Origin of the sequence: Amycolatopsis mongoliensis (assembly GCF_030285665.1) — a bacterium.
In the GTDB taxonomy this organism is placed as follows: Bacteria; Actinomycetota; Actinomycetes; order Mycobacteriales; family Pseudonocardiaceae; genus Amycolatopsis; species Amycolatopsis mongoliensis.
Genome location: NZ_CP127295.1, coordinates 10,309,887 through 10,425,229 on the forward strand (window position 1 = coordinate 10,309,887; position 115,343 = coordinate 10,425,229).

The following is a 115,343-nucleotide window of genomic DNA, read 5'->3' on the forward strand; positions in this document are numbered from 1 at the left end:
GCGAGCGCGGCGGCGCATTCGTCGAGCCGCTGCGCGAAGACGGGCTCGTCGAGCAGGCCGAGCGCCATGCCCACCCACTGCGCCCCTTGGCCCGGGAAGACGAACACCGTCTCCCCCGCGGCCCCGGCGGTGCCGGTGATCACGGACGATCCGGGCGCGTCGGCGGCCAGTGCGCGCAGGCCGTCCCGGTGGTCGTCGAGGACGACCGCACGGTGCTCGAACTGGGACCGGGTGCTGACCAGGGACCAGCCGATCTCGGCGACGTCCCCGGTCACCTCGGCCAGCGCGGCCGCCCGATCGCGCACCGCGGCCGCGGACCTCGCCGAGAGCACCCAAGGCACCAAGCGCCCCAATGTGGCGTTCGGTGCGTCTGACGCACCGAACGCCACATTGGGTGCGTCTGACGCAACCAACGCCACATTGGGGCGCTCGGGGGCCTGCTCGACGATGATGTGTGCGTTCGTGCCGCTGACGCCGAACGACGAGATCCCGGCGCGGCGCGGTCCTTCCCGCTCGGGCCACGGGCGCGGCTCGGTCAGCAGGGACACCGCGCCGCTGCCCCAGTCGACGTGCCGGGACGGCTCGCCGACGTGCAGGGTCGCGGGCAGCAGGCCGTGACGCAGGGCCAGCACCATCTTGATGACGCCGGCGACGCCGGCGGCGGCCTGCGTGTGGCCGACGTTGGACTTGATCGAGCCGAGCCACAGCGGCTCGGCCGCGTCGCGGTCCCGGCCGTAGGTCGCCAGCAGGGCTTGCGCTTCGATCGGGTCGCCCAGCGTCGTGCCGGTGCCGTGCGCCTCGACGGCGTCCACATCGGACGGTGTCAGGCCCGCGTTGGCCAGCGCCGCGCGGATCACGCGTTGCTGAGAAGGACCGTTCGGGGCGGTCAGGCCGTTCGACGCGCCGTCCTGGTTGACCGCGCTGCCGCGGACGATCGCGAGCACCGGGTGGCCGTTGCGACGGGCGTCCGAGAGCCGTTCGACGAGCACGACACCGACACCTTCACCCCAGCCGGTGCCGTCCGCCTCGTCGGCGAAGGCCTTGCACCGGCCGTCCGAAGCGAGGCCGCGCTGCCGGCTGAACTCGACGAACAGGCCGGGGGTGGACATGATCGTCACGCCGCCGGCCAGCGCCATCGAGCATTCGCCCGCGCGCAGCGACTGGGCGGCCAGGTGCAGGGCGACCAGCGACGACGAACACGCCGTGTCGATGGTCATCGCCGGGCCTTCCAGCCCCAGCTCGTAGGCGATCCGGCCGGACAGGACACTGCCCGCGCTGCCGGTGGCGAGGTAGCCGTCGACGCTCTCCTCGCCGAAGTGCAGTGCCGCGGTGTAGTCCTGCCCGTTGGTCCCGGCGAACACCCCGACCGGCGCGCCACGCACCGAAAGCGGGTCGACGCCCGCCTGCTCCAGGGCCTCCCAGGAGGCTTCCAGCAGCAGGCGCTGCTGCGGGTCCATGGCCAGCGCCTCGCGCGGCGAGATCCCGAAGAACTCGGCGTCGAACCGGTCGGCACCGGCCAGGAAACCGCCTTCGCGCACGTAGGTCGTGCCCGCGTGGTCGGGGTCGGGGTCGTAGAGCGCATCGGTGTCCCAGCCGCGGTCGGCGGGGAACTCCGTGACGGCGTCGCGGCCCTCGGCGAGCAGGGCCCAGAGCTCGTCCGGGTTCCGCACGCCGCCGGGGAACCGGCAGCTCATGCCGACGATGGCGATGGGCTCGTCGGTGTTCTGCGCGACGGCCGTGGGTCCGGCCTCGGCCTCGCCGAGCAGTTCCGTGCGCAGGTACGCCGCCAGGGCCGTCGCGGTCGGGTAGTCGAACGCGAGCGTGGCCGGGAGCCGCAGCCCGGTGGTGGTGTCCAAGCGGTTGCGCAGCTCGACGGCGGTCAGCGAGTCGAAGCCGAGCTCCTTGAAGGTGCGCCCGGCCGCGACGTCGTCGGCCGAACGGTGGCCGAGCGCGAAGGCGACCTGCTCGCGGACCAGCTTGAGCAGCTGCCGGTCGGCGTCCACCGTGGACAGTCCGGTGAGCTTGAGCGAGCCCGCGGCGGCCGGCTCGAGCTGCCGCACCTCGGGCAGGCCGGCGATGAACGGGCTCGGGCGGTGCGCGGCGAGCGCGGCCGCGAACCTGGCCCAGTCGACGTCGGCGACGGTGACCACCGGGCCGCCGCCGGTCGCGGCCTGCAGCGCGGCGATGGCCCGGTCGGGCCGCAGCGGGGCGAGCCCGGTGCGGCCGAGGTGCTCTTCGGCGGCGGCCGCGGCGGCCATCCCGCCGTCGGCCCAGGGGCCCCAGGCGATCGACGTCGCCGCCAGCCCCTGGGCACGGCGCTGTTCGGCGAGGGCGTCGAGGAAGGCGTTGGCGGCGGCGTAGTTGCCCTGCCCGGCCGCGCCGAAGGTGCCCGCGCAGGAGGAGAAGAGGACGAACGCCTCGAGTCCGGTCGTGAGTTCGTGCAAGTGCCGTGCGGAGACGGCCTTCGCGTCGACGACCTCGGCCAGTCGCTCCGGGGTGAGAGCTTCGAGGACGCCGTCGGCCAGGACGCCGGCCGTGTGCACGACGGCGGTGAGTTCGCCGACGGAGGCGAGGGTCGCTTCGAGCGCGGCGCGGTCGGTGACGTCGCAGGCCAGGACGTCGACGCGGACGCCGAGTCCGGTCAGCTCGGCTTCGAGGTCACGGGCGCCGGGCGCGTCGAGACCGCGTCGGCTGGTCAGGACGAGGCGTTCGGCCCCGGCCCCGGCCAGCCACCGCGCGACGTGCCGCCCGAGGGCGCCGGTGCCGCCGGTGATCAGGACGGTGCCGTGGGGCTGCCACGGTCGTGAGTGAGAAACTGGGTTAGAACGCTGTTTTTCACTCACGACCCCTGCGTGGGTGAGGCGGCGGGCCAGGACCTGCGCCCCGCGGAGAGAGACCTGGTCCTCGTCGGTCGCGCCGCCGAGGATCGCGCGGAGCCGGCCGAGCGTCTCGTCGTCGGCGTCGGTGGGCAGGTCGACGAGGCCGCCCCAGCGGTGCGGGTGCTCCAGCGCGACGGTGCGCCCGAGCCCCCAGACCATCGCCTGCGCCGGGTCCGGCACGTCCCCTTCGGCCGCGGCGACCGCACCTCGGGTGACACACCACAGCGGCGCGTCGATCTCGGCGTCACCGAGGGCCTGGACCAGCGCGAGCTGGCCCTCGACGTCCAAAGTGGACAAGACGCCGTCGAACTGTCGGTCACGCAGGCGCGCGGCGAGGGAGGCCCGATCGTCCGCGGGGGTGACTTCGAGGACGTCGCCGAAGAGCTGCGTGCCCGAACCGGCGGGGACCACCGCGAGCCATCGGCCGTCGAGCCGGGCCTCTCCGGTGTCGACGGGCGTCCAGGTGACTTCGTACTGTCCGGCCGGCGGCCGGCCGCGCTCGCGCCAGGCCGTCAAGGCCTCGAGGTCGCCGCTTTCGACGGCCGCCCAGAACCGCTCGTCCGGTGCCGGGCGGCTGTCCAGCCAGAAGCGCGTGCGCTGGAACGGGTACGTCGGCAGGGTGACGGGGCGTCCTGGGTAGCCGGGGTGTGCCGCGTGCAGGACGGTCTGCCAGTCGACGGCGTGACCCCGCGTGTGCGCGTCGGCCAGCGCGGTGAGCAGGGTCTGGTACTCATCACGAGCCTTGCGTAGCAACGGGAGCGCGGGGAACGCGGCCAGCGCCGAGAGCACGCCGTCGGGTCCGAGTTCGAGACCCCGCGTGACACCGAGCCCGGCGAGCGCGACGGAAGCGTCCGCGAACCGCACCGGCTCGCGGACCTGCCGCACCCAGTACTCCGGCGTCAGGATCTCGTTCCCGGCGAGGCGTCCGGACACAGTGGACACCAGCGGAATATTCGGTGCGGCGAAGGACAAAGAACCGGCGACGCGGGCGAACTCGTCCAGCATCGGGTCCATCAGCGCGGAGTGGAACGCGTGCGACACGGACAGCCGGCGGACCTTCCGGCCCAGCCCGGCGAAGTGCCGCTCCACTGCCTCGACCGCGTCGGCATCGCCGGACACCACGACCGCCGAAGGCCCGTTCACCGCGGCCAAACCGACGCCGTCGGCCAGGACTGCCATGACCTCGTCCTCCGTGGCCTCCACAGCCAGCATCGCACCACCGCTGGGCAGCGCTTGCATCAAACCTGCGCGCGCCGCCACCAGCCGGCAAGCGTCCTCGAGGGACAGGACTCCGGCGACGTGCGCCGCGGCGATCTCACCGATCGAGTGCCCGGCGACGTGGTCCGGGACCACGCCCCACGACTCCAGCAGCCGGAACAACGCGACCTCGACGGCGAACAGCGCAGGCTGGGTATAGCCGGTCTCGTCCAGCAGCGCAGCGTCCCCGAAGACGACTTCCCGCAACGGCCGGTCCAGCTCCGCGTCGACCAGCGCGCACACCGCGTCGAACGCGTCCGCGAACACCGGGAACCGCGCGTACAGCTCCGCGCCCATCCCGACGCGCTGTGAACCCTGGCCGGAGAACAGGAACGCCGTCTTGCCCGGCTCCGCCAGTCCGGGGGTCGCCGCGGCGAGCCCGGTGAGCAGGTCGTCGCGACTGTCCCCCACCACCACGGTCCGGTACTCGAAGGCCGACCGCGCGGCCAGCGCCAGCGCGACGTCGACCGGGTCGCCGTCCGGCAGCCCGCGCACGGCGTCCCGCACCGCCTGCTCGGTCCGGCCGGAAAGCACCCAAGCCACGGGGCCGGCCGAGGGTTCACTGTGGACAGCCGGGCCCGCGGGCGGCTCCTCGAGGATGACGTGCGCGTTCGTCCCGCTGACCCCGAACGACGACACCCCCGCGCGGCGCGGATGGTCGCCCCGCGGCCACTCCTGGGCCTCCGTCAGCAGCCGCACGTCCCCGGCGGTCCAGTCCACCCGCTCCGACGGCCGGTCCACGTGCAGCGTCTTCGGCAGCGTCTCGCCGTGCAGGGCGAGGACCATCTTGAGCACGCCGACCGCACCCGACGCGGCCTGCGTGTGGCCCACGTTGGACTTCACCGAACCCAGCCACAGCGGCCGGTCCCGGCCCTGGCCGTAGGTCTCCAGCAGCGCCTGCGCCTCGATCGGGTCACCCAGTGCCGTTCCGGTGCCGTGCGCCTCGACGGCGTCCACATCGGACGGCGCCAGGCCCGCGTTGGCCAGCGCCGCGCGGATGACGCGTTGCTGCGCCGGGCCGTTCGGGGCGCTCAGGCCGTTCGACGCGCCGTCCTGGTTCATCGCCGAACCGCGCAGCAGCGCGAGCACGGGGTGGCCGAGCCGCCGCGCGTCCGACAGCCGCTCGACCAGCACCAGCGCGACGCCTTCGCCCCAGCCGGTGCCGTCCGCCGCGTCGGCGAAGGCCTTGCACCGCCCGTCGCCGGCCAGGCCGCCCTGCTTGGCGAACTCCTGGAACGCGCCCGGCGTCGCCATCACCGTGACGCCGCCGGCCACCGCCATCGACGACTCGCCGGAGCGGACCGACTGGGCGGCCAGGTGCAGTGCCACCAGCGACGACGAGCACGCCGTGTCGACGGTCACCGCGGGGCCTTCGAGACCGAGCACGTAGGACACTCGCCCGGACACGACCGCGCCGGCGTTCCCGGTGAGCAGGTGCCCTTCGACCTCGTCCGCCGCCCCGGTGTGGCCGGTCGCGTAACCCTGGGTGCCGCAGCCGACGAACACGCCGGCCGCGCTGCCCCGCAGCGAACGCGGGTCGATCCCGGCGCGCTCGAAGACCTCCCACGCACTCTCCAGCAGCAGCCGCTGCTGCGGGTCCATGGCCAGGGCTTCCCGGGGCGAGATCCCGAAGAAGGCGGCGTCGAACTCGTCGGCGTCGTGGACGAAGCCGCCCACCCCGGCGACCGCGTCGAGGTCCCAGCCGCGGTTCACCGGGAAGGCCGACAGGCCCTCGGCGCCCGCGGAAACCAGGTCCCACAGGTCCTCCGGTGAACGCACGTCGCCGGGCAGGCGGCACGCCATCGACACGATGGCGATCGGCTCGTCCGGGTCCACCCGGGACACCAGCCGATCGGCCGCCACGGGGCCGGCGTCGAGCAGCTGGTGTCCCAGGAGCGCGGCGAGCCGCCGCGGGTCCGGGTGGTCGAAGAGCACGACGGCGGGCAGCTTGAGCCCGGTCGCCGCGACGAGCCGGTTGCGCACTTCCAGCGCGATCAGGGAGTCGACGCCCAGGTCGCGGAAGGCCCGGTCCGGCTCGACCGAGCCCGGCCCGGGATAGCCCAGGACGGCGGCGGTCTCGGCCCGCACGAGGTCGAGCAGCGCTTCCGCCCGGGCGGCCTCGGTCAGACCGGAAAGCTGTTGCGCCAACGAGGAATCTGCTTCCACGGGTGCCGTCTCGAGGGCGTCGCGGACCTCGGGCAGCTCGTCGAGCAGGGGCCGCGGGCGGGCCGCGGTGAAGGCGGGGGCGAACCGGGCCCAGTCCATGTCCGCGACGGACAGGAAGGTCTCGTCCGCGTCGAGTGCCTGGCCCAGCACGGTGAGCGCGAGCGCGGGGTCCATCGCGCGGATGCCCCGGCGGCGCAGCTGCTCCCCGGAGTCCTCGCCGGTCATGCCCGCGCCGGCCCACGCTCCCCAGGCCACGGAGGTCGCGGTGAGGCCACGGTCCCGGCGGTGCTGGGCCAGTGCGTCGAGGGCGGCGTTGGCCGCGGCATACGCGGCCTGGCCGCCGCCACCCCAGACCCCGGCGTTGGAGGAGAACAGCACGAACGCGTCGAGGTCCCCGGTGAGCAGGGCGTCGAGGTTGACGGCACCCTGCACCTTCGCGCGCAGTGTCTCGGCGACTTCGGCGCGGTCGGTGTCGGCCAAGGCGGCCGAGCGACCCAGCCCGGCCGCGTGCACCACGGTGCGGGGCTGGACGTCGGCGAGCAGGGCGGCCAGGGCGTCGCGGTCGGCGACGTCGCAGGCGGCGATGGTCACCTCGACGCCGAGCGCCGTCAGCTCCTCGCGCAGTTCGGTGGCCCCCTCCGCGTCTTGCCCCCGGCGGCTGGTGAGGACCAAGTGCTCGGCACCCGCGCCGGCCAGCCAGCGAGCCACGTGCGCGCCGAGTGCCCCGGTGCCGCCGGTGATCAGCGCGGTTCCGCTGGTCCGCCACTCGCGGGCCGGGCGGGTGGCACCGAGCGGCGCCGGGACCAGGCGGCGGACCAGCACGCCGGCCGTCCGGATCGCGACCTGGTCCTCGCTCGCCTCGGCGAGCACCCGGGCCAGGCGGCCGAGCGCGCGTTCGTCGAGGGTTTCGGGCAGGTCGACCAGGCCACCCCAGCGGTCCGGGTGTTCCAGGCCCACGACGCGGCCCATGCCCCAGATCTGCGCTTGCTCCGGGCTCGTGAGCCGGTCGGAGCGGCCGGTGGAGACGGCGCCGCGGGTCAGCAGCCACAGCGGCGCGGTCACCGCTCGGACCAGCTCGATGGTGGCGTAGAGGCCGTCTTCGGCGAAGGCGAGCAGCGACAAGACGCCGGTGACGCCCTCGGTGGGCAGCTCCGGGAGCTGACCGCCGGGCTCGACGGTCACCAGGACCGGCTCGGCGCCGTGCGCGGCCAGGCCGTCGATGAGATCGCCTGCCGGGTATCCGCTGGGGGCGACGACCAGCCAGCGGCCGCCGAGGTCCACTTCGGACGGAGCCGAGGGCCGCCAGGCGATCCGGTACCGCCAGCTGTCCACCACGGACTGCTCGGCGCGGCGTTTGTGCCACTGGGCGAGCGCGGGCAGGACGTCGGCGAGCGCGGTCGCATCGACGTCGAGCGAAGCGGCGAGCCCTTCGGCGTCGCCGCTGTCCACGGCGGACCAGAACTGGTCGTCGGCCGCGCCCGCGGTTTTTTCGACGGCGGTCAGCCAGTAGCGTTCGCGCTGGAAGGGGTAGGTGGGCAGGTCCACGAGCCGCGCGCCGGGGAAGAGCCCGGCCCACTCGACCGCGGCGCCACGGCTCCACAGTTCGGCCAGCGACCTCAGGAACCGCGGCAGGCCACCTTCCCCGCGGCGCAGCGATCCGACGACGACGGGCGCTTCCAGCGTCTCCTCGACGGCGGCGGCGAGCACGGGGTGGGCGCTCACCTCGACGAACGTCGTGAACCCCGCCTCGGCGAGGCCGCGCACGGCTGTGTCGAACAGGACCGTGCGGCGCAGGTTCCGGTACCAGTAGCCGGCGTCCAGCGTGGTGGTGTCGACTCGCTCGCCGAGCACCGAGGAGTGCAGCGGGATCCCGGCTTCGCGCGGGGTGATCGGGGCGAGGGCGGTGAGCAGGGCGTCCTCGATCGCCTCCACGTGCGCGGAGTGCGAGGCGTAGTCCACCGGGATGCGGCGGGCGCGGATGCCGTCGGCCACGCAGGTTTCGATCAGCTCGTCGAGTGCTTCCGGCTCACCGGAGAGCACGACCGAGCCGGGGCCGTTGACCGCCGCGACGCTGATCCGGTCGTCCAGCCGGGCGGTGATCTCGTCGAGGGACAGCGCGACCGAGGCCATCCCGCCCTTGCCCGCGAGCACCTCGCCGATGAGCTTGCTGCGCAGCGCGACCACGCGGGCACCGTCCTCAAGGGACAGTGCGCCCGCGACGCACGCGGCGGCGATCTCGCCTTGGGAGTGCCCGACGACGGCGCCGGGCTTCACGCCCGCCGACTGCCAGAGGGCGGCGAGCGAGACCATGACGGCCCAGGAGGCCGGCTGCACGACGTCGACCCGGGCGAGGGCGTCGGCGTCGCCCAGGACGTCGGTCAGGGTCCAGTCCACGTGCGGGGCCAGCGCGGCGGCGCACTCCGCCAGCCGGGCCGCGAACACGGGCTCGTCGAGCAGGTCCACGGCCATCCCGGCCCACTGCGCGCCTTGGCCGGGGAAGACGAAGGCCGTCTTGCCCGGCGGTGCGGCGACGCCCCGGACGACCTCGGCCGACGGCGTCGCGTCCGCGAGCGCGTCGAGGCCGCGGACCAGGTCCTCGACGGTTTCGCCGACCACGGCGGCGCGGTGTTCCCAGGCGGTGCGGGTGGCCAGCGACCGGCCGACGTCGCTGGGCCGCTGGTCGGTGACGTGCTTGCGGAGCAGGTCGGCTTGCTCGCGCAACGCCTCGGCGCTGCGGGCGGACAGCACCCAGGTTGCCGGCCCCTGCGGCGCATCGGTTTCCTCGGGGACGGACGCGGGAGCGGCTTCGAGGACGACGTGGGCGTTGGTGCCGCCGACGCCGAACGAGGAGACCGCGGCCCGGCGGGGCGCGCCGGTCTCGGGCCAGGCGGTGTGCTCGGTCAGCAGCTCGACGGCGCCGCGCGTCCAGTCGACCTGCGTGGACGGCTCGGTGACGTGCAGGGTGCGGGGCAGCTCGCCGTGGCGCAGGGCCAGGACCATCTTCATCACGCCGGCCACCCCGGCGGCGGCCTGGGTGTGCCCGATGTTGGACTTGATCGAGCCCAGCCGGAGGGGGTGCTCGCGGTTCCGTCCGTAGGTCGCGAGCAGGGCCTGCGCCTCGATCGGGTCGCCCAGCGTGGTGCCGGTCCCGTGCGCCTCGACGGCGTCCACTTCGGACGGTTTGAGGCCGGCGTTGGCGAGTGCGGCGCGGATGACGCGTTGCTGCGAAAGGCCGTTGGGGGCGGTGAGGCCGTTGGAGGCGCCGTCGGAGTTGACCGCGGAGCCGCGCAGGACGGCGAGGACCGGGTGGCCGTTCTTGCGCGCGTCGGAGAGCCGTTCGACGAGCAGCACGCCGGCGCCCTCGCCCCAGCCGGTGCCGTCGGCGCTGTCGGCGAACGATTGGCACCGCCCGGACGCGGAAACGCCGCCTTGGCTGGTGAACTCGACGAACACGGCGGGCGTGGCCATCACGGTGACGCCGCCGGCGAGCGCCATCGAGCACTCCCCCGCGCGCAGCGCCTGCACGGCGAGGTGCAGCGCGACGAGCGAGGACGAGCAAGCGGTGTCGACGGTGACGGTGGGGCCTTCGAGGCCGAAGGTGTAGGCGATCCGGCCGGACGCGACGGACACGGCGCTGCCGGTGAGCAGGTGGCCGCGGACCTCGTCGGGCAGGCCGTCGAGGTCGGTGGAGCCGTAGGCCTGGTTGCTGCACCCGATGAAGACGCCGGTGTCGCTGGCCTGCAGGGCTTTCCGGTCGAGTCCCGCGCGTTCGAAGGTCTCCCAGGAGACTTCGAGGAGCAGACGCTGCTGCGGGTCCATGGCGAGGGCTTCGCGCGGCGAGATGCCGAAGAAGCCGGGGTCGAAGTCACCGGCGTTGTCGAGGAAACCGCCCTCGGCGGTGTTGCTGCCGGCGAGCTCGTCGGCGGTCCAGTTCCGGTCGGCGGGGAAGCTCGAGATGGCGTCGGTGCCGTCGCGCAGGAGGTCCCACAGGTGGTCGGGAGAGGTGACGCCACCGGGGAAGCGGCAGCTCATCGCCACGAGCGCGATGGGTTCCCTGGAGGCGGCCGCGAGCCGGTCGTGCTGCTCGCGGAGCCGCTTGTTGTCCCGCAAGGACGCCCGGAGCGCTTCGACGACCTTGTCCTTGTCCGAAGACAGTGCCACCAGGTACCTCCAGGTTCACGGCGTGGTCGCCTCGAGTGAACCGCACGGGGCACCCGCAAATCCCTAGACTTCGCGCCCCCCGGACGTAGTGAATGACTCATTCCTGTCGTCCGACGACAGGAATGAGTCATTCACTACGGTGCGGACCGGGTCAGTCGAGGTCGAGCTCGTCGATCAGCGCGAACATCTCGTCGTCCGTTGCCGACTCCAGCTTCTCCTCCACCGCCGTGACCGTGCCCGAAGCTCCGTTCACCCGGGCCAGCAGCTCCTGCAGCCGTGTGCCCAACGTCGCCCGCGCCTGGGAATCCGCCAGCAGCTCCGGCAGCGCGAACTCCACCCGGTCCAGCTCCGCCAGCGCCGGCAGGATCGCCGCCGGGACGTCCGGGACCAGCTCGGACCGCAAGTACGCCACCAGCACCGTCGTCGACGGGTAGTCGAACAGCAACGTCGCCGGCAAGCGCAACCCCGTTGCCGCGCCCAGGAGATTGCGCAGCTCCACCGCGCTCAGCGAATCGAAGCCCAGCTCCAAGAACCCGCGGTCCGGCTCGATCGCGTCCGGGCCCGCGTAGCCCAGCACCGTCGCCGCGTGGGTGCGGACCAGGTCGAGCAACGCTCCGTCGCGTTCCGCCTCCGACATCCCGGCCAGCCGGTGGGTCAGGCTGTCCACCGGGTCGGCCGGGGCCGTCGTCGCCCGGACCGCCCGGCGCACCGGGGTGCGGATCAGGCTGCGCAGGATCACCGGGATCGCGTCCTCGCCGACGCGGTCGCGCATCGCCTCCACGACCAGCCGGACCGGCAGCAGCACCGCCTCGTCGAGGGTGCAGGCCACGTCGAACAGGTCCAGCCCCTCCTCCGACGGCATCGGCTCGACGCCGCCGCGGGCCAGCCGCGACAGGTCCGCCTCGCCGAGCTTGCCGGTCATGCCGCTGCGCTCGGCCCACAGGCCCCACGCCAGCGACAGCCCGGGCAGCCCCTGCGCCCGGCGCACGTGCGCCAGCGCGTCGAGGAACGCGTTGGCCGCCGCGTAGTTCGCCTGGCCCGTGCCGCCGAACGTCCCGGCCAGCGACGAGAACACCACGAACCCGGCCAGGTTCATCCCGGCGGTCAGCTCGTGCAGGTGCCAGGCCGCGTCGACCTTGGGCCGCAGGGCCGTGTCCAGCTGGCGGGTGGTCAGCGCGGACACGACGCCGTCGTCGAGGACGCCGGCCGTGTGCACCACCGCGGTCAGCGGGTGCTCGGCGGGGATCGCCGCGAGCAGCGCCGCCAGCGAGTCCCGGTCGGCGACGTCGCAGGCGGCCATGGTCACGTCGGCGCCCCACGCCGTCAGCTCTTCGACGAGCTCCTGAGCGCCTTCCGCGGCCGGCCCGCGCCGGCTGGTCAGCACCAGCCGCCGGGCGCCGCGGGCGGTCACCAGGTGCCGGGCGACGAGCGTGCCGAGCGTCCCGGTGGCCCCGGTGATCAGCACCGTGCCCTCGGGGTCCCACGCGCCGACCGGCGCCGGGCTGGTGGCCGGGACGCGCGCCAGGCGCGGCACCTGGATCGCGCCGATCCGGACCGCGACGTGCGGCTCGCCGCAGGCCACCGCGGACGGAAGTGCCGCGTAGGAGACTTCGCGGTCGTCGAGGTCGACCAGCACGAACCGGCCGGGGTTCTCCGACTGCGCCGAGCGGACCAGGCCGACGACCGCCGCGGTCGCGAGGTCGGTGATGCCTTCGCCGACCCGCGTCGCGATCGCGCCCTTGGTGACGAACACCAGCCGCGAGCCGGCGAACCGCTCGCTCGCCAGCCACTCCTGCACCTGCTCCAGCGCGCCGTGGGTGGCGGTCCGGACGGCACGTGCCACGTCCTCGTCGTGCTGCGGGCCGCTGGTCATCACGACCACCTCGGGCACCGGGGCACCCGCCGCCACGGCCGCGCCGAGCGCGTCGAAGTCCGGGTAGGACTCCACCGGGACGCCCGCCGTGCCGAGGGCCTTGGTGACGCGGACGCCGACGTCGTGCCCGACGACCGCCCAGCGTTCGGCCGCCGAGTGGCTGACCGGGGTGATCGGGGCCATCACCCAGCCCACCCGGAACAGCGACTCGTGGTACGCCGACCGCGCGACTTCGAGCTGCTCGGCCGAAACCGGCCGCAGGGTCAGCGCACCGATGGTGGCCACCGGCAGCCCGTCCTGGTCGGCGACCACCAGGGCCACCGTGTCGTCGCCCTGCCCGGTGACGCGCACCCGCAGCGCCGACGCGCCGCCCGCGTGCAGGGTCACCCCCGACCAGGCGAACGGCAGCACCGCCCGGCTTTCGTCGCGCAGGGCGACGGTGTGCAGCGCGGCGTCCAGCAGCGCCGGGTGCAGGCCGAAGCGTTCGGCTTCCGCCCGCTCCTCCGCCGGCAGGCCGACCTCGGCGAAGATCTCGTCGCCGACGCGCCACGCGCGGTGCAGCCCCTGGAACGCGGGCCCGTAGTCGAACCCGTTGGCCGCGATGCGGTCGTAGAGCCCGTCGAGGTCGATCGGCTCGGCGCCGGCCGGCGGCCAGGCCCCGGTGAGGTCACCGGCCGCGGGGGCGGCCGTCGCGGCGAGCGAGCCGCTGGCGTGCGTGGTCCACGGCTCGTCCTCCAGCGCGCCGTCCGCGCGGGAGTAGATGTCGATCGAGCGGGTGCCGAACCGGTCGGGCCCGCCGACGGCGACCTGCAGCCGGACCCCGCCGGTCTCCGGCAGCACCAGCGGCGCGGCGAGGGTCAGCTCCTCGACGCGTTCGCAGCCGACCTTCTCCGCGGCGTGCACGGCCAGCTCCATGAACGCCGTCCCGGGCAGCAGCACGCTGCCGAGCACGACGTGCTGCGCGAGCAGCGGATGGCTGGTCGCCGAAAGCAGGCTCGTGAACAGCGCGCCGTCCGAACCGGCCAGCGAGACCGACGCGCCCAGCAGCGGGTGCTCGGTTTCGCTGAGCCCGGCCCCGGCGACGTTGCCGGCCACGGCCGGGACGTCCAGCCAGTACCGCTCGCGCTGGAACGCGTACGTCGGCAGTTCGACGTGCCCGCCGCCGGTGAGCACCGCCGCCCAGTCGACGTCGGCGCCGGCGGTGTGCAGCCCGGCGAGCGCCATGAGCAGGGACCGCTCTTCGTCGTGTCCCTTGCGCAGCAGGGAACCCACGCTCAGCTCGGCCGGCCCGGCGCAGTCCGGGACGAGCGCGGCGAGCACCGCGTCCGGCCCCAGCTCGACGAACCGGTTCACGCCTTCCGCGGCCAGCCCGCGGAGGGCGTCGGCGAACCGGACGGTCTCCCGCACGTGCCGCACCCAGTACTCCGGCGTCGCGACGTCACCGGCCGCCACGACCGGGATCCGCGGCGGTTGGTAGGTCAGCCCCTCCGCGACCGCGGCGAACTCTTCGAGCATCGGGTCCATGAGCGGCGAGTGGAACGCGTGCGAGACGTCCAATTGCTTGGTCTTGCGGCCCAGTGCCGCGAAGTGCTCCTTGAGCGCCAGCACGGCTTCGGTCTCACCCGAAACGACCACGGCTTCGGGTCCGTTCACTGCGGCCAGCGAGACGCGGTCGTCCAGCAGCGGGACGACTTCGTCCTCGGGAGCGGCGATCGCGACCATGGCTCCGCCCTCCGGCAATGCCTCCATGAGCCGGCCGCGCGCGGCGACGAGCTTGGCCGCGTCGGCGAGCGAAAGCACCCCGGCGACGTGCGCCGCGGCAAGCTCGCCGATGGAGTGACCCGCGAGGAAGTCCGGGCGGACGTCCCAGGACTCCAGGAGCCGGAACAACGCCACCTCGACCGCGAACAGCGCGGGCTGGGTGAAGCCGGTCCGGTCGAGCCGGGCCGCGTCGTCACCGAAGACGACGTCGCGCAGCGGCAGGTCGAAGTGCGCGCAGACCGCGTCGAAGGCGTCGGCGAAGACCGGGAACCGCGCGTACAGCTCCTGGCCCATGCCGAGTCGCTGCGCGCCCTGTCCGGTGAACAGGAACGCCGCCCGGCCGGCTCGGGCGACGTGCTGCCGCAGCCCGGCGGCGGGCCGGTCCGCGGCCAGTGCGGCCAGCCCGTCGCGCAGTTCGCCGAGGCTCTCGCCGACGACCACCGCGCGGTGCCCGAACTTCGCCCGGGCGGCGAGCGATCGGGCGACGTCGGCCGCGTCCACTTCGGACTCGGTCGCCGCCAGCAGGCGCCGGGCCTGGCCGCGCAGCGCGGCTTCGGACCGGGCCGACACCGGCCACGCGGTGAACCGCTGCTGCGTGACGACTTCCGCCGGCTCAGGCAGCGGAGGTGCTTCTTCGAGGATCGTGTGCACGTTGGTGCCGCTGACCCCGAACGAGGACACCGCCGCGCGGCGCGGGTGACCGTTCGCGGCCCACTCGACCGGCTCGGACAGCAGCTGGACCTGCCCGGCGGACCAGTCGATGTGCGGCGACGGCGTTTCGGCGTGCAGTGTGCGCGGCAGGACGCCGTTGCGCAGCGCCTGCACCATCTTGATCACGCCCGCGATGCCCGACGCGGCCTGGGTGTGCCCGATGTTGGACTTCACCGACCCGAGCCACAGCGGCCGTTCGCGGTCCTGGCCGTAGGTGGCGATGAGCGCCTGCGCCTCGATCGGGTCGCCCAGCGTGGTGCCCGTCCCGTGGGCTTCCACAGCGTCCACATCGGACGGTGCGAGCGCCGCGTCGGCCAGCGCCGCGCGGATCACCCGCTGCTGCGCGGGCCCACTCGGGGCGGTCATGCCGTTGGACGCGCCGTCCTGGTTGACCGCGCTGCCTCGCACGACCGCGAGCACCGGGTGCCCGCGCCGCTGAGCGTCGGAAAGCCGTTCCACCAGCACCATGCCGACGCCCTCGGCCCAGCCCGCGCCATCGGCGTCCGCTGAGAACGCGCGGCACCGGCCGTCCGGGGACAGCGCGCGCTGCCGGCTGAACTCGACGAACGTGTCGACCGAGGAGATCACCGTGACCCCGCCGGCCAGCGCGAGGTCGCATTCGCCGGAGCGCAGGGCCTTGACCGCCCAGTGCAGCGCGACCAGCGACGACGAGCACGCCGTGTCGACCGTGACCGCCGGGCCCTCGAAGCCGAAGGTGTAGGCGATCCGGCCGGACGCGACGCTGCCCGCGCTGCCGGTCGCCAGGTGCCCCTCGAACTCGCCGGGCGCGTGCCGCACCCGGGCGCCGTAGTCGTGGTAGTTGGAGCCGACGAACACGCCGGTCCGGCTGCCGCGCAGCAGCGCCGGGTCGATGCCGGCGCGCTCGACGGCCTCCCACGACGTTTCCAGCAGCAGCCGCTGCTGCGGGTCGATCGCGGGCGCCTCGCGCGGCGCGATCCCGAAGAACGCCGGGTCGAACTCCGCCGCGTCGTGCAGGAAGCCACCGCCGCGCGTGTAGAAGGTGCCGGGCTTGTCCGGGTCGGCGTCGAAGAGGCCTTCGACGTCCCAGCCGCGGTCGGCCGGGAACTCCCCGACCGCGTCGACGCCGTCGGCGACGAGCCGCCACAGGTCGTCCGGGCCGGCGACGCCGCCGGGGTAGCGGCAGGACATCGCGACGATGGCGATCGGCTCGTCGGTGCCCGCCACCACCGGGGCGGCGGTCTCGGTCACCGCGTCGCCCACCAGCTCACGCCGGACGTGGCCGGCCAGCGCGACGGCGGTCGGGTGGTCGAAGACGAGCGTGACCGGCAGCCGCAGGCCGGTGACTTCACCCAGCCGGTTGCGCAGGTCGACGGCGGTGAGCGAGTCGAAGCCGAGGTCGCGGAAGGCGCGGTCGGGCTCGATCGACTCGGGTCCGGGGTAGCCGAGCGCCACCGCGGCCTGGCTCCGGATGAGGTCCAGGACCAGCCGGTGCTGCTCGTCTTCGCCGAGGCCCGCGAGCCGCTGCACCCAGCCCGTTTCGACGGCTTCGGCTTCCGGCGCCGCGGCTTCGGGGATGCCCAGCAGTGCGGCACTCGGCCGGCCCTGGGCGAGGGTCTTGCGGTAGCGGTCCCAGCGGATGTCGGCGACCGCCAGCACGGTCTCGTCCTCGTCGAGGGCCTGTTGCAGCGCAAGGAGAGCCAGTTCGGGGTCCATCGCGGGCAGGCCCTGCTCGGCGAGGCCTTCACCGCGGCCGCCGGCCCACGCACCCCAGGCGACGGCGGTCGCGGGCAGGCCTGCGGCCCGGCGCTCGCGGGCGAGCGTGTCGAGGTAGGTGTTGGCCGCGGCGTAGCTCGCCTGGCCCGGCCCGCCGAGCGTGCCCGCCAGGGACGAGAACAGGACGAACGCCGAGAGGTCGCGGTTCGCGGTCAGCTCGTGCAGGTGGCGTGCGGCGTCGGCCTTGGGCCGCAGCACGGTCGCGATCCGCTCGGGGGTGAGGCCGTCGAGGACGCCGTCGTCGAGCACCGCGGCGGCGTGCACCACCGCGGTCAGGTCCGGCAGGCCGGAGAGGAGCTCGGCGAGCTGGTCGCGGTCGGCGACGTCACAGGTCGCGACGGTCAGTTCGGTGCCGAGGTCGGCGAGTTCGGCGTTCAGCTCGGGGAGGTCCAGCCCGCGGCGGCTGGTGAGGACCAGCCGCTCGGCGCCGGCCCGGGCGAGCCAGCGGGCCAGGTGCGGGCCGACTCCGCCGGTACCGCCGGTGAGCAGCACGGTGCCGGCGGCCTGCCACGGCGTCGTCGTGCCGCGGGCCGGGGTCGCGCGGACGAGCCGGCGGCCGAAGACGCCGGACGCGCGCACGGCGACCTGGTCCTCGTCGGGCGAGCCGAGCACGGCGGCGAGCCGGGCGAAGACGCGGGCGTCCAGGTCGGCCGGGAGGTCGACGAGACCACCGAAGCGCTGCGGGTACTCCACGGCCGCGATCCGGCCGAAGCCCCAGGTCAGCGCCTGCTCGGCCGCACGGATCGGGTCCAGGTCACCGGTGCTGACCGCTCCGCTGGTGGCCCACCAGAGCGGCGCGTCGATACCGGCGTCGCCGAGGGCGTGCAGCAGCGTCAGGTTCGCTTCGAAGCCGTCGAGCGCCAAGAGGGAAAGCACGCCTTCGCACGGGCCCGCTTCGCGCAGCAGCTCGGCGTACCGCTCGCGGTCCACTTCGGACGGAAGTTCCAGCAGGCGCGCGCCGAGCCCGTCTGCGACGGCCTGCCCGTCGTGCCCGGCCGGGGCGATGACCAGCCAGTTCGGGACGATGGTTCCGGACGCGACGGCGAGCGGGGTCCACTCGACCCGGTACCGCCAGCCGTCCACAGTGGACCCGGCTTGCCGCCGGTCGCGCCAGGCGGCCAGCGCTTCGAGGTCGGACTGCTCGACGGCGGCCCAGAACTCGTCGTCCAGCGCCTCGGCACCGCGGGCGGGGGTGTCCAGCCAGTAGCGCTGGTGCTGGAAGGCATACGTCGGCAGCGGGATCGTCGCGGCGCCCGGGAAGACCGGCGCCCAGTCGACGTCGACGCCGCGGACGTGCAGTTCGGCCAAGGACGTGCGGAACCGGGCCAGGCCGCCCTCGCCGCGGCGCAGCGTGCCGGTCGCGACGGCGTCCGGGACCGCCTCGGCGATCGCGGACGTGACGACCGGGTGCGGGCTGACCTCCACGAACACCGAGTGCTCGCGCGCCGCGAGCACCTCGACGGTCTGGGTGAACAGCACCGGCTGCCGCAGGTTGCGGTACCAATACCCGGCGTCCAGGGTGGCGGTGTCGATCGGCTCGGCCGACACCGTCGAGTAGAACGGGACCTCGCCGGTGCGCGGCTCGATAGCGGCGAGCACTTCGAGCAACTCGCTCTCGATCGCCTCCACGTGCGCCGAGTGCGAAGCGTAGTCCACCGGGATCAGCCGGGACCGGACGCCGGCCGCCTGGCACTGGGCGAGCAGTTCGTCCAGCGCCTCGGGCTCACCGCAGACGACGGTCGACGACGGGCTGTTGAACGCGGCGATGGTGATCCGGCCGGCCCACTCCGCCAGCAGGCTCTCGACCTGCTCGGCCCCGAGGGCGATCGACGCCATTCCGCCCCGGCCCGCGAGGCCGGCGGCGATCGCCTTGCTGCGCAACGCGACCACGCGCGCACCGTCCACCAGGGACAGTCCACCCGCGACGACGGCTGCGGCGATCTCGCCCTGCGAGTGCCCCACGACGGCGTCCGGCGAGACGCCGTGGGACTGCCACAGTGCGGCCAGCGAAACCATGACCGCCCACGACACCGGCTGCACCACGTCGACCCGGTCCAGCGCACCTTCGCGCAGCTCGGAGAACGGCGACCAGTCGACGAACGACGCCAGCGCCGCCGCGCACGCCCCGAACCGCTCCGCGAACACCGGCGACGAATCCAGCAGCTCCACGGCCATCCCGGCCCACTGCGCGCCCTGGCCCGGGAACACGAACACCGTCCGGCCGCTCGCACCCGCCACGCCGGTGACCACCGACGCGCTCGGCGTCCCGGTGGCCAGGCCGTGCAGGCCGTGCAGCAGTTCTTCGCGGTCGTCGCCGAGCACCACGGTCCGGTGCTCGAACGCGGTGCGCGTCGCAGCGAGGGACCAGCCGACGTCGGCGATGTCCGCGGCGCCGAAGGCCGCCAGCTTCTCCGCCTGCGCGGACAGCCCGGCCGCCGAGCGGGCCGACAGCACCCATGGCACCGGACCCGCGACCGGCTCGCGCTCGATCGGTTCGGGCTCGGGCGTGGGGTCGTGTTCGAGCAGGACGTGGGCGTTGGTGCCGCCGACGCCGAACGAGGAGACGCCGACGCGGCGGGGTCCCGGCTTGTCCGGCCACGGCGTCGCCTCGGTGAGCAGTTCGAGGGCACCGGAAGACCAGTCGACGTGCGGTGACGGGTGTTCCGAGTGCAGCGAGCGCGGCAAGACGCCGTGTCGCATGGCCAGGACCATCTTGATGACACCCGCGGCACCCGCCGCGGCCTGGCTGTGCCCGATGTTCGACTTGACCGAACCGAGCCACAGCGGGGCGGACCGGTCGCGGCCGTAGGTGGCCAGCAGGGCCTGGGCCTCGATCGGGTCGCCCAGGGTGGTGCCCGTGCCGTGCGCCTCGACGGCGTCCACTTCGGACGGTTCGAGGCCGGCCGCGGCCAGCGCGGAGAGGATCACGCGCTGCTGCGAAGGCCCGTTCGGAGCGGTCAGGCCGTTGGACGCGCCGTCCTGGTTGGTCGCGGTGCCGCGGACCACGGCCAGCACGCGGTGGCCGCGGCGGCGAGCGTCCGAAAGCCGTTCGACGAGCAGCATGCCGACGCCCTCGGCCAGGCCCATGCCGTCGGCCTCCGCGGAGAACGGCTTGCTGCGGCCGTCGGCGGCCAGCGCGCGCTGGCGGCTGAACGCGACGAACGGTGCCGGGGTCGACATCACCGCGACGCCGCCGGCGAGCGCGAGGTCGCACTCCCCCGACCGCAGCGCCTGGCCGGCCAGGTGCAGGGCGACCAGCGAAGACGAGCAGCCGGTGTCGATCGTGACCGCCGGGCCTTCGAGCCCGAAGGTGTAGGCGACGCGCCCGGACGTGACGCTGCCGGTGCCGCCGGTGACCAGGTGGCCTTCGACGCCTTCGGGGACGTCCCGCAGCCGCTGGCCGTAGTCGTGGCCGCTGGCCCCGACGAACACGCCGGTGCGGCTGCCGCGGACGGTGGCCTGGTCGAACCCGGCGTCCTCGAAGGCTTCCCACGCGGCTTCCATGACGACGCGCTGCTGCGGGTCCATCGCGAGGGCTTCGCGCGGGCTGATGCCGAAGAAGGCCGGGTCGAACTCGGCGGCGTCGTAGAGGAACCCGCCGGCGCGGGTGTAGCTGTGGCCGGCGCTGTCGGGGTCGGGGTCGTAGAGGTCGCCCGGGTGCCAGCCGCGGTCGCCGGGGAACTCGCCGATGGCGTCGGCCTCGGCCATCATCAGGTCCCACAGCTGCTGCGGGCTGCCGATGCCGCCGGCGAACCGGCAGCTCATGCCGACGATGGCCAGGGGCTCGTCGGTCGCCGTGACCGGTGCGGCCACGGCGGGTGCGGGGGCGCCGAGGACCTCGGTGCGGACGTGCCGCGCCAGGGTCGTCGCGTTCGGGTAGTCGAACACGAGGGTGGCGGACAGCTTGAGGCCGGTGGCGGCGGTGAGCCGGTTGCGCAGCTCGATCGCGGTCAGCGAGTCGAAGCCCAGCTCCCGGAACGCGCGTGCCGCGTCGACGTCCTCCGGCCCGGCGTAGCCGAGCACGGCGGCCGCGTGCTTGCGGACCAGGCCGAGCAGCTCGCGTTCCTGGTCCGCTTCGGACAGTGCGGACAGCTTGGCGCGCAACGCACCCGCCGCGCCGGTCTCCTCTTCGGTGACCTCCGACTCGGCGGCCAGCACGGCCGCGACCTCGGGCACTTCGGACAGCAGCGGACGCGGGCGGGCGGCGGTGAAGACCGGGACGAACCGCTCCCAGTCGATGTCGGCGACGGCCAGGAACGGCTCGTCGTGGTCGAGCACCTGGCCGAGCCCGAGCAGGGCCGGTGCCGGGGCCATGAACGGGATCCCGCGCCACTTGAGCTGGTCGGCGACGACGTCGGAGACCATGCCGTCGCCGGCCCAGATGCCCCAGGCGACCGAGGTCCCGGCCAGGCCACGGGCGCGGCGGCTTTCGGCGAGTGCGTCGACGTAGGCGTTCGCGGCGGCGTACGCGCCGTGGTCACCACTGCCCCACACGCCGGCGACGGAGGAGTACAGCACGAAGGCGTCGAGGTCGGCTTCGCCGAACAGCGCGTCGAGGTGGCGGGCGCCGGCGAGCTTCGCGCGGGCGCCCTCTTCGAACTCCGGCAGGTCGGTGTCGGATAGGGGGGCCAGGAGGCCGACGCCGGCGGTGTGCACGACCGTGCGGATGTCTCGCAGGCCGCTGACCAGCGAAGTCAGTGCGTCGCGGTCGGCGACGTCGCACGCGGCGATCGTCACCTCGACGCCCATCGCCTCGAGTTCTGCCCGCAGCAGGGCGGCGCCGGGCGCGTCCGGTCCGCGGCGGCTGGTGAGCACCAGGTGCTCGGCCCCGCGGCCGACGAGCCAGCGGGCGACGTGCGCGCCGAGCCCGCCGGTGCCGCCGGTGATCAGCGCGGTACCGCTCGTCCGCCACTCGGGGGCGGTGCCTTGCACGGGAGCGCGGCGCAGGCGGCGCTGGTAGAGGCCGGACTCGCGGACGGCCAGCTGGTCTTCGTCGCCGATCCCGGCGAGCGCGGCGCACAGCCGGGTCGCGGCCGGCTCGTCCAGGGTCTCGGGGAGGTCGACCAGCCCGCCCCAGCGGTCGGGGTGTTCGAGAGCGAGCACGCGCCCGAGACCCCAGGTCGTGGCCTGGCCCGGGTGCGGCAGCTCGTCGCCGGGCAGGACGGCGGCCGTCCCCTGCGTCGCGAGCCAGAGCGGCGCGGTGATGCCCGCGTCGCCGAGGGCTTGGGAGAGCAGGAGGTTCGCGGCGAGTCCCCTGGACAGCACCGGGTGCGTGGCGTGCGCACGCTCGTCGAGCGCGAGCAGCGAGAGCACGCCGGTGATGTCGGACTCGCCGCGCAGCCGTTCGGCCAGCGACGCGCGGTCGTCGGCCTCGTCGACCCGCAGGGTGCGGACCACCGCGCCGGCCTTCTCCAGGGCGTCGAGGCAGCCATCGGGCGCGTGCACGACCAGCCAGGTGCCGGACAACGCCGGTGCCGGGTCGACGACCGGGTGCCAGGTGATCCGGTACCGCCATTGGTCCACTGTGGACAGCTCGGTGCGGCGGTGGCGCCAGTCCGCGAGTGCGGGCAGCACCTCCTGCCAGGGCGTTTCGGCCGTGACACCCAGCTCTTCGGTGAGGGCGCCGTCCTCGACCGCGTCCCAGAACTCCCCGTCCGCCTCAGCGGCGGTCTCGACCGGCGTCTCCAGCCAGTAGCGCTGCCGCTGGAAGGGATATGTCGGCAAAGCGACCGGACGAGCTTCGGGGTAGACGGCCGACCAGTCGACGTCGTGCCCCTGCGTCCACAGGTGCGCCACCGAGGTCAGGAACCGGGTCAGGCCGCCTTCGCCGCGCCGGAGCGTACCGACGACGGCCGCCGAACCGGGGTCGACGAGGTCGTCGAGGGTCTCCTGGATGCCGCCGCCGAGGACCGGGTGCGGGCTCGATTCGACGAAGAACCGGTGCCCGTCGGCGATGAGGGTCCGGGTGGCGTCCTGGAAGCGCACGCGCTGCCGCAGGTTGCGGTACCAGTAAGCGGCGTCGAGGGTCCCGGCGGCCTCGCCGGTGACGCTGGAGACGAACGCGATCCGCGGGGCGCGGGGTTCGAGGTCCGCCAGGGCTTCGAACAGTTCGGCTTCGAGGACTTCGACCACGGCGGAGTGCGACGCGTAGTCCACCGGGATCCGGCGCACGCGCAGACCTTCGGACTCGGCGCGCGCCAGGACCTCCTCGACCGCGCCGATCTCGCCGGAGATCACCACCGACGCCGGTCCGTTGACCGCGGCGATGGACACGCGCCCGTCCGCGAGCAGGGGCTCGACCTGCGCTTCCGGCGCCGCGACGGACGCCATCGCGCCCAGGCCGGCCAGCCGGCCGGCGATCAGCTTGCTGCGCAGCGCGACGACCTTCGCGCCGTCGGACAACGACAGCGCACCCGCGACGACGGCGGCCGCGATCTCCCCCTGCGAATGCCCGACGACGGCGTCCGGCGTGACGCCGTGGGCCGCCCACAGCGCGGCGAGCGAGACCATGACCGCCCACGAGACCGGCTGTACGACGTCGACCCGCTCCAGAGCTGCCGCGTCGTCGAGGACGTCGGTCAGCTTCCAGTCGACGAAAGCCGACAACGCCGACTCGCACTCGGCCATCCGGACCGCGAACACCGGGGAGGCGGTCAGCAGGTCCACAGCCATCCCGGCCCACTGCGCACCCTGGCCGGGGAACACCAGCACGGTGCCGCCCACGGCCTGGGCCTCACCCGCCACCACGTTGCCGCCCGCGGCCGCGCCGGATTCAGCGATCTCGCGGACGCCCGCGGTCAGTGCGGGCAGGTCCCGGCCGATCACGGCCGCCCGGTGCTCGAACGCCGAGCGCGTGGCGGCCAGCGACCAGCCGACGTCGGCGATGTTCCCGTCCCGCAGTTCGGCCAGTTCGGCCGCGCGGGCCTTCAGGGCGGCGTCGGAGCGACCCGACAGCACCCACACCGCGGTGTCCACAGTGGACTCGGAGGTCTCTTCGGGTTCGTCGGTGACGCCTTCCAGCACGACGTGCGCGTTGGTACCGCTGCCGCCGAAGGACGACACCCCGGCCCGGCGCGGCGCGCCCGTCTCGGGCCACGGGGTCTGCTCGGTCAGCAGCGAGACCGCGCCATCGCTCCAGTCCACGTGCGGGGTCGGCTCGCCGACGAACAGCGTCTTCGGCAGGACGCCCGCGCGCAGGGCCAGGACCATCTTGATCACGCCGGCGACGCCGGAGGCCGCCTGCGTGTGGCCGATGTTCGACTTCACCGTGCCGAGCAGCAGCGGCCGTTCGCGGTCGCGGCCGTAGGTCGCCTGCAGGGCCTGCGCCTCGATCGGGTCGCCCAGCTTGGTGCCGGTGCCGTGCGCCTCGACGACGTCCACCTGCTCGGGCGCCAGCCGCGCGTTGGCCAGGGCCGCCTCGATCACGCGCTGCTGCGAAAGCCCGTTGGGGGCGGTCAGGCCGTTCGACGCACCGTCCTGGTTGATCGCGGTGCCGCGGATGACGGCGAGCACCGGGTGGCCGTTGCGGCGCGCGTCGGACAGCCGCTCCAGCAGCACGACGCCGACACCCTCGCCCCAGCCCGTGCCGTCGGCGTCGGCGGAGAAGGCGCGGCAGCGGCCGTCCGAGGACAGGCCGCGCTGGCGGCTGAACTCGACGAAGTTGCGGGGGTTGGCCATCACGGTCGCGCCGCAGGCCAGTGCCATCGAGCACTCGTCGTTGCGCAGCGCGGAGACCGCCAGGTGCAGCGCGACCAGCGACGACGAGCACATGGTGTCGACGGTGACGGCCGGGCCCTCGAGCCCGAAAGTGTAGGCGAGCCGGCCGGACAGCACGGCGGCCGAACCGCCGGTGAGCAGCAGCCCTTCCAGGCCTTCGGGCGCGGTGACCACGCCACCGGCGTAACCCTGGTTGCTGGCGCCGACGAACACGCCGGTCTTGCTGCCGCGCAGGCCCGCCGCGTCGAGCTTCGCCCGCTCGAACGCCTCCCAGGTGGTCTCCAGCAGGAGCCGCTGCTGCGGGTCCATCGCCACGGCCTCGCGCGGGGAGATGCCGAAGAACGCCGGGTCGAACTGCGCGGCGTCGGTCAGGAAGCAGCCGTCGCGCACGTAGCTGCGGCCGACCCGCTCGGGGTCGGGGTCGTAGAGGTCCGGGTCCCAGCCGCGGTCGGCGGGCCACGGCGAAACGGCGTCGCGACCCTCGGCGAGCAGGTCCCAGAGCTGCTCGGGGTCGGTAACCCCGCCCGGGAACCGGCAGCTCATGGACACCAAGGCGATCGGTTCGGCGCGGCGCTCGGTGACGTCGTGCAGGCGGCGGTTGGCCAGCTTCAGATCGGCCGTGACCCGCTTGAGGTAGTCACGGAGCTTGTCCTCGTTGCGCATCTGCGTCCGCTCCTGGGAAGGTTTTCCGGTCACGTCAAGAGATTCCGAGTTCTCGGTCGATCGCCGCGAACATCTCGTCGTCGGTCGCCGTGTCGAGCTCCAGGCCGTCGTCGTCGGCGTCGTCGCCCGTGTCGTCCCACTTCCACAGCAGCTTCCGCAGCCGGGCGGCGACCAGCTCGCCGGCCGGGTCGCCGGCGGGCAGGGCCGCCAGCGCGGCCTCGATCCGGTCCAGCTCATCGGCCAGGTCGCCGGCTTCGGTCTCGTCGACGACCAGCCCGGCGAGCAGGTGCTTCGCGACGGCCGTGGGCGTCGGGTAGTCGAAGACCAGCGTGGCGGGCAGCTTCAGGCCGGTCGCCGCGCCGAGCCGGTTGCGCAGGTCGAGCGCGGTCAGCGAGTCGAACCCGAGTTCCTTCAGCGTCTGCGCGGGCCGGACGGCGTCGCGGCCCGGGAAGCCGAGGACGGTGGCGACCTCGCCGCGCACCAGGTCGAGCACGACCCGCTCGCGTTCGCTCTCCGAAGCCGCCTGCAGCCGCCGAGCCAGCTCGCCACCACTGTCCACAGGGGACTCTTCGACGGCGGTCTGCTGCGCCTCGGGCAGTTCCCGCAGCAGCGGGCGCGGCCGTGACGCGGTGTAGAGCGGGGTGAACTTCGCCCAGTCGATGTCGGCGACGACACTCGTCGGGCTGCCGGTGTCGACCGACGGCTGGATCGCGGTGACGGCCAGCTCGGGCCGCATCATCGGGACCCCGCGCCGCTCGAGCTGCGCGCCGACGTTCTCGTCCACCATGCCGCCGCCCGCCCAGGCACCCCAAGCGATCGACGTCGCCGGCGCCCCGCGGTCGCGGCGCTGGTGGGCCAGCGCGTCCAGGAACGCGTTCGCGGCGGCGTAGCCCGCTTGGCCCGCGTTGCCCCAGACGCCGGCCCCGGAGGAGAACAGGACGAACGCGTCCAGGTCCCCGCACAGCTCGTCGAGGTTCCGCGCGCCGCGCACCTTGGCCTCGGCCAGCTCCGCGAAGTCGGCCAGCGTGACCGCGGTGATCGGGCGTTCGACGTCCACCGCACCCGCCGTGTGCACCACGGCGTCGATCGGCGGCAGCTCGGCGAGCAGCTCGCCCAGTGAGTCCCGGTCCGAGACGTCGCAGGCGGCGACGGTCACCTTCGCGCCGAGTGCGGACAGCTCGGCGGTCAGGTCCGCGGCGCCCGGGGCGTCGTCGCCCTGGCGGCTGAGCAGCACCAAGTGCTCGACACCGTGGGCGGCCAGCCAGCGGGCGACCTGCCCGCCGAGCGCGCCCGTGCCGCCGGTGACCAGCGCGGTGCCGCGCGGGCGCCAGCGGGTCCCGGCCGGCGGGGACGCCGCCGCGCGGACCAGCCGGCGGGCGAACACCCCCGACGGCCGCACCGCCACCTGGTCCTCGCCGTCATGGCCGGTGAGCACGGCCGCGAGCCGACCGGCGGTCGTGGCGTCGGCGACGGGCGGCAGGTCGACCAGGCCACCCCAGCGGTCGGGCTGGTCGAGGCCGAGGATCCCGCCGAGACCCCAGGCCATCGCCTGGGTGGGGCTGTTCAGAAGCTCGCCCGGGCCGGTCGAGACGGCGCCGCGGGTCGCGAACCACAGCGGGGCGGCGATCCCGGCGTCGGCCAGCGCCTGGGTGAGCACTACGTTGCCGGCGAGCCCCGCGGTGAGCACGGAGTGCTCGGCGTGCGGCTCGTCGTCGAGCGCCAGCAGGGAGACCACACCGGTCGGCGTGTCTTCCGCGGCCAGCAGGGCGGCCAGCTCGGACCGGTCCTGAGCAGCCACTTCGAGCACTCGGACATCGTCGCCGAGCAGGTTCCGGAAGTCGGTCCCGGCGGGGACCACGGCGAGCCAGCCCGCGTCGAGCGTGGCCGCGCGCGGGGTGACCAGCGGGTTCCACCGGACTTCGTAGCGCAGTTCGTCCACTGTGGACCGGACGACCGGGGCCGCCGAACGCGGTTCGAGCCAGAACCGCTGCCGCTGGAACGGGTAGGTCGGCAACGGGACCGTGCGCTTGACTGGGTAGAGAACCGTCCAGCCGACGTCGTGGCCGTGCGCCCAAAGCTGCCCCAGCGAGGTGAAGAACCGCCGGAGGTCGCCCGCGTTGCGCCGCAGGGTGCCGACGACGGCGGCACTCTCCTCCGCCTCGTCGAGAGTCTCTTCGATCCCGCCGCCGAGCACCGGGTGCGGGCTCACCTCGACGAAGAACCGGTGCCCGGCCTCGATGAGCGTCTTCGTGGCGTCGTGGAACCGCACCGGCTGACGCAGGTTGCGGTACCAGTACCCGGCGTCGAGCGTGGCGGTGTCGACCGGCTCGCCGGTGACGCCGGAGATGTAGGTGATCGCCGACGTCCGGGGCCGGACCGGCGCGAGGACCTCGAGCAGTTCGGCTTCGATCGTCTCGACCGCGGCCGAGTGCGAGGCGTAGTCGACCGGGATCCGGCGGACCCGCAGCTCACCGGCATCGGCGAGCAGCGCTTCGAGGGCCTCGGCTTCGCCGGAGACGACGACCGAGCCCGGCCCGTTCACCGCGGCGACGCAGATCCGGCCGGCGTACGGCTCCAGCAGCAGGGCGACCTCGGCTTCCGGGGCGGCGATCCACGCCATCCCGCCGCGGCCCGCGAGCCCGGCGGCGATCGCCTTGCTGCGCAACGCCACCACCCGCGCACCGTCCTCGAGGGACAGTCCACCCGCGACCACCGCGGCCGCGATCTCGCCCTGCGAGTGCCCGACGACGGCGTCGGGTTCGACCCCGTGCGCCCGCCACAGCGCCGCCAGGGACACCATCACCGCCCACGACGCCGGCTGCACGACGTCGACCCGTTCCAGGGCTTCCGCGTCACCCAAGACGTCGGTCAGCGACCAGTCCACGAACGGGGCCAGCGCGGCCGCGCACTCCGCGATCCGCTCGGCGAAGACCGGCGATTCGCCGAGCAGGTCGACCGCCATGCCCACCCACTGCGCGCCCTGACCGGGGAAGACGAAGACGGTCTCCCCCGTGGTCCCGGTGGTCACGGGGCCGCCCGCGGCCAGGGCGCGCAGCCCGGCCAGGAGCTCGTCCCGGTCGCCGGCGACCGCGGCCCGGTACTCGAACGCCGGCCGGGTGCTGACGAGCGACCAGCCGATCTCCGCCACGCCGTGCCCGGCCCACTCGGCCAGTGCCGCCGCCTGCTCGCGCACGGCCGCCTCGGACCGGGCCGACAGCACCCAGGTGCCCACGGTGTCCGGCAGTGCGTCGACCGGAGCTTCTTCCGGTGCCTGTTCGAGGATCACGTGCGCGTTGGTGCCGCTGATGCCGAACGCCGACACGCCCGCGCGCCGCGGGGCCCCGGTCTCCGGCCACGCGCGGTTCTCGGCCGTCAGCTCGACCACGCCGGACGACCAGTCCACCTCCGCGGTCGGCTCGTCGAGGTGCAGGGTCTTCGGCAGCTGCCCGTGCCGCATCGCCTCGACCATCTTGATCACCCCGGCGACACCGGACGCGGTCTGGGTATGCCCGAGGTTCGACTTCAGCGACCCCACGAGCAGCGGCCGTTCGCGGTCCGGCCCGTACGCGGCGATCAGCGCCTGCGCTTCGATCGGGTCGCCCAGCGGGGTCCCGGTCCCGTGCGCCTCGACGACGTCCACTTCGGACGGCCGCAGGCCCGCACCGGCCAGCGCGGCGCGGATGACGCGCTGCTGGGACCCGCCGTTGGGCGCGGTCAGGCCGTTGGACGCGCCGTCGGAGTTGATCGCCGACCCGCGCAGCACCGCGAGCACCGGGTGCCCGTGGCGGCGCGCGTCGGACAGCCGCTCGACCAGCAGGACGCCGACGCCCTCGGCGAGGGCGAACCCGTCGGCGGCGGCGGCGAACGGCTTGCAGCGGCCGTCGGGCGCGAGCCCGCGCTGGCGGCTGAAGCCGAGGAACTGGCTCGGCGTCGACATCACCATCGACGCGCCGGCGAGCGCCATCGAGCACTCGCCCGAGCGCAGCGACTGCGCCGCGAGGTGCAGGGCGACCAGCGACGACGAGCACGCGGTGTCGACCGTGACGGCCGGGCCCTCGAGGCCGAGGACGTAGGCGATCCGGCCGGAGGCGACGCTGGCCACCGCGCCGGTGACCAGGTAGTCCTCGCCCTCGGAGCCACTGCCCGAGCCGTAGGCCTGGTCGGTCATGCCGACGAACACCCCGGCCGGGGTGCCGTGCAGCGCGGTGGGGTCGATCCCGGCGCGCTCGAACACCTCCCAGCAGACCTCCAGCAGCAGCCGCTGCTGCGGGTCCATCGCGACGGCTTCGCGCGGCGAGATCCCGAAGAACGCCGGGTCGAACCGGGTGGCGTCGGCGAGGAACCCGCCGTGGCGGGCGTAGGTCGTGCCGGGCCGGGTCGCGTCGGTGTCGTAGAGCGAGCCGAGGTCCCAGCCGCGGTCGGCGGGCAGGCCGGAGATGGCGTCGACGCCGTCGGTCAGCAGCGTCCAGAGCTGCTCGGGTGAGGTGACTCCGCCGGGGAAGCGGCAGCCCATCGCGACGATGGCGATCGGGTCGTCGTCGGCCACCGCGACCGGCGCCGGTGCTGCGTCCACAGTGGACTCCGGAGCCACCTCGGCCAGCAGGTGCTCGGCCAGCAGTGCGGCCGTCGGGTGGTCGAACACCAGCGTGCTCGGCAGCTTCAGCCCGGTCGCCGCGCTCAGCCGGTTGCGCAGTTCGACGGCGGTGAGCGAGTCGAAGCCGAGGTCCTTGAACGCGCGCCGGACGTCGACGGTCTCCGGGCTCGCGTGCCCGAGCGCGGCGGCGACCTGCTGCCGGACCAAAGCGGACACGAGCTTTTCGCGCTCCGGCCCGGCCAGGGCGGCCAGCTGCTCGGCCCAGCCGGACGCGTCCGGCGTCTCCTCGCGGAGCCGCTTGACCTCGGGTTGCTCGGCGAGCAGCGGGCTCGGCCGGACGGCGGAGAAGACCTCGGCGAACACCGGCCAGTCGATCTCGGCCAGCGCGACGAACGTCTCGTCGTGGTCCAGGGCCTGCCCCAGGCCGGTCAGCGCCGCGTCCGGCTCGATGACCGGGACACCGCGGCGGGCCAGGACGTCGTGCAGGGTCTCGGCGATCATGCCGCCCCCGGCCCAGGGGCCCCAGGCCACCGACAGCGCGGTCCGGCCGAGCGCCCGGCGGCGCAGCGCGAGGGCATCGAGGTAGGCGTTCGACGCGGCGTAGGCCGCGTGGTCGGCGACGCCCCACACGCCGGAGATCGAGGAGAAGAGCACGAAGGCGTCCAGCTCGCGGTCGCCGAGCAGGTCGGCGAGGTGCTGCGCGCCGAGGACCTTGCCGCGCAGGACCTCGGCGATCGCCTCGGGATCGGTGTCGTCGAGCGCGGCGAGCGTGCCGACACCGGCGGCGTGGACGACGGTCCGGAGGTCTTGGATGCTCTCGACGACTCCGCGGACGGCGTCGGCATCGGTGACGTCGCAGGCCACGACGCTGATGCGGGTGCCCAGCTCGGCCCGCAGGTCGGCCACGCCGGGGGCGTCGGCGCCGCGGCGGCCGGTCAGGACGACGTGCTCGGCACCGCGGGCGACGAGCCAGCGGGCGAGCTGCCGGCCCAGTGCTCCCGTGCCGCCGGTGACCAGGGCCGTGCCCCGGGTCTCCCAGGCCGGGGCCGGGGCCGTGCCCCGCAGGGACGCGGGGACCAGCCGGCGGGCGAACACGCCGGACGGCCGGATCGCCACCTGGTCCTCGTCGCCGGCCAGCACGGCGGCCAGCCGGGCGGCGGACTCGGCGTCCCAGGTCTCCGGCAGGTCGATCAGCCCGCCCCAGCGGCCGGGGTGTTCCAGCGCGGCCACCCGGCCGAGACCCCAGACCGCGGCCTGCGCCGGCTGCGGCGGCGAGTCGGTGTCGAGCGGGGCGACCGCGCCGCGGGTCAGGTACCACAGCGGTGCGTCGATCCCGGTGTCCCCGAGCGCTTGGACGAGCACGGCCGCGCTGGTGACCGCGTGGACCGGGTCGTCGGAGGTCCCCAGCGCGAGGACTCCGTCGGGCGTCCGGCCGGTCAGCCGCTCGGCGAGGGTGGCGCGGTCGTCGTCGGCGGTGACGAGCACCTCGACGAGGTCGGCGTCGAGCCCGGCGAGGGCACCCGCGCTGGGCGTGACCACCAGCCAGGTTCCGGTGAGCTGCGCTGCGGGCGGCTCGGGCAGGGCGCGCCAGGCGATGCGGTGGCGCCAGGTGTCCAGATCGGCCTGCCGCCGCCAGCGGGTCAGCGCGGCCCGGGCGTCGCGCCACGGCGTGTCGTCGGCGAGGCCGAGCGTGTCGTCGTCGAGCGCGGTCCAGAACCCGCTGTCGTCGGCAGGCTTGGCCGCCGGTTCGAGCCAGAAACGCTGCCGCTGGAAGGGGTAGGTCGGCAGGCTGACGGTGCGCGGGTCCGGGTAGAGGGCCGACCAGTCGACGTCGTGGCCGCGCGCCCACAGCTGCGCCGCCGAGAGCAGGAACCGGCGGAGGCCGCCTTCGCCGCGGCGCAGCGTGCCCACCACGGCCGCTTCTTCGAGGGTCTCCTGGAGGCCGCCGCCGAGCACGGGGTGCGGGCTGACCTCGACGAAGAACCGGTGCCCGCGCTCGGCGAGGACCTCGGCGGTGTCACGGAACCGCACCGCCTGACGCAGGTTGCGGTACCAGTAGCCGGCGTCGAGGGTCGCGGTGTCGACCGGTTCGGCGGTCACGGTGGAGTAGAACGGGACGTCACCGGTGCGGGGCCGGATCGGAGCCAGGACCTCGCGCAGCTCGGCTTCGATCGCCTCGACGTGCGCCGAGTGCGATGCGTAGTCCACCGGGATCACCCGCGCGCGGACGCCGTCGCTTTCGCAGCGGGCGACCAGTTCCTGCAAGGCAGCGGGGTCACCGGCCACGACGGTCGACGACGGGCTGTTGTACGCGGCGATCGAGATCCGGTCGTCGAGCAGGGCCGTCACCCGCTCGGCGTCCAGCGCGATCGACGCCATCCCACCCTGGCCCGCGAGACCTGCGGCGATGGCCTTGCTGCGCAACGCGACCACACGTGCACCGTCCTCAAGAGACAGTCCACTCGCGACGACGGCCGCGGCGATCTCGCCCTGCGAGTGACCGACTACGGCATCCGGTGTGACTCCGTACGACTGCCAGAGCGCCGCCAGCGAGACCATCACCGCCCACGACAGGGGCTGCACGACGTCGACGCGGTCCAACGTGCCTTCGCGGAGGATCTCGAAAGGCGACCAGTCGACAAAGGACTCCAGAGCCGCCGCGCACTCGGCGAACCGGTCCGCGAAGACCGGCGACTCGTCGAGCAGCCCGGCCGCCATCCCGGCCCACTGCGCGCCCTGGCCCGGGAACACGAAGACCGTGCGTCCCACCGGGCCGGTGACGCCGGTGACCACGGACGCGCCCGGAGTCCGCGCGGCGATCTCACCCAGGCCCGCCAGGAGCTCGGCGCGTTCGCCGACCACGGCGGCCCGGTGTTCGAAGGCGGTCCGCGTCGCGGCGAGGGACCAGCCGACGTCGGCGACGCCGTGTTTAGTCTCAGCCAGCTCCAACGCCCGGTCGGCGACCGCGGCTTCGGTGCGGCCGGACAGGACCCACACACCCAAGGTGTCCTCTTCGGACACAACCGGGGTGGCTTCCGGGGCCTGCTCGACGATGACGTGCGCGTTGGTGCCGCTGATGCCGAACGAGGACACACCGGCGCGGCGGGGTGCACCGGTCTCCGGCCACGGTTGCTCCGCCGATGCCAGGGTCACGGCACCGGCGGACCAGTCCACCTTCGGGCTGGGTTCGTCGGCGTGCAGAGTCCGCGGTACCACGCCGTGGCGCAGGGCCTGGACCATCTTGATCACACCGCCGATACCGGCCGCGGCCTGGGTGTGGCCGAGGTTCGACTTCAGCGAGCCGAGCAGCAGCGGCCGTTCGCGGTCCTGGCCGTAGGTGGCGATCAGCGCCTGGGCTTCGATCGGGTCGCCCAGCGGGGTTCCGGTGCCGTGGGCCTCGACGACGTCCACTTCGGACGGTGCGAGCCCGGCGTCGGCCAGCGCGGAGCGGATCACGCGTTGCTGCGAGGGACCGTTCGGCGCGGTCAAGCCGTTCGACGCGCCATCGGAGTTGACCGCCGTGCCCCGCACGACGGCGAGCACGGGGTGGCCGAGACGGCGCGCGTCGGACAAGCGCTCGACGAGCACGACACCGGCGCCTTCGGCCCAGCCCGTGCCGTCCGCGTCGGCCGAGAACGCCCGGCAGCGGCCGTCGCGGGAGAGGCCGCGCTGGCGGCTGAACTCGACGAGCATGCCGGGACTGGCCATCACGGCCGCGCCGCCGGCCACCGCCAGCGAGCACTCCCCCGCGAGCAGCGCACGCACGGCGAGGTGCAGCGCGACCAGCGAAGACGAGCACGCGGTGTCGACCGTCAGCGCCGGGCCCTCCAGTCCGAGGACGTAGGCCAGCCGGCCGGAAGCGACGCTGCCGGTGGTGCCGGTGAGCAGGTGCCCGTCGAAGCCTTCGCCGCCTTCGAACAGGCGCGGGCCGTACTCGGAGGAGGTGGCGCCGACGTAGACACCGGTGCGGCTGCCCTTCAGCGACGCCGGGTCGATGCCCGCGTGCTCGAAGGCCTCCCACGTGGTTTCCAGCAGCAGCCGCTGCTGCGGATCCATGGCGAGGGCTTCGCGCGGCGAGATCCCGAAGAAGTCCGCGTCGAACTCGGCGACGTCGGTGAGGAAGCCGCCGTGGCGCGCGTAGGTCTTGCCGGCCTTGCCCGGGTTGGCGTCGTACAGGGTGTCGAGGTCCCAGCCGCGGTCGGCGGGCAGGCCACCGATGACGTCGCGGCCGTCGGCGACGAGCTGCCACAGCTCGTCCGCCGACCGCACGCCGCCCGGGTACCGGCAGCTCATCGCGACGATCGCGATGGGCTCGTCGGCGCGGGCCGCGACAGCCGGGGAGGCCGCGGCCGGCTCGTCACGCAGCATCGCGGCGAGCCGGGCCGGGGTCGGGTGGTCGAAGACCGAGGTGGCGGGCACCTTGCGGCCGGTCGCGGCGGACAGGCGCTCGCACAGCTCGACGCCGATGATCGAGTCGAACCCGAGGTCCTTGAAGGAGGTCGTGGGGTCGATGGCGTCCGGGCCGGGGTGGCCGAGCACCAGTGCGGTGTGCGCGCGGACGGTTTCGAGAAGGTCCTGGGCCGGCTGTGTGGGAGTGTCCGGGTGTGCCTCCGGCCCCCGGTTTCCAGCGTATCGGTGAGTACCGACGGTTTCGGCGGGTTCGGCGTCGAGCCAGAAGCGCTCGCGCTGGAAGGCGTACGTCGGCAGGTCGACCGGGCGCGCGCCGGGGAAGGCGGCCGTCCAGTCGACGCCGCCGCCGCGGGTCCACAGCTCGGCGACCGACGTGGTGAAGCGCGCGGGGCCGCCGTCGCCGCGGCGGAGCGTGCCGACCGCGGCGGCGGGCCGGTCGGCGTCGGCCGCAGTCGCCAGCACGCCACCGACGAGCACCGGGTGCGGGCTGACCTCGACGAACACGCCGATGCCCGCGTCCAGCGCGGCCCGGATGGCCGGGTCGAACAGCACCGGCTGTCGCAGGTTGGCGAACCAGTGATCGGTGTCGAGCCGTTCGGTGTCGAGCAGGCCGCCCGCGGTCGAGGAGTAGAAGGGCACGTCCGAAGGCATCGGCCGGATCCCGGCGATCAACCCGAGCAGCTCGTCCTTCAGCGGCTCGGCTTGCGCCGAGTGCGAGGCGTAGGCGATGGCGATCCGGCGCGAGCGCACCTCGCGCGCGGTCAGCTCGGCCTGCAGCTCGTCGAGGGCGTCGAGGTCGCCGGAGACCGCGGTGGTCGCCGGGCCGTTCACCGCACCGACCGACAGGCGGCCGGAGTAGGCCTCCAGCAGCTCGGTCACGGCCGCGACCGGCAGGTCGACCGACAGCATCCCGCCGTGGCCCGCCATCCGTTCGGCGAGCAGCTTGGCGCGGAGCGCGACGATCCGCGCCGCGTCGTCCAGCGACAACGCACCCGCGACGACGGCGGCGGCGAGCTCGCCCTGGCTGTGCCCGAGCACGGCGGCGGGTTCGACCCCGCGCGCCCGCCACTCGGCGGCCAGCGACACCGCGACCGACCAGAACACCGGCTGCAGCACGTCGGTGCGGTCGAGCGAAGGCGCCCCGGGCATCTCCTGCAGGACGTCGACGACGTTCCAGTCGAGGTGCGGCGCGAGCGCGGCGGCGCACTCGGCCAGCCTTGTGGCGAACACCGGTGAAGCGTCGAGCAGTTCGGCGGCCATCCCGGCCCATTGGCCGCCTTGGCCGGGGAAGACGAAGACGACACGGTCGTCGCTCGTGGCCGTGACGCCCTGGGTGACGCCCATGCCGTTCGCGATCGCGCGCAGCGCGTCCGGACCGTCGGCGACTGCGCGGTGCTCGAAGGCCGTGCGCCGGGTCGCCAGCGACCACCCGATGTCCACGGCGGACAGTTCCGAGTGTTCGTCCACATGCGACAGCAGGCGAGCCGCCTGTGCCCGCAGCGCCGCAGCCGTGCGGGCCGAGAGCAGCCAGGGCGCCGCCGCGTCCGTCGTCGCGCGGGGTGCGACGGGCTCGGCCGCTTCGAGCACGACGTGGGCGTTGGTCCCGCCCATGCCGAACGAGCTGACCCCGGCGATCCGGCGCTCGGCGGCCCAGCCGGCGTTCTCGGTCACGACCCGGAGGTTCAGCTCGGCCAAGGGGATCGCCGGGTTCGGCGTCGCGAAGTTGAGGTTCGCGGGCAGCGTGGCGTGGCGCAGGGAAAGGACGGCCTTGAGCAGCCCGGCGATGCCCGCCGCGCCTTCCAGGTGCCCGACATTGGTCTTGACCGAACCGACCGGCAGCGGCTCGTCCCGCCCGGCGGCGAAGACCTCGCCCAGCGCGGCCGCCTCGATCGGGTCGCCGACCTTCGTCCCGGTCCCGTGCAGCTCCACGTACCCGACGGCGGCCGGCTCGATCCCGGCGTCGGCGTGGGCGCCGCGCACGACCGCGGCCTGGGCCCGGGCGTCCGGGACGGTCAGGCCGTCGCCGGCGCCGTCGTTGTTGACCGCGGTGCCGCGGATGACGCCGAGGATCTCGTCGCCGTCGGCCTGGGCCTGCGAAAGCCGCTTGAGGACGACGAGCCCGCCGCCCTCGCCGCGCACGAAACCGTTGGCGCGGGCGTCGAAGGTGAAGCACTGGCCGTCCGGGGACAGCCCGCCGAACTTCGCCGTGGTGACGGCGTTGCCCGGCGAGAAGATCAGGTTGACCCCGCCCGCCAGCGCGACCGGGCACTCGCCGCGGCGCAGGCTCTGCACCGCCAGGTGGACCGCGACGAGCGAGGACGACTGGCCGGAGTCGACGGTGAAGCTCGGGCCGTGCACGCCGAGCAGGTGGGAGACGCGATTGCCCAGCAGGCTGCGGTGGACGCCGGTGATGGTGTGGTGGGTGATCGCTTCGGGGTCGCTCGCGTGCACGAGCGCGGCGTAGTCGTCCCACATCGCGCCGACGAACACGCCCGCGGCGCTCCCGCCGAGGCTCGCGGGCACGATCCCGGCGTGCTCCAGGGCTTCCCACGCGAGTTCCAGCACCAGCCGCTGCTGCGGGTCCATCGCGGTGGCCTCGCGCGGCGAGATGCCGAAGAACGCGGCGTCGAAGCGGTCGACGTCGTCGAGGAACCCGCCGCGGCGGACGCCGGTTTCCGCGGCGTCCCACCGCCCGGCGGGGACGTCGGTGATCGCGCTGCGGCCCTCGGTCAGCAGCCGCCAGAAGGCGGCGGGCCCGTCCGCGCCCGGGAAGCGGCAGGAAAGCCCGACCACGGCGACCGGCTCGCCCGGAGTGCTCGCAAAACCCGTCATCTCACGCTCCATCGGCGGGGGAGATTCCTTCCTGTGGCGACTGCTCGGCCTCCACGGCAACACAGGCGTCACAACGCTGTCCACGGCGGACAGGTCAGGTCTAGTGCGGTGCCTAGGGCTCGTGAGTGGGAAACAGGGTTCTAACCCTGTTTCCCACTCACGACCACGTGACGGGCAGCGCGTGCACCCCGTAGTGCAACATGTCGTCGCGCAGCGGGACCTGCTCCTGCGGCACCGCCAGCCGAAGCGCCGGGAAGCGCGTGAAGAGCGCCTCGAACCCCACCTGCATCGTGAACCGGGCCAGGTGCTGGCCGATGCACTGGTGCACGCCGTGGCCGAACGCGACGTGGCCCTGGGTCACCCGGCCGATGTCGAGCCGGTCGGGGTCCGGGAAGCGCTCGGGGTCGCGGTTGGCCGCCGGGAGCGCGACCACCACGGTCTCGCCCGCGCGGATCGCCTGGTCCCCGACCTCGACGTCCTCGAGCGCCGCCCGGCTCGCGCCGAGGTGCGAGACCGTCAGGTAGCGCAGCAGTTCTTCCACGGCGTTGGGCCACAACGCCGGTCCTTGCTGCAACCGCTCGAGCTGGTCGCGGTGCTCCAACAGCGCGAAAGTGCCCAGCGCCAGCATGTTCGTCGTCGTGTCGAACCCGCCGCCGACGAGCGCCCAGGCCAGGTTCACCAGCTCCGGGCGGTCCAGTTCGCCGGTGCGGGCCAGCTCGCCGAGCATGTCGTCGCCCGGGTCGTCGAACGCCGCGTCGACGAGCCGCTCCAGCGTGCCGCCGACGACCGTGATCGCGGCGACCAGCTCTTCCAGCGAGTACCGCATCCGGGCCACGACGTTCAGGTGGTGCAGCAGTTCTTCGCGGTCCACCTCCGGGACACCGACCAGCTCGCACATCAGCCGGGTGGCCAGCGGCTCGGCGTAGGCGGTGACCAGCTCGGCTTCCGTTCCCCGCGAAGCCATCGCGTCGAGCAGCTCGCCGGCGATCCGCTCCGCGGCCGGGACCAGCTCCCGGGTGCGCCGCACGGTGAAGTACTTCGCGATCAGCTTCCGGTACCGCGCGTGGTCCGCGCCGTCCATCTTCGGGAACGCGCCGGGCGCGGCCGGTTCGGGCTCGTAGGTGTCCATCGGGAACGGCGGCGGCACGGCGAGCGCGACGAGGTCGTTGCGGTGGCTGAACCGGGCGTCGGCGAGCACCGCGCGGACGTCGGAGAGCTTCGTCACCAGCCAGCCGGTGGCGGGGCCGGGACTGGCGTCGAACGCCAGAGGACTGATCCCCCGCAGCGCCCGGTATTCGTCGGGCGGGTCGAACGGGCAGCTCCGCTTGACGGGCAACGACGACGGCTCGGTCACTTCCGGCTCCCTCCGGTCAGGTTCGCGGCGGCGACCCTGGCCTCGATCTCGTCGGCGGCGCGGACCGCCCCGCCCGCGGCGTGCACCTCGCGCCGCATGAGCTGGACGCGGCGGCGCACGGCCTCGTCCTGGTCCACGGCGAGCACCGCGTCCCGGATCCGTTCGGCGGTCACGGTTTCCTTGTCCAGCGAGGCACCCAGGCCGAGGCGCCGGATCTGCCGGGCGTTGATGTGCTGTTCCGGGTGGTGCGGCACGGCGATCACGGGGACGCCGAACGACAGCGCCTCCATCAGGCTGCCCATCCCGCCCTGGCAGAGGAACACCGAGCAGTGCGGCAGGACGTCGCCGTGCGCCACCCAGCGATGGGCCTCCACATGGGACGGCAGCGGCCCCAGCGTCGCCGGGTCCACGCGCTTGCCCAGGGTCAGAACCACCTGCCACGGCACGTCCGCGAACGCTTCGGCGCAGGTGCGGAAGAACTCCGGCCGGTCGTTGACGGTCGTGCCCAGGGTGATCAGCACGACCGGGCGCCCGTCGGCGGGTGGCCGCCACGACGACGCCGGCGAGCCGGCCGGCGGTCCCACGAAGGCGAACCGCTCGTCGAAGGTCCCCCCGGCCGGCTGGAACGCGCGCGGCAGGAACACCAGCGTGAACTCGTCGCCGCCGGTGAAGAACTCCTCCAGCGTCAGGTCCCCGAGGCCGTGGGCGGCGAGGTGCTCGCCCAGGCGCGTGACGAACCGGGCGATCGCCGGGTGCGCCGGGTCGACCGCCTCGCCGAAGGTCTGGTTCTCCTGGGTGAGCGAGAAGTGCTCGTTGGACGCCACGGTGGCCGAGAGCTGCACCGTCGGCAGCTCGTGCTTGCGGGCCAGCAGCCGCCCCGGCGCCCACAGCGTCGTGTCGTAGACGAGCAGGTCCGGCGCGCGCCGGTCGAAGACGCGCTCCACGGCGGGCAGCACGGCCATGCTCTGTTCCAGCAGGTGCAGCGGCGCCTTGGCAGCTTCGTCGGCGTCGGTGATGTCCGGTTGCGCGGTGGAGAGGTCGCAGCCGAAGGCCGCGGCCCGGGCGCCGAGCGCGACGACCCGGTCCGCGAACTCGTCGGACGTGAAGCAGGTGACCCGGTGGCCGCGGCGGACGAGCTCGGCGACCACCGGCAGCGCCGGGGTCATGTGCCCGTAGGCCGGGTAGGGCAGGAAGGCGATGTCCCGTGCGTCGGTCATGACCGGCTCCTACGCGGCGGGAAGGGGTTCCGCGCCCCGGCGCTTGTAGCGCTCGATCAGCGAGAGCGCGGGCGAGGTGGCCACGGTGGTCACCAGCGTCATGACGACCAGCATCGCGAACATCGTCGGGCTGATCACCTTGAGGTCGAGCCCGATGTTCAGCACCGCCAGCTCGGTGAGCCCGCGGCAGTTCATCAACGCGCCCAGTGACCACGCGTCGCGTTTGCCGATGCCGGACAGCCGGGCGGCGATGAGGCTGCCGCCCCACTTGCCGAGCATCGCCACCGCGACGATCAGCAGGCACCAGAGCCACAGCGTCGGGTCGGACCCGATGAGGTCGAACTTCGTGCGGAGCCCGGTGTAGACGAAGAACAGCGGCAGCAGCAGGGTGACCGTCAGCGCGTGCATCTGGTCGGTGGCCTGGCGGATCGGCAGCGATCCGCGCGGCGTCACGGCGCCGAAGAGGAACGCGCCGAAGATCGGGTGGATGCCGATGGCGTTGGTGGCCAGCGCGGACAGCAGCAGCCCGGCCAGCAGCACGGACACCACCGCCGTCGTCGGCAGCGCCTTCTGGCCCTGCTCGGTGGGCGCGAACAGCCGGCGCAGCAGCGGGCGCACGACGAACAGCATGAACGCGAAGAACGCGATCGTGAGGCCCACGGTCAGCAGCGTGGCGGCCATCGAGGTCGCGCTTGCGATGGCGACCACGAGGGCCAGCAGGCACCACGCGGTGATGTCGTCGACGGCGGCGCAGCTCAGCGCCAGCGCGGCGATCGGCAGCTTCGTCATCTTGCGGTCGGTGATGATCCGGGCCAGCACGGGGAACGCCGTGATGCTCATCGAAATCGCGAGGAACAGGGCGAACGGCAGCCGGGCGACCCCGGCGCCGAGGGTCGGGTGGAGGACGAACGCGAGCAGCACCCCGGACAGGAACGGGATCGCGACGCTGACGTGGCTCACCAGCACCGCGGCCTTGCTGCGGCGGCGGACCAGCTCGACGTCGAGCTCGTAGCCGACCAGGAACATGAAGATCACGAGCCCGATCTGGGCGAACGTGTTGATCGTCGAGGCCAGGAAGTCGGGGAAGATCCAGTGGTAGGCCGCGGGCCACACCCAGCCGAGGAACGACGGCCCGAGCAGGATCCCGGCGAAGATCTCGCCGATCACCGTCGGCTGCGCCAGCCGCCGCGCGACCGCCGAGAGCAGCCGGCAGGCCAGGAAGATCACCGGCAGGGCGAACAGCAGCTTGGCCACCGGGTCGGCCGCGCCGCCGGTGTGCCCGGTCGGGGCGTGGCCGTCACCGCCCCCGGTGCGCAGCAGGAAGAAGGCGGCCACGACCGGGAGGACCACCATGGCCAGGTAGGAGATCCACGCGCGACCCTTCGGGGTGGCCGCGGGCGCGGCGGACTCGGCGGTGCGCTCGTCGAGCGATGACATGACTGACCTCTCCGATCACGCTGCCGGAAAAGGGGTCGTGAGTGTTCAGGGCGGTTAGAACCGCCCTGAACACTCACGACCGGGGGTGGGCTAGAACAGCGCCAGCGCCGAAGAAGACGCCTTGAGGCTGCCGAGGTGGCCGTGCCACAGGTGCGTGGGGTCGGCCTCGACGGCGGCGACGTACTCCTTCATCGCGGTCAGGGCCGCCGGCTCCTCGGCGTCGTAGACGTCGCCCTGGAGCATCTGGATGACGTCCTTGCGGTAGCGGTCGTCGTCGATGAACGCGGTGAACAGCACGTTCAGCCGGTAGTACATCGAGATGAAGTCGTACCAGATGTTGACGCCCTTGCGGAGGGTGTTGACGTAGTTGTCGAACCGCTCCCGGCGGAAGTCGCCCGCCTGGTGCGCGGCGATGACGTCCTTGGCCGCCAGGCGCGCGCTGTTCATCGCGACGCTGACACCGCTGGAGAAGATCGGGTCGACGAAGCGGGCGGCGTCGCCGATGAGCACCAGCGAGTCGCCGGCGATCTGCTTCATGCCGTAGCTGTAGTCGCCCTCGGTCTTGAACTTCCGCACGCGCTCGGCGTTCTTGAGCGCGTCCAGCATCTCCGGCCGGGTGCCGACGGAGTTCCAGAAGAAGCCCTCGAGGTCGTCCTTGTGCTCCTTGAACTTCTCCTTCTGGGTGACGACACCGATCGAGGTGATGGTCTCGGTGATCGGGATCTGCCAGACCCAGGTGTTCTCCTGCGGCAGGAAGTGCACGTGGATGTAGTCCGCGTCCTCGGGACGGCGCGCCAGCGACGCGCGGTCGAGGCCCTCGAACCAGGTGTGCACCGCGTACTGGTTGAACACCTTGTCCGGCACCTTGACCTTGAGCTGCTGGCCCAGCAGGGTCTGGCGGCCGGACGCGTCGAGCACGACGCGGACGGCGACCTCGATCGGCTGCTCGCCGATCTTCGCCTGCAGCACCGGCCGGTCGCGGTCGGAGAAGTCGACGCGGTTGACGCGGACGCCCTGGTAGACCTTGGCGCCGAGTTCCTCGGAGTGCTTGAGCAGCAGCGAGTCGAACTGGCCGCGGTCGACGTGCCAGGCGTAGACGCGGTCGACGCCGTCCTGATCACGCTCTTCGTAGGCGATCTCCGCGACGCCGAGGCCGTGCGAGCCGGCGTCGAAGTCCAGCGTGCTGGTCGGGCGGGTGTCCGAAGAGGTCCACGCGGCGCCGTACTTGCGGGGGAAGCCGGCCGCCTCGACCTTCCCGATGACCCCGATGTCGTGCATCACCGGGATGACCGCGGGGACGAGGGACTCGCCGACGTGCTCGCGAGGGAACGTTTCGCCCTCGAAGACCACCACCGACAGGCCGGCCTTGGCCAGGTAGGAGGCCGCCGTGGAACCGGCCGGCCCGCCGCCGATGATGCCGACATCGTAGTCGTAAGACACAGGTTCTCCGTTCAAGATCCGAAACAGGGGTCAGGCGACCGGGGCGCGCAGCGATGTCACCAAGTCGGCGATGCTTTCGATGTCCTTGAAGTGGCGGGCCACCATCTCCGTGGGGGGAACCCGCACGGAGAACTCCTCACGGATGTAGGCGACCAGCCGGGTGGTTTCGATCGAGTTGAGCAGCCCCCAGTCCAGCAACGGCGTGGTCGTGGTCAGTTCCCCCACGTCCTTGCCGTCCAACAGGTGCTTCTCGACGAACTCAACGAGCTTCCGCGTGATGTCCACGCGCTCGTCGTCTGCCATGGTTCTTCCTCCAGTGACGGCACAGCTCCACGCACAGGGTTGTGCTGGAATTCGGAAAGGTCAGTCGGTGCCCGCGTCGTGCGTGGCCTTGTTGCGCGAGCCACGGCGGGGGCGCTCCAGGCGCTCGGTCTCGGCGTTGATGTGCTTGCGCGGGGCGAAGGCGACGTAGCGGCCGCCGGACATCTTGGCCTTGAAGTTCTTCATCCAGCCGTGGTGGCCGAAGTTGCCGTACTTGTCGAAGCCGACCAGCGAGATGCCGCTGCGGTCGTAGTGGCCGCCGACGAGCAGGCACCACTGGCGGTAGTCGGGGTACTCGTTGGTCAGGTGGCGGTAGGTGAGCACGAAGGCCAGGTAACGGCGGAAGTCCATGCCGTCGAGACCCTCTTCGTCGTACACGCGCGAGATGGCCTGGGTGCTCTGGCCGAGCATCTCGGGGATCGGCGAGGCCGAGCAGACGAGCCAGTGCGACTCGTCGGTCATCGGGCTCTTGATCATGTTCTGCTCGACTTCCCAGCGGAAGTTCGTGTTGAGCTTCCCGGTCTCGATCATCTGCGCCTCGGAGATCTCCTGGGGCACGTAGATGAGCATTTCGTTGGTCGTCTCGAGCTCATCGATCTCGGCCTGCGTGAACGGGCATGGTTTCACCGCGATTTCAGTGGTTCCATAGACTCCGTAAACCATGTCTTCGAGGTTCTCGGGCATGCGCATGGGCAACCGTCCTGAATTCCGTTTTTCGCGTGGCTGATGTGTCGTCGATTTGTTTCTAGCAGGGAACCGCTTGGGGAAATCCTCAGAATGACCGGGCGCCTGCTCAGTAGAATTGCGACTTCTCCGTGGAGTCCATCAGCGCGACGGTGTTGCTGGACGGGTTGACGACCGTGCTCACCAGGTCGAAGTAGCCGGTGCCGACCTCGCGCTGGTGGCGCGTCGCGGTGTAGCCGGCGGCCTCGGCGGCGAACTCCCGTTCCTGGAGCTCGACGTAGGCGGTCATGCCTTCGTCGGCGTAGTCGCGCGCCAGGGCGAACATCGAATGGTTCAGCGCGTGGAAACCGGCGAGGGTGATGAACTGGAACTTGTAGCCCATGTGCCCCAGCTCGCGCTGGAACTTCGCGATCGTCGCGTCGTCGAGGTGCTGCTTCCAGTTGAACGACGGCGAGCAGTTGTAGGCCAGCAGCTGGTCGGGGTACTCGGCCTTGATCGCCTCGGCGAACTGGCGCGCGACCTCGAGGTCCGGCTTGGACGTCTCCATCCACAGCAGGTCGGCGTACGGCGCGTAGGCGAGGCCGCGGGCGACGCACGGCTCGATGCCGCCGCGCACGCGGTGGTAACCCTCGGGGGTGCGCTCGCCGGTCAGGAACGGCTTGTCGCGGTCGTCGACGTCGCTGGTGATGAGGTTCGCGGCCTGGGCGTCGGTGCGGGCGATGACGAGGCTGGGGACGTCGCAGACGTCGGCGGCCAGGCGCGCGGCCTGCAGCGTGCGGACGTGCTGGGAGGTCGGGATGAGCACCTTGCCGCCGAGGTGGCCGCACTTCTTCTCCGCGGCCAGCTGGTCTTCCCAGTGCACGCCGGCGGCACCGCCGGCGATCATGCCCTTCATCAGCTCGAAGGCGTTGAGCACGCCGCCGAAGCCGGCTTCGGCGTCCGCGACGATCGGCGCCAGCCAGTGCGGGGCGTCCTTTTCGTCCTCGGCCCAGCTGATCTGGTCGGCGCGCAGCAGCGCGTTGTTGATCCGGCGCACGACCTGCGGGACGGAGTTGGCCGGGTAGAGGCTCTGGTCCGGGTAGGTGTGGCCGGAGAGGTTGGCGTCGGCGGCGACCTGCCAGCCGGACAGGTAGATGGCCTTGAGGCCGGCGCGCACCTGCTGCACGGCCTGGTTGCCGGTCAGCGCGCCCAGCGAGTGGACGTAGTCCTCGGTGTGCAGGAGGTTCCAGAGCCGCTCCGCGCCCAGCCGGGCGAGCGTGTGCTCTTCGGTCACGCTGCCGCGCAGCCGCAGGACGTCCTCGGCGGAGTAGTCCCGGCGGACTCCGCGCCACCGGGGGTCCTCGGCCCAGGACCGGGCCAGTTCGGCCGCCGCGGCTTCGCGGGGCGGCGCTGCGGTGACGGTCATGTCGTTCTCCTGACGTACGACGACGCGCGGTTTCGTGGACGAGACCATTTAGCACCCGGAAACCCCTGACCGGCGTCACCCCGGAGTCAGGACGAAGCATTCCCCTAGTTCTTGCCGTGACGGCCCCGCCGGCGCCCCGACCGGGGCCGATACTCGGTTCGCGAGCCACTGGCGAACGGAAGGCGTTTGATGGCAAAGGATCTGCGGACATTCCTGGCCGAGCTGAACTCGGCGACGCCGGAGCAAGTGAAGGTCGTGCGCAAGCACGTCGACCCGGAGTTCGAGGTCACCGCCCTCGTCGACAAGCTCGAGGACGACCCGGCCTACCCGGGGTTCCCCGCCGTGCTGTTCGAGAACGTCGGCGGCTCCGACATCCCGCTGCTGATCAACCTGCACGGCACCTACGAGCGGCTCGCGCGCAGCATCGGCTCGGACGTGCACTCGATGGTGCCCGAATACGCGCTGCGCGAGGGATCGGGCGTCAAGCCGGTCACCGTGCCGGCCGGGACCGCGCCGGTGCAGGAGGTCGTGCTCACCGGCGACGACATCGACGTCGGCCTGCTGCCCCTGCTCAAGCACCAGGAGCTGGACGCGGGCAAGTACATCACCTCGGCGGTGACCATCTGCCGCGACTCGGACAGCGGCAAGATCAACGCGGGCATCTTCCGCCACCAGCAGCAGGGCCGCGACCAGGTCGGCATCCAGGTCAACCCGGCCCACCACACGGCTTACGTGCTGCGCAAGCTGCGCGAGCAGCAGAAGCCGATGGAGGTGGCGCTGGTCATCGGCCACCACCCGGCCCTGCTGATGGGCGCGGTGTCCAAGCTGGAGGGCATCGGCGGCGAGCTCGACGTCGTCGGCGGCCTGCTCGGCGAACCGCTGGAGATGGTGCCCTGCAAGACGGTCGACCTCGAGGTGCCGGCCCGCGCGGAGATCGTGATCGAAGGCGTGATCGACACCGACCCGGACGCGACGGCCGTCGAAGGCCCGTTCGGCGAGTACCCGCGGTTCTACACCCGGACCGGGCCGCAGCCGTACGTGAAGATCACCGCGATCACCATGCGCCGCAAGCCGATCTTCGTCGACGTGTTCAACGCCCACACCGAGCACAGCATGCTGGGCGGCCTCCCCCGGATGGGCAGCATCTACCGCCGGGTCAAGGAAGCGGTGCCCACGGTGACCGGCGTGCACCTGCCGCTGTCGGGCATGGCGCGGTCGCACCTGTACCTGTCGATGAGCAAGCGCGTGGAGGGCGAGCCGAAGCTCGCGGCGTGCGCGGCCTTGGCGGTGGATCCGTTGCTGAAGCACGTGTTCGTGGTGGACGACGACGTCGACGTCTTCAACGAGGTCGAGACGCTGTGGTGCCTGGCGACGCGTTTCCAGGCGGACCGCGACCTGACGATCATGCCGGGCTTCCTCGGCGGCCAGCTCAACCCGGTGACCTACGGGCACAACCGGGAGGAGAAGGGCCCGATGGAGACCAAGCTGATCTTCGACTGCACGAAGCCCGTGCCGCCGGCGGTGTTCCCGCCTTCGTGCCGGGTACCGCCGGAAGTGGTGGCGCGGGTGGACCACCGCGGGCTGCTGGAGGACGGGGACGCGCTGGCGTCCTATCTGGACTGAAGGTCGCCCTCACCGGTCCACCGCCGGTGGGGGCGATCTTCCACCACGTACGAAGAAGGCCCCCTCCGGCGGAGGGGGCCTTCTTCGGTGACCGGGGTGCGGAGCGGTGCGGGTCAGTGGGCCGAGGGGCCGTGCCAGCGTTCGACCAGCTCGTCCGGCAGCCAAACGTCTTGAATGAGTCATTCACCTCGTCCGACGACATGAATGAGTCATTCAAGACATCCGAGCCGCCGCGCGGGTCAGTGGGCCGAGGGGCCGTGCCAGCGCTCGACCAGCTCGTCCGGCGGCTTGATCCCCAGCAGGTCGCACAACCGCCCGACCTGGTGGTCCACCAAGTCGCCGAGCGTCGCCGGGCGTCCGTAGAAGGCCGGCATCAGCGGGGCCAGAATCCCGCCCATCTCGGTCACCTGAGTCATCGCGCGCAGGTGACCCAGGTGCAACGGCGTCTCGCGCAACGCGACGACCAGCTTCCGCCGCTCCTTCAACGTCACGTCGGCCGCCCGCACCAAAAGACTGTCGTTCTGCGACCAGGCGATCGCCCCGAGGCTCCGGACCGAGCACGGCAGCACGATCATCGCGTCGATCGGGAACGACCCACTCGAGATCGGGGCCGCGATGTCACCCGGCCGGTAAGTGAAATCCGCGAGGGACGCGACGTCCTCCGGCTTCCAGTCCGTCTCGAAGGCGATCGTCTGCCGGGCGGCGGGTGTCACCACCAGGTGCGTCTCGACCTCCGGCATCCCCTTGAGGATCTCCAGCAGGCGGATCCCGTAGATCGCCCCGCTGGAGCCGGACATCCCGACCACCAGCCGGAACGGCTCAGTCATGCTTCGCCCGCCTCTTCTCCGCCTGGCGCTCCTTGACTTCCTCGACCGGGCTGCGCCGGGCCTCCTCCTCGACCATCCGCCGCCACTCGGTCAGCGAGACGTCGGGGCGGTACAGCCGCTCCGGCGGGGCGTCGGTGACCTCCACCATCAGCCGGTCCTCGTCGTTGAACATGCCGTGGAACACCCAGCGGGCCCACGTCCAGTAGTAGAGCCAGAACTTCCGGTTGCGCCACTTGCCCTGGTTCATCACGGCGAGCTGGACGTACGTGTGGTTCTCCGCCGTCGCGGCCACCCACCACTCGAAGTGCGACCACTCCGCGTACTTCACCCGCAGCGTGCCCGGCAGCCGCAGCGACACCTTGGTCTTGTTGCCCTCGCGCCGCCGGTACCACTTCTTCTTCGGGAAGTCGCCGAGGCCGGGGAACGAGGCGCTGTAGTGCATCTTGTCCTTGCGGCGGGTGATCCACGGCCCGTCGCGGATCACCTTCATCTCGCTCCACACCGGCATCTTGACCCGCTTGGTCCACAACGCGTTGCGGTGCAGCCATTTCGCGTGGCCGTCGTCGAAGCCGTTCTCCGCACCGAAGCGCCAGTTGCCGTCCCGCACGGTGATGCGGCCGACGACGACCGCGTCCGGGTCGAGCAGCTCCTCCGGGACGTCGTCGGCGAACGGCCGGGCCGGGCCGTCGCCCAGCCACACCCAGACCAGGCCGCGGGCCTCCTGCACCGGGTACGTGCGCACGGTGACCTTGCCGCAGATCGGCGACTCCGGGCCGTCGGTGATCGCCGCGACCAGGACGCCGGTCTCCAGGTCGAACGTCCAGCCGTGGTAGCAGCAGCTCCACGTACCGGGGAACTCCTGCGACGACATCTTGTGGCTCAGCGGGACGCCGCGGTGCGGGCACCGGTCGTGCAGTGCGCGGACCTCGCCGCCGTCGCGGATCAGCATGATCTTCTCGCCGAGCACCTGGATCGCGCGCGGCTTCGACCCGATCTTGCGCGACCACGCCACCGGGTACCAGTACTCGCGGAAGCCGAGCGCCGCCTTCTCGTAGCGCGGCCACGTCGACCAGTCCCGGCGGCCGGGGCCGCCGACGGTCGCCTGCCGCCGCGCCGGACGGGCCTGCTCTTCGTCGACAGTGTCAGTCATCAGTTGTCTCCTCGACTGCTCGCGGGAGGCTCACGCAGTTCGGCGCGCTGCCGGGTGGTCACGTCCACCACGACGCCGACCAGCAGGTCGACCAGCCGGCGCATGGCGGGCAGGTCCGCGACGCCCATGGAAAACCCTTCGAACGGCCCGGGTTCGGCGGGCATCGGCAGGCCGATCCGCGCGGTCGGGATGCCGTGGCGGCGCAGCACGCCGCCGTCGGACAGCCCGCTGCCCGGCTTGCCCGGCACGTGCGGCCGGCCTTCGACCTCTTCCCAGGCCCGGACCAGCCGGGTGACGACCGGGCTGTCGGCGGGCGTGGCCGAGCCCGCCTGGCCGGCCACCAGCTCGACCTCGATCCCGACGGCCGGTTCCGCCGCGCGCAGCTCGGCGACGATCGCCTCGAACTGGCCGGCCACGTCGTTGACCGTGGTGCGCGGGTTGACCCGCAGGTCGACCCAGAACTCGCAGGTCGCCGGGTTGAACGCCGGCTTGGTCCCGTCGCCGGCCCGGATCGCGGTGACCGCGCCCTGCGGCGCCACCTGGCCCGAGGAGTTGCGCGCGGTGTACTCGGCGAACCAGCTCTCCAGCCGCCCGATCATCCGGGCGCCGGCGAGGATCGCGTTGGTGTAGTGCCCCTTGTGCCGGCTGCCGGTGTAGCCGACCGAACCGTGCACCACGACGCGGAAGATCACGAACCCGACCTCCTCGTGCACCACCGAGTAGCCCGGCTTGAGCACGATCGCGAGGTCGGAGGAGCACTGGCCGTGGTCCAGCAGGAACTGGGTGCCGACGCCCATGCCCGAGTTGCGCCGCGAGGACAGCTCCCCGGCCAGCACCGGCATGCTGCCGCCGACGAGCGCGACGACCAGCTGCCCGTCCAGCGGCACGCCGGAGCGGTGCACGGCGAGCGCGGCGGCCAGCGCGCAGCTGGCGAACGCCTTGGGGTTCTCCGCACCGAGCCCCACGACCTTGTCGCCGTAGCGCTGCGCGGGCAGCGTGAAGTCGGCGCGGGGCCGTTCCCCGAGCCACGGCGCGTCCTCCGGGCCCGGCGCGAACGCCGTGTCGAGCGGGGCCAGCAGGAGCAGCTGCGCGCCCGTGCGGCCGGTGCCGACGCGGGTGACGAGGTTGGCCTGGCGTTCGTCGATCGCCTGCACCCGGCTGTCGATCCCGGCCGAGGTCATCACGTCGCGGAAGTACTCGGCCAGCTCCCGCTCGCACCCGGTCGGGCTGGGGATGTCGGTGGCCGCCTGGCACAGCAGCGCCAGCTCTTCCTCGTCGACCTCGGCGCGGGCGGCCTTGACCCATTCCCGCTGCCAGCCGGACAGCTTGGTGATGTCCGGGTCGATCGCGTCGGGGGTCATGAGGTCTTGATCTCGGTGCCGGTCACGTGGTGGTGCCCCCACAGGCTGGTCGGCCCGGCCAGCTGCCGGGTCGACCAGTCGGCGGTGTCGACGTCCATCCCGTCCCAGCCGTACTCGATCTCCCAGCCCGACGGCGTTTCGAGGTAGAACGACACGGCCCGGTCGTTGCTGTGCCGGCCCAGCGTGCGCGTGACGATCCGGCGTTCGAAGGCGACGTCGAGGGTCGAGCCGACGTCGTCGAGCGTCGTCGTCTCCAGCATGATGTGCCGCAGGCCGGGCTCGTCGGTCTCCACCAGCGCGAGGGAGTGGTGGCGGGGGTTGCAGTGCAGGAACGCGATGAAGCCCTTGAACGTGTCGCTGACCCCGAAGCCCAGTGTGTCGACCAGGAACGCCAGCGTCTCGGCGTAGTTCGTGACGCCGACGACGGCGTGGCCCATCCCGTGCTCGCCGGTCCGGTAGCCGGCCAGCGCGCGGGTCAGGCGCAGCGGCCGGAAGTCGGCCTCCTGCCCGTAGAAGAGCTCGTGGCGCAGCCCGGAGGGGTCTTCGAGCCACGCCATGCCCGCGACGCGGCGGTCGGCGCACTCCTCGGCGGTCGCCCGGGTCACCGCGACACCGGCCGCGGCCAGTTCGTGTTCGAGCGCGGCCAGGTCGGCGGCGCTCGCCACCTCCCAGCCGAGCCAGGACAGCCCTTCGCCGTCGCCGTGGCGCACGTCGAAGCGGTAGGCCCGCTCGTCCATGCGCAGCAGCAGGCGCCCGTCGTCGACCCACTGGCCGGGCAGGCCCAGGACGTCCGCGGCGAACGTCTGCCACGCCGGAACCTCCCTGGTGGACAGTCCGACGTAGGCGAGACTGCGGATGCGCATGGGGTTCGTCCTCCTGCTGGTCACTCCGCACGGCCCAGGAAGTCGAGGACCACGCGGTCGTGTTCCTCGGGCTGCTCCCACTGCGGCCAGTGCGCGGCGTCGGCGACGCAGTGGAAAGCCGCGCCCGGGATGAGTTTCGCGATCCGGCGGCCCACATCGGGCCCGCTGCCGGGGTTGTGGTCCGACCACAGCACCAGCGTCGGCACGCTCACCGACGTCAGCCGTTCCTCGGAGATCCTCCGGTTCGGCCCGGAGCCGAACCCGAAGGAGTTCTCGAACACCGTGCGCAGCGCGGCGTTCGTCGCCGGCTCGGCGTAGATCCGGCGGCGGACCTCGACCAGCTCGTCGGTGACCCGGTCGGGGGTGGCCATCAGCCACTCCAGCCGGGTGCGGATGGTCTCCGCGGTCGGGTTCTCGATCGCGGCGAGCGAACGCGCACGCAGGGCCTCGCGCCCTTCGGCGGGCCGCTCGTTGACCGAGCCCGGTGCCCACTTGATGCCCGCGGTGGTGTTGAGCACCAGCTTCCCGACGCGGTCCGGGTGCTCCAGCGCCAGCGTCAGCGCGACCCAGCCGCCGAGCGACTCGCCCTCGACGTGCGCGCGCTCGATGCCCTGGGAGTCCAGCAGGTCGAGCACCTGCTCGACGTAGGTGCCGACGGCTTCGTGGGTGAACTCGGGCGTGCCGGAGAAGCCGTGCCACAGCAGGTCCATCGCCATCGCGCGGTAGTGCCGGCCGAGCCGGTTCACGTTGCGCGAGTAGGCCTCGGCGTGGCCGCCGACGCCGTGCAAGAGGACCAGGGCTTCCCCGTCACCGGACTCGATGACGCGGGTCCGGTGCTTCTCGCCGAGGACGTGGGTCTGGCTGCCGAGCAGCTCGGTCCAGATGGTCACCTCGGTCACTCCCAACGGGTCGGCGGGCCCGGCCGGGACCGGTGGCACTGGTGTTCGGGGCAGGGGCGGCAGGACTCGAACCTGCAACCGTCGGTGTTGGAAACCGCTGCTCTGGCCAATTGAGAGCTACACCCCTTCGCACCGCTTTCCCCGGTGCGAGATCATTATGCGGCGGATTTTTTGGGGAACTTGCTAGCTTGTCGCCGCACCGCCGAAACGGTCCGGCGTGAAGACGTCGACCAGGTCGTCGCCCACGCCGTCGACGATCCGGCCGGCCAGCGCGCGGCCGAACAGCGGCCCCAGCGTGACCCCCGCACTCGCGACGGCCTCGTAGTACCCCGGCACCGCCGACAGCGGGCCGACGCTGGGCAGCTCGTCACGGGCGCAGCGCGCGTCCACGACCTCGGCCGTCCGCACGGTCGCGGTGCCCAGCAACGGCACCACCTTCGCCGCGCGGTCCAGCAGGTCCTTGACGTACTCCGGGTCCGGCGCGCCCGAACGCGGGGGCAATCCGCGGTCGACGCGGTCGGAGCGCAGGACCACGCGGCCGGGACCGTCGGGCCGGATGCTGACCTCGGGCGCGCGCAGGATGTACTCGAGGGGGTCGCCGTCGACGAGCAGGTGCGCGATCAGGCTGCGCCGCGGCGGGCCGAGGAACGGGCGGGCACCGGCCAGCGCGCCGATCTCGTCCGCGGCCGAGCCGGCGGCGTTGACCACGACGTCGGCTTCGAGCCGGCGGCCGTCCGCGAGCCCGACGCCGTCGCGCGACACCGACGTCACTTCGGCGTTCAGTTCCAGCGTGGCACCGAGGGAAACGGCTTCGTCCAGCAGGTGCCGGGTGAACGCGACCGCGTCGATCCAACCCTCGGCAGGCAGCACGGCGACCGTGCCCGTGGCGGGGAAGACGACCGACGAACCGAGGACGTCGGCCGCCGAAGCGCCGGGGTGCCGGTCGACCGGGCAGCCCCATTCGTCGAGCTGCGCGAGGTAGCCGGCGAAGGACTCGTCGTCGGTCCACGCCACCGTCCCGGTGCGGTGCCACCACGGCGCGGGCGCGAACTCGCCGGCCAGCGCCGCGTGTTCGGCGATGCCCGCCTGGTTCAGGTCGAAGTAGGCCTTGGGGAAGCGCCGGTACGCCGTCGCGGTGGCGAACCCGACCTCCGTGGTGCCCGAGGCGGCCCGGTCCGCGCGGTCGACGCAGTGCACGCGGGCGCCGCGCCGGGCGAGGTGGTAGGCCACCGAGGCGCCGATGACCCCGGCGCCGACGACGACCACCTTCGGCGCCGCCATCAGTAGAGCCCTTCCGGCGCGGCCTGGCTGACCTGCAGCGGGCGCACGTTGAAGACGCCGTCGACCGGCCACTCGCCCTTGGTGTCGTAGCGGGTCGCCTCGTCGCGCTCCAGCAGATTGGGCAGGAAGAGGTCTTCGTGCAGCACGGTCAGCTTCAGCTGGCCCGACTGTCCCTTGTCGACAGTCCGCCGGAAGTCCGCCGGGTCCACCACGGACATCGTCACCTGCGGGTACGTCGGCGCGTAGGGAAGGATCGCACCGCCGTCCTCCGGGTGCAGGCTCACCGCGTTGCCGAAGGTGTTGCCGTAGCCCGACCGCACCAGCCCGCCGTCGAGGGCCTGAACGAAATCCTGGTACATCTGCGGGCTCATGTGCGTGCCGCCCAGGCGCACGCCGTCGAGCGCGGCGACCAGCTCCGGCTGCCGCGCGATCAGCTTCTGCAGCAGCGCGGGCGTGGTGTTGAGGTAGTGGACGTGCTGCGAGCGCAGGATGTCGACGATCTGCGCCAGCACGTGCTCGGTGTACTCCCCCAGCTCCTTCATCTTGCCGGCGCGGATGAGCTGCTTGATCCACCGCGGGTCCATGTCGATGCCGTACACCAGTCCGGCCAGCTGCTCGGACAGCTCGATCGCGCCGTTGCCGATCTGGTGCGGCCCGCTCGGCGTCGCCTGCAGCCAGGTCCGGCCGGCCTGGTAGCCGTCGAACAGGTAGGACCAGCGCCGCCACTCGACGCGGTGGGTCATCATGTCTTCGGTGTAGAACACCCGCACGGGGTCGCCGGTGGTGCCGCCGGACTCCCAGACGCGCCCGATCAGCGGCCGCGGCACGGTGCGCGGCACCAGGTCGCCGGGGTCCATGCCGCGCAGGTCGCCGGGCGGGAACGGGCCGAACTCGGCGAGCTGGTCGTATCGCGTGATGTCCATCGGGTCGAACGCCAGCTCGGTCGCCCGCTTCAGCCAGTACGGGCTGCCGAGCTCCGGGTTGAAGTGCCGCCGCACCACGTGCCGCGTCCACGCGTCGAGGTCGAGGGACAACCAGTGGTCGGTCAGGCTGGCACGTTCGTGCGTGCGGGTGCTCACGGTTTCTCCTTGCTCGGGTTCAGGCGGGGGCGACCAGGTCGACGGCGTAGTCGTAGATCGCGGTCATGGCTTCGGTGACGTGGTGCGGCTCGGTGATGCGCACGACGGGGAACGGGAAGTCGAGCACGCCGGCGGGCAGCGTGGGCCCGAGGACGAAGGCGAGCCGGACGCCCCGGCTCTTCATCCCGGCGCACACGTGCGGCAGGCTCATCGTGGTGGTCTTGTTGCGCTGGAACAGGTCGCGGACCTCGTCCGCCGTCGTCAGCGCGCGCTCCTCGAGGAACGAGCACACCGGGATCCGCGGGTCGCCCACCGCCATCGCCGCCACCGTGGGTGCCATGAAGTCGGTCGCGTACTGGCGCAGCGGGGAGTGCACGGCGAACGGCTGGCCGTCGATGACGCTGATCATGCCGGGCGGGCTCTGCGCGACCAGCTTGTCGAGGGCCTCGGCCGTGCCGCTGAGCATGAGCAGCCGGGCGGTGCCGTTCGCGAGCACGCCGAAGTCGCCGCCGAGGTACACGCCGGGCCGCCGGTCGCCGTAGTAGAACGTCGGGTCCTCGGTCACCGGGAGGAAGGCGATGGCCGCGCCCTGCGCCGGGGGCGCCGGGTCGGGCAGCGGCGTCTTGGCCTCGCGCACCAGCAGGTCGAACAGCGTGCGCCGGTCCACCGCGCCCGCGACGGAGCTCGCGATCAGCCCGCCGAGGCTGATGCCGCCGGCGACGCCGGGGTGGATGTCGGACTCGGCGAGCACGTCGTGGATGCCGAAGGCCAGCGCGGCCAGCCGGATGCCGGCGAGGCTGAAACGGTCGTGGTCGCCGCGGGGCTCGAACTCGCCGCGCAGCAGAGCACGCGGTTCGAGGCCGGTCCAGTCGCGCACCTGCTCGTAGGAGCGGCGCATGGCCGGGTAGGCCTCGTAGAGCTTCGCGCCGTGTTCCGGGTCGGGATCGGAGATGTTCGCGCCGAACAGATATCCCAGAGTCACCGAATTCTCCTGACGAACGTTTCCGAAGCGGCTGCCGTGACGCTACGCATCCCCTTACGCGCGGAACCGGGCTAGCATGGGGGCTCTAGGCAAAACCTCAGCTCCGGGCGCGGGACTCCTTAAGGGTTCCCCCAGGGTTGGCCTGGTAGGGCGGCTATCGCGGGCGACGCGGGTGGGAAAAAGCTGGCAGCCGGCCCATCCAGGCTCGTCACCCTATTCGCCGGAGGTATCAGAACGTGGAGTATGGCGTCTCGCTGTTGCCGGACTGCGACCCGGAGACCACGACCGCCTCGCAGTACTTCCAGGATGTGCTGCAGGTCAGTGTGCTCGCCGATCAGCTCGGCCTGAACTACGTCAAGATGACCGAGCACTACCTGCGCTCCTACGGCGGATATTCCCCCAGCCCGCTGGCCTTCCTGTCGGCCGTGGCCGCGCGCACCCAGTCGATCCGCCTGATGACCGGCGGCATCCAGGCGTCGTTCCACCACCCGATCCAGATCGCCGCGCACGCGGCGCAGGTCGACGTGATGAGCGGCGGCCGCCTGGACGTCGGGTTCGCGCGCGCCTTCCTGCCGTACGAGTTCGAGGCGTTCGGCGTCGACATGGACACCAGCCGCGAACGGTTCCTCGCCACGATCGAAGCCGTCGTGCGGCTGTGGAACGAGAAGGACGTCACCGAGGACACGCCGTTCTTCTCCTACGAGAAGGCGAACTCGCTCCCGGCACCGGTGCAGCAGCCCGGCCCGCCGGTGTGGGTGGCCGCGCTGGCGACCCCGGCGAGCTTCGACTGGACCGGCCGCAAGGGCTTCAACCTGCTCATCAGCTCGACCCAGCTGAACGAGATGGCCCGCAAGCGCGAATACGTCGAGCTGTACCGCAACGCGTTCCTGGAGGAGCACGGCGACTCCGGGCGCAAGCCGAAGTTCGCGGTGAGCATCCCGCTGCTGATCGCCGACACCGACGAGGAGGCGCGCGACCTGGCCGTGCCGTTCATGGTGAAGTCGTTCAACGCCTTCAAGGAGGCGATCCTGTCCTGGCACAACGTCGAATCCCCGGCGTACGAGGGCTACACCGCGATGGCCCGCCAGATGGCCAGCTTCGACCTGGAGACCGACGGACTCGAGTCGAAGGCCGTCGTCGGCTCGCCGGACACGGTCCTGGGCCGCATCGAAGAGGTCCGCGACGTGCTCGGCCCGGACGTCATCCTGTGGAACCTCGACTTCGGCGGCCAGTCGCTGGAGACCATGTCCCGCACGCTGAACCTCTTCGCGGACAAGGTCATGCCCGCACTCGGGTGACCCCTCCCAGGGGTGAAGAAGCGGAAGGACCCGGCGGCTGGGGCAGCCACCGGGGCCTTCCGCCGTACCGAAGGGTCAGCCGCTGAAGCCGAGCCCACCCTGGGCCGCGATCATCGTCAGCCGGATGCCGCGCAGCGCCTTCTCCAGGCCGGGGGCGACCTCACCGACGCGGTCGGTCAGCTCCTCGATGCGGTCCTTGTACTCGCCCTTGCTCTCCTTGCGCGTCACGACGCTCGGCACCGTCCCGGCGGCGGCGAGCGCGACCAGCGCGGCGTCGTCCGCGCCGACCTGGGCGGCCGGGGTCGAGCCGTGCAGCACCTCGACGGCGTGCTCCTGCAGTGCCTTGGCCAGCGCGGGGTCGGTGGCGGTCACGTGGGTCTTCGGCACGACGCCCAGGACCTTCTTCTCGTGGACCGTCAGCAGCTTCTGCTCCACGAGCTGCTCCTCGATCGCGTCGAGGGTCTCCTTGTAGTCGTGCCGCAGCCACGACTTCCAGCTGCGCTTCTCGTTGCCGATCTGCGCGAGCAGCCGGTCGAGCACCGGGTCACCGGTCGGGTCCGACTTGACCAGCACGGCGTCGCCGTCGTCGTCGGCGATGTTGCCGCGCAGCGCCAGCTCCGTCAGCACGCCGGCACGGGTCAGGAACGCCGTGCGGGTGCGGTCGTAGAGGTCTTCCTTCTCCAGGTCGTAGGCCAGCAGGTAGGCGCGGTAGTGGACGGCGGTCGGCGTCTCGGTCATGTCGGTCACCCGTTTCTGTGTCGTTCGTCGGTACGAGCCGGGATCCCCGCGTCCGGCCGGGTGCTCCCCCTGGCGGACGCGTTCCTAGGCGTATTACCCGATCTTGGCGGAAGTCATCCCGCCGAAAAACGGCCAAAGGTTGACAGTCGGTGACGGAAGGTTGTCGGCCCACAACCTTAGTTGTTCCGGCGTGCGGAGTAGCGGGGCTTAGCAGTCTCCCCAGACGTCGGCCGATCGGGTGGACTCGCGGCCCACCAGGCCGTTAAGAGAAAGAGGCCAGTCTCTTCACCACTATCCGCAATGGACGGCTCATGACCGCTCGAAGTGTCAGGCGTGGGGTGCTGTTCCTCTCCCTCCTCGGCCTGCTCGCCCCCGTGGTGCCCGCCGGTGCCGCACCGCAGCCGGTTCCGGCCGCATCGACCCTGCAGCAGATCGTGCCCGCCCCGGTGTCGGTGACGGCGGACCCGGCCGTCCGCTACCGGCTCGGTCCGGAGACGGTGGTGTTCACCTCCGGCGGCACCGACGCCCGCCAGGTCGGCGACTACCTCGCCGGCCTGCTCCGCCCGGCCACCCGGTTCCGGGTCCCCGTGGTCACCGCGCCCGCCCTCCCCGGCGTCCCGAAGGCGCTGCCCGGGATCTCGCTGCTGCTCGGCGGCGCGGACCCCCGCGTCGGCGCCGAGGGCTACCAGCTCGACAGCACCGCGTCCGGGGTGACCATCCGGGCCGCGAAGCCCGCCGGGCTGTTCAACGGCGTGCAGACGCTGCGCCAGCTCCTGCCTGCTTCGCTGAGCGGGACGCTCACCGTGCCCGGCGGCCACGTCCTCGACTACCCGCGCTACGCCTACCGCGGCGCGATGCTCGACGTGGCGCGGCACTTCCTGCCGGTGGCCGACGTGAAGAAGTACATCGACGACATCGCGCTGTACAAGATCAACAACCTGCACCTGCACCTCACCGACGACCAGGGCTGGCGGCTGCAGATCGACGGCTGGCCGAACCTGACCGCCAAAGGCGCGAGCACCGGCTCCGGCGGCGGGGCCGGCGGGTTCTACACCCAGGCCCAGTACCGCGACATCGTCGCCTACGCGCAGAGCCGGCACATCACGATCGTGCCGGAGATCGACATGCCGTCGCACTTCGGCGCGGCGCTGTCGTCCTACGCCGAGCTCAACTGCGACGGCGTCGCCGGGCCGGTCTACACCGGGCTCACCCCCGCGCCGCGATCGGACCTGTGCGTCGGCAAGCCGGTCACGTACAAGTTCATCGGCGACGTGCTCGGCCAGCTCGCCGCGCTGACCCCGGGCGGCTACCTCGACGTCGGCGGCGACGAGATCCAGGACCTCGACGACGCGCAGTACACGGCGTTCATGGCGAAGGTCGCGCCGATGGTGGCCAAGCTCGGCAAGAAGCTGCTGGGCTGGGCGGAGATGCTCACCGCGACCCCGCCGAAGGGCGCGACCGGCGAGTTCTGGATCTACGACGGCACCCAGAACGAGGTCGGCGAAGCGAGCCAAAAGGGCGCGAAGCTGATCATGGCGCCGTGCGTCTACACCTACCTCGACATGAAGTACGCCCCCGGCGTCCCGGCCGACATCGGCCTGGAGTGGGCGGGCGACATCAGCGTCCAGGCCGCGTACGGCTGGGACCCGACCGCCGTGGTGCCCGGCGCGCTGAACTCGAACATCGACGGCGTCGAAGCTCCCTTGTGGACGGACACTGTGCGCAGCTTCGACGACGTCCGCTACCTGGCCTTCCCCCGGCTGCCGGCCATCGCCGAGATCGGCTGGTCGCCGCAGGCGAGCCACGACTGGACGTCGTTCGCGTCCCGGCTGGCCGCGCAGGGCCCGCGCTGGACGGCGCTCGGCGTGAAGTACTACGCGGCCCCGGAAATCCCGTGGCCGAAGAACTGACCCGGCGGGAGAGGCCCACGATGGCGGACAAGGGCGGGCAGGTCTGGGAGGCCTACTGGACGGACCTCCCGGACCGCACGGGCGCGGCCTTCTGGGACTGCGAACCGGCTGACGGCGCGGCGGCGCACGCCGAGCTGTTCAAGGCGCACTTCGACCCGGCGCTCCCGCTGGTCGACCTGGGCTGCGGCAACGGGACCCAGACGAAGTACCTGGCCGGGCTGTACGACCGGGTCGTCGGCGTCGACATCGCGGAAGCCGCGCTGAACCGGGCGCGAAGGGAGAACGCCGCCGACAACGCCTCGTACGAACTGCTCGACGTGCTCGACGACGCGTCCGTGGCGGCGTTCCGAGAGCGGTACGGCGACGTGAACATCTACCTGTCGGGCGTGATCCACCAGCTACCGGTCGAGAAGCGGGTGGCGTGCGCGCGCAACCTGGCCGTGCTGGCCGGGGCGCGCGGGTGCGTGTTCAACCAGGAGCTGACGCCGGCGAGCTACACGTACATGCAGCAGCTGATCGCCGACCCCGCCAACGACCTGCCCAAGCTGGAGCGGGTGTCGATCTACTTCGGCATCGGCCTCCAGCCGGCGGCGGGCGAGGCGGAGCTGGAGACGGTGTACGAGCTGGGCGGCCTGACCGTCGTGGACGGCGGCGAGCTGCTGCTGCGCACGACGGAGACCCTGCCCGACGGGTCGGGCCTGGACCTGCCGACCCACTACGTCATCGCCCGAGCCTCCGGCTCCTGAACGCGAAGCCGGGAAGGCCACCTCGAGTCCGTCGAGGTGGCCCTTCCCGGCTTTCGGAGTGGTCGGGACGACGTGAATGACTCATTCCTGTCGCCTGGCGACAGGAATGAGTCATTCACTACATCCGAAGGGGTCAGTGGGCGAGGGCGGCGCGGTCGGTCTTGCCGTTCGCCGTGCGGGGCAGCTCACCGACCACGCTCACCTCGTCCACGATCATGTACCGCGGCAGGTGCGCCGCGCAGTGCGCCTTCATCCCCAGCAGCGTCACGCGCTCGCCCGGGCGCGGCACGATCACCGCGCGCAGGCGGGCGTCGATGCCCGCGCCCGCGACGATCACCGCCACCTCCGCGACCGCGGGGTGCCGGGACAGCGCCGTCTCGATCTCGCCCAGTTCGATGCGGTGGCCGCGGATCTTGACCATCGCGTCGCGGCGGCCGGCGTACTCCAGCTCGCCCGCCGCGTCGTACCGGCCGACGTCGCCGGTGTGGTAGCCGCCCAGCTGCGGTGGCGCTCCCCAGTAGCCGAGCATGACGGTCGGGCCCTCGACGACGATCTCGCCGTCCGGCGACAGCGTCAGCGTGGCGCCCGAACAGGCGCGCCCGATCGGCAGGCCGCCGGTCCGGGAGAGGTCCGCGTCGGTCACCTCGTAGCTGGTGACGACGTTCGTTTCGGTCGGCCCGTACCAGTTGAACAGCCGCACGTCCGGCCACGCGCGGCGCAGCGTCTGCACCCCGGCGATCGGGAACGGCTCCCCGGCGAACACGCAGACCCGCAGGGACGCCGGCGCCGGCCGGTCGAGCAGGCCACCGTGGCGCATCATCAGCAGCAGCGCCGAAGGCACCGAGTACCAGACGCTGATCCCGCGGCCGTGCAGGAAGTCCGTCAGTTCGGCCGGCGAGTAGGACAGGTCCGAACCGGCCAGGTCCACCGACGCCCCGGCGAGGAACGCGCCGTAGAGGTCGAACACCGACAGGTCGAAGTTGAACGGCGCGTGGTTGGCCAGCCGGTCTCCCGCGTGCAGCCCGGTCTCCGCCGCGGCCCACTCGACGAAGGCGAGCGCGTTGCGGTGGCTGATCAGGACACCCTTCGGCGCGCCCGTCGAGCCGGAGGTGTAGAGGATGTAAGCGGGCTCGTCCGGCCCGACGTGTTCGGGCGGCGGCGGTGTGTCGCTTGTGGACAGTGCGGTGAACGAGCTCAGCGGCGGCGGGTTCGCGCCCCAGTCGGCCACCTGGTCCGTGACGACCAGCGCGGGCGTGCAGCCCTCGGCGATGAGCCGCACCCGCGAAACCGGGTTCGACGGCGCGACCGGCACGTAGACCGCGCCCAGCCGCAGCGCGGCCTGCATCAGCGCCACCACCTCGACGCTCTTCTCCGCCCAGATCAGCACCCGGTCACCACGGCGGACGCCTGCCGCGTGCAGCCCGGCGGCCTGCCGGCCGGCCAGCTCGTCGAGTTCCCGGTAGGTGACGGTCGTGTCGCCGGCGTGCACGGCCGGGGCGTCCGGCGTGCGCTCACTCGCAGCGAGGACGAGCTGGTGCAGCAGTTCCGAAGTGTCCACAGGGCTCACATTCCCAGTTCCATCGCGACCAGCTGCCGCTGCACGTCGGAGGCGCCGGAGAAGATCGTGCCGCCGATCGCGTCCCGCAGCGCGGCTTCGATCCCCTGCTCGCGCAGGTAGCCGCGGCTGCCGAACAGTTGCACGGCGTCCGTCGCGCTCGCCACCGTCCCTTCGGACACCGCGAGCTTCGACAGCGCCGCGAACAGCGTCGCGTCTTCGCCCTCGTCCAGCGCCCAGCAGGCCCGGTACAGCAGAAGGCGGGCGCTTTCGGCCCGTAGCTTCATCTCCACGATCCGGTTGGACACCGACTGGAACTCGGCGAGCCGCTTGCCGAACTGGCGGCGGCCGCGCACGTGCTCCAGGCAGCGGTCGATCAGCCGGTCCTGCACGCCCAGGTACAGCGCGAAGAGACAGGCCCGCTCCCAGCCCATCGAGTGCTGGAAGATCGCCGAACCCTGGCCGGGTTCGCCGAGCACGGCGTCCGCGGGCACGAAACAGCCGGTGAAGGTGACCTCGGAGGCCACGCAGCCTTCCATGCCGAGCTTGCCGAACGGCTCCCCGAAGGCGATCCCCGGCGAATGGGCGTCGAGGGCGAAGGCCGTGATGCCCCAGTGGCCGGCGCCGGGGTCGGTGACCGCGTACGTCACCAGGACGTCGGCGACCGGGCCGTTGCTGACGAAGCTCTTGACGCCGTCGAGCACGTACCCGCCCTCGACCGGGGTGGCCGTGGTCCGCAGCGCGCCGACGTCGGAACCCGCCTCGGGCTCGGTCATCGCGTTGCCCGCGATCAGGTCGCCGGCGGCGAGACCGGGCAGGAGCCGGTCGCGCAGTGCCGCCGGGGCGAAGTCCACGATCGGCATCGTGCAGGCGAACAGGTGCGCGGCCGCGCCGAAGACGAGTCCGGTGTCCGGGCAGCCGCGCCCGGCGGCTTCGAACACCCGCGCCGTTTCGAGGGCGGTGAGCCCGCCGCCACCGTGGTCCGCGGGCACGCTGGCGCCGAGGACGCCGAACTTGCCCAGCAGGGCCCACTTCTCGCGGCTGAACACGTACTCGGGCGCGGCCGGGAAGGCCGCCCGCGTGTCGGCCACCGTCCGGTCGTAGCGCTGCCGCTGGTCCGCGGTCCAGCCGAACTCCATGCGCCCACCTCCACCAGGGTTCGCGCCCGAGGCTAACGGCGGCACGTCTAGCGAAATCCCTGAATACGCGGTGCGAGCATGACTGGTGTGACCCGCCACGTCGTGCTCTGCACCCTGCCCGGTTACGGACACGTGACGCCCGTCCTGGACGTCCTCGGCGAGCTGGTCCGGCGCGGCCACCGGGTCACCGTGGCGACCGGCAGCGCGTTCGCCGACCGGATCGCCGCGACCGGCGCCCGGCCTCTCCCCTACGACGGGCCGGCCGACGACCCGGGTTCCCACCGCCTCGCGGCCGCGCTGACCGGCGCGTCCAGTTGCCTCGAGCCGCTGGCACCGGTGCGGAAGCTGCTCGTGGACGACCCGCCCGACGTGCTCGCGTTCGACTCGACCATGTGGATCGCGGGCCGCGTCCTCGCGAACGACGTCACGTGCCCGACGATCCAGCTCTCGGCGTGTTTCGCGTCCAACGAGCACTATTCCCTGCCGACGCACGTGGCCCGGTACCCCGACTCGTCCACAGTGGACGACGATGAGCCGTACGACTTCCTCGCCGATCTCACCGCCCTGCTGACGGCCGAGGCCCCGGGGCAGACGGCGGAGCAGTTCCTCGACGACGGCCGCGACCACAAGCTGGTCCTCATCCCCCGCGACTTCCAGTACGCGGGCGAGACGTTCGACGACCGGCACACGTTCACCGGCCCGTGCTTCGGCCCGCAGCGGCCGCTGACGGGCTGGGATCCACCGGCGAACGGCAACCCGGTGCTGCTGGTGTCCCTGGGCACGTCGGCGTTCAACGACCAGCCGGACTTCTTCCGGCAGTGCGCCCGCGCGTTCGCGGACCTGCCGTGGAACCTGGTGATGACCCTGGGCGGCGGCGTGGATCCGGCGTCACTGGGCCCGTTGCCCCCGAATGTCGAGGCACGCCAGTGGATTCCACACCCGGCGGTGCTGCGGCACGCGTCGGCGTTCGTGACGTCGGCGGGCATGGGGAGCGTCATGGAGGCGTTCTACTGCGGGACCCCGCTGGTGCTGGTGCCGATGCACGGCGAGCAGGAGGTCAACACCGAGCGGGTGGTGGAGCTGGGCCTCGGCATCCGCCTGCCCCGCGAAGAGCTGACACCAGAAGCGATCCGCGACGCGGTCCTGGCGGTGGCGGCCGACGAAGGCGTCGGCGCGCGCATGCGGGCGATGCGCGACCACACGCACGAAGGCGGCGGCGCCATCACAGCCGCCGACCGCATCCTCGAAACGACGTGAATGACTCATTCATGTCGCCTGGCGACATGAATGAGTCATTCACTACATCCCGGCAGCCGGAGACCTCAGCCGGAGTCGCGCTTGCCCATCAGGGAGAACGCCACCACCAGCGCCACCGCGACCCACGTCAGCAGCGTGCCGCCGCCGGTCAGCGGACCCAGGTAGGTCACCGAGTCCGTCTTCAGCTGGGCCGTGCTCAGCTGCTCCGCGGCCGAAGCCGGGAAGTACGCCAGGATGTCGCGCTGAACCCACGTCGGCAGCAGAGCGCCGAGGATCGCCGGGGCGAAGATGAAGCCGATCGCCGTCGCGATCGCGCCCGCCGCGCTGCGCATCATCACGCCGAACGACAGCGCCAGCAGCGCGAACGCCGCGAACTCCGCGCCCCAGCCCAGCAGGCTGCGCAGCACGCCCGGGCCGCCGAGGCCCAGCGTCGGGATGGCCGGGTTGATGCCGAGCACGAGCTGGCCGATGAAGAACGCCGCCGCCGCGAACAGGGTGCCGAGCACGAACGCCAGCAACCCGACGACCACGGCCTTCGAGATCAGGACGCGGCCGCGGTGCGGCGTGATGGCCAGCGTGAGGCGCATCATCCCGGTCGAGTACTCACCGGACACGGCGAGCACGCCGAGCACCGAGATGAGGATCAGGCCGAGGTTCATCCCGACCATGCTGGTGCCCGCCGAGTCGAAGTCGGCCGTCTGCCCGGCGGGCAGGTTCTTGTAGTCCTGTTCGGTCAGGAAGCTGAACAGCACGGAGAACCCGACACTGACCACCGCCGCGGCGATGACGACGAGCCAGGTCGACCGGACCGACTTGAGCTTGGTCCACTCCGCGGCGAGCGTGTTGGTGATGCCGGGCGAGGTCTTCTCGGCGGGCAGCGAGGCCGTTGCGGTCGTCACGTCATTCCGTCCCTTCCGCGGCGAGTGCCCGCACGGTCTCGAGTACTTTGTGCTCCTCCGGCGCCGCGGCGTTGTGCGACCGGTACTGCACGCTGTCCTTGGTGAGGTCCATGAACGCGGCCTCGAGGCTCGCGCGGACCGGCGTCAGCTCGTGCAGCCCGAGCCGGCGCTCCAGCGCCAGGTCGCCGATCTCCGGCGCGTCCAGGCCGACGACGTTGAGCGAACCGTCGTCCAGCTTCGTCACCTTGCCGCCCGCCCTTTCGAGGGCTTCGGCGAGCTCGGCGGCCTGCGGCGAGACCACGTGGACGTGGCTGCGCGCGCTGCGCTGGGTGAAGTCGGCGATCGGCATGTCGGCGATGAGCTCGCCGCGGCCGATCACGATGACGTGCGCGGCGGTCTCTTCCATCTCGTTCATCAGGTGGCTGGACACGAAGACCGTCCGCCCCCCGGCGGCGAGGTCCTGCATCAGGGTCCTGATCCAGTAGATGCCCTCGGGGTCGAGGCCGTTGACCGGCTCGTCGAACAGCAGCGTCGGCGGGTCGCCCAGCAGGGCGGTCGCGATGCCGAGCCGCTGGTACATGCCGAGGGAGAAGTTGCCGACCTTCTTGCCCGCGACGTCGGTGAGGCCGACGGTGTCGAGCACCTCGTCCACCCGCTTGCGCGGGATGCCGCCGGCCTGCGCCACCCACTGCAGGTGCCGGTACGCCGTGCGCGCGCCGTGGACGGCCTTCGCGTCGAGCAGCGCCCCGACCTCCCGCATCGGCGCGGGCAGGTCGCGGTAGGCCTTGCCGTTGACCGTGACCGAGCCGCCGCTGGGGGCGTCCAGGCCGAGGATCATCCGCATCGTGGTCGACTTGCCGGCCCCGTTGGGCCCCAGGAAACCGGTCACGACGCCAGGCTTGATGTCGAACGACAGGCCGTTGACGGCCGTCGTGTCCCCGTATCGCTTCGTCAGATCTCGTGCTGTGATCAAGCGCCTGCTCCGTATTCGATCCGGTAGTACCTGAGGACAAGTCAACCGGCTGCCACCACCGCCGGGCTAGTACACAAGGTCGCTTGTCACCGCAACCAAAGTTGCAACCCCCGTACCTGCGTGATCTTCCCAGCACCCGGCGCGGCCGGCAACTCGGGAGAACGTCAACTTTCGATGGTCGGAAGACGACTTTCGAGGACTCACAACGCTGATCGCCGTGTGCTTGAATCGATCACAAGAGATTTCGTCGACCACTTTTCACGAGGAGTTTCCGATGGCCAAAGAACAAGGACGTCCCTTCGTTTCCCTCGTCATGGGACTGATTCTCGTCGCGGGCGGGGTCGCGATCATCATCAACGCGGGAGAGCACACGATCGGCGTGATCGGCGGCGCCGTCACCATCGTCGTGGGTCTGCTGTTCTTCGTCCGCAGCGCCACTTCCCGCAAGACGACGGCCGCCGGACGGCGCCGCTTCTTCATCTCCTGAGAATCCTGAAAACCAGCCATCGACGGAACTCGGCGGCCGTCCTGGTGTCCCGGTCGGGGGGTCACCAGGACGGCCGCTTCCGTTCGGCACCGCTATTCGTCGCCGAGCGCCAGCCGCACGAGGTCGTCGACCGCCATCTCGCCGAACGCGTCGTCTTCGGGAGATTCCACGGCCGGATCGCCGTCCCGCAGCTTCAGGACCGCCTCCAGCAACCCCGCCTCGCGGAACCGGGCGACCGGGATGGACGCCAGCGCCGCGCGGATCTCCCGTTCCTCGTCCCCGACTTCCGGCGTGGCTTCGAGGGATTCCGGGAACAGCTCCCCGCCCACGTAGCCGGCCAGTGCCGCCGGGGTCGGGTAGTCGAAGATCAGCGTCGCCGGCAGCCGGATCCCGCTCACCGCGCTCAGGCGGTTGCGCAGCTCCACCGCGGTCAGCGAGTCGAAGCCCAGCTCCTTGAACACCCTCAGCGGGTCGACGGTCTCCGCGCCGCCGTAGCCCAGCACCGCGCCCACCTGCGCGCACACCAGCTCCACCAGCGCCTGCCGCCGGTCCTCGCCGGACGTGCCCGCGAGCCGCTGGCGCAGGTCGGCCTCCGCCGCCCCCGCGGCGGCCGTCCGGCGCCGGACGGCGGTCCGGACCACTCCGCGCAGCTGCTCCGGGACGTCCGTCGACGCCAGCACGCGCGCGTCGACCAGCATCGGCACGAGCACCGCGTCGGGCGCGCCGAGCGCCGCGTCGAACAACGCCAGGCCCTGGTCGGCGGGCAGTGGGGGAAGCCCGGAGCGCGCCATGCGGCGCACATCGGCTTCGGACAATCCGGCCGTCATGCCGCCGGCCGGCAGCCACGGGCCCCAGGCCAGCGCCAGCGCGGGCAGTCCCGCCGCGCGCCGCTGCCGGGCCAGCGCGTCCAGGAAAGCGTTTGCGGCGGCGTAGTTCGCCTGCCCGGGTGCGCCGAGCACGCCCGCCGCCGACGAGAACAGGACGAACGCGGAGAGGTCGAGGTGCCGCGTCAGCTCGTCCAGGTTGGCCGCCGCGGATACCTTCGGCCGCAGCACGGCGTCCAGCCGCTCCGGGGTCAACGCGCCGACGAGCCCGTCGTCGAGCACCCCGGCCGCGTGCACCACCGCGGTCAGCGGGTGCTCCTCCGGCACGCCGGCCAGCAGCTCCGCAAGCGCTTCCCGGTCCGCCGCGTCACACGCGGCGACCGTCGTCTCGGCCCCGAGCGAGGACAGCTCGGCCCGCAGTTCGTCGACGCCTTCGGCCGCCGGGCCGCGGCGGCTCGCCAGCAGCAGGTGCCGGACGCCGGACCCCGCGAGGTGCCGGGCCAGCAGGCGCCCGAGTCCGCCGGTGCCCCCGGTGATCAGCACGGTGCCGTGCGCGTCGAGCGGTGCGGGCACGGTCAGCACGACCTTGCCGACGTGCTTCGCCTGGCTCACGTGCCGGAACGCCGCGGGCGCGCGCCGGACGTCCCAGGCAGTGACCGGCACCGGCGTCAGCACCCCGGCCTCGAACCACTCCAGCAGCCGGTCGAACAGCTCGCGGATCCGGTCGTACCCGGCCTCGACCAGGTCGAACGCCTGGTACCGGACGCCCGGGTGCTCAGCCGCGACGCGCTCGGCGTCGCGCACGTCGGTCTTGCCCATCTCCAGGAACCGGCCGCCGCGCGGCAGCAGCCGCAGGGACGCGTCCACGAAGTCGCCGGCCAGCGAGTCGAGCACGACGTCGACACCGCGCCCACCGGTCGCCGCGCGGAACTCGGCTTCGAAATCGAGCGTGCGCGACGACGCGATGTGGTCGTCGGCCAGGCCCGAAGCCCGGAGGGTGGCCCACTTGCCGGGACTCGCGGTGCCGTACACCTCGGCGCCGAGGTGACGCGCGAGCTGCACCGCGGCCATCCCGACGCCGCCCGCCGCCGCGTGCACCAGCACGGTCTCGCCGGGCTGCAGGTCGCCCAGGTCGGTCAGGGCGTAGAGCGCGGTCAGGAACACCACCGGCACCGAAGCGCCCTGCGCGAACGACATCCCGGCGGGCAGCCGGCAGAGCATCCGCTCGTCGACCTCCGCCACCGGCCCGAACGCGCCGCCGAACATGCCCATCACCCGGTCGCCCGGCGCGAACCGGGTGACGCCGGCGCCGACCGCGGTGACGACCCCGGCGCCCTCCAGCCCCGGCGGGGTGGCCGGACCCGGGTACATGCCGAGCGTGTTGAGCACGTCCCGGAAGTTCACGCCGGCGGCGCGCACGGAGATCCGCACCGCGCCCGGCGCGACCGGCTCGGCGAATTCGGGACAGGGCACGACGGTCAGCCCGTCCAGAGTGCCGCGTTCGGCGATGTCGACCCGCCAGTCTCCGGCGGGGACGGTGAGTGCGTCCGGTTCCTTGGCCAGCCGCGCCACCCGTGCCGCCCCGGCGCGCAGCGCGATCTGGTTCTCCCCCGTCGCCAGTGCGGCAGCGGGTTCGGCCGAGCCGTCGGAGTCCACCAGCACGAACCGGCCGGGGTGCTCCGACTGCGCCGAGCGCACCAGGCCCCAGACCGCGGCGAGGGCGGGATCGGCCGGGCCGTCGCCGTCTTCGGTGACGACCGCCCCGGAGGTCAGCAGCGCGAGCTTCGCCGCGGCGAACCGCTCGTCGGCGAGCCAGGCCTGCACGAGGGCGAGCGCGTCGTACGTCGCCTCCCGCACCGGCCGCGTCGCGAAGGGGACCACGACGACGTCCGGGACGTCGGCGAGGCCGTCGAGCGAGCCGGCGACCGTCCACGACGGGTCCGCCTGGTCGCCGTCGTGGACGGGCCAGGTGAGCCGGTACAGCGCATCCGGCCGGGCCGCGAGCTGATCCGGGAGAACTCCCGCAGGGCCAAGGAGTCCACGGTGGCCACGGGCCGCCCGGCGGAGTCGGCGATCGCGATCGCCAGGGACTCGGCACCGGTCTTGGTGAGCCGCACCCGCAGCCCGCGCGCTCCCTCGGCGTGCAGCGACACCCCGCGCCAGGAGAACGGCAGCCTGCCGTTCGGAGCGGGCGCGAACGGCAGGAACGCCGCCGCGTGCAGGACCGCGTCGAGCAGCGCCGGGTGCAGCCCGAAGGCCGAGGCGTCCGCGACAGCGGCGTTCTCGGGGAGCTCGACCTCCGCGAAGACGTCTTCGCCGTGCCGCCAGGCCTTCCGCAGGCCCTGGAAGACGGGCCCGTAGCCGAACCCGCTGTCCGCGAGCCGGTCGTAGAGCCCGCCTGTCTCGAGGAGCTCCGCGCCCGGGGGCGGCCACTCGGTGAGGTCGTCGCCGCGCGCCGGGACCGCCGGGGTCAGCACGCCGCTCGCGTGCAGCGTCCACGGGCTGTCGGGGGCCGCGTCCTCGGCGCGCGAGTGGATGGTCAGCGAGCACGCCCCGGACTCGTCCGGGGCGCCGGTCAGGACCTGGAGCCGGACGCCCCCGGTCGCGGGCAGCACCAGCGGCGCCCCGAGCGTCAGCTCCTCGAGCTGCGTGCGGCCGGCGCGGTCGCCCGCGTCGACGGCGAGCTCGACGAACGCCGTCCCCGGGAAGAGCACCGATCCGCCGATGCCGTGGTCGGCGAGCCAGGGGTGGGTCCGCAGCGAAATCCGTCCGGTGCCGAGCACTCCGGCAGACCCGGCCAGGTCCGCGGTGGCGCCAAGGAACGGGTGGGGGCTGGCGGCCAGCCCGGCGGTCGCGACGTCGCCGGAGCGTCCCGAAGACGTGCCGGGCCAGAACCGGCGGCGCTGGAAGGCGTAGGTCGGCAGCTCGGCCCGTTCGCCTGCCGGGACGAGCCTGGCCCAGTCCGGGGAGAAGCCGTGCGCGTGGGCTTCCGCCACGGCGGTCAGCACGGTTTCGACGTCCGGCCGCCGGCGTCGTTGGGTCGCGGTCACGAACACGTCGGCGTCGACGCAGTCCCCGACCATCGCCGACAGCACGGCGTCCGGGCCGACCTCGACGAACCGGGTGACACCCCGGGACGCGAGCCAGCCGGCACCGTCGGCGAAGCGGACCGCGTCGCGCACGTGCCGGACCCAGTGCTCGGGCGAGCGCAGTTCGGCGGCGGTCGCGAGCCGGCCGGTGAGGTTCGAGACCACCCCGATCCGGGGGTCCCGGTAGGACAGTCCGGTCGCCACCTCGCGGAACCGCGCGAGCATCGGGTCCATCAGCGGGGAGTGGAACGCGTGGCTGGTGCGCAGCCGCTTGGTTTCCCGGCCCAGCCGGGTGAAGTGCGCGGCGATGCCGAGGACGTCGTCTTCGACGCCGGACACCACGACCGAGGCGGGGCCGTTGACGGCGGCGATCCCGGCCGACGCGGTGAGCAGCGGGCGGATCTCCTCCTCGGTCGCGCGCACGGCCACCATGGCGCCCGTCGCGGGCAGCTCCTGCATGAGCCGCCCGCGCGCGGCGACCAGCGTGCAGGCGTCGTCCAGGGTCAGCACCCCGGCCACGTGAGCGGCCGCGAGTTCGCCGATCGAGTGGCCCAGGACGAAGTCCGGCGTCAGGCCCCACGACTCCAGCAGGCGGAACAGGGCGACCTCGACCGCGAACAGCGCGGGCTGGGTGTAGCGGGTTTGGTCGAGCTGCCCGCCACCTTCGGCGATGACGTCGAGCAGCGGGACGTCGAGTTCGGCGTCGAAGAGCGCGCAGGCCGCGTCGAAGGCCTCGGCGAACACGGGGAACTCCTCGCGCAGCGCGAGGCCCATGCCCGCGCGCTGGGCGCCCTGGCCGGTGAAGAGGAACGCCGAGCGGCCCTCGTCGGAGACGCGGCCGCGCACGACGCCGGGGCCTTCGCCGCCCTCGGCCAGCAGCCGCAGGTTGCGCAGCGCGGTGTCCCGGTCGGGCGCCAGGACGACGGCCCGGTGGCCGAACGCGGTCCGGGCGGCCAGTGCGGAACCGATGCCGTGGACGCCGTGCTCCGCCACCGGCAGCAGCGCGGCGGCCTGCGCGGACAGCGCCGCCTCGGTGTGGCCGGACAGCGGCCACAGCGGCGCCGGAAAGTCCACAGTGGACTGTGCGGGAGGCTCGGCGGGAGCCTGCTCCAGGATGGCGTGCGCGTTGGTGCCGCTGAAGCCGAACGCGGACACCGCGGCCCGGCGCGGACGATCGGCCACGGGCCAGGCGACCGGCTCGGTCAGCAGCCGGACGTTCCCGGCGGTCCAGTCGACCCGCTCCGACGGGACGTCGGCGTGCAGCGTGCGCGGCAGCACCCCGCGGTCGAGGGAGAGGACCATCTTGAGCACGCCGGCGACCCCGGCGGCGGCCTGGGTGTGGCCGAGGTTCGACTTGATCGCGCCGAGCCACAAGGGACGCTCGCGGTCCTGCCCGTAGGTGGCGAGCAGCGCCTGCGCTTCGATCGGGTCGCCGAGCCGGGTGCCGGTGCCGTGCGCCTCGACGGCGTCCACCTCGGACGGGGTGAGCCCGGCGTCGGCGAGCGCGGCGAGGATGACGCGTTGCTGCGAAGGGCCGTTCGGGGCGGTGAGCCCGTTGCTCGCCCCGTCGGAGTTGACGGCCGAGCCGCGCAGCACCGCCAGCACCCGGCGGCCGTGGCGCCGGGCGTCGGAAAGCCGTTCCAGCAGCAGGATTCCGGCGCCCTCCGACCAGCCGGTGCCGTCGGCGGTGTCGCCGAAGGCCTTGCAGCGGCCGTCCTCGGCCAGCCCTCGCTGCCGGCTGAACTCCACGAACCCGGCCGGGGTGGACATCACGGTGACCCCGCCGGCCAGCGCCAGCGAGCACTCGCCCGAGCGCAGGGACTGCGCCGCGAGGTGCAGCGCGACCAGCGAGGACGAGCACGCCGTGTCGACGGTGACGGCCGGCCCTTCGAGCCCGAAGGTGTAGGAGACCCGGCCCGACAGCACGCTCGCCGCGTTGCCGGTGCCGAGGTGCCCGGCGACGTCGTCCACTGAATCCCGCAGCAGGGACGAGTAGTCCTGGCCGTTGGTCCCGGCGAAGACACCGGTGCGGCTGCCGCGCAGCGCCGACGGGTCGATCCCGGCGCGCTCGAACGCCTCCCAGGACGTCTCCAGCAGCAGCCGCTGCTGCGGGTCCATGGCGACGGCTTCGCGCGGCGAAACCTCGAAGAACTCCGGGTCGAACCCGGCCGCGTCGTCGAGGAAGCCGCCTTCCCGCGTGTAGCAGGTCCCGGGGTGGTCGGGATCCGGGTGGTAGAGCGTGTCGAGGTCCCAGCCGCGGTCGCCGGGGAACGGCGAGATGACGTCGCGGCCTTCGTCCAGGAGTTGCCACAGCTGCTCGGGCGTGCGGACGCCGCCGGGGAACCGGCAGCTCATCGCCACGATCGCGATCGGCTCGTCGGCGCTCGCGGGCATGGCCTCGGTGGGCCCGAGGTCGGCCGCGCCGAGCAGGTGCTCGGCGAGCGCGCGCGGGGTCGGGTGGTCGAAGACGAGGGTCGAGGGCAGGGTCAGGCCGGTTTCCCGGCCGAGGGCGTTGCGCAGTTCGACCGCGGTCAGCGAGTCGAAGCCGAGGTCGGCGAAGGGCCGGTCCGCGCGCACGGACGCCGCCGAGTGGCCGAGCACCGCGGCCACCTGGGCCCGGACCAGGTCGAGGGCGGCGGCGGGGTCGCCGGTGAGCCGCGAGGGCGCGGGCCGTTCCCCGGCGCGCCCGTCGAGCCCGCTGAGCAGCGGTTTCGTCGTGTCCAGGTCGTCGACGGCGAAGTCGATCGGCAGCACCACGGCGTCGGTTCCGGCGATCGCGCGGTCGAACAGGCGCAGCGCGTCGCGGGCGGGCAGCGGCCGGACGCCGCCTTGGCGCACGCGGGCGACGTCGGCGTCGGTCAGCTGCCCGGTCATCCCGCCGTCCGGCACCCAGGGCCCCCAGGCCAGTGACACCGCGGGCAGCCCGTTCGCCCGCCGGTGCGCGGCGAGCGCGTCGAGGAAGGTGTTGCCCGCCGCGTAGTTCCCCTGCCCGGCGCCGCCGAGGACCCCGGCAGCGGACGAGAAGAGGACGAACGCGGACAGGCCTTCGGTGAGCTCGTGCAGGTGCCAGGCCGCGTCGAGCTTCGGCCGCAGGACGGCGTCGAGCCGCTCGGGGGTCAGCGAGGCGACGACGCCGTCGTCGAGCACCCCGGCGGCGTGCACCACCGCAGTGAACGGGCCGACCTCGCCGAGCAGTCCGGCCAGGGCGTCCCGGTCCGAGACGTCGCAGGCGGCCAGCACGACGTCGGCGCCCTCCGCCGCCAGCTCGGCCTGAAGTTCTGGCGCAGCCGGCGCATCCGGTCCACGCCGGCTCACGAGGACGAGCCGGCGCACGCCGTGCGCGCGGACCAGGTGCCGGGCCAGTGCGCCGCCGAGCGAGCCGGCGCCGCCGGTGACGAGCACCGTCCCGTCGAGCCGGACGCCGGGCTCGTCCGAAGTGGACTCGACGAGCCGGGGCACGGTGACTTCGCCGTCGGCGTAGGTGGCTTCCGGCTCCTCGACGGCGAACGCGGCCGGCAGTTCGGCGGCGTCGGCCAGGACGAACCGGCCGGGGTGTTCGGCCTGCGCGGAGCGGACCAGGCCCCGGACCGCGGCCCCGGCGAGGCCCCGGGTGACGAAGACCAGCTTGGACTTCGCGTAGCGGTCGTCGGCCAGCCAGGTTTGCAGCAGGCGCAAGGCTTCCCGCGTCAGGCGGTGAGCGGACTCGACGAGGTCTCCTTCGGCCTCGCAGCGGAAGTAGACCACCGGCGGGACGGCCTCGGCGGGGTCCAGCTCGTGCCAGTCGGCGGCCGGGCTGGTGGCGGTGGCCGGGACCTGCTCGACGCGGTACAGCGCACCGGCCGGCTCGACCGCCCGCTGCCCGTCCAGCCAGTAGCGTTCCCGATGGAAGGCGTAGGTCGGCAGGTCCACGACCCGGGCGCCCCGCCCGGCGAACACGGCTTCCCAGTCCGGGCTGAACCCGGCGATGTGCAGCCGTCCGACGGCTTCGGTGACCGTGCGCACCTCGTCCCGGTCCCGGCGCAGCACCGGCACCACCACCGCGTCCGGAACGCAGTCCCCGGCCATCGCGGCGGCCGCACCGCCGGGCCCGGGCGTGACGAACCGGGTCACCCGGTGCTCGGCGAGCCAGCGCATCCCGTCGTGGAACCGGACGGTCGCGCGGACGTGCTCGACCCAGTAGTCCGCGGAGCCGACGTCGGCCGGTTCGCCGGTCACGTTCGAGACCACGGGAATCTTCGGCGCCGAGTAGGTGACGGTCTTCGCGACCGCGCGGAACGCGTCCAGGATCGGATCCATGTGCGACGAGTGGAACGCGTGGCTGACCCGCAGCCGCTTCGACCCGGCGAACCGCGCGGCGATCTCCTCGACGGCGTCGACGTCCCCGGAGACGACCACGGCCTCGGGACCGTTGACCGCCGCGATGGCGACGCCCTCGCGAAGCAGCGGCCGGACCTCGTCCTCGGTGGCGCGCAGGGCGGCCATCGCGCCGGCCGCCGGCACCGACTGCATGAGCCGCGCCCGCGCGGCGACCAGGCGGCACGCGTCCGGGAGGTCGAAGACCCCGGCGACGTGCGCGGCGGCCAGCTCGCCGATCGAGTGGCCCATGACGAAGTCCGGCGTCAGGCCCCAGGACACGAGCAGCCGGTGGAGCGCGACCTCCACGGCGAACAGGGCGGGCTGGGTCACCTCGGTGCGGTCCAGGTCGGCACGGTCGAAGATCAGCTCGCGCAGTCCGGGGAAGCCCGCGCAGACCTCGTCGAAGGCCTGCGCGAAAACGGGGAACGCGGCGTAGAGCCCGCGGCCCATGCCCGGCTGCTGCGCTCCCTGGCCCGCGAAGACGTAAGCCGTCTTGCCCGGGGTCGTTTCGCCGGTGGACGCCAGCTCGGTCAGTCCTTCGCGCAGCTCCTCGGCGGTCTCCGCCAGCACGACGGCCCGGTGCTCGAACGCGGCCCGGGTGGTGGCCAGCGAATACGCGACGTCGACCGGCCGGAGTCCGTCCACTCGCGACAGCAACCGGGCGGCCTGCTCGCGCAACGCCTCGGGGCTCTTCGCCGACAGGACCGCGGGGACCAGCCCGGCCGGGCCACCCGGCTCGGCGGGCTCGGGTTCGGGTTCGGGTGCCTGCTCGATGATCGTGTGCGCGTTGGTGCCGCTCACGCCGAAGGACGAGACCCCGGCCCGGCGCGGCCGCTCGCCCGCCGGCCACGCGACGGCCTCCTGCAGCAGCCGGACCTCGCCGGCCTCCCAGTCCACTTTGGACGATGGAACCTCGGCGTGCAGCGTGCGCGGCAGCAGCTCGTTGCGCAGCGCCATCACCATCTTGATCACGCCGCCGACGCCGGCCGCGGCCTGCGTGTGGCCGAAGTTCGACTTCGCGGAGCCCAGCCACAGCGGCGCGCCGCCCGCGCGTTCGCGGCCGTACGTGGCCAGCAGCGCCTGCGCCTCGATCGGGTCGCCCAGCGTGGTCCCGGTGCCGTGCCCCTCGACGACGTCGACGTCCGCGGCGGACAGCCCGGCGTCGGCCAGGGCGGCGCGGATGACCCGCTGCTGCGAAGGCCCGTTCGGCGCGGTGAGCCCGCTGCTCGCGCCGTCGGAGTTGACGGCCGAGCCGCGCACCACCGCGAGCACCGGATGGCCGTGGCGCCGCGCGTCGGAAAGCCGTTCCAGCAGCAGGAAACCGGCGCCCTCGCCCCAGCCCGTGCCGTCGGCGGCGTCGGCGTACGAGCGGCACCGGCCGTCCGGCGAAAGACCGCGTTGCCGGCTGAACCCGATGAACGTCACCGGCGTCGACATCACCGCGACCCCACCGGCCAGCGCCAGCGAGCAGTCACCGCGCCGCAGCGCCTGCGCGGCCCAGTGCAGCGCGACCAGCGACGACGAACACGCCGTGTCGACGGTGACCGCCGGGCCTTCGAGCCCGAAGGTGTAGGCCACCCGGCCGGAGGCGATGCTGGCGGCGCTCCCGTTGCCCACATAGCCTTCGAGGCTCGCGGGCAGGTCGGTCAGGCGGGTGGCGTAGTCGTTGTACATGACCCCGGCGAACACGCCGGTGCTGCTGCCGCGCAGCGACGCCGGGTCGATCCCGCCGCGTTCGAAAGCCTCCCAGGCCGTTTCGAGCAGCAGCCGCTGCTGCGGGTCGATCGTCTGCGCCTCGCGCGGGGAGATGCCGAAGAACTCCGGGTCGAACTGGTCCGCGTCGTGCAGGAACCCGCCCTGGCGGGTGTAGCACTTCCCGGCGCGCTCCGGGTCGGGGTCGTAGAGGGCGTCGAGGTCCCAGCCGCGGTTGACCGGGAACCCCGAGATCGCGTCGCGGCCCGAGGCCACGACGTCCCAGAGGTCCTCCGGGGAGCGGACGCCGCCGGGGAACCGGCAGCTCATCGCCACGATCGCGATCGGCTCGTGCTCCCGGTCCTCCGCGTCGCGCAGCCGCTCGCGCGTCCGGTAGAGGTCCGCGGTGACCTTCTTCAGGTACCCGCGCAGCTTGTCGTCGTCGCTCATGCCTTTTCTCCGTCGCCTGCCCGCACGGCGCGTTCGAGGACGTCCGCCGCCTTCTTCGCGCCCCCGGACGCCTTGATGGCGGCCCGCATCCGCGCGACCTCGGCCGCCACGGCCGCGTCGGCGGCGACGGCCAGGACGGCGTCGCGCACGTCGGCCCCGGTCACGTCGTCGAGCAGCGCGCGGCCCAGTCCCAGCCGCTCGACCTGCTGCGCGGTCACCCGCGCCTCCGGGCGCTGCGGCACGGCGACCACGGGGACGCCGTGGCCGAACGCGTCCATCAGGGACCCCGTCCCCGCCTGGCAGACGACGACGTCGGTGTGCGGGAGGACCGCGCGGTGGTCGAGCCAGGAATGCAGCTCGACGTTGTCCGGCATGGCCGCCGCGACGTCGTCGCCGACGTGCCCGGCGGTGGTCATCACGACCCGCCAGCCGGTGCCCGCGAACGCCTGCCCGCAGGCGGTGAAGAACCCGGGGTTGCTGTTGGAGGAGGTGCCCAGCGACACCAGCACGACGGGCACGTCCGTGCCGGGCGCGGCCCAGCCGCCGGTGGCTTCGCCGTCGTCGCCGGTCGGGCCGACGAACACGAAGTCGTCGCCGAAGCACTCCGGGCGGACCTGGAAGGCGCGGGGCACGAACACGAGGTTCGCCACGACCTCCCCGCCGCCGGCGGGCAGCGCCGCCGGGTCGTCGAGGCCGAACTTCCCGAGCAGCGCCGTGATGCGCTCGCCGCACGCCGCCAGCGCGGGGTGCGCGGGATCGAGCGGCGGGCCTTCGAGCCCGGTCTCGCTGCCGTTGAGGGGCACCTCGTCGTTGCCGCCGAACCCGGCGAACAGGCGGACGACGCCGCAGCCGGCGCGGCGCGCGACCAGCCCGCCGACGTCGGTGCTCAGCACGTCCTCGACCACGAGGTCCACCGGGCGGTCCGCGAACTCCGGCCACGCGGTGGCGAGCGGGGCGTAGGCCTCGTCGAGGTAGTGCGCGAGGACCTCGGCGAGGTCGTCGGCGGTGTGCACGTCCGGCATCGACTCCGGGAACACCGACGGGTAGGTCAGCACCTTCGCGCCGGTCTCCGCGACCACGCCGGCGAAGCGCTCGGCGACGACGTACGACACTTCGTGCCCGCGCGAAAGGAGCTCGCGCACGACCGGCAGTGTCGGCCGGATGTGACCGAAGCCGGGAAAACCGAAGAAGGCGACATGCCCGCCGGAGACGTCCACGCCGGTCACCCTAGGTCGGCCGGGCGCCCCCACCCCGGCGTGCACAGGGAATCCAATGAATCGCCTAGTGTCACCGCGGCGCCCGCGCAAATACCAGCATTCCTCCTAGTTTCTCCTCGCTACAAATAGGACGACCCGTCCGCCGGCCACGCGAGGTGAAATCCATGGAGCGTCACACTGGAACCGGCTTGCTCCGCAAACCGGACGTGACGTTGCCACACCGGCTCGCCAGGTCCGCGGCCGCCACCGACGGCGTCGCGACGCCGAACGCGGTCGTGGCCAAGTGGATCGACGACCGCAACCTCGCCCACCGCCACGAGGTCCGCCGGATCGAGTTCGGCGACCTCCGGCAGTGGGGGTTCGAACCCGGCTCCGGGAACCTGCGCCACGAAAGCGGCCGCTTCTTCGGCGTCGAAGGGCTCGAGGTCGACACCGACCACGGCCCGGTCACGCATTGGTCGCAGCCGATCATCAACCAGCCGGAAATCGGTATCCTGGGCATCCTCGTCAAGGAGATCGACGGCGTCCTGCACTGCCTGATGCAGGCGAAGTCCGAGCCGGGCAACGTCAACGGCGTCCAGGTCTCGCCGACGGTCCAGGCGACGAAGAGCAACTACACCCGCGTGCACGGTGGCCGGCCGGTCCCCTACCTGGACCACTTCCGCGACCCGGACCCGGAAACCGTGCTCGCCGACGTCCTGCAGTCCGAACAGGGTTCCTGGTTCTACCGCAAGCGCAACCGGAACATGATCGTCGAAGCCGCGGAGTTCGCCGGCGAAGACGACCTGCCCGACGACTTCCGCTGGCTCACCCTCGGCCAGCTGCACGAGCTGCTCAAGCACGACAACCTGGTCAACATGGACGCCCGCACGGTGCTGTCCTGCATGCCGGCCGGGCTCGAGGGCCACGAAGCCGACGCCGTGAGCGACCTCGCCGCCGCGGTGGCCCGCTCCTCGGCCCAGCCCACGGGCAGCCTGCACACGCGCACCGAGGTGCTCAGCTGGATCACCTCGCGCCAGGCCCAGCACGTCGTGCGCACCAGCTCGCTCCCGCTCAGCGAGGTCGCGAACTGGGTCCGGACGCCCACCGAGATCTCGCACGAGCTCGGCCTGTTCTTCAGCATCATCGCCGTCGACATCACCACGAACGGGCGCGAAGTCGCGCAGTGGACCCAGCCGCTGGTCCGGCCGCACGGCGCGGGTGTGGTGGCCCTGCTGGTGAAACGCGTCGACGGGGTGCTGCACGCGCTGCTCAACGCGCGGGTCGAGCCCGGCTACCTCGACGTCGTGGAGCTCGCCCCGACCGTGCAGTGCACCCCGGACAACTACGTGCTCACCCCGGCGGCCGACCGCCCGCCGTTCCTCGACATGGTGCTGGGGAGACGCGAAGACCAAGTGCTCTTCTCCGCCCAGCTTTCCGAAGAGGGCGGCCGGTTCCACCACGCGTACAGCGACTACCAGATCATCGAGGTGCCGGCGGACTTCCCGGACGCCGGGCTGGCCGACTTCCGGTGGCTCACCCTGAACCAGCTCAACGAGCTGCTGCGGCACAGCCACTACGTCAACGTGCAGGCCCGCAGCCTGATCGCGTGCCTGCGGGGGCTGCGGTGAGCCGGGCCCTGCGGCTCGGCGCGCTGGGCTGCTCGTCGATCGCCGCGCGGCGCACGCTGCCCGCCGCGGCCGCCGTGGGCGAGCTGGCGCTGACCGCCGTCGCGGCCCGCTCGCCGGAGAAGGCCGCGGAGTTCGGCGGGCGCTTCGGCGCCACCGCGATGACCTACGACGAGCTGCTGGACAGTGCCGACGTCGACGCCGTGTACGTCTCCCTGCCGACCAGTCTGCACCACGAGTGGGCGAGGAAAGCCTTGCTGGCGGGGAAGCACGTGCTGTGCGAGAAGCCGCTCACGCTCAACCTCGAGCAGGCCGAAGACCTGGCCGAGCTGGCCACGAAGCAGAACCTGGTGCTGCGCGAGAACTTCACGTTCGTCCACCACCCCCAGCACACGCGGGTGCGCGAACTGCTCGACGCCGGGCGCCTCGGCGAGCTCCGGACGTTCAGCGCCTCGTTCGGCATCCCGCCGCTGCCCGCCGACGACATCCGCTACCAGCCCTCGCTCGGCGGCGGGGCGCTGCTCGACGTCGGCGTCTATCCCCTGCGCGCGGCGCTTTTCCTGCTGGGCCCCGACCTGCGGGTCACCGGCGCCACCCTGCGGTTCGACGAAGGCGGCGTGGACATCGCCGGGCATGCGCTGCTCACCTCGGCGAGCGGGGTGACCGCGTCCCTCGACTTCGGTTTCCAGCACAGCTACCGCTCGCGGTACGAGCTCTGGGGCAGCGCCGCCGCGCTGTCGCTCGACCGCGCCTTCACACCGCCGCCGGGCCGGCAACCCGTGCTGCGCATCGAAGAACAGGACCACGTCGAGGAGCTCTGGCTCCCGCCGGCGCACCAGTTCGAGCTGTCCCTGCGCTCGTTCGCCGTCGCCGCGCTGGCCGGGCGCGACGAGTCCGAAGCGGCTTGGCTTTCCTCCTCCGTGGAAACCGCCCGGCTCGCCGACGAAGTGTTCGCGAACGCCGCCGGGGTGTCCGACGACCGGGTGGTGGCCCCCTGATGGAGATCATCGGCAACGGCTTCATCGCGCACCACACCCGGCGGTACTTCGGCGACCGGTACCCGGACGTCACCCTCATCGCGGCGGGCGTGTCGACGGTGCTCGTCAACGACGTGTCCGCGTTCCAGCGGGAATCCACCCTGGTCTACGACGTGATCGACCGCTGCCGCGCGACCGGCCGCACGCTGATCTTCCTCTCCACCGCCTCGACCGGCATGTACGGCGCCGACCGGTCGGTCGGCAGCGAGGGCGGCGCGGTCTTCCCGCTCACCCCCTACGGCCGGCACAAGCTGTGCCTCGAACACGTCTGCGCGCTGTCCGGCGCGCGGTGGCTCGTCCTGCGGCTGTCGCACATCGTCGGGCCGGGCCAGTCGCCGCACCAGCTGCTGCCGTCCCTGACGCGCCAGCTGCTCTCGGGCTCGGTCACGCTGCACTCCGGGGTCTCCCGCGACCTGCTCGACGTCGGCGACATGATGCGGATGATCGACTCGCTGCTCGGCCAGGGCATCCGGGACGAAGTGATCAACGTGGCGTCAGGCCGGTCCGAGGCCATCGAGGACATCGTCGACGGGCTGGAGGAGCGCCTCGGCACGCGGGCCGAGCGCAAGCTGGTCGACATGCCGGCCAAGCGCGGCGACGTGCGGATCGAGAAGCTGCGGTCCCTGGTCACCGGGTTCGACGACTTCGGCATCGGCCCGGGCTATCTGAAGTCGCTGCTGGACCGCAACGTCGACGAGCTGGCCGAAAGCGCCCGCCGTCACCTCGAGGCCGCCGCGGTCGGCGCCTGAGCTTCTCTTCCGGACGATCTTCTTCGTCGTCCATCTTTGTCGTTGCGGCACGACGTCCGGCGCACCGTACTGGGGGCTGGGTGCACCGGACGTCGTACCTCGCAGGCGGGAGGGGGGAGTGCTCCCGCCGGGTCTTCGGCCGCGCCCGCTCACGGCGGCGTGGCGCGGGGGAAGTCCGGCTCGTGCGGCCCGGTACCGCGCGCCCGCGCGCTGTCGCCGGCGCGTGCGGTGTCCTCGAGCTCGCCCATCGGTTTCCCCCTCCCCGCGGACGTACCGCCCGCGCGGTACCCCCGGTGTTCAGCTAACCGGCCCCGGTCGTGCTACGGCTAGCGGAAAAGGTCGCTGGCCGCGACAACCTAAGTTGATCGCTCTGGATGATTAGCCCACGAACGGAGTAAGAAGCATCTTCCCCATTGCGACTATTCGTGTTCCGGATGCACATTCCCCGCGCGGAACAATCGCGTTGCTCCGAATGCCGCACCTGTACGCGAGGGCAGGCTCGGCGGCCGCTCGTACCAGACCCGACCTGGTGGTATTGACCGCGGCGACACCGGGTACCTAGCGTTCGGCGACCCCCACCCCGCGGACGCGTGCCGCCGCCACGCACGTCGCCGCCCTCCCCGAGGAGGCGCCATGTTGTCCAGGCGTACCTTCGTCACCGCGGGCCTCGCGGCCGCCGTGACCAGCGCGCCGCTGTGGTCTGCCGTCACCGCGCCGAGAGCGCGGGCCGCGGCGGCACTGCCGTTGACGCTGAAGAACAATTCCGGCAGCGGAACCGTTTACGCCTACATCAGCGGCGCGGACACGTCCGGCTGGCCGGGCTTCGTCACCGCCGACGGCGTGTTCCACCGCCTGCCCAACCCCTCGTCGCCGGTGACGCCGATCCCGGACTACGCCATCCCGCTGGGCGGCTCCGGGTCCCAGGTCACCGTGACGCTGCACGACCACATCATCGGCGGCCGGGTGTGGTTCTCGGCGGACAAGAAGATCCAGTTCTTCGTCAACCCGGGCCCGGGCCTCGTGCAGCCGGGCTTCACCAGCTCGGACCCGAACTGGCAGACGAACTGGACGTTCTGCGAGTTCACCTACAACAGCGCGAACCTCTACGCGAACATCAGCTACGTCGACATGGTGGCGCTGCCGGTGTCCATGGCCACGACGGGAGCGGCCGGCGCGCAGTCGGTCAGCCCGCTGCCCGACGGCGCGCTCGGAGCCATCGCCGACGGGCTGCGCGCCCAGCACACCACCGACGGGGCCCCGTGGGACCAGCTGGTCGTCACCGACGCGTCGGGCAAGGTGGTGCGGGTGCTCGCGCCCGGGCACTCCCCCACCGACTTCGGCGGCTACTGGACCGGCTACCTGAACGCCGTCTGGGACCGCTACCGCTCGACGCCGCTGACGATCAACGGGCAGGGCAGCATCGGCTCCTACACGGGCACGGTCAGCGGCGACACGATCGTGTTCGCCGGCCTGAACACCAACGGCGTCCCGTTCACCAAGCCGAGCGCGATCGACATCTTCGGCTGCGCGAGCGGGCCGCTGTACAACTCCGGCGGGGACGCGCGCGGCGCGATCGCCGCCCGGCTCGCCGCCGCGCTCAACCGGAGCAGCCTGCTGGTCGCGGGCGGCGGCAACCAGCCCGACGGCGTCCCGCCGTCCCAGTACTACCAGGACCCGACGACGAACCACTACGCGCGCCTGGTCCACCAGCACGCGTCGATCGGCTACGCCTTCCCGTACGACGACGTGGGCCCGACGGGCGCCCAGCCGGTCGACGGCCACCTCCAGGACCCGGCGCCGACCTCCTGGACGGTCGCCCTGGGCCCGGGCGCGGGTGGCGGCACGACGCCTCCGCCCGGGGGCGTGAGCGCGTACTCGACGATCCAGGCGGAGTCCTACAGCGCCCAGAGCGGCACGCAGAACGAAGGGTGCAGCGACACGGGCGGAGGCACCGACGTCGGCTGGATCGCGGCCGGCGACTGGCTGAAGTACACCGGCGTCGACTTCGGTTCGAGCTCGCCGCGCCAGTTCGTCGCCCGCCTGGCATCCGGCGCGGCGGCCGGGGTCAGCGGCGCGATCCTGGCCCGCCTGGACAGCACGTCGGGTCCCGTCATCGCGGAGATCGACTTCGCCAACAACGGCGGCTGGCAGAACTGGCAGACGGTGCCGGCGAACATCGTCGGTGCGGCAACGGGCGTGCACGACGTGTACCTGACGTTCGGGGGCGGCTCGGCGGACTTCGTGAACATCAACTGGTTCACGTTCACCCGGTGACCTAGCAGGCGGGGTCCGCGGTCACCCGTGGTGTGGCCGCGGCCCCGCACCGGCCCTCAGCCGCAGCGCGGAGACGAGGAAGAAGACACCGCCGAGCGTGGCGTAACCGGCCAAGGTCGCCAGCGAAGCACCGTCCTTTGTGGCTTGCAGGATGAACGACGTCCCGGCGAGCACGGAGATCCCGCCGCTGAGGATCATCGGCCACTGACCGCCCAGGCCGCGCCGGAGGACGCCGACGACGAGCTGGACGAGGCCGGCCACGATCGCCCAGGCGCCCCACACGCGCAGGACGCCGGGGATCCCGGACGAGGCGGCGACGGCCAGCCCGGCGGCGGCGAGCAGGCTGATCGCCGCGTTCGCGTACAGGCCCGCCACCGGCTTGGCCGCCTTCGCCGAGCGGGCGTCGACGATCGCCGCGGCCACGTCGAACACCGGGTACAGCACGAGCAGCGCGATGCTGACGGGACCGAGGCTCGACGCGGTGGCGAACAGCAGCCCGGCCCACCCGAGAGCGAACGCGAACCGGGTGAAGTACAACCGCCGCAAGGACTGCGCGACGCCGGCGGGGGCCGGGGCAGTGCTGGTGGTCATGGGCTCTCCTAGGTAGACAGACCGTTCTATCTCGCACCGACGACTATGGCAGGTCGCCGCGCTCGCCGCAAGACAGATCGTTCTATCTGCTAGCCTGGAGGGGTGTCCGAAGCACGAGCCCGGCTGCTGACGTCGGCAACCCGCCTCTTCTATTCGGAGGGGCTCCACTCGGTCGGGATCGACCGGGTCATCGCCGAGGCGGGCGTCACCCGCGCGACGCTGTACCGGCACTTCCCGAGCAAGGACGACCTGCTGGTCGCCTACCTGACCGCCGCCGACCAGGCGATCCGCGCCGGTGTGGAGGCAGCCCGCACCGCCGGGGCCTCCCCGGTCGACGCCGTCCGCGCGGTGGCGGCCTCGATCGCCGACGGCATCCGGTCACCGGGGTTCCGCGGCTGCGCGTTCCTCAACGCCGCGGCGGAGTACCCCGACCCGGCGCACCCGGTGCACCAAGCGGTCCTGACCCACCGGAACTGGTTCCTGCAGGTGGTCACCGAACTGCTGGAGGCCACCGGCGAGCCGGCCCCCGAGCCGGCGGCAAGGCATTTCGTGATGCTGCGCGACGGCGCGATGGCGGCGGGCTGCCTGACCGACCCGGCACCGGTCTGCGAAACGTTCCTCCGCGGCGTCGAGGGAATCCTGAAGTACCGGAACACTCCGGTCGCTTGAGCCGCGGTCGTTTTCCGGCCACCATTTTTCGTTTCTTCGGCCGGAAGCCGGAAATCTCCCGTATCCTCGGATCGGGATCTCCTGGAAACTCTCCGAAAGTCACGGTCAACGCGGACCCGAGGGAGCTGTCGACGTGGTCGAGACGCACGACATCGTTCGCCCGCCCGCCGAGCTCAGCGCGGCCCTCGCGGCCATCGGCAGCGCGACGGCCAGCGGCGAGCTCAGCCGCATGGGCATCCGCAGCGCGTTCATCCGCGGCCCGGTCTCGGTCACCCCCGGCGTGCGCGTGGCCGGCCCGGCGCTGACGCTGCAGTTCCTGCCCAAGCGGGAGGACCTCTACCCCGTCGACGAGTACGAAGAACCGGAAAAGCAGCTGCACCGGCACGTCATGTACCACGCCCAGCCCGGCGACATGATCGTCGTCGACGCGCGCGGCGACATGGAAAGCGGCGTGTTCGGCGAGATGATGCTGACCTACTTCAAGGGCCGCGGCGGCGCCGGCGTCGTGGTCGACGGGTGCCTGCGCGACACCGGCGAGGCCAAGCAGCTCGGCCTCGGGCTGTGGATCCGGGGCGCCACCCCGAACTTCCACGCCCAGACGGGCATCGTCCCGGCCGCCGTCAACGTACCGGTGGCGTGCGGCGGCACGCTCGTCGAGCCGGGCGACATCGTCGTCGCCGACGACGACGGGGCGGTCGTGGTGCCGGTCAAGCTCGCCCCGGCCCTGGTGGCCCACGCTCAGGAACACGCGGAATGGGAGGAGTTCTCCCGGATCCGGCTGGCCGAAGGCGGCGACATGCGGCTGTACTACCCACTCTCGGACGAGGCCCGGCCCGAGTACGAGCGGTGGCGCGCCGAGCGCGGTCCGGCCTGACAGCGCTTTCAGCTCCAGAGCCGGTCGTGGCTCGACTCCTTGTCCCAGTGCGTCGTCTCGGCGAAGAACACCGGATCGCGCGGGTCGAGGTGGCGGCGCAGCAGCTCCTCGTCGAGGTCTCCGAACCCCAGTCCCGGCGTGTCCGGAACCGTGATGTGGCCGTTGCGGATCAGCGGGCCGGTGACGAGGTCGCTCCAGAACTCCACGTCGGCCGCGTGGTGTTCGAGGGCGAGGAAGTTCTCCGTGGCGGCGGCCAGGTGCACGCACGCCATCGTCGCGATCGGCGACGCCGCCAGGTGCAGCGCCATCGCGATCCCGCGCTCCTGCGCGTAGTCGCCGATCCGCTTGGTCTCCGCGATCCCGCCCGCCGTCGCCGGGTCGGGGTGCACGACGCGGATCGCACCGGCGTCCAGCAGCGGCCGGAAGCCGTCGAGCAGGTAGATGTCCTCCCCCGTGCACGTCGGGACGGCGACGGCTTCGGTGAGCTGCCGCCACTGGCCGGTCAGCTGCCACGGGATCAGGTCCTCGATCCACGCCAGCGTGAACGGTTCCAGCGCGCGGCCGATCCGGATGCCCGAGTCGAGGGCGATGTGGCCGAAGTGGTCGGCGGCGAGCGCGATGTCGTAGCCGACGACGGACCGCACGATGTCCACGTAGGACACCAGGTGGTCGACACCCTTCGCGGTGACCTGGATGCCGGTGAACGGGTGCATCGTCGTGGAGTCCGCGCGGGCACCCGGCGGCGCGATCAGCGCCCCCGGCACGTCCCACAGCAGGTCGATGCCCACGTCCATCTTCAGCATCGTGAACCCGCGCTGCCTGCGCTCCAGCAGCCGGGTGCCCATGGCGTGCGGGTCCGGCAGCGACGGCGTGTCCGCGTAGCAGCGGATCTCGTCCCGGAACCGGCCGCCGATCAGCGCGTACGCGGGCACCCCGTACGCCTTGCCGGCCAGGTCCACCAGCGCCATCTCGATGCCGGAGACGCCGCCGCCCTGCCGGCCGTGGAACCCGAACTGCTTGACCTTGCGGAAGATCTTGTCGACGTTGCAGGGGTTCTCGCCGACGAGCCTGCTCTTGAGCATGAGCGCGTAGGTGGCGCTGGCCTGGTCGCGGACCTCCCCGTAGCCGGCCAGCCCCTGGTTGGTGTCGATCCGGATGATCGACGAGCGGAACGGCACGCCGGCCAGGTTGGCCACCCGCAGGTCGGTGATGCGCAGGTCGCTCGGCCGGGACGCCGTCGCGACGTGCTCCTCCGTGATCGCGCTCATCCCTTCACCGCTCCCGCGGTGAGGCCTTCGGTCAGGAACCGCTGCCCGAACCCGTACATGAGCACGACCGGGATGCTGACCAGCAGCGAGGCCGCGGCCAGCTGCCCCTGCGGCACGACGTCCCCGAAGATCATCGACTGCATGCCGACGGGCAGCGTCTTGTAGTCGTCCTTGGTGATGAACACGAAAGCGAAGAGGAACTCGTTCCACGCGTTGGTGAGCGTGAACAGCGCGACCGCGAGCAGGCCCGGCTTGGCCAGCGGCAGCACGATCCGGCGGAACGCCCCGAACCGCGTGCAGCCGTCGACCAGCGCGGCCTCCTCGAGGTCGGCCGGGATCGACTTGAAGTAGCCGACGAGCAGCCACGTCGCGAACGGCAGGGTGAACGTCGGGTAGGCGAGCACCAGCGACCACAACGAGTCGTTGAGCCCGATCCCGCTCATCAGCTGGTACAGCGGGATGAACAGCAGCGCGCCCGGCATCACGTAGGTGAGCAGGATCGTCACGGTGAAGCTCTCCGAACCCCGGAACTTCAGCCGTGCCAGCGCGTAGCCGGCCAGTGCCGCGCAGACCAGGGCGATCACGGTGGACGCCACCGACACCAGGATCGTGTTGACGTACCAGGTGCCGAACGCCCGGCCGGTGAACAGGTTGGTGAACTGCTCGGTGCTCCACGGCGTCGGCCAGAGGTCGTCGGTGCGCGCGACGATCTGGTCGTCGGACTTGAAGGCCGTGACCGTCATCCAGTAGAGCGGGGCGAGCACGAAACCCAGCAGGCCCACCAGTGCGATCCCGCTGCCGCCGCCGGCGACCAAGCGGGCCGCCAACCGGTTGCCGCGCGCGGCGAACGCGGAGACCACCCGGCCGACGGCGGCCGCCAGCACCACGAACACGCCCAGCACGAGCGCGGCCTTCCAGACGATGTGCGGCGACGCCCAGACCAGCACGAGCACCGAGGCCACGACGATCACCCACGGCAGCGCCTTGCGCTGAGCGGGGGTCAGCCGCCGGCGCCCGAGGTCGGCCGCGCCCGGCTGGTCGCTGCGCCGCATCATCCGCACGAGGATCACCACGAGGACGGCGATGATCGGCAGCATCACCAGCGTGACCGCGGCGCCCGCGCCCAGCTGCAGCTGCTGGATGGCCTTCGAGTAGGCCACCATCACGTACGGGGCGGTGGCGTCGCCCGGGCCGCCCTGGGTCATCAGCCAGATCAGGTCGAAGTTGTTGAACGTCCAGATCGACGACAGCAGCACCGTCACGATCATGACCGGGCGCAACCCCGGCAGCGTGATGTGCACGAAGCGCTGCCACGGCGAGGCGCCGTCCACCATCGCCGCCTCGTGCAGACCGCTGTCGATGGCCTTGAGCCCGGCGAGGAACGTCACCGTGAAGAACGGGATGCCCTTCCAGACGTTGACCAGGATGACCGCCGGCATCGCGAGCGCGGGGTCGGACAGCCACTCCGCGGGCCACTTGTCGACGAGCCCCGTCGCGGCGAGGGCGGGCCCGATCCCGGTGTCGGTGAGCAGGACGTTGACGCTGCCGAAGATCGGGTCGAGCAACGACCGCCAGGTGAAGGCCGTGACGACCGTCGGGATCACCCACGGCAGCAGGATCACCCCGGCGAGGATCGCCCGGCCGCGGCGCATGTGGTGCAGCATCAACGCGGCGATGAGACCGAAGGTCACCTTGAAGATCTCGGCGTAGGCGGTGAAGACGAACGAGTTGAGCACTCCCTTGTGGAACAGGGCGTCGCCGATCAGGGCGGTGTAGTTGTCCAGCCCGACGAAAACCGTCTCCGCGCCGTGGCGTTCCGTGGCGCTGGTGAAGATCGAGCCGACGATCGGGACCAGGATCAGGCCGGCGACCAGCACCAGCGTCGGCCCGATGAACACCGCGGCGAGGCGCCAGTCGCGCCCGAGCCGCCGCTGCGTACGCGTGAGCGAGGACGACGCGGCCGGCGCCGGACGGGCCGGCGCCGGGCGCGATCGCAGGACGGTCACTGCTTGTAGCCCTGCTGCTCGAAGATCTGGACGATCCGCGCGTGGGTCGTGGCCACGGCGTCGGCCGGCCGGGTGCCCTGGATGACCGACTGCATCATGTCGGTCAGCACGTAGGCGGCGGTGGCGGCCTGCTCGCCGGGGCTCGGGGCCTGCGGGAAGGCGTAGCCGGTCTTGGTCTTCACCGGGAGCGGCGCGCGGGTCTGCTCCCGCAGCGCGGCGAAGGCCGGGTCACCGGTGGTGTAGTACGGGTCGGAGTCCCACACCTTGTCCCACGAGGGGTTGACCAGGCACGGTGCTTCCTTCGCGACGCCGAGCAGCGCGCTCCCGCCGACCATGAACTTCGCGACCAGCTTGGCGAGGTCGGGGTTCTTCGCCCCCTTGAACACGACGAACGAGTTGGACTCGCCGTACGCGAGCGGCCGGTCGAGCGCCGGTCCGGTGGCGCCGTTGAACGGGTGGGTGTTGCCGTAGACCGGATTCTTCTTGGTCTTCGAGTCGGCGTAGACGCTGAACTGGTTGAGCGTGAGCCCCAGGATCTGGGCCAGCCAGTTCTCGTTGTTGCTCGAGTCGGTCCAGCTGCCGATCCCCGGCGGCAGCATCGGCGCGTACTTGGGGTTCGTGTAGATATCGCCGATGAACCTGACGGCTTCGACGGTCTCCGGCGAGTTGAACGTCACCTTCGTGCCGGTGTTGTCCGCGATCGCCCCGCCGTAGGTGTTGATGACGTTCGCAATGAAGCCGTTGGCGTCGCCGGAGCGGTTCACCGTGAGCCCCCAGCCGAAACGCCGCTTCGCCGGGTCGGAGACCGCCAACGCGTTGTCGCGCAGCTCCTCCCACGAGTAGTAGGGCTTGAGCGGGAGACCCTTTTCCGTGTACCAGTCCTTGCGCAGGTACATCGCGGTCGCGATGAAGTGGTAAGGGATCGCGAACCAGCGCCCGTCGAACACGCAGTAGTTGTTCGCCTCCGTCGCGGGTTCCCCGTAAAGCGCTTTCATCTCCTGGACCACGTCGGTGACGTCGGTGAGGGCACCGAGGTTGTGGAGCTGGCCGACGAACCGCCGGTCGCTCATGAAGGCCAGGTCGCGGTTGGTGCCCGCCTTCACCTCGGCGTCCATCTTCGCGACCATGTCGCCGGCGTCGCCGGAGACCAGGTCGTTGTGGATCGTGGTCCCGGTGGCCTGCGCGAACACCTGCAGCGACTTGTCCAGCGCCTTGTTGGCGGCCTCCGAGTACAGCTTCTGCGAGAGCATCCCCACCGACCCGCCGCGCAGGGCGGCCGCCTGGTCGAGCAGCGCCTTGGGCACCTGGACGTCGACCTGCGGCGCGGGTGCGGGGCCGCCCCCACACCCGGCGAGGCCGAGTACGCCCAGCGCGCTCACGCCGAGGAACGTGCGCCTCGACAGGTCCGTTTTCTCTTCCATGACAACTCCTCTCGCGTCCGATCGGGCGGACGCGTACCGACGGGGCGACGTTGCAACCGGCGGGACAGCGAGGCGAGCGCCCCGCTGCGGGTCGTTCATGCGGCGAAGGACGCCGTACTGCTGATGCGTTGTCCGGGCAGCCCGTCGAACAGCCCGGCCGAGCCGCGGGGCCGCCACAGCGGTACCGGGCCCGCGCCGGGCACGGGGTCGAGCGCCAGTGCGGCCGCCCGTTCCGCGGAGTCGAGCGCCCGCTGGACGACCAGTGCGTTGGCCACGCTCTGCGCGACGCTGCCGACGGGCCGCACCCCGAACTGCACGGCGTCGGCGAAGTCGACGAGCTCCGCGCGGTAACCGTTGTCGCTGCCGTGGAAGACCGTCGTGTGGGCGGTGGCGTCGGAACCGCTGTGCGTCACGCGGCGCTCCGACTCGGACCCGGCGAGCACGAGCACGCCCTCGGTGCCGTACAGCCGCATGTCGTTGGGTTCGGGCGGCACCGGGATCTCGGGGTAGGACGCGGTGTAGTTGCCGATGGCGCCTCCGGTGAAGACGAGGGTGAGCGCGAGGTCCGACGGCGCGTCGATCGTGCTGTTGGCCGTCTGCACCGCACCGTGCAGCCGGGCGATGTCGCCGCAGAGCAGCCGGATCTGGGCGATGTGGTGCACGCCGAAGTCGAGGTGCACGCCGCCGCGGTACTGCGGCCGCTGCCGCCACGGCGTGCCGCTGAACCCGCCCTCGCGGGGCACCACCCGGCCGGCGTGCCGCCACGCCATCAGGTGCGGGCGGCCGATCGCACCGCTGTCGAGCAACGCGCGGGCGTAGCGCAGGTCGTCGCGGTAGAAGAAGTTCTCGCCCATCACGAAGGTCCGGTCCGGATGCGCGGCCGCCAGGGCGAGGAAGGCGCCGGCCTGCTCCGCGTCGACGCCGGCCGGCTTCTCGCAGAGCACGTCCTTGCCCGCCGTGAGCGCGTCGCGCGCCACCTCGTACAAGTGCGGGATCGGCACCGAGATCAGCACGGCGTCCACGTCGTCGCGAGCCAGCAACGCGCCCCGGTCGGCGGTGGCCAGGGCCGGATCGACCCCGCTGTAGCCGGCGAACCTCGTGCGCTGCTCGGCCGAGGAGTCGGTGAACGCCGTGACCACGTACCGGTCGGCGAGGCCGCGCAAGGCCGGCCAGTGCAGCTTCTCGACCGCGAGCCCGGTGCCGATCAGCCCCAGCCGGATCGGCGGGATCGCAGGTGCTGCCATGCCTCGTCCGTCCTCGTCGTCGGTTCCGGATCTCGGTCGTGCAGGGGGTGCTAACGCCGCCGGGCGGCCCGCTTGCTTCGCTGCTCCTTCTCCGAGAGGAGCGTGGAGTAGTTGTTGCTCAGGTGCCGGCGCATCGCCTCGCGGGCCTCGGCCGGATCGCGTGCCACGAGCGCCTCGTAGATCTCCGTGTGCTGGGCGGTGGCGCGGCGCAGCCCGGCCGGCGCCTCGTTGGTGAGGCGCCGGCTGGCCGTGCCCAGCCAGCGCGCGGAGTACATGATCCGGTCGAGGATGCGGTTGTTCGCCGCCCGGCAGATCTCCATGTGGAATTCGTGGTCGACCTCGAGGTAGGCCTCGGGATCCGTTTCGAGCGCCGCCATGCGGTCGATCTCGTCACCGAGCCGGGCCAGCGCCTCGTCGGTGATGCCGGTCGCGGCCATCGCGGCGAGTTCGGGTTCGAGCAGCACGCGCATCCGGTGCAGCTCCTCCAGCAGCTCGTCGACGATCTCCGCGGGCAGCCACTCGATCAGCAACGGGTTCAGGTAGTCCCACTCCGCGCGGGGGCGCACGACGACGCGGCGGCCCTGCGCGACGTCGACGATGTCGAGCGAGGCGAGGATCTTGAGCGTCTCCCGCGCCACGACGCGGGACACCCCGAACTCCTGGGAGATCTCGAGTTCCGACGGGGCCCGGCCGTCCTCGATTTCGCCGCTGACGATGCGCCGGGTCAGGTGGGCTGCCACCTGCACCGGGAGGGTCCGGACCTTGACAGCGTCCGGAGACTCTTGTCTCCTTTGCATGTCATCAGCTTATCGGACAAGTTGGACCTCGCGACAGACTGTTTCCCCAGGCACTACTCTGCGGCGGGAGAGCAATGCGGATCGTGAACGTCACGACGGCGGTGGTGGCCTACCACGGGCAGGCCACGCTGGTGCGGATCGACACCGACGAGGGCCTCAGCGGGTTCGGCGAGGCCAATCCCGATGCCGGCGCGGGCGCCGTCGTCGGGATGATCGAGTCCCTGACCCCCCTGCTGATCGGCGAGGACCCGCGCAACGTCGAGCGGTGCTGGGAGAAACTGCGCCGCAGCAAGGTTTTCGCGGGCGCCCAGAGCGGGGTGTTCGTGATCGCCCTGTCCGGGATCGAGCTCGCCCTGTGGGACCTCGCGGGCAAGGCCGCGGGCCAGCCGGTGTACCGGCTGCTCGGCGGCAAGTTCCGCGACCGGATCCGCCTCTACGCCGACTGCGGCGACGGCGACGACCCGGCGGGCTCGATCGCCGGGTGCGTCGACCGCGCCCAGCGGATGGTCGCCGAAGGCTTCACGGCCATCAAGTTCGACATCGACAACCTGCACCACCCGGCCAAGTTCGACGCGTTCAACCACACGATCAACGCGGCCGAGCTGCGCTCGATGGTCGAGCGGGTGGCAGCCGTCCGGGAAGCGATCGGCCCCGACGTCGACCTGGCCATCGACCTCCACGCCCGCTACGACGTGCCGAGCGCGTGCCGGATCGCGGGCGAGCTCGAGCCGTTCCACCTGATGTGGCTCGAGGAGCCGCTGCCGGCGGAGAACGTCGACGCGCTGGTCCGGGTGCGCGAGCAGACCCGAACACCGATCTGCGCGGGAGAAAACCTTTACCTGCGCTGGGGTTTCCGCGAGCTGCTCGAACGCGGAGCGGTGGACGTGATCGAGCCGGACGTCCCGAAGTGCGGCGGCTTGGCCGAGGCCAAGAAGATCGCCAACCTGGCGGAGCTGCACTACATCCCGTTCGCGCCACACCTGGTGTCGACCCCGCTGGGCACGATGGCGACGTCGCACCAGTGCGGAGCGATCCCCAACTTCCTGGTCCAGGAATGGCACGCCCTCGAGGAGCGCGAGGTGTGGGACAGCTACGTCCACGCCCCCGACGGAAGCGGCTCGATCGTGAAGGACGGCTACATCACGCTTCCGGACACTCCCGGCATCGGCGTGGAGCTCGACATGGACGGCGTCCGGGCCCACGCCGTCGAGGGGTACGGGGTGTTCGAGTAGCGGAAGCGGCGCTGACCGTATGGGGGGACTGCCGTCCCCCATCCTTACGTTCCAGGATCCGTCGTCGTCGCACCGCCGTGAACGCGAACGGCCCGGCGAGCAGCCACAGGAACCCTGCTCCGGCCCAACCCGTCGCATCGGGCGGGTCCATCGCCATACCTGCCGTGGCCAGCAGCGCGATCACGCCGAACACCGCCGCCACGACGAAGAGGATCCGCGACGCGCGTTTCTGCGGTGATGTCGGTGGCCGCGACGCCGGAGCCGGGACCGCCCGCGAAGCCTGCGGAAGTGTCCGATGGGGACCGACCGCCGCGTCGATTGTCGCGGTCACCGCCGGCGTCACGCCGGCGAACAGGGTCGGGTCGACCTGGACCGCCCGGCTGTCGGCGCCGCGCCAGCTCGCGGACGGTCTCGGCCGGCCCCGGCACGTGCCGGGGCCGGCCCCACGCGCGTTCTTCCGAGGGCGGTCGCTCAGTCACCTCGGCCACGATCGCGCCCGTCGCGATCCTCCTCGGCTGGCGAACCGAGGCCCGGCGAACGATCGGGTGGCGAGCAACCAATGCCCTGAGTCGTCAGCGCGGTGCCAGACCAGCCCCCAACCGGCGCTGTCGCGTCTCAGGTCACCTTGATGACGACCTTGCCCGAGGTGTGACCGTTCTCGACGGTGGCGAGAGCGGCCGGGGCGTCGGACAACGGGTGGACCGCCGTGATCGCCGGTGCGAGCACTCCGTCGAGCGCCAGCCGGGCGGCGCGCTCCAGGTTCTCCCGGTCGAGGCGGCGCTCGACGAAACGGCCGCCGATGTCGGCCACGGACTGATCGCCCACGGCGACGACAGTGCGGGGGTCCCGCGCCAACGGCGCGACCGTCCGCAGCGAGGGGTCGCCGACCAGGTCGACGATCCCGTCGAAGCCGCCGGGAACCAGCTCACGGGCCGCGGCGACGACGTCCTCGGTGGTGTAGTCGACGAATCGCACCCCGACGGTCTCGGCCGGCTCACGTTTGGCGGCGCTGCCGGTGCCGACCACGTGCAGCTCGCGCGCCGCAGCCAGCCGGGCGACCGCGAGGCCGACCCCACCGCCGACGCCGTTCACCAGGATCGTGGCGCCGGCCGGCAGGCCGAGCTGGTCGAGCGCGTCCACCGCGGTCGTCCCGGCCACCGGCAGCGTCGCCGCCACGGTGGCGGACAGGCCCGCCGGGATGCGCGCGGTGTTCGGCGCGGACAGCACCGTCGTCTCGGCGTAGGTGCCGCCGCCGGTGAGCGCGAAGCCGAAGACCGGGTCCCCCACCTCGAGCCCGTCGACGTCCTCCCCCAGCGCGAGAACGGTGCCCGCTGCCTCCATGCCCAGCACGCGCGGGAACGGCCGCCCGCCGTCGAGCCCGGGAACCAGACCCGCGCGCAGGAGGTGGTCGAGGGGGTTCACCCCGGCGACGTCGACCCGGATCAGCACCTCACCGCGACCGGGAACGGGATCGGGGCGGTCGAAGAACTCCTGCACCTCGGGCCCGCCGTGCCTGCCGAAACCCCATGCATGTCCCATTTGCCGCGCCTTTCCGGGTGACCGGCCCGGTCGTTCCGGGCTCTGCGGTCATCCTGACCGCTGACACCGGTGTCAGGGGCAACCGGCCGAGGCGCGGGTCACACCGTCAGGCCAGCTTCGCCCGGTGCCGGCTGTTGGCGTCGAGCAGCACGTCGAGCGCGTCCCGGGTCTCGGTCAGGTGCGCAATCTCCGCGTCGATCCGGTCGCGCTCGCGCTTCATCGTCGCGAACGCGAACTCGACGACGCCCGGGTCGCCGGGAGTCTCGACGCACGGCAGCACCATCGCGATCACCCGGCTGGACAGGCCCGCCTCGAACAACTGCCGGATGAGCGACACCCGCTGGACCTCGGCATCGGAGTAGTGCCGCTGCCCGGCGTCGGAGCGGGTGCTGGTCAACAGGCCCTGCGCTTCGTAGTACCGCAGGGAGCGCGGACTCACGCCGGTGCGCCGGGACAACTCGCCGATCCTCATAATGACGAAACTACGCCCGCGCGACCAGGCGCTGCCTGTGGAGCACGGCCCAGGAACCGCCCGAACCGGGCTTTCAAGGCCGCTGCACCAGGCTTGATCCGCGTGTCGGATCGGTCCTACTCTTCGGCGTCGATGATTGCCGAGGAGGACCCATGCGAGGCGCCAACCGTAGCCGTGGCCACCTGGTGATCATCTCCTGCGCACTGTCCGCCGGCCTGCTGGCCGCGACGAGCCCGGCAGCGGATGCGGCGCCGGCACCGCGGTACTCCCCCGGTGCACCCGGCGCCGAGGATCCGTATTTCCCCGACATGGGCAACGGCGGCTACGACGTCGGCCACTACGACATCCGGCTGGCGTTCAGCCCCGAAACCCAGGCAATCGACGCGACCACGACGATTCTCGCCACGGCCACCCAGGATCTCTCCCGCTTCGACCTGGATTTCCAGGGACCGCTGACGATCAGCAGGCTCTCGGTGAACGGCCTGAACGCCACCTTCACCCGCAGCGGTGCCCAGGAGCTGGTGATCACCCCGCCGTACGGTCTGCGGAAGGGCAGCGCGTTCGTCGTCTCGGTGACCTACGCCGGCGTCCCGCAGAAGATCGACGACCCTGCGCTCGGCCTCTCCGGCTGGGTCGCCACCAAGGACGGCGCGGTCGCGCTCAACCAGCCGATCGGCGCGGCGACCTACTACCCGGTGAACGACACCACCGACGACAAAGCGACCTACACCCAGACCATCACCGTGCCCACCGGACTCACCGTGCTGGCCAACGGCGAACCCGGGCCCACCACCACGCACGATCACCAGACCACCTTCCGCTGGTCCATGAACCGGCCGATGGCCAGCGAGCTGAGCATGCTCGCGATCGGCGACTACGACGTCATCCGCGGCGTGACGGCCGACGGCCTGCCGAACATCACCGCAATCGGCAAGTCGATCGACACCAAGCCCGGTCAGGGCAAGGTCTTCAACCAGACCACGGCGCAGATCATCCGATGGGAATCCTCGATGTACGGGCAGTACCCGTTCGACTCGACCGGCGGCATCCTCGCCGACGTCGGCGTCCACTACGCCCTCGAGACGCAGAGCCGACCGGTCTACGACCGGAGCACCAGCGACGTCGACGGCGACCTGCTCGCCCACGAACTCGGCCACCAGTGGTTCGGCGACAGCCTCACCCCGGTGCGCTGGTCGGACATCTGGCTCAACGAAGGCTTCGCGACCTACTCGGAGTGGCTCTACCAGGAAAAATTCAATCACATCCCCGTGCAGCAGACCTTCGCGAAGGCATACGCCGACGAGAAGGACTGGAGCGGCGAAGTCGCCGACCCCGGACGTGACCACATCTTCGACGGCCTGGTCTACAACCGCGGCGCGATGACGCTGCAGGCGCTGCGCATGAAGATCGGCGACCGCGCCTTCTTCCGAGTGCTCACACTGTGGCCGACGGCTCACCGATACGGCAATGTCTCGACGCGGCAATTCATCCAGTTCGTCGAGCGACTGACCAACCGCAACCTCGACTCGTTCTTCGACACCTGGCTGTACCGGTCGGGCAAGCCGACGCTCTGACCATGTCGTGGACATGCTACGAGAAGTCCGGAACGATCATCTCCAAGCTGGTGCAGCGAGCGCCCGGGGCCGGCGGTGCTGGCCCCGCAGGCGTCGCCGCCGAGGCAGGTCAGCTGCATCTCTCACTGCCGCCGGTCCGAAGTGACCCAGACTCCGGCGGCTCCGCATGCGAAGCCGCCGCGGGGCGGGACCGGGTTCATCGTGAATTCGGTCGCGAACATCCTGGCCAGCTACTCACTGCCGGGAACCGTGGCCCGAGGCGATGTCCTCCATCGCCAAAACGATCGTCGACACCTACAAGAACCTGCTCACGGTAATCGGCAAGTGCGCGATCAACATCTACCAGCTCGGCGGGAAGATCGGCATCGCGATCGGCACCGCCGCGGTCCTGCCGCCCCTGGCGGTGTTCAAGATCCAGGACATCGCCGAGGCGCTCAACACCGCGTTCGCGACGTTCTGGCAAGACTGCCTGACCCTGCTCACCGGCATGCTGGCCGACATCGGCACCATGATCGGCGACGGTATCGAGCTCACCACCATCGAGACCGGCTTCGCCGCCCTGCCCAAGGTTGGGGACAGCACTGGCGTGATCGACGACCCCGCCCGATGGCGCGTCAAGCCGGGAGCCACCCACTCATGACCGGCCACCGCCACACCAGCCGCACACTCGCCGCCGTACTGGCCGCGGGCCTGACCGTGAGCTGTTCCCCCAGCCCACCGCCCGCACCACCCGAGCCCTCGGTGTCCGTTCCGCCGATCCCCGGAACCGGGCTCGCCGGCGCCTCTCGATTCCAGGCAGGCCGCCCCCTGCGCCGCCGTTACCGTCGAGCAGCTCAACGGCGTCGGCTTCGCCGGCGGTGACCGCAGCGTCGACGGCCGGCGCTGCGTCACCAAGTTCGGCCCCGTCGCCACCGTCGACACCGCCAACCGCGGCAACAGCCTCACCACGCTCTACCTCGAGCACGCCCGCGGACACGACACCGGCAACCACTGGGAACCCCTCACCGTCGACACTGATGCGCGCCGGGTTCTGTGCAGGCTCTGATCCCAGGGAGGATGCAGAGCATGCCGGCACCGAAGAAGTACAGCGACGAGCTGCGTGAGCGGGCGACGCGGATGGCGTTGGACGCGATCGCGGCCGAGGGGCAGCGGATGGTGGCGATCCGCCGTGTCGCGGGCCAGTTGGACGTGCACCCGGAGGCGTTGCGGACCTGGGTCAAGCGCGCCGAGATCGACGCCGGCACGGCACCCGGCCGCACCAGCGATGATGCCGCGCGGATCGCCGAGCTGGAACGCGAGGTGCGTGAGCTGCGGCGGGCGAATGAGATCCTGAAGACGGCCTCGGCGTTTTTCGCCGCCGCGGAGCTCGACCGCAAAATCAAGTAACTCCTGACGATTCCGCACCTCGGCGGGAGGTTCCGCTCGCGGTGGTCATCGACTATATCGACGACCACCGCGAGCGGGTTGTCGAGGGGAAGAAGCTCGGGGTCGAGTCGATCTGCGCAGTCTTGAACGATGCGGATGTGCGGATCGCCCCGAGAAGTTTCTGGGCAGCCAAGAAGCGCATACCGTCGAAACGTGCCGTGCGGGACGCGGAACTGCTCGTCGAGATCGAGCGCGTGTTTCGCGGGAATTACGGCGTCTACGGAGCGCGGAAAGTCCATTCTCAGCTCAACCGTGAGGGAATCGGCGTGGCTCGCTGCACGGTCGAGCGGCTGATGCGCCAGAAGGGGTTGCAGGGACTACGGCGAGGCAGGCGGCCCAGGACCACCATCGCTGCTGCCTCGCCTTCGCCGGCGGACCTGGTCGACCGCCGCTTCGCTGCCGACCAGCCGAACCAGCTCTGGGTGGCGGACATCACCTATATCCGGACGTTTTCGGGATGGGTGTATGCCGCGTTCGTCATCGATGTGTTCTCAAGAATGGTCGTGGGCTGGCAGGTGTCGACTTCGTTGCACACGAATCTTGCCCTTGATGCGCTGGAGATGGGGATCTGGGCCAGGAAACGGGCCGGACAAGATGTGACCGGGCTTGTTCATCATTCCGATCGCGGAGTTCAATATCGAGCGATTCGTTATACCGAGCGCTTGGCGGAAGCGGCAGTGGTCGCCTCGGTCGGTTCGCGCGGAGATTCCTACGATAACGCGATGGCCGAGGCGTTCAATTCGCTGTTCAAGGGAGAGTTGATCCATAACCCTGTTGCCTGTGGCCGCGGTTGGCAATCAGTTCGTGATGTCGAGATAGCCGTCGCCGAATACGTCGACTGGTACAACCATCGCCGCGTCCACGGCGAACTCGGCCAGCGCACTCCAGCCCAGGCCGAAGCCAGCCACCAAGCGTCACGCTACGATCAGCCCTTCGAGCCTGCCCGGGCTCGGTGACAGACAACGAGACCTGCACCAGACCCGGGGCGCATCAGTCGTCCCCGAGTGCCCTCTCGGGCCTGCCGCCTCACATCGCTTCTGGTCGGCCAGCATGCGCGCGTGGACGACGTTCGACAAGCATCGCTTGAAGGAGCGCATCGCTTCCATCGAGGTCTTGCCCGCGGCTTTCTTGCCGTCGAAATGGACGCGGCCAGCGGTCGGATCACGGAGCTGGACGACGCCCATGATATGCAGCGTCCGGTTGATCCGGCGATTGCCGGCCCGGGACAGGCGGTGCCGTTGCTGTTCCCCGGAGGAGGCATCCAACGGCGCGGTGCCGTTCCAGGACGCGAACCGATCCCGGTTGCCGAACCGGTGGATGTCGCCGACGTCGGCCAGCAGCCGCGCGGCACCGGAAGGCCCGATGCCGTGCAGGTCGAGCAGAGTGCTGCCGCGGGCGATCACCAGCTCGCGGAGGTCTTTGTCCGCGGCCTTGGTCTTCTTGTCGATGGTCTCGAGTTCTGCGATCAGCTCGACAGCCAGCCGGCGTCGGGTCTTGCCCACGATGTCGCGTGGTTTGATCGCCGCCACGAGCGCGCGTGCTTGGGTCGCGGACAGGAACTTCTTGGCTCCGCCGGGAAACAGCTCGGTGAGCAGGCGGTGGAGACGGTTGACCGTCTGTGTTCGTGCGCGGCCGAGTTCGTCACGAAGGTCGACGAGCATGGTCATCACGACCAGCTCGGGGTCGACCTGGACTCGGGCCAAGGTCGGGGCACGCAACGCGGCCAGGGCAACGGAGTGCGCGTCCACGGGGTCGGTCTTGCGGCCGTTGCCGGTGGCGAACACCCGCACCTGCGCGGACAGCTTCGCCGGCACATCCACCACGGTTTCGCCGTCGTGAACCATCCGGTGGGCCCAGTTCGCCGTGGATGAACCCGTACTCGGTACGTGGAGCCACCGCGGCGTAGCGGTCGTGGAGAAGGCCCAGGAGGCGATGCTCGACCGCCGCGATCCGGTCGACGCGAGCCGCGGCCTCGCCGAGATGGCGTAACGCACGGCACAACCCGAGCCACTCCACCGGATCGACGCCGGCCCGGTCGATGCCCGGGCGACCGTATCGGTCGCGCCGACTGTCGTGCATCGTCCGGACCACGTCACCAAGGCGAGCCGACACCCGCCCGGCTCGCCCCGGGTCCCGTTCCCACAGGGCTTCGAGCGTGCCGCCACGCACGTCCTCCAGCACGGCCACCTCACCCGCGAGCAGACTCCTGCTGCGGTCCAGCATCACCACCCGGGGGACCCGAACGGCGGTCGAGGACTCATCCGCGTTCCACACATAGGCGATGCCCGTCGGACGGTCGTCCAACACCAGCCGGTAGACGCCCACCGAACGCCGCCCGCGACACCCGACAACTCACCCCTGCCGAGCCGCCCCCGGATCCGGACCATTTCCGCACCCTACAACCGGACGCACTCTTTTGCCGCGTACAGCGCGCGGCATCCGGCCAAGACCCCGGACTGCCGGGAAGCCGCGACCCATCCGAACCCCCGTCAAGACGGCTGCCCTGGGAACGGCCATCCTGACACCCGCCGGGCTCACATGCCGTAACCGAGCTCCTCGGTGGCCACGGCCCAGAACCGGTTCTCGTCCGCGACGGCATCCGCGTCGATCGCGCGGGTAGACCTCAGCGCCTCTTCACCGTTGGCTTCGAGGGCTTCATCGTCCTCCTCGAGGTACTTCGCCCGCCTGCGCGCGGCCACGTACACCGCGGCCGACTCGGCGAACTGGCTCAACGACCGGTTGACCAAGGTGACCGAACCATCCAGAACCAGCACCTCACCGGTCGCCCGGTCCACCACCAGCGCCTCGACCCCCGGGTCGTCGGCCAGCACCACCAAGGTCCGGCCGTCATGGGAACGCTCCGGATAGGTCAAGCACCAGCTTGGGATTTACTTCATCTGTTTGAAGTCGGTGGGTGGGGTCAAAGTCAATTCGGCGAGATTTTTTTCGGTCCGGGGCAGCCAGGTGTAGGTGATCACTTCGCCTTTGGACTCCGGGAATTCCTTGCCGCCCTGCGTGTTGCCGGCCTTGACCGCGGTTTCCTTGACCGGCAGGTACGTCGTGCTGTCCACCCACAGGTCGATCTTGTACTCACGCTGGGGGCCGATCACCCGGAGGTGGTGGGTGTCGACGGCGCCGATCTTCTCCTGGCCCACAAGCTCGACTTTGCCCTCGGCCACCGCCTTCTTCATGCCGTCTGGATCAGTGGGGTCCGGGATCGGGGTTTGCGGTTTGGAGTCCCTCAGGTGGTTGACGGACCACCATTTGTTCTCCCAGTCGACCGTGGTGATCTCCTGGCTCTCCCCGAGGTCTTTGACGGCGTGCGACTGTTGGCGGTGAAGCGGGCCGGCCGGCGGTGTGGGAGGGCCGGACGGGACGGTCATCTTCCTGTCCGCGGCGCGATCCGACTGGGTGGCGGCCGGAAGACGGGTGTAGACGTCGTTGCGGTACCGCTGGGTCGCCTTGTCGGTCCAGGTCTCGTAGTAGCCGCTCTCGTACGTGTCCTTCGAGTAGATGACGTACTGGGCGCCTTGGCCGAGTGCCTTCACCGTCTCCGCCTGGACGTACGCCACGTTGACGATCTGAGGCCGAGCGCTGCTGCTCGCAATGGGGGGCGCCGCGGTGGTGGATCGGGTGGGGGTGGTTTGTACCGAGACGGCCGCGGCGACGACGGCCGCGGCGGCTACCGGGGCGGCGATGGCACCGGTGATCGCCCACGTGCGCTTGGTACGGCGGCGGCGAAGCTCGCGGACCAGGTCCGGGCTCGCGTGGACATCGTCGATCTCGTGGCGCAGCCGGTCACCGATCCGGCGGCCGTACTGCTCATCGGTGAGCACGGGGAACCTCCTGCAGTGAGTCGTGGTCGGCCAGCAGCTCGCGCAGCCTGGCCAAAGCCCGGGATGTGTGCGACTTGACCGTCCCGGGGCTGAAGCCGAGCAGCCCAGCGGTCTGCTCGACGGACATGTCCTCGTAGAAGCGCAGCACGATGACCTGCCGTTGGCGGGTCGGCAGGGCGGCCAGCGCGCGCAGCACCACGCGACGCTCGGAGACCTGCTCGTACCCGGCATCCACCGCGTGGAGCGTGTCCACGTCGGGTGGCATCGGGGCCTCTCGGGGGCGCCGGAACAACGACCTGACCCGGTCCCGCGACAGGTTCAGCAACACCGCGCGTGCATACGCCTGAGGCGAGTCACGCGCCCGCGACCAATGCCGGGCGGTGCGTAACAGCGCTGTCTGCAGCAGGTCCTCGGCGTGCCCGCGGTCACCGGTCAGCAGGTACGCGGTGCGCAGCAACGCCGTCGAACTGTCTTCGACGAACACTTCGAAACTGGGATCTACCCGCATACCCCTCAGAACGTCCCCGTGCGAACCCAGGTTGTCATCGATTCCAGTGTGCTGGCGGTGGTCATGCAGCCTCAGCGCTGCTTCGAGCTGAGCAGACCGTTCTTGGGTCACACCCCACCACAGCGCTCGACGGGCGGCGCCCCATGAGGCAGCGCTTCACCAGCAGGTGAGCGATGAGCGTACCGCCGGTGTCCCACTGCGTTGCCAAACCTCGCGCACCGATGCGACCTGCTTTCGCGTCGGCGGGCGACACGCGGGCAATCGCCGATGGGTCTGCCCAGGGTCTGGTTGACACCTCACCTGTGAGGCTTCGGCCTCGCCTGAGAGGATGTCATCGTGCCCAAGCCCTACCCCCGTGAGTTCCGTGACGACGTGGTCGCCGTGGCCCGTCGCGGCGAGACACCGTTGAAGCAGGTCGCGAAGGACTTCGGGATCTCCGAGTCGTGCCTGGCCAACTGGCTGCGCGCCGCCGCCGTCGAGGACGGCACCCGTCCCGGAGTGACCAGGGACGAGTCCGCCGAGCTACGGGAGCTGCGCAAGCGCAACCGGCTGCTTGAGCAGGAGAACGAGGTCCTGCGCAAGGCCGCGGCCTACCTGGCGCAAGGCAACCTGCGGGGAAAATAGCGTTCCCGCTCGTCCGTGACCTGAGGTTCACCCCGGGTAGTGGACACCGAGTTAGCAGGATCAGATGTCCTGCTGAAAGGATGTCCTCATGCCTGCTCGCAAGCGCCGGTCGTACCCGGCTGAGTACAAGGTCGAGGCTGCTCACCGTGTGATCGATTCCGGCCGCACGATCGCTGAGGTCGCCCGCGAGCTGGGCATCGACGCGGGCATGTTGAGTGTCTGGGTCAAAGACGAACGACGCCGGATCACCGCGGCTGAGGTCCACGGGGACAACCCCTTGCAGGCGGCCGAGCGGGCCGAGCTGCTGCGCTTGCGCGGGCAGGTGGCCGAACTGGAGAAGGACAACGCGTTCCTGGTAAAAGCTTCGGCGTACTTTGCCGCGATGCAGAAGAACCGGCCCGGTTCGCTCTGATGGCCAAGTACGCCGGCCCCGACGAGTTCGCCGAGACGGCCGGCTCCACCTCGCCGCAGCACACCCGGTTCTCGGTCCGGCGGATGGCGCGGCTGCTGAGCGTGTCGAGAGCCGGCTACTACGCGCACGCCAAACGCGCCGCGGCAAGGGTGCTGACGCCACGGCAGCAACGCCGCGCCGACCTCGAGGTGAAGATCACCGAGGCGCACAAGGACTCCCGCGGAACCTACGGGTCGCCGCGGATCACCGCCGAACTGCGTGACCAGGGCGAGGTGGTCACAGCGAAGACGGTCGCCAAGATCATGGCCTCGATCGGGCTGGAGGGCATCAGCCCGCGCACGTTCAAGGTGAAGACGACGGTGGTCGATCCGGCCGCGTCGTTCCCGCCGGATCTGGTCGACCGGCTTTTCGACCGGGGCCGGCTGGACGCGGTCTGGCTGACCGACATCACGTATTTGACGTGTGGTGAGGGCGCGATGTTCCTGTGTGCGATCCGGGACGGGCACTCTCGGAAAGTGTTGGGCCACAGTGTATCTGACCGTATCAGCGCTGAGATGGTCACGGACGCCATCCACGACGCGGTCGCCGCCCGTGGCGGTGAATGTCGCGGCACGGTACTGCATTCCGACCGCGGCGGGGAGTTCACGGCGCATCTGACGGCGCAAGCGTGCTTCCGGCACGGGCTGCGCCGGTCGATGGGCGAAACCGGTATCTGCTGGGACAACAGCCCGGCAGAGTCGTTCTGGTCGACGTTCAAACATGAGCACTACTACCGGCATGCCTACGCCACGAAGATGGAACTCGTTGCCGCAGTTGACAATTGGGTTCGTTTCTACAACAGTGTGCGGCGGCACTCCGCAATCGGGATGCTCAGTCCCGACAATTTCGAGCAGTCACTTCGCACGGCTGCCTGATCCCTCGTAAGCCCCTGTCCACCGTTCGGGGTGAACCTCAACCTGGCCGCGGCCGGCGCCCCGATCAGGGTGCCGGTCGCGGTGACGTGCAGGGTGCTGGGGATCTCCCGGCAGGCTTACTACCAGTGGTGTGCGGCGCCGGTCTCGCAGCGGGACTGGGATGATGCGCATTTGATCAACGCCGCGCTCGAGATCCATGCCGATGACCCGGCGGACGGGTACCGGTTCATCGCCGACGAACTCGCCCGACAGGGCTTCTGCGTCTCGGAGAACCGGGTGTGGCGGATTTGCTCGATGCAGCAGATCTTCTCGTTGCACGCCAAGAAGAAAGGCGGTTCTCGTCAGGCGGGTCCGCCGGTGCACGACGACCTCGTGCGCCGTGATTTCACTGCCGACGCGCCGAATTCCAAGTGGTTGACCGATATCACTGAGCATCCCACCGGCGAGGGCAAGCTGTACTTGTGTGCGGTCAAGGACTGCTACTCCAACAAGATCGTCGGGTATTCCATCGCCTCGCACATGCGGGCCTCACTCGCCGTCTCGGCGCTGCGCAACGCGATCGCGCTGCGCGACCCGGTCGGCACCGTCGTCCACTCCGACCGCGGCGCCCAAGGCGGATTCAACTGGTCGTCGCAACACCTTCATCACGGAGGTTTGCGATGGGGCGCGGTCGGAAGCAGGTGCCGGAGGCGCCGGTGGGTGCGCGACGGCAGTGGGCAGCGGATCGGGCGTTGCGGGCACCGATGCGTTCACCGGGCCGGCCGGAGCCGTCTCGGGCAGTGCAGCGGGATTTTTGGCGACAGATCGCGTTGGGCGTGACGACGGCTGAGGCGGCGGAGAATGTCGGTGTGTCCTGGCCGGTCGCGGCCCGCTGGTTCCGTCACGCTGGCGGCATGCCGCCGATCAGCCTGGCCGAGCCCACGGGCCGGTATCTGTCGTTCGCCGAGCGTGAGGAGATCGCGCTGTTGCGTGCCCAGCAGCACGGGGTGCGCGAGATCGCCCGCCGCATCGGCCGCGACCCGGGAACGATTTCCCGCGAACTGCGCCGCAACGCGGCGACCAGGAGCGGGAAGCAGGTCTACCGCGCCGTGGTCGCACAGTGGAAAGCGCAGCAGGCAGCGAAACGCCCGAAGACCGCGAAGCTGGCCGGCAACGACAGGCTCCGTGAGTACGTGCAAGAGCGGTTGGACGGTGCCGTCCGCCGACCCGACGGCACGGTCGTCGCGGGGCCTGAGGCACCTGTGTGGAAGGGGCTGAACAAGCCGCATCGGCAGGATCGGCGGTGGGCGATGGCGTGGAGCCCGGAGCAGATCTCTCGCCGGCTCCCGGTTGATTTCCCCGATGATGGGTCCATGCGCATCAGCCACGAGGCGATCTATCAGTCGCTGTTCATCGAGGGACGCGGCGCGCTCAAGCGGGAGCTGGTCGCGTGTCTGCGCACCGGTCGGGCCTTGCGGGAACCGCGAGCCCGATCACGTAACAAGCCGCAGGGGCATGTCAGCGCGGACGTCGTCCTCAGCGAACGCCCCGCCGAGGCTGCCGATCGCGCCGTTCCCGGGCACTGGGAAGGGGATCTGATCATCGGGACGGGCCGGTCTGCGATCGGCACGCTGGTCGAGCGCAGCAGCCGGTCCACGCTTCTGGTGCATCTGCCCAGGCTGGAGGGCTGGGGTGAGACCCCGCCGGTGAAGAACGGGCCGTCGCTCGGCGGTTACGGCGCCGTCGCGATGAACGCCGCGTTGGCTGCCTCGATCACGCAACTGCCGGAGCAGTTGCGGCGGACGATCACGTGGGACCGCGGGAAAGAACTGTCCGGGCACGCACAGCTGACCCTCGAGACCGGGACGAAGGTTTTCTTCGCCGACCCACACTCGCCATGGCAGCGACCGACGAACGAGAACACCAATGGCCTGCTGCGCCAGTACTTCCCGAAGGGCACCGATCTTTCCCGGTGGTCCGCCGAGGAGCTGGAGGCCATCGCCTTCACGATCAATAACCGGCCCCGCAAGATCCTCAGCTGGCGCACCCCGGCCGAGGTCTTCGCCGAGCAGCTACGCTCACTACAAACACCCGGTGTTGCATCGACCGATTGAACTCGCCCAATTCCGGTCGGCTGCCTACCAGCGTCTCCTGCGCAGCCACGGCCTGACCGGGTCGATGGGACGGGTCGGCGCGTGCGGCGACAACGCCGCGATGGAGTCGTTCTTCTCGTTGCTGCAAAAGAACGTTCTCGATACCCGGCGGTGGCGCACGCGGGAGGAGCTTCGGTTGGCGATCGTGTCCTGGATCGAGACGAAGTACCACCGCAAACGCCGGCAACGGGGGTTGGGCAAGCTCACCCCGGTCGAGTTTGAGACCATCTACACGGCCGCAGCAGCGGCCTGAAAACAGTCAGCTCCGGTGTCAACCGAAGTCTGGGCAGACCCGATGAACCACAGATAGAGGTATGTGCGCTGTCATGCCGAAAGGCGGATGCTACTGATTGTCGGCAAGGATCCGGTCGGTCAGAGCAACTCGAGGTGGATCCCGTCTTTGGTCTCGCCGGAATCGGGGCCGTGATCGCGGATGATTTCGACGATCTCATCGAACAGCGTCGCACCTTCGCCACGCTTCGCACGGAGAAGCTGCGCCTGGATGGCCGGACGGTTCGACGGGTGGCAAGTGCGGAGAAGCTGCTGCAACCTTCGCGCCGTCGCCTCGTAGCCGAGCGCGGACCTGGACAGCTCGGAGTTAAGCCATCGCAGGACCCACTCGAGTCGTTCGCTTGGTCCGGCTGTCCTGTCATGCCCACGAGCGGACATCACTTCAGGCGTGCGATCATCGCCCGCACGCGGTTCAGCAGGCTGTTCGATCAGCACCGCACCGGCTGGAACCTGCTCACCCACGGCCTGCCGGTGAATTCGCCTGCCCAGATCGGCCGGCTCGCAGGCACAGCCGGGTCGCCGGCCGCCGAGTGACGGGGTCCGGCCGCCGTCACTGTAGTTGGATCGGTGGCGGCACGGTGCCGGTCGGCTGGCTCGCCGACCCGCAAGGCGGCCCGCGGCGGAGTACAACAGGGAGCGGTGGAGGGGGAACGACATGCCGGGCTACGAACCGAGGATCTACCGCTGCCCGCCCGCGTGGAAGCGGTGGACGGCGCTCGCCGGCGGGGCCGCGACCGCCTGGATGGCCTACCTCGCGCTCACCTCGGACCGGCCGTTCGACGTCGGCCTGGCGGCGGTCTTGGCGGTCACCGCCGCGGCGGTGACCGGGGCGGTGTCGTGGCGGCTGTTTTCATGGTCGACGTCGGTCTCGGCGAGCGGGCTGACGATCCGCCGCGGCCGGTCGGCGGTGCTCATCCCGTGGGCGAGGATCGCGACGTTGCGCGTCGAGGAGGTGTCGGTCGCGCTCAAGAAGCGCTCGGGCAATGCGGTGCGCAACGACCAGGCGGTCTGCTGCGAGGTGGACGGCACCTGGCACGTGCTGCCGTACCTCACGTCGGTTTCCGGCCGCGTCGTCGGGGCCGAGGTGACGGAATTGCGCCGGCTCTGGCAGCGGGAACGGGGCCGCCGCTGGGTCGCGCCGCCGACGCCGGCCCGACGCCCGGCCGAACTCGAACGCCGGGGACGCGTTCTGCTGCTGGTGGCCGCCGGTGAGCTGGCCGCGGTGTGCGTGGGGGTGCTGCTGCTCGACCTGGGCGGCCGGGCGGCGCCGTTGTCGCCGGCCGACGGGGTCGGCATGCTCGTGTTCCTGACGCTGGTGCTGGTGGTGCCGACGGTGGTCGTGACGCTGGTGCGGAGACGGGCGACGGTGTCGAGGGTGATTTCGCGGCCGCAGGGGAAGCGGCGCTGACCCCGTGTCAGAGTCGCGACACGACGACCGAGCCGGACCTGACGACCTTCAAGGCGCTGAGCTTCGACTGCTACGGCATCCTGATCGACTGGGAAGCGGGCATCGCGGCCGTCCTCTCGCCGTGGCCCGAGGCGAGGCGACGGCCGCTGCCGGTTCACCGAGGTGGGGCCGGCTCGCCGGCCCTTCATGTCCTCGAAACCGCTCCCGACCCAGTCCTCCACCACGTCGTCGCGGCCGATGTGCAGGCCCGGCGCGGGCGGCATGGAGCACCGGACGTCGTCCCGCTGCAGGGTGGCGAGCGCGCCAACCTCGGTGGCCACCCTGGCGTCGGTGTAGCGGCTCCCGCCGGGCGCGGGCGCGACAACTCATCACCCGCGTGACGGCGTGTCCCGGATCGCCTGGACCACGGCGTCCGGCCGGAGCCAGGCGAGGTCCGAGTGCCCGGCGCCGTCCACGCGGCGGGCCTCGGCTCGCGGGAGCGCCGCCGCCAGATCGGTGTACAGGCGGTGCTTGGTCCGGTCGGATTCGGCGAGGGAGGCGCGCGCTTCGGGCGGCGCCAGCTCCTCGGTGAACGTGTCGACGCCCATGGCGGACACGAAGGCCATCGGCACGTCAGGATCGGGCCCGGCGGCGCGGACCTCGCCGAACAGCCGCGGCAGGTTCATCGGCTCCCGCAGGGACTGCCGGAAAGCCTCGCGGCCGTAGCCCCGGTCCAGCAGCGGTCGCGGATCTCGGCGGGCCACCCGGCGAGCGCCCGGCCGAACCTGCCCCGGTACGCCGGCCGCATGGCGTCCAGCTGCTCGGGCGAGAACCTGTCGTCGGGGCCGGCGACCCCGCCGGGGAACCGCTTCGTGGAGCCGCGCGTGCAGGCCGCCGAGTGAGTGCCCGACCGGGACGTGCGGGGCCGCGACGCGCAGCACCTCGCGCAGGTCGTCGGTCAACTGCGTGCCGTTGCGCGGCAGGTCCACCGGGTCGTGGCGCGTCCCCAGCGGGGCCGCACGTCGTCCACCTCGAAGTGATCGTCACACCACTCGCCGGATCCGGCCGGCAGCCCGGAAAACCCGGCGAGGCCAGGCCGGACGTTCTGCGATACTCACCGTCGTGAACAGTCGCGACACCATGCCGGGGGTGCATTTCCTGCTATTGCTGATCGAGCATGGCGACGCCGCCGCGGTGCGGCAGCGGCTCGGCATCGGCGTTCCGGAACAGCTCACCGACGAGGGTGCCGCGTGGGAACTCGATCGGTTGGCCGCGCCGCGGTCGGTCCAGCTGTGGATGCTCGAGCGGGACGATCCCGGCACGAACCGGCTGGTGTTCCACCGGGCCCACGTCGGCGACGCGGTCAAGCGCGACATCCTGCGCGGCCTGCCGTTCGGCGCCGCCACCGGGCCGCTGCCGGTGCGGGTCGACTGCGGGCAGCCGTACTGCTCGCACGCGGAACCGGACATCCCGGTCAGCCGGCGGGGACTGATCGAGGGGCTGCGCGAGGCGCGGACGATGGGGGCGGCCCGGACGGCGGCGCGCGCCGTCAGCAAGCCCGACTGGGCCGCGGTCGCCGAGGCGGACCGGGCGGAACCGTTGCCCGGCTTCGCGCGCTGGGCGCTGGGCGTGCGGATCGACTGCCCACCGGAAGTGCGCGCGCAGTTCGGCTCGCACCCGAAGTTCACGAAGCGGCTGCGCGATGCGGGCATCGTCGAAGTGCGTGAGTACGTCCTGCTCGGCCGCCCGCCCCGCGACGTACTGGCGGTGCTGCGGCTCGGCACTCGGCTGTTCCCGCACCGCGTGGCCGAGGCCGCCGAAGTGCTGGCGCCCCTGGTTCGCGCCGAGCTCGGCGCGAACCCGGACGCGTGGGCGGTGCTCGCGCAGCTGCTGCCGTCCTTCGCCGGGACGGTGCCCGAGCTGGTGGTCACCAGCGGCGCCGTCGCGCGTCCGTGAGCGACGGGCGGCTGGATTCGAACCAGCGTGCCCTTCTTGCTGAGAAGGTGCGCCTGCCTCTGCGCTACGACCCGTCGGCCCGGATGTTACAGGGGGAAGAGTGGGGTTCCGGAAACGGTTGCCGGTCGTCGACCTGACCGACCGGCGGGCGCTGGCGAGCTGGCGCCCGGCCTCGCCCGCGGTGATCACCGAGGCGGAACGGCTCAAGGAAGCCGCGCTGCTCGACTTCGGGCTCACCGAATCCGTGGTCGGCTCGTGGCTGTTCAGCCGGTGCCGGCACCAGATCGCCACGACGGCGATCGACACCGCCGCGGTCGTCGCGTCCGGCGACGGCACGTGCCTGCTCCTGTTCAACCCCGAGTTCTTCGTCGGAATCGGGCTCGACGGCGTCAAGTTCGTGCTGTTCCACGAAGCCCGGCACCTGGTGCACCGGCACCTGTTCGCCGAGCCGGAGCTTCGGGAGGACCCGGTGTTCACCCTCGCGGCCGAGGTGGTGATCAACCACGTCGCGATCGTACGGCTGGACCGGGGACTTCCCGTGCTGGCCGGGAAACCGACCGGTATCGACCCCGCGGACATCCACGCGCGCTATGTCGAGGACCTCACCGCGCAAGAGCTGGAGCCCTTGCCTTACAGCGACTTCATCGACACGGACCTGACCGTCTACACCGAACTCAAGCGCATGAAGCAGCCACCGGTGCCGGCGCCGTTGTGCGTGCACGTGACCCATCGGCTGCCGGCGGACCAGGAGACGGTCGACGCGGCCGTGTCGTCGGCGTTGCTGAACTCGCTGCTGGCGGCCCGTCGCGGCAACGGCGCCGCCGAGGCGGAGCTGCTCGACCTGATGGGGCGCACCGAGGACACGGCGAGCCGGATCTGGGGGAACCTCGGCGCGGGCGCGCTGCGGGGCGTGACGGCGCGGACCGGCAAGGTCGACTGGTGGCAGCGGTGGCTGGTCGACGTGCTCGGCTCGAAGCTGCGTGAAGGTGAGCGGCTGGTGTACCCGAAGAAACGCGGCGCGGTGCTGGCCGTGCTCGGTCACGAGCCGATGCTGTCGCGGCGCGGGCCGGTCCGGGACAAGGTACTGGTGATCGCGTACGACACGTCCGGGTCGATGCCGCCGAGTGTGGTGGACTGGATGACCGAGCTGGTCGGCGAAATCGACGGTGTGCAGGCGCACTGGCTGTCGTTCGACGGCGTGGTGATGCCGTTCCGGCCGGGTGAACCGGTGTACGGCGGTGGCGGCACCAGTTTCCAGGCCGTGGTGGACCACGTCGAAGGACGGTCCCCAGTGGAGGGAAAGTACTTCGAGGAACGCCCCGACGCCATCGTCGTGCTCACCGACGGATACGCCCCGCACGTCACACCGACCGAGCCGGACAAGTGGATCTGGCTGATCACCGAAGGCGGCGACGACTGGCCCGACGCGCACATCCCACCCATGGCCTGCCACCGAGTGCGGCCCGTGACCGGAAGAACCCGATGACCGAGACCGTCCGCCGCACCTGGCGACCCAACGCGACCTATCCGACCGCCCCCGAAGGCGGGTCCCGGCTGGCCGACTTCATCGACGCGATGATCGACATCGGCCAGACCGGACAGGTCTTCGGCACCCACGGCATCGGCAAGACCGCGACGTTCTTCTCGCACATCGCCGAGGCGTACCCCGGCACCGAGCTGGTGTTCGTGCCCGCCGCCAACCTCACTCCGGACGACCTGCTGATCAACGCCCCGGTGCGGGAGAACGGCGAGTTCGTGCTGCGGCAGCTGGTGATGAGCCAGCTGCGGCCGGGCCGGCCGTTCGTGCTGCTGATCGACGACTCGCTGCAGGCGGCGGAGACCGTCCAGTCGCAGCTCATGCAGATCGCCTGCAACTGGACGCTGGGCGAGTACGACCTGCGCGCGCTCGGCTGTGTCGGTGTGTTCCTGACCGACAACGAGTCGCTCGCCGAGACTTCGGCGCGGCGCAGCGACCTCGCGATCCTCGACCGCATGGTCACCGTGCGGATGACCGCGAACGACACAGCGTGGCGCACGACGCTCGCGGCGCACCACCGCGACTGGGACCTGGGTCCGTTCTTCGGAGTGTGGAACTCGCTCGGGCCGGAGCTGCGCGAGTCGCTGTCGCCGCGGACGATGGAGCACATCCTGTCCCTCGCCCGTGAGCAGTTCCCGCTGCGCTGGGCGCTTCCGCTGGTCAACGGCGAGCGGCTGCGGCTCGAGGAGACCCTCGGCAAGAAACGCGTGGACCGCACCGCCGAGATCCTCGGCAGGCTTGCCGACGCGCTCGGCGTGCGCAACCCCGCCACCGTCCCGGATCCGGTCCGGCAGGTGCTGCGGGCCGCGCTGCGCAACCGCTGGAGCGTGCTGCTGCAGGGGCCGCCCGGCTGCGGCAAGACCGAGCTGGTGCGCGAGACGATCCGGGACGGGCTCGGCCGCGACCCGCTGTACTTCTCGTTGCCGGTGACCAATGTCGAGGACCTGTGCGCGCCGATCCCGACCGCGGACGGCACGCTGGAGAACCTGATCGCGCGGCCGTTCACCGGGCGCGAGCCGAAGGCGATCGTGTGGGACGAGTACAACCGCCCGAAGGACAAGGCGTCGTTCGCCCGGCTGATGGAGATCACCCAGGAGTGGTCGCTGGCCGGACGGCCGATCGAGAACCTCCGCGCCCAGGTGGCGATCCAGAACCCGCCCTACCACCTGGGACGCAAGCTCTTGGTGTCCCGCAACAACATCGCGCAGGCAACCCGGTTCACCGCGTCGCTGCTGGTCGAGCCGGCCGACATCCCGGCGAACGAGTGGCTGATCCGCAAGTACGGCGGCGTGGCGGAAACCGTCTTGGAGTGGTGGAAGCACGACATCGACGACGAAGGCCGGGGGTGGATCACCAAGCGGACCATCGAACGGCTCGTCAAGCTGCACGAGCGCGGCCTGCCCCTGGAGCTGGCGACGATCTACCTCGGCGACGGCGAGTACGCGCCGGTGCCGCTGACCGCGCTGATCGACCGGCTCGCCAACCGGCCGGTGACCGGGCTCACCGAACTGGCCCGCCAGGCGGCCCGGTGGGAGGAGCGGCTGCGGTCCGAGTCGGCGTCGGTCGAGGGCGGGAACGGCGGCGACATCGTGCACCAGGTGCTCGCGAACGCCGAACTGTCCCAGCTGCGCCGGCACCACGACGTCGTCGCGCGGCTGGTCGCGTTGCTGCCGCCCAAACTGCGCGCGACCTACCTGGTCGGGGTGAACGAGGACCGGCAGCGGTTCTGGATCGACGTCTTCACGAAGCTGCGTCGCTAGCCCCGCGGTGCACGCTGCGCACCGCGGCGACGTCGGCCGGTACCGGGAGCCGCTCGGGGATCGCGGCGCTCGCCAGGTCGAGCCGGCGCCTGATGCCGGTCGCGACGCCCTTGCCGAGCACGAACCGGGTGGGCGTGGCCGCGCGCCGGGCGCCGTCCAGCAGCCGGTGGGCGGCCTGGCTGCCGAGACCGGTGTTGCTGAGCACCAGGTGCCGCAGCCCATGCGGCCGCTCCGCGAGCGCGGCGGCGATGGCCGTCGTCGCGGCCTCGTCCAGCCGGTTGTCCGGGGCGTCGAGGACCCTCGCGGCCTTCACGCGCCCGAGATCGCACACTTCGACGCCGGCCCGGGCCGCCGCGATGACCAGCCTGGCCGTCGCCTTCGGGCCGATTCCGTTGCTGGCCAAGGAGATCCGGCGCAGGCTCCCGGGCTTGAGCGCGTCGGCGACGACGTGCGCACCCTCGTCGCCCAGCCGGGCCGCGGACACGTACAGCTCGGTGACCGCATCGGCGGCCAGCAGCGCGGCCAGGTGGGCCGCGCCGGCCGGGCCGAGCGGGTTGCCCCCGAGGTAGAGCCGCTCGATACGCCGTCCGGCCCCGGCCGCGGTGAGGATCGCCGCCACCAGGCTCGCCACGCCGAGGGCATCGAGGTCGGTCTGGACCAGGTCGAGCGTGCGCAACGACCGGGCGGACGCCACGATCGCGGCCGCGGCGTCCCCGTCGCCGATCGGGTTGCGCTTGAGCCAGACGCCGGTGACCTTGCCGGCCTGCGGCGACATCCGCAGGTTGTCGGCGATGCGGCAGACACCGCCCGCGGTGATGCCGTTGCAGCCGAGGTAGAGCGTCTCGACCTCGCGCTCGACGGCCTGCCCGGCGACGTCGGCCGCGCCGTCGCCGAGGCCGTCCGTGCCCAGCAGGAGGTGCTTGACCACGCCGGGCCGCAGCGCCTCCGTCACCCGGGCCGCGTCGTCCGGGCCGAGGGCCGACTTGCACAGGTCGAGCCGGCCGTCGGGCAGGGCGGTGCCGGTCGGGAAGTCCCGGCGTTCGGCGGTGGCCGTGCCGGTGCGCAGCCACGCCAGGAGGGGTTCGAGTCTGCTCACCAGGCCGCCTCCCGGTAGTCCTTGAGGAACACCCCGGCGCTCGGCGCGCCCCGCTCGCCCCGCACGATCGGGTCGTACACCCGCGCCGCGCCGTCCACGATGTCCAGCGGCGTGCGGAAGCCGTCTCCGGCGAGCCTGGCCTTCTTCGGCAGCGGGTTCTCGTCGGTGATCCACCCGGTGTCGACCGAGCACATGTAGACGCCGCGCTCGGCGAGTTCGGGACCGCTGGTGCGGGTCAGCATGTTGAGCGCCGCCTTGGCCATGTTCGTGTGCGGGTGGCCGGAAGTCTTGTTCCGGGCGGCGAACCGGCCCTCGACGGCGGTCACGTTGACGATGTAGCGGCGCGGGTGCGGTGAGGCCAGCAGCAACGGCAGCAGCCGGTCGCACAGCAGGGTCGGCGCCAGGGCGTTGACCAGCTGTGTCTCCAGCACCTCGGCCGCGTCGAGCTCGCCGACGCGGACCGACCACGAATTGACCGGCGCGGTGTCCGGCAGCAGGCCCGCTTCGTCGATCTCGGCCAGCGCCAGGGCGCCCCGGCTCGGCTCCAGCGCAAGCATGGGACTGAACCCCGGCGCAAGCACGGCGTTCGACGGCAGCAGGCCGGTCTCGCCGCCCATCAGCGCCGCATAGGACTCGGGCGGCCGCCGCACGGTCTGGGCGGCATTGTTGACGAGGATGTCGAGCGGCTTGCCGTCCGCGCGCAGCGACTCGGCCAGGCCGAGCACCTGACGTGGATCCCGCAGGTCGATGCCGAGCACGGTCAGCCGGTCCAGCCACCGC

At 71.9% G+C, this 115,343-nt stretch carries 64 protein-coding genes, 2 tRNA genes and 4 pseudogenes (2 of these 70 cut by a window edge); 27 read left to right on the top strand and 43 right to left on the bottom strand.

Annotated features, from left to right (window positions below; genetic code table 11):
• The 10 genes from QRX60_RS49220 to aceA form a co-directional block, all read right to left on the bottom strand.
• Nucleotides 1-10,463, bottom strand: partial view of a type I polyketide synthase gene (locus QRX60_RS49220; protein ID WP_285998341.1) — the 5' portion only. Its footprint begins 3,013 nt before the window's first position; only the first 10,463 of its 13,476 coding nucleotides appear in the window; the start codon lies at nt 10,461-10,463; its stop codon lies beyond the left edge, outside the window.
• 151 nt (nt 10,464-10,614) lie between these two features.
• Nucleotides 10,615-24,975, bottom strand: a complete 14,361-nt coding sequence (locus QRX60_RS49225; protein WP_285998342.1) for a type I polyketide synthase — start codon at nt 24,973-24,975, stop codon at nt 10,615-10,617.
• Nucleotide 24,976: 1 nt separating this feature from the next.
• Nucleotides 24,977-36,790: a type I polyketide synthase gene (locus QRX60_RS49230; RefSeq protein ID WP_285998343.1), complete on the bottom strand. Its 11,814-nt coding sequence runs from the start codon at nt 36,788-36,790 to the stop codon at nt 24,977-24,979.
• Between the two features lie 145 nt (nt 36,791-36,935).
• Nucleotides 36,936-38,132, bottom strand: coding sequence for a cytochrome P450 (locus QRX60_RS49235; RefSeq protein ID WP_285998344.1), 1,197 nt, complete (start codon nt 38,130-38,132; stop codon nt 36,936-36,938).
• Nucleotides 38,129-39,349 carry a macrolide family glycosyltransferase gene (locus tag QRX60_RS49240; RefSeq protein ID WP_285998345.1) on the bottom strand — a complete coding sequence of 407 codons (1,221 nt, stop codon included), beginning with the start codon at nt 39,347-39,349 and terminating at the stop codon, nt 38,129-38,131. Before QRX60_RS49240 ends, QRX60_RS49235 begins: the two co-directional genes overlap by 4 nt.
• Nucleotides 39,350-39,358: 9 nt before the next feature.
• Nucleotides 39,359-40,786: a cation:proton antiporter domain-containing protein gene (locus tag QRX60_RS49245; RefSeq protein ID WP_285998346.1), complete on the bottom strand. Its 1,428-nt coding sequence runs from the start codon at nt 40,784-40,786 to the stop codon at nt 39,359-39,361.
• A 90-nt stretch (nt 40,787-40,876) separates the two neighbouring features.
• Nucleotides 40,877-42,226: an NAD(P)/FAD-dependent oxidoreductase gene (locus QRX60_RS49250; protein WP_285998347.1), complete on the bottom strand. Its 1,350-nt coding sequence runs from the start codon at nt 42,224-42,226 to the stop codon at nt 40,877-40,879.
• 30 nt (nt 42,227-42,256) lie between these two features.
• Nucleotides 42,257-42,529 (bottom strand): acyl carrier protein, encoded by a 273-nt coding sequence (locus QRX60_RS49255; protein WP_285480534.1) that lies wholly within the window; start codon nt 42,527-42,529, stop codon nt 42,257-42,259.
• Between the two features lie 60 nt (nt 42,530-42,589).
• The gene (locus QRX60_RS49260; protein WP_285998348.1) at nt 42,590-43,174 is read right to left on the bottom strand and encodes a hypothetical protein; all 585 of its coding nucleotides are present in this window, start codon (nt 43,172-43,174) and stop codon (nt 42,590-42,592) included.
• Between the two features lie 166 nt (nt 43,175-43,340).
• The gene (gene aceA / locus QRX60_RS49265) at nt 43,341-44,636 is read right to left on the bottom strand and encodes an isocitrate lyase (protein WP_285998349.1); all 1,296 of its coding nucleotides are present in this window, start codon (nt 44,634-44,636) and stop codon (nt 43,341-43,343) included.
• A 189-nt stretch (nt 44,637-44,825) separates the two neighbouring features.
• Between aceA and QRX60_RS49270 the strand changes: the two genes are divergently transcribed.
• The gene (locus QRX60_RS49270) at nt 44,826-46,259 is read left to right on the top strand and encodes a UbiD family decarboxylase (RefSeq protein WP_285998350.1); all 1,434 of its coding nucleotides are present in this window, start codon (nt 44,826-44,828) and stop codon (nt 46,257-46,259) included.
• A gap of 239 nt (nt 46,260-46,498) precedes the next feature.
• Here the strand turns inward: QRX60_RS49270 and QRX60_RS49275 are convergent, their stop codons facing one another.
• From QRX60_RS49275 to QRX60_RS49315, 9 genes are all read right to left on the bottom strand, one after another.
• On the bottom strand, nt 46,499-47,086 hold the full coding sequence (locus QRX60_RS49275) for a UbiX family flavin prenyltransferase (protein ID WP_285998351.1): 588 nt from the start codon (nt 47,084-47,086) through the stop codon (nt 46,499-46,501).
• Nucleotides 47,079-48,236 (bottom strand): Rieske 2Fe-2S domain-containing protein, encoded by a 1,158-nt coding sequence (locus QRX60_RS49280; protein ID WP_285998352.1) that lies wholly within the window; start codon nt 48,234-48,236, stop codon nt 47,079-47,081. The genes QRX60_RS49275 and QRX60_RS49280 overlap by 8 nt, the downstream gene beginning before the upstream one ends.
• A complete protein-coding gene (locus QRX60_RS49285) occupies nt 48,236-49,597 on the bottom strand; it encodes a M20 family metallopeptidase (RefSeq protein WP_285998353.1) in 1,362 nt (453 codons plus the stop codon). Before QRX60_RS49285 ends, QRX60_RS49280 begins: the two co-directional genes overlap by 1 nt.
• A complete protein-coding gene (locus tag QRX60_RS49290) occupies nt 49,594-50,460 on the bottom strand; it encodes a VOC family protein (protein ID WP_285998354.1) in 867 nt (288 codons plus the stop codon). Before QRX60_RS49290 ends, QRX60_RS49285 begins: the two co-directional genes overlap by 4 nt.
• Before the next feature lie 20 nt (nt 50,461-50,480).
• The gene (locus QRX60_RS49295) at nt 50,481-51,350 is read right to left on the bottom strand and encodes an alpha/beta fold hydrolase (RefSeq protein ID WP_285998355.1); all 870 of its coding nucleotides are present in this window, start codon (nt 51,348-51,350) and stop codon (nt 50,481-50,483) included.
• Nucleotides 51,351-51,410: 60 nt separating this feature from the next.
• A tRNA-Trp gene (locus QRX60_RS49300) sits at nt 51,411-51,486 on the bottom strand.
• 56 nt (nt 51,487-51,542) lie between these two features.
• Nucleotides 51,543-52,640, bottom strand: a complete 1,098-nt coding sequence (locus QRX60_RS49305; protein ID WP_285998356.1) for an NAD(P)/FAD-dependent oxidoreductase — start codon at nt 52,638-52,640, stop codon at nt 51,543-51,545.
• Entirely contained in the window at nt 52,640-53,719 is a 1,080-nt protein-coding gene (locus QRX60_RS49310) for a hypothetical protein (protein ID WP_285998357.1), read from the bottom strand. Before QRX60_RS49310 ends, QRX60_RS49305 begins: the two co-directional genes overlap by 1 nt.
• 19 nt (nt 53,720-53,738) lie before the next feature.
• Nucleotides 53,739-54,701, bottom strand: a complete 963-nt coding sequence (locus QRX60_RS49315) for a hypothetical protein (protein ID WP_285998358.1) — start codon at nt 54,699-54,701, stop codon at nt 53,739-53,741.
• 236 nt (nt 54,702-54,937) lie between these two features.
• Here QRX60_RS49315 and QRX60_RS49320 point away from each other — a divergent pair, with 236 nt between their 5' ends.
• Nucleotides 54,938-55,999: an LLM class flavin-dependent oxidoreductase gene (locus QRX60_RS49320; RefSeq protein ID WP_285998359.1), complete on the top strand. Its 1,062-nt coding sequence runs from the start codon at nt 54,938-54,940 to the stop codon at nt 55,997-55,999.
• A gap of 75 nt (nt 56,000-56,074) precedes the next feature.
• On the opposite strand, the gene QRX60_RS49325 is transcribed toward QRX60_RS49320, so the two are convergent.
• Nucleotides 56,075-56,737: a GOLPH3/VPS74 family protein gene (locus tag QRX60_RS49325; RefSeq protein WP_285998360.1), complete on the bottom strand. Its 663-nt coding sequence runs from the start codon at nt 56,735-56,737 to the stop codon at nt 56,075-56,077.
• 311 nt (nt 56,738-57,048) lie between these two features.
• Between QRX60_RS49325 and QRX60_RS49330 the strand changes: the two genes are divergently transcribed.
• Nucleotides 57,049-58,647 (top strand): beta-N-acetylhexosaminidase, encoded by a 1,599-nt coding sequence (locus QRX60_RS49330; RefSeq protein WP_285998361.1) that lies wholly within the window; start codon nt 57,049-57,051, stop codon nt 58,645-58,647.
• Nucleotides 58,632-59,393, top strand: a complete 762-nt coding sequence (locus QRX60_RS49335) for a class I SAM-dependent methyltransferase (RefSeq protein WP_285998362.1) — start codon at nt 58,632-58,634, stop codon at nt 59,391-59,393. Before QRX60_RS49330 ends, QRX60_RS49335 begins: the two co-directional genes overlap by 16 nt.
• A 133-nt stretch (nt 59,394-59,526) precedes the next feature.
• Here the strand turns inward: QRX60_RS49335 and QRX60_RS49340 are convergent, their stop codons facing one another.
• Together QRX60_RS49340 and QRX60_RS49345 are read right to left on the bottom strand one after the other, a co-directional pair.
• Nucleotides 59,527-60,951, bottom strand: a complete 1,425-nt coding sequence (locus QRX60_RS49340; RefSeq protein WP_285998363.1) for an amino acid adenylation domain-containing protein — start codon at nt 60,949-60,951, stop codon at nt 59,527-59,529.
• Between the two features lie 5 nt (nt 60,952-60,956).
• On the bottom strand, nt 60,957-62,087 hold the full coding sequence (locus QRX60_RS49345) for an acyl-CoA dehydrogenase family protein (protein WP_285998364.1): 1,131 nt from the start codon (nt 62,085-62,087) through the stop codon (nt 60,957-60,959).
• A 78-nt stretch (nt 62,088-62,165) separates the two neighbouring features.
• On the opposite strand from QRX60_RS49345, the gene QRX60_RS49350 reads away from it, so the two are divergent.
• Nucleotides 62,166-63,344 carry a macrolide family glycosyltransferase gene (locus tag QRX60_RS49350; protein WP_285998365.1) on the top strand — a complete coding sequence of 393 codons (1,179 nt, stop codon included), beginning with the start codon at nt 62,166-62,168 and terminating at the stop codon, nt 63,342-63,344.
• Between the two features lie 65 nt (nt 63,345-63,409).
• Here QRX60_RS49350 and QRX60_RS49355 read toward each other — a convergent pair whose 3' ends face one another.
• On the bottom strand, nt 63,410-64,243 hold the full coding sequence (locus QRX60_RS49355; protein ID WP_285998366.1) for an ABC transporter permease: 834 nt from the start codon (nt 64,241-64,243) through the stop codon (nt 63,410-63,412).
• Between the two features lies 1 nt (nt 64,244).
• Entirely contained in the window at nt 64,245-65,216 is a 972-nt protein-coding gene (locus tag QRX60_RS49360) for an ABC transporter ATP-binding protein (protein WP_285998367.1), read from the bottom strand.
• A 274-nt stretch (nt 65,217-65,490) separates the two neighbouring features.
• Here QRX60_RS49360 and QRX60_RS49365 point away from each other — a divergent pair, with 274 nt between their 5' ends.
• Complete coding sequence (locus tag QRX60_RS49365) at nt 65,491-65,703, top strand: hypothetical protein (protein WP_285998368.1); 213 nt, start codon at nt 65,491-65,493, stop codon at nt 65,701-65,703.
• Between the two features lie 92 nt (nt 65,704-65,795).
• Here QRX60_RS49365 and QRX60_RS49370 read toward each other — a convergent pair.
• The 3 genes and pseudogenes from QRX60_RS49370 to QRX60_RS49380 form a co-directional block, all read right to left on the bottom strand.
• Nucleotides 65,796-68,045, bottom strand: a pseudogene (locus tag QRX60_RS49370) (type I polyketide synthase); the annotation flags it as partial.
• 251 nt (nt 68,046-68,296) lie between these two features.
• Complete coding sequence (locus QRX60_RS49375) at nt 68,297-76,114, bottom strand: type I polyketide synthase (RefSeq protein ID WP_285998370.1); 7,818 nt, start codon at nt 76,112-76,114, stop codon at nt 68,297-68,299.
• Nucleotides 76,111-77,331, bottom strand: coding sequence for a macrolide family glycosyltransferase (locus QRX60_RS49380; protein WP_285998371.1), 1,221 nt, complete (start codon nt 77,329-77,331; stop codon nt 76,111-76,113). Before QRX60_RS49380 ends, QRX60_RS49375 begins: the two co-directional genes overlap by 4 nt.
• A gap of 164 nt (nt 77,332-77,495) precedes the next feature.
• On the opposite strand from QRX60_RS49380, the gene QRX60_RS49385 reads away from it, so the two are divergent.
• The 4 genes from QRX60_RS49385 (at nt 77,496) to QRX60_RS49400 (ending at nt 82,998) form a co-directional block, all read left to right on the top strand.
• Entirely contained in the window at nt 77,496-78,941 is a 1,446-nt protein-coding gene (locus QRX60_RS49385; protein WP_285998372.1) for an NDP-hexose 2,3-dehydratase family protein, read from the top strand.
• Entirely contained in the window at nt 78,920-79,936 is a 1,017-nt protein-coding gene (locus QRX60_RS49390; protein ID WP_285998373.1) for a Gfo/Idh/MocA family protein, read from the top strand. Before QRX60_RS49385 ends, QRX60_RS49390 begins: the two co-directional genes overlap by 22 nt.
• Nucleotides 79,936-80,724 carry an NAD-dependent epimerase/dehydratase family protein gene (locus QRX60_RS49395; protein WP_285998374.1) on the top strand — a complete coding sequence of 263 codons (789 nt, stop codon included), beginning with the start codon at nt 79,936-79,938 and terminating at the stop codon, nt 80,722-80,724. The genes QRX60_RS49390 and QRX60_RS49395 overlap by 1 nt, the downstream gene beginning before the upstream one ends.
• A 633-nt stretch (nt 80,725-81,357) precedes the next feature.
• Complete coding sequence (locus tag QRX60_RS49400) at nt 81,358-82,998, top strand: beta-1,3-glucanase family protein (protein ID WP_285998375.1); 1,641 nt, start codon at nt 81,358-81,360, stop codon at nt 82,996-82,998.
• A gap of 21 nt (nt 82,999-83,019) precedes the next feature.
• On the opposite strand, the gene QRX60_RS49405 is transcribed toward QRX60_RS49400, so the two are convergent.
• Nucleotides 83,020-83,589, bottom strand: a complete 570-nt coding sequence (locus QRX60_RS49405) for a hypothetical protein (protein WP_285998376.1) — start codon at nt 83,587-83,589, stop codon at nt 83,020-83,022.
• Between the two features lie 102 nt (nt 83,590-83,691).
• Between QRX60_RS49405 and QRX60_RS49410 the strand changes: the two genes are divergently transcribed.
• The gene (locus QRX60_RS49410; protein WP_285998377.1) at nt 83,692-84,258 is read left to right on the top strand and encodes a TetR/AcrR family transcriptional regulator; all 567 of its coding nucleotides are present in this window, start codon (nt 83,692-83,694) and stop codon (nt 84,256-84,258) included.
• A gap of 133 nt (nt 84,259-84,391) precedes the next feature.
• Nucleotides 84,392-85,132: a ribonuclease activity regulator RraA gene (locus tag QRX60_RS49415; RefSeq protein WP_285998378.1), complete on the top strand. Its 741-nt coding sequence runs from the start codon at nt 84,392-84,394 to the stop codon at nt 85,130-85,132.
• 8 nt (nt 85,133-85,140) lie between these two features.
• Here the strand turns inward: QRX60_RS49415 and QRX60_RS49420 are convergent, their stop codons facing one another.
• The 5 genes from QRX60_RS49420 to QRX60_RS49440 form a co-directional block, all read right to left on the bottom strand.
• Nucleotides 85,141-86,400: a mandelate racemase/muconate lactonizing enzyme family protein gene (locus tag QRX60_RS49420; protein WP_285998379.1), complete on the bottom strand. Its 1,260-nt coding sequence runs from the start codon at nt 86,398-86,400 to the stop codon at nt 85,141-85,143.
• Entirely contained in the window at nt 86,397-88,406 is a 2,010-nt protein-coding gene (locus QRX60_RS49425) for an ABC transporter permease (protein ID WP_285998380.1), read from the bottom strand. Before QRX60_RS49425 ends, QRX60_RS49420 begins: the two co-directional genes overlap by 4 nt.
• Nucleotides 88,403-89,827 (bottom strand): extracellular solute-binding protein, encoded by a 1,425-nt coding sequence (locus QRX60_RS49430; RefSeq protein ID WP_285998381.1) that lies wholly within the window; start codon nt 89,825-89,827, stop codon nt 88,403-88,405. Before QRX60_RS49430 ends, QRX60_RS49425 begins: the two co-directional genes overlap by 4 nt.
• A gap of 95 nt (nt 89,828-89,922) precedes the next feature.
• Nucleotides 89,923-91,071, bottom strand: coding sequence for a Gfo/Idh/MocA family protein (locus QRX60_RS49435; protein WP_285998382.1), 1,149 nt, complete (start codon nt 91,069-91,071; stop codon nt 89,923-89,925).
• A gap of 50 nt (nt 91,072-91,121) precedes the next feature.
• Complete coding sequence (locus QRX60_RS49440) at nt 91,122-91,868, bottom strand: FadR/GntR family transcriptional regulator (protein WP_285998383.1); 747 nt, start codon at nt 91,866-91,868, stop codon at nt 91,122-91,124.
• A gap of 74 nt (nt 91,869-91,942) precedes the next feature.
• Between QRX60_RS49440 and QRX60_RS49445 the strand changes: the two genes are divergently transcribed.
• Nucleotides 91,943-93,100 (top strand): mandelate racemase/muconate lactonizing enzyme family protein, encoded by a 1,158-nt coding sequence (locus QRX60_RS49445; RefSeq protein ID WP_285998384.1) that lies wholly within the window; start codon nt 91,943-91,945, stop codon nt 93,098-93,100.
• 615 nt (nt 93,101-93,715) lie between these two features.
• Here QRX60_RS49445 and QRX60_RS49450 read toward each other — a convergent pair.
• Together QRX60_RS49450 and QRX60_RS49455 are read right to left on the bottom strand one after the other, a co-directional pair.
• On the bottom strand, nt 93,716-94,639 hold the full coding sequence (locus QRX60_RS49450; RefSeq protein ID WP_285998385.1) for a quinone oxidoreductase family protein: 924 nt from the start codon (nt 94,637-94,639) through the stop codon (nt 93,716-93,718).
• 106 nt (nt 94,640-94,745) lie between these two features.
• On the bottom strand, nt 94,746-95,111 hold the full coding sequence (locus tag QRX60_RS49455) for a MerR family transcriptional regulator (RefSeq protein ID WP_285998386.1): 366 nt from the start codon (nt 95,109-95,111) through the stop codon (nt 94,746-94,748).
• 152 nt (nt 95,112-95,263) lie between these two features.
• On the opposite strand from QRX60_RS49455, the gene QRX60_RS49460 reads away from it, so the two are divergent.
• The 3 genes from QRX60_RS49460 (at nt 95,264) to QRX60_RS49470 (ending at nt 99,066) form a co-directional block, all read left to right on the top strand.
• The gene (locus QRX60_RS49460; RefSeq protein WP_285998387.1) at nt 95,264-96,685 is read left to right on the top strand and encodes a M1 family metallopeptidase; all 1,422 of its coding nucleotides are present in this window, start codon (nt 95,264-95,266) and stop codon (nt 96,683-96,685) included.
• A 262-nt stretch (nt 96,686-96,947) separates the two neighbouring features.
• Nucleotides 96,948-97,325: a hypothetical protein gene (locus QRX60_RS49465; RefSeq protein ID WP_285998388.1), complete on the top strand. Its 378-nt coding sequence runs from the start codon at nt 96,948-96,950 to the stop codon at nt 97,323-97,325.
• Nucleotides 97,326-97,750: 425 nt separating this feature from the next.
• Nucleotides 97,751-99,066, top strand: a protein-coding gene (locus QRX60_RS49470) for an IS3 family transposase (protein ID WP_408630192.1) whose coding sequence is annotated in 2 segments (ribosomal slippage) — nt 97,751-98,045 and nt 98,045-99,066 — 1,317 coding nt in all. Because the reading frame shifts where the segments join, the coding sequence is not laid out codon by codon here.
• On the opposite strand, the gene QRX60_RS49475 is transcribed toward QRX60_RS49470, so the two are convergent.
• The 4 genes from QRX60_RS49475 to QRX60_RS49490 all read right to left on the bottom strand — a co-directional run bounded on the left by QRX60_RS49475 (nt 99,025) and on the right by QRX60_RS49490 (nt 102,454).
• On the bottom strand, nt 99,025-100,302 hold the full coding sequence (locus QRX60_RS49475) for a transposase (protein WP_332845811.1): 1,278 nt from the start codon (nt 100,300-100,302) through the stop codon (nt 99,025-99,027). The two genes, QRX60_RS49470 and QRX60_RS49475, sit on opposite strands and share 42 nt — an antisense overlap.
• A 342-nt stretch (nt 100,303-100,644) precedes the next feature.
• On the bottom strand, nt 100,645-100,983 hold the full coding sequence (locus QRX60_RS49480) for an SUKH-4 family immunity protein (protein WP_285998391.1): 339 nt from the start codon (nt 100,981-100,983) through the stop codon (nt 100,645-100,647).
• 15 nt (nt 100,984-100,998) lie between these two features.
• Entirely contained in the window at nt 100,999-101,946 is a 948-nt protein-coding gene (locus tag QRX60_RS49485) for a hypothetical protein (protein WP_285998392.1), read from the bottom strand.
• A complete protein-coding gene (locus QRX60_RS49490) occupies nt 101,933-102,454 on the bottom strand; it encodes a SigE family RNA polymerase sigma factor (RefSeq protein WP_285998393.1) in 522 nt (173 codons plus the stop codon). Before QRX60_RS49490 ends, QRX60_RS49485 begins: the two co-directional genes overlap by 14 nt.
• Before the next feature lie 336 nt (nt 102,455-102,790).
• On the opposite strand from QRX60_RS49490, the pseudogene QRX60_RS49495 reads away from it, so the two are divergent.
• From QRX60_RS49495 to QRX60_RS49530, 8 genes and pseudogenes are all read left to right on the top strand, one after another.
• Nucleotides 102,791-103,101 (top strand): annotated as a pseudogene (locus QRX60_RS49495) (transposase); the annotation flags it as partial.
• Nucleotides 103,102-103,166: 65 nt separating this feature from the next.
• Nucleotides 103,167-103,490, top strand: a complete 324-nt coding sequence (locus QRX60_RS49500; RefSeq protein ID WP_285994936.1) for a transposase — start codon at nt 103,167-103,169, stop codon at nt 103,488-103,490.
• On the top strand, nt 103,490-104,404 hold the full coding sequence (locus QRX60_RS49505; RefSeq protein ID WP_285994935.1) for an IS3 family transposase: 915 nt from the start codon (nt 103,490-103,492) through the stop codon (nt 104,402-104,404). Before QRX60_RS49500 ends, QRX60_RS49505 begins: the two co-directional genes overlap by 1 nt.
• 36 nt (nt 104,405-104,440) lie before the next feature.
• Nucleotides 104,441-105,142 (top strand): annotated as a pseudogene (locus QRX60_RS49510) (IS3 family transposase); the annotation flags it as partial.
• A 5-nt stretch (nt 105,143-105,147) separates the two neighbouring features.
• Entirely contained in the window at nt 105,148-106,497 is a 1,350-nt protein-coding gene (locus tag QRX60_RS49515) for an IS30 family transposase (RefSeq protein ID WP_456298879.1), read from the top strand.
• A 4-nt stretch (nt 106,498-106,501) separates the two neighbouring features.
• Nucleotides 106,502-106,789, top strand: a pseudogene (locus QRX60_RS49520) (transposase); the annotation flags it as partial.
• Nucleotides 106,790-106,923: 134 nt separating this feature from the next.
• Nucleotides 106,924-107,361 carry a hypothetical protein gene (locus QRX60_RS49525; protein ID WP_285998394.1) on the top strand — a complete coding sequence of 146 codons (438 nt, stop codon included), beginning with the start codon at nt 106,924-106,926 and terminating at the stop codon, nt 107,359-107,361.
• Between the two features lie 121 nt (nt 107,362-107,482).
• Nucleotides 107,483-108,235, top strand: coding sequence for a hypothetical protein (locus tag QRX60_RS49530; RefSeq protein WP_285998395.1), 753 nt, complete (start codon nt 107,483-107,485; stop codon nt 108,233-108,235).
• A 368-nt stretch (nt 108,236-108,603) separates the two neighbouring features.
• On the opposite strand, the gene QRX60_RS49535 is transcribed toward QRX60_RS49530, so the two are convergent.
• Nucleotides 108,604-109,203 (bottom strand): alpha/beta fold hydrolase, encoded by a 600-nt coding sequence (locus tag QRX60_RS49535; RefSeq protein WP_285998396.1) that lies wholly within the window; start codon nt 109,201-109,203, stop codon nt 108,604-108,606.
• 133 nt (nt 109,204-109,336) lie between these two features.
• Between QRX60_RS49535 and QRX60_RS49540 the strand changes: the two genes are divergently transcribed.
• Nucleotides 109,337-110,170, top strand: coding sequence for a hypothetical protein (locus QRX60_RS49540; protein ID WP_285998397.1), 834 nt, complete (start codon nt 109,337-109,339; stop codon nt 110,168-110,170).
• Between the two features lies 1 nt (nt 110,171).
• On the opposite strand, the gene QRX60_RS49545 is transcribed toward QRX60_RS49540, so the two are convergent.
• Nucleotides 110,172-110,246: transfer RNA gene (locus QRX60_RS49545), tRNA-Ala, on the bottom strand.
• Between the two features lie 24 nt (nt 110,247-110,270).
• Between QRX60_RS49545 and QRX60_RS49550 the strand changes: the two genes are divergently transcribed.
• Nucleotides 110,271-111,656 (top strand): vWA domain-containing protein, encoded by a 1,386-nt coding sequence (locus QRX60_RS49550; RefSeq protein WP_285998398.1) that lies wholly within the window; start codon nt 110,271-110,273, stop codon nt 111,654-111,656.
• Entirely contained in the window at nt 111,653-113,467 is a 1,815-nt protein-coding gene (locus QRX60_RS49555; RefSeq protein ID WP_285998399.1) for an AAA family ATPase, read from the top strand. The genes QRX60_RS49550 and QRX60_RS49555 overlap by 4 nt, the downstream gene beginning before the upstream one ends.
• Here QRX60_RS49555 and QRX60_RS49560 read toward each other — a convergent pair.
• A complete protein-coding gene (locus QRX60_RS49560) occupies nt 113,448-114,563 on the bottom strand; it encodes a leucine-rich repeat domain-containing protein (RefSeq protein WP_285998400.1) in 1,116 nt (371 codons plus the stop codon). The genes QRX60_RS49555 and QRX60_RS49560 overlap by 20 nt on opposite strands.
• Nucleotides 114,560-115,343 carry the 3' portion of an SDR family NAD(P)-dependent oxidoreductase gene (locus tag QRX60_RS49565; protein WP_285998401.1) on the bottom strand. It continues 536 nt past the right edge of the window, so 784 of the gene's 1,320 nt are visible here — the last part of the coding sequence; the start codon falls outside the window, past its right edge; the stop codon is at nt 114,560-114,562. The genes QRX60_RS49560 and QRX60_RS49565 overlap by 4 nt, the downstream gene beginning before the upstream one ends.

Excerpts from the sequence above, each read along its gene's own strand:
- QRX60_RS49230 (WP_285998343.1), bottom strand. The coding sequence starts at position 36,790 with ATGGAGCGTGAGATGACGGGTTTTGCGAGCACTCCGGGCGAGCCGGTC.
- QRX60_RS49240 (WP_285998345.1), bottom strand. The coding sequence starts at position 39,349 with ATGACCGACGCACGGGACATCGCCTTCCTGCCCTACCCGGCCTACGGG.
- QRX60_RS49245 (WP_285998346.1), bottom strand. The coding sequence starts at position 40,786 with ATGTCATCGCTCGACGAGCGCACCGCCGAGTCCGCCGCGCCCGCGGCC.
- QRX60_RS49255 (WP_285480534.1), bottom strand. The coding sequence starts at position 42,529 with ATGGCAGACGACGAGCGCGTGGACATCACGCGGAAGCTCGTTGAGTTC.
- aceA (WP_285998349.1), bottom strand. The coding sequence starts at position 44,636 with ATGACCGTCACCGCAGCGCCGCCCCGCGAAGCCGCGGCGGCCGAACTG.
- QRX60_RS49270 (WP_285998350.1), top strand. The coding sequence starts at position 44,826 with ATGGCAAAGGATCTGCGGACATTCCTGGCCGAGCTGAACTCGGCGACG.
- QRX60_RS49275 (WP_285998351.1), bottom strand. The coding sequence starts at position 47,086 with ATGACTGAGCCGTTCCGGCTGGTGGTCGGGATGTCCGGCTCCAGCGGG.
- QRX60_RS49280 (WP_285998352.1), bottom strand. The coding sequence starts at position 48,236 with ATGACTGACACTGTCGACGAAGAGCAGGCCCGTCCGGCGCGGCGGCAG.
- QRX60_RS49285 (WP_285998353.1), bottom strand. The coding sequence starts at position 49,597 with ATGACCCCCGACGCGATCGACCCGGACATCACCAAGCTGTCCGGCTGG.
- QRX60_RS49290 (WP_285998354.1), bottom strand. The coding sequence starts at position 50,460 with ATGCGCATCCGCAGTCTCGCCTACGTCGGACTGTCCACCAGGGAGGTT.
- QRX60_RS49305 (WP_285998356.1), bottom strand. The coding sequence starts at position 52,640 with ATGGCGGCGCCGAAGGTGGTCGTCGTCGGCGCCGGGGTCATCGGCGCC.
- QRX60_RS49325 (WP_285998360.1), bottom strand. The coding sequence starts at position 56,737 with ATGACCGAGACGCCGACCGCCGTCCACTACCGCGCCTACCTGCTGGCC.
- QRX60_RS49330 (WP_285998361.1), top strand. The coding sequence starts at position 57,049 with ATGACCGCTCGAAGTGTCAGGCGTGGGGTGCTGTTCCTCTCCCTCCTC.
- QRX60_RS49345 (WP_285998364.1), bottom strand. The coding sequence starts at position 62,087 with ATGGAGTTCGGCTGGACCGCGGACCAGCGGCAGCGCTACGACCGGACG.
- QRX60_RS49350 (WP_285998365.1), top strand. The coding sequence starts at position 62,166 with ATGACTGGTGTGACCCGCCACGTCGTGCTCTGCACCCTGCCCGGTTAC.
- QRX60_RS49365 (WP_285998368.1), top strand. The coding sequence starts at position 65,491 with ATGGCCAAAGAACAAGGACGTCCCTTCGTTTCCCTCGTCATGGGACTG.
- QRX60_RS49375 (WP_285998370.1), bottom strand. The coding sequence starts at position 76,114 with ATGAGCGACGACGACAAGCTGCGCGGGTACCTGAAGAAGGTCACCGCG.
- QRX60_RS49385 (WP_285998372.1), top strand. The coding sequence starts at position 77,496 with ATGGAGCGTCACACTGGAACCGGCTTGCTCCGCAAACCGGACGTGACG.
- QRX60_RS49395 (WP_285998374.1), top strand. The coding sequence starts at position 79,936 with ATGGAGATCATCGGCAACGGCTTCATCGCGCACCACACCCGGCGGTAC.
- QRX60_RS49400 (WP_285998375.1), top strand. The coding sequence starts at position 81,358 with ATGTTGTCCAGGCGTACCTTCGTCACCGCGGGCCTCGCGGCCGCCGTG.
- QRX60_RS49405 (WP_285998376.1), bottom strand. The coding sequence starts at position 83,589 with ATGACCACCAGCACTGCCCCGGCCCCCGCCGGCGTCGCGCAGTCCTTG.
- QRX60_RS49420 (WP_285998379.1), bottom strand. The coding sequence starts at position 86,400 with ATGAGCGCGATCACGGAGGAGCACGTCGCGACGGCGTCCCGGCCGAGC.
- QRX60_RS49430 (WP_285998381.1), bottom strand. The coding sequence starts at position 89,827 with ATGGAAGAGAAAACGGACCTGTCGAGGCGCACGTTCCTCGGCGTGAGC.
- QRX60_RS49435 (WP_285998382.1), bottom strand. The coding sequence starts at position 91,071 with ATGGCAGCACCTGCGATCCCGCCGATCCGGCTGGGGCTGATCGGCACC.
- QRX60_RS49440 (WP_285998383.1), bottom strand. The coding sequence starts at position 91,868 with ATGCAAAGGAGACAAGAGTCTCCGGACGCTGTCAAGGTCCGGACCCTC.
- QRX60_RS49445 (WP_285998384.1), top strand. The coding sequence starts at position 91,943 with ATGCGGATCGTGAACGTCACGACGGCGGTGGTGGCCTACCACGGGCAG.
- QRX60_RS49450 (WP_285998385.1), bottom strand. The coding sequence starts at position 94,639 with ATGGGACATGCATGGGGTTTCGGCAGGCACGGCGGGCCCGAGGTGCAG.
- QRX60_RS49455 (WP_285998386.1), bottom strand. The coding sequence starts at position 95,111 with ATGAGGATCGGCGAGTTGTCCCGGCGCACCGGCGTGAGTCCGCGCTCC.
- QRX60_RS49460 (WP_285998387.1), top strand. The coding sequence starts at position 95,264 with ATGCGAGGCGCCAACCGTAGCCGTGGCCACCTGGTGATCATCTCCTGC.
- QRX60_RS49465 (WP_285998388.1), top strand. The coding sequence starts at position 96,948 with ATGTCCTCCATCGCCAAAACGATCGTCGACACCTACAAGAACCTGCTC.
- QRX60_RS49490 (WP_285998393.1), bottom strand. The coding sequence starts at position 102,454 with ATGCGGGTAGATCCCAGTTTCGAAGTGTTCGTCGAAGACAGTTCGACG.
- QRX60_RS49500 (WP_285994936.1), top strand. The coding sequence starts at position 103,167 with ATGCCTGCTCGCAAGCGCCGGTCGTACCCGGCTGAGTACAAGGTCGAG.
- QRX60_RS49505 (WP_285994935.1), top strand. The coding sequence starts at position 103,490 with ATGGCCAAGTACGCCGGCCCCGACGAGTTCGCCGAGACGGCCGGCTCC.
- QRX60_RS49515 (WP_456298879.1), top strand. The coding sequence starts at position 105,148 with ATGCGTTCACCGGGCCGGCCGGAGCCGTCTCGGGCAGTGCAGCGGGAT.
- QRX60_RS49530 (WP_285998395.1), top strand. The coding sequence starts at position 107,483 with ATGCCGGGCTACGAACCGAGGATCTACCGCTGCCCGCCCGCGTGGAAG.
- QRX60_RS49555 (WP_285998399.1), top strand. The coding sequence starts at position 111,653 with ATGACCGAGACCGTCCGCCGCACCTGGCGACCCAACGCGACCTATCCG.